This is a genomic window from Aeromonas sp. 600886 (assembly GCF_049174935.1).
In the GTDB taxonomy this organism is placed as follows: Bacteria; Pseudomonadota; Gammaproteobacteria; order Enterobacterales; family Aeromonadaceae; genus Aeromonas; species Aeromonas veronii_A.
Genome location: NZ_JAAKUB010000002.1, coordinates 115,344 through 230,686, shown reverse-complemented (window position 1 = coordinate 230,686; position 115,343 = coordinate 115,344). Strand labels below are relative to the sequence as shown.

At 60.4% G+C, this 115,343-nt stretch carries 104 protein-coding genes, 1 tRNA gene and 1 riboswitch (2 of these 106 cut by a window edge); of the genes, 64 read left to right on the top strand and 41 right to left on the bottom strand.

The annotated features are described in order from the left end of the window. On the top strand, positions 1–141 hold the 3' portion of the coding sequence (locus G5179_RS02930) for an acyl-CoA thioesterase (protein ID WP_005336457.1). 255 nt of this gene lie to the left of the window's left edge; only the last 141 of its 396 coding nucleotides appear in the window; the start codon falls outside the window, past its left edge; its stop codon occupies positions 139–141. Between the two features lie 44 nt (positions 142–185). Then, a complete protein-coding gene (locus G5179_RS02925) occupies positions 186–887 on the top strand; it encodes a hypothetical protein (RefSeq protein ID WP_270656807.1) in 702 nt (233 codons plus the stop codon). Between the two features lie 44 nt (positions 888–931). On the opposite strand, the gene G5179_RS02920 is transcribed toward G5179_RS02925, so the two are convergent. The 3 genes from G5179_RS02920 to tyrS all read right to left on the bottom strand — a co-directional run bounded on the left by G5179_RS02920 (position 932) and on the right by tyrS (position 4,014). Then, positions 932–1,672 (bottom strand): lipase secretion chaperone, encoded by a 741-nt coding sequence (locus G5179_RS02920; protein WP_270656790.1) that lies wholly within the window; start codon positions 1,670–1,672, stop codon positions 932–934. Continuing rightward, positions 1,669–2,580, bottom strand: coding sequence for a lipase family alpha/beta hydrolase (locus tag G5179_RS02915; protein ID WP_139463693.1), 912 nt, complete (start codon positions 2,578–2,580; stop codon positions 1,669–1,671). Before G5179_RS02915 ends, G5179_RS02920 begins: the two co-directional genes overlap by 4 nt. A gap of 168 nt (positions 2,581–2,748) precedes the next feature. Further along, positions 2,749–4,014 (bottom strand): tyrosine--tRNA ligase, encoded by a 1,266-nt coding sequence (tyrS, locus tag G5179_RS02910; protein WP_421257831.1) that lies wholly within the window; start codon positions 4,012–4,014, stop codon positions 2,749–2,751. A gap of 145 nt (positions 4,015–4,159) precedes the next feature. On the opposite strand from tyrS, the gene G5179_RS02905 reads away from it, so the two are divergent. Further along, positions 4,160–4,969 (top strand): helix-turn-helix transcriptional regulator, encoded by an 810-nt coding sequence (locus G5179_RS02905; RefSeq protein WP_421257830.1) that lies wholly within the window; start codon positions 4,160–4,162, stop codon positions 4,967–4,969. Positions 4,970–4,976: 7 nt separating this feature from the next. On the opposite strand, the gene G5179_RS02900 is transcribed toward G5179_RS02905, so the two are convergent. Further along, positions 4,977–5,756: a substrate-binding periplasmic protein gene (locus G5179_RS02900; protein ID WP_216952698.1), complete on the bottom strand. Its 780-nt coding sequence runs from the start codon at positions 5,754–5,756 to the stop codon at positions 4,977–4,979. Between the two features lie 109 nt (positions 5,757–5,865). Then, positions 5,866–7,029 carry a hypothetical protein gene (locus tag G5179_RS02895; protein WP_421257829.1) on the bottom strand — a complete coding sequence of 388 codons (1,164 nt, stop codon included), beginning with the start codon at positions 7,027–7,029 and terminating at the stop codon, positions 5,866–5,868. 644 nt (positions 7,030–7,673) lie between these two features. Between G5179_RS02895 and G5179_RS02890 the strand changes: the two genes are divergently transcribed. Next, complete coding sequence (locus G5179_RS02890; RefSeq protein ID WP_216952700.1) at positions 7,674–8,171, top strand: GNAT family N-acetyltransferase; 498 nt, start codon at positions 7,674–7,676, stop codon at positions 8,169–8,171. Positions 8,172–8,175: 4 nt separating this feature from the next. Then, on the top strand, positions 8,176–9,030 hold the full coding sequence (locus G5179_RS02885) for an AraC family transcriptional regulator (protein ID WP_421257854.1): 855 nt from the start codon (positions 8,176–8,178) through the stop codon (positions 9,028–9,030). A 96-nt stretch (positions 9,031–9,126) separates the two neighbouring features. On the opposite strand, the gene G5179_RS02880 is transcribed toward G5179_RS02885, so the two are convergent. Continuing rightward, positions 9,127–9,714, bottom strand: coding sequence for a superinfection exclusion B family protein (locus G5179_RS02880; RefSeq protein ID WP_216952701.1), 588 nt, complete (start codon positions 9,712–9,714; stop codon positions 9,127–9,129). A gap of 169 nt (positions 9,715–9,883) precedes the next feature. Continuing rightward, positions 9,884–9,990, top strand: a riboswitch (yybP-ykoY riboswitch). 88 nt (positions 9,991–10,078) lie between these two features. On the opposite strand from G5179_RS02880, the gene G5179_RS02875 reads away from it, so the two are divergent. Continuing rightward, a complete protein-coding gene (locus G5179_RS02875) occupies positions 10,079–11,065 on the top strand; it encodes a sodium:calcium antiporter (RefSeq protein WP_421257828.1) in 987 nt (328 codons plus the stop codon). A 67-nt stretch (positions 11,066–11,132) separates the two neighbouring features. Here the strand turns inward: G5179_RS02875 and G5179_RS02870 are convergent, their stop codons facing one another. The 3 genes from G5179_RS02870 to pepA all read right to left on the bottom strand — a co-directional run bounded on the left by G5179_RS02870 (position 11,133) and on the right by pepA (position 16,188). Next, positions 11,133–13,985: a valine--tRNA ligase gene (locus G5179_RS02870; protein WP_421257827.1), complete on the bottom strand. Its 2,853-nt coding sequence runs from the start codon at positions 13,983–13,985 to the stop codon at positions 11,133–11,135. Between the two features lie 64 nt (positions 13,986–14,049). Then, on the bottom strand, positions 14,050–14,505 hold the full coding sequence (locus G5179_RS02865; RefSeq protein ID WP_288729200.1) for a DNA polymerase III subunit chi: 456 nt from the start codon (positions 14,503–14,505) through the stop codon (positions 14,050–14,052). A 174-nt stretch (positions 14,506–14,679) separates the two neighbouring features. Further along, positions 14,680–16,188 (bottom strand): leucyl aminopeptidase, encoded by a 1,509-nt coding sequence (pepA, locus tag G5179_RS02860; RefSeq protein ID WP_005336423.1) that lies wholly within the window; start codon positions 16,186–16,188, stop codon positions 14,680–14,682. A gap of 172 nt (positions 16,189–16,360) precedes the next feature. Between pepA and lptF the strand changes: the two genes are divergently transcribed. Further along, on the top strand, positions 16,361–17,473 hold the full coding sequence (gene lptF, locus G5179_RS02855) for an LPS export ABC transporter permease LptF (protein WP_005342794.1): 1,113 nt from the start codon (positions 16,361–16,363) through the stop codon (positions 17,471–17,473). 25 nt (positions 17,474–17,498) lie between these two features. After that, entirely contained in the window at positions 17,499–18,569 is a 1,071-nt protein-coding gene (gene lptG, locus G5179_RS02850; RefSeq protein WP_216952705.1) for an LPS export ABC transporter permease LptG, read from the top strand. Between the two features lie 66 nt (positions 18,570–18,635). On the opposite strand, the gene G5179_RS02845 is transcribed toward lptG, so the two are convergent. Continuing rightward, positions 18,636–19,169 carry an RDD family protein gene (locus G5179_RS02845; protein ID WP_216952706.1) on the bottom strand — a complete coding sequence of 178 codons (534 nt, stop codon included), beginning with the start codon at positions 19,167–19,169 and terminating at the stop codon, positions 18,636–18,638. Between the two features lie 143 nt (positions 19,170–19,312). Here G5179_RS02845 and G5179_RS02840 point away from each other — a divergent pair. Then, positions 19,313–19,398 (top strand) — tRNA-Leu (locus G5179_RS02840). A gap of 236 nt (positions 19,399–19,634) precedes the next feature. Here the strand turns inward: G5179_RS02840 and G5179_RS02835 are convergent. The 8 genes from G5179_RS02835 to G5179_RS02800 form a co-directional block, all read right to left on the bottom strand. Beyond that, positions 19,635–20,300 carry a PepSY-associated TM helix domain-containing protein gene (locus G5179_RS02835; RefSeq protein WP_421257853.1) on the bottom strand — a complete coding sequence of 222 codons (666 nt, stop codon included), beginning with the start codon at positions 20,298–20,300 and terminating at the stop codon, positions 19,635–19,637. 21 nt (positions 20,301–20,321) lie between these two features. Further along, positions 20,322–22,364, bottom strand: a complete 2,043-nt coding sequence (locus tag G5179_RS02830; RefSeq protein ID WP_120416099.1) for a TonB-dependent receptor — start codon at positions 22,362–22,364, stop codon at positions 20,322–20,324. Positions 22,365–22,658: 294 nt separating this feature from the next. Continuing rightward, a complete protein-coding gene (locus G5179_RS02825) occupies positions 22,659–23,696 on the bottom strand; it encodes an acyltransferase (RefSeq protein ID WP_201986354.1) in 1,038 nt (345 codons plus the stop codon). Positions 23,697–23,919: 223 nt separating this feature from the next. After that, on the bottom strand, positions 23,920–24,831 hold the full coding sequence (pbpG, locus tag G5179_RS02820; protein WP_042053464.1) for a D-alanyl-D-alanine endopeptidase: 912 nt from the start codon (positions 24,829–24,831) through the stop codon (positions 23,920–23,922). A 260-nt stretch (positions 24,832–25,091) separates the two neighbouring features. Beyond that, the gene (gene yjeM / locus G5179_RS02815; protein WP_042053465.1) at positions 25,092–26,558 is read right to left on the bottom strand and encodes a glutamate/gamma-aminobutyrate family transporter YjeM; all 1,467 of its coding nucleotides are present in this window, start codon (positions 26,556–26,558) and stop codon (positions 25,092–25,094) included. 435 nt (positions 26,559–26,993) lie between these two features. Continuing rightward, the gene (locus G5179_RS02810) at positions 26,994–27,872 is read right to left on the bottom strand and encodes a DMT family transporter (RefSeq protein ID WP_216952721.1); all 879 of its coding nucleotides are present in this window, start codon (positions 27,870–27,872) and stop codon (positions 26,994–26,996) included. 33 nt (positions 27,873–27,905) lie between these two features. Then, positions 27,906–28,826, bottom strand: coding sequence for an ABC transporter substrate-binding protein (locus tag G5179_RS02805; RefSeq protein ID WP_266134540.1), 921 nt, complete (start codon positions 28,824–28,826; stop codon positions 27,906–27,908). A gap of 119 nt (positions 28,827–28,945) precedes the next feature. After that, on the bottom strand, positions 28,946–30,007 hold the full coding sequence (locus G5179_RS02800) for a porin (protein ID WP_216952723.1): 1,062 nt from the start codon (positions 30,005–30,007) through the stop codon (positions 28,946–28,948). A 218-nt stretch (positions 30,008–30,225) separates the two neighbouring features. Here G5179_RS02800 and glpX point away from each other — a divergent pair, with 218 nt between their 5' ends. Together glpX and G5179_RS02790 are read left to right on the top strand one after the other, a co-directional pair. Further along, the gene (gene glpX, locus G5179_RS02795; RefSeq protein ID WP_005336386.1) at positions 30,226–31,236 is read left to right on the top strand and encodes a class II fructose-bisphosphatase; all 1,011 of its coding nucleotides are present in this window, start codon (positions 30,226–30,228) and stop codon (positions 31,234–31,236) included. Between the two features lie 134 nt (positions 31,237–31,370). Then, positions 31,371–31,622 (top strand): YkgJ family cysteine cluster protein, encoded by a 252-nt coding sequence (locus G5179_RS02790; RefSeq protein WP_005336384.1) that lies wholly within the window; start codon positions 31,371–31,373, stop codon positions 31,620–31,622. Between the two features lie 70 nt (positions 31,623–31,692). Here G5179_RS02790 and G5179_RS02785 read toward each other — a convergent pair whose 3' ends face one another. From G5179_RS02785 to hemC, 4 genes are read right to left on the bottom strand one after another with little or no spacing between them, the layout of a single operon-like run. Next, positions 31,693–32,856, bottom strand: a complete 1,164-nt coding sequence (locus tag G5179_RS02785) for a heme biosynthesis HemY N-terminal domain-containing protein (RefSeq protein WP_106843456.1) — start codon at positions 32,854–32,856, stop codon at positions 31,693–31,695. A 10-nt stretch (positions 32,857–32,866) separates the two neighbouring features. Then, the gene (locus G5179_RS02780) at positions 32,867–33,916 is read right to left on the bottom strand and encodes a uroporphyrinogen-III C-methyltransferase (RefSeq protein WP_005336380.1); all 1,050 of its coding nucleotides are present in this window, start codon (positions 33,914–33,916) and stop codon (positions 32,867–32,869) included. Continuing rightward, positions 33,913–34,647: a uroporphyrinogen-III synthase gene (locus G5179_RS02775; protein WP_106843458.1), complete on the bottom strand. Its 735-nt coding sequence runs from the start codon at positions 34,645–34,647 to the stop codon at positions 33,913–33,915. Before G5179_RS02775 ends, G5179_RS02780 begins: the two co-directional genes overlap by 4 nt. Next, the gene (gene hemC, locus G5179_RS02770) at positions 34,644–35,573 is read right to left on the bottom strand and encodes a hydroxymethylbilane synthase (protein ID WP_266134610.1); all 930 of its coding nucleotides are present in this window, start codon (positions 35,571–35,573) and stop codon (positions 34,644–34,646) included. Before hemC ends, G5179_RS02775 begins: the two co-directional genes overlap by 4 nt. Before the next feature lie 323 nt (positions 35,574–35,896). Between hemC and G5179_RS02765 the strand changes: the two genes are divergently transcribed. Continuing rightward, the gene (locus G5179_RS02765) at positions 35,897–38,416 is read left to right on the top strand and encodes a class I adenylate cyclase (protein WP_421257826.1); all 2,520 of its coding nucleotides are present in this window, start codon (positions 35,897–35,899) and stop codon (positions 38,414–38,416) included. A gap of 64 nt (positions 38,417–38,480) precedes the next feature. Here the strand turns inward: G5179_RS02765 and G5179_RS02760 are convergent, their stop codons facing one another. Both G5179_RS02760 and cyaY read right to left on the bottom strand, forming a co-directional pair. Then, a complete protein-coding gene (locus G5179_RS02760) occupies positions 38,481–39,134 on the bottom strand; it encodes an alpha/beta hydrolase (RefSeq protein WP_421251926.1) in 654 nt (217 codons plus the stop codon). Next, positions 39,131–39,445, bottom strand: a complete 315-nt coding sequence (gene cyaY / locus G5179_RS02755) for an iron donor protein CyaY (protein WP_106843461.1) — start codon at positions 39,443–39,445, stop codon at positions 39,131–39,133. The genes G5179_RS02760 and cyaY overlap by 4 nt, the downstream gene beginning before the upstream one ends. A 73-nt stretch (positions 39,446–39,518) precedes the next feature. On the opposite strand from cyaY, the gene lptM reads away from it, so the two are divergent. From lptM to G5179_RS02725, 6 genes are all read left to right on the top strand, one after another. Then, complete coding sequence (gene lptM / locus G5179_RS02750; protein WP_019444858.1) at positions 39,519–39,695, top strand: LPS translocon maturation chaperone LptM; 177 nt, start codon at positions 39,519–39,521, stop codon at positions 39,693–39,695. 32 nt (positions 39,696–39,727) lie between these two features. Continuing rightward, positions 39,728–40,978: a diaminopimelate decarboxylase gene (lysA, locus tag G5179_RS02745; protein ID WP_123172212.1), complete on the top strand. Its 1,251-nt coding sequence runs from the start codon at positions 39,728–39,730 to the stop codon at positions 40,976–40,978. Positions 40,979–41,163: 185 nt separating this feature from the next. Further along, entirely contained in the window at positions 41,164–41,994 is an 831-nt protein-coding gene (gene dapF, locus G5179_RS02740) for a diaminopimelate epimerase (protein ID WP_005336371.1), read from the top strand. A 91-nt stretch (positions 41,995–42,085) separates the two neighbouring features. Then, a complete protein-coding gene (locus G5179_RS02735; protein ID WP_421257825.1) occupies positions 42,086–42,766 on the top strand; it encodes a DUF484 family protein in 681 nt (226 codons plus the stop codon). Then, positions 42,759–43,736, top strand: coding sequence for a tyrosine recombinase XerC (gene xerC / locus G5179_RS02730; protein ID WP_227341541.1), 978 nt, complete (start codon positions 42,759–42,761; stop codon positions 43,734–43,736). Before G5179_RS02735 ends, xerC begins: the two co-directional genes overlap by 8 nt. A gap of 32 nt (positions 43,737–43,768) precedes the next feature. Beyond that, on the top strand, positions 43,769–44,479 hold the full coding sequence (locus G5179_RS02725; protein WP_421257824.1) for an HAD-IA family hydrolase: 711 nt from the start codon (positions 43,769–43,771) through the stop codon (positions 44,477–44,479). Positions 44,480–44,555: 76 nt separating this feature from the next. On the opposite strand, the gene G5179_RS02720 is transcribed toward G5179_RS02725, so the two are convergent. Both G5179_RS02720 and G5179_RS02715 read right to left on the bottom strand, forming a co-directional pair. Continuing rightward, positions 44,556–44,954 carry an STY0301 family protein gene (locus tag G5179_RS02720; protein ID WP_421249441.1) on the bottom strand — a complete coding sequence of 133 codons (399 nt, stop codon included), beginning with the start codon at positions 44,952–44,954 and terminating at the stop codon, positions 44,556–44,558. A gap of 45 nt (positions 44,955–44,999) precedes the next feature. Then, the gene (locus tag G5179_RS02715; protein ID WP_416034968.1) at positions 45,000–46,526 is read right to left on the bottom strand and encodes a mechanosensitive ion channel domain-containing protein; all 1,527 of its coding nucleotides are present in this window, start codon (positions 46,524–46,526) and stop codon (positions 45,000–45,002) included. A 145-nt stretch (positions 46,527–46,671) separates the two neighbouring features. Here G5179_RS02715 and G5179_RS02710 point away from each other — a divergent pair, with 145 nt between their 5' ends. Continuing rightward, on the top strand, positions 46,672–47,055 hold the full coding sequence (locus tag G5179_RS02710; RefSeq protein ID WP_227343122.1) for a hypothetical protein: 384 nt from the start codon (positions 46,672–46,674) through the stop codon (positions 47,053–47,055). Positions 47,056–47,058: 3 nt separating this feature from the next. Here the strand turns inward: G5179_RS02710 and G5179_RS02705 are convergent, their stop codons facing one another. Further along, positions 47,059–47,835 carry a gamma-glutamyl-gamma-aminobutyrate hydrolase family protein gene (locus G5179_RS02705; RefSeq protein ID WP_216952729.1) on the bottom strand — a complete coding sequence of 259 codons (777 nt, stop codon included), beginning with the start codon at positions 47,833–47,835 and terminating at the stop codon, positions 47,059–47,061. Between the two features lie 392 nt (positions 47,836–48,227). Continuing rightward, complete coding sequence (yjgA, locus tag G5179_RS02700) at positions 48,228–48,752, bottom strand: ribosome biogenesis factor YjgA (protein WP_421257823.1); 525 nt, start codon at positions 48,750–48,752, stop codon at positions 48,228–48,230. Positions 48,753–48,867: 115 nt separating this feature from the next. Between yjgA and pmbA the strand changes: the two genes are divergently transcribed. Further along, positions 48,868–50,211, top strand: a complete 1,344-nt coding sequence (gene pmbA / locus G5179_RS02695; protein WP_421257822.1) for a metalloprotease PmbA — start codon at positions 48,868–48,870, stop codon at positions 50,209–50,211. A gap of 75 nt (positions 50,212–50,286) precedes the next feature. On the opposite strand, the gene G5179_RS02690 is transcribed toward pmbA, so the two are convergent. The 6 genes from G5179_RS02690 to G5179_RS02665 form a co-directional block, all read right to left on the bottom strand. After that, the gene (locus G5179_RS02690; RefSeq protein WP_227341536.1) at positions 50,287–52,842 is read right to left on the bottom strand and encodes a TRAP transporter permease; all 2,556 of its coding nucleotides are present in this window, start codon (positions 52,840–52,842) and stop codon (positions 50,287–50,289) included. A gap of 103 nt (positions 52,843–52,945) precedes the next feature. Continuing rightward, positions 52,946–53,917, bottom strand: coding sequence for a TAXI family TRAP transporter solute-binding subunit (locus tag G5179_RS02685; protein ID WP_005339950.1), 972 nt, complete (start codon positions 53,915–53,917; stop codon positions 52,946–52,948). Between the two features lie 413 nt (positions 53,918–54,330). Further along, entirely contained in the window at positions 54,331–56,484 is a 2,154-nt protein-coding gene (locus tag G5179_RS02680) for a S9 family peptidase (RefSeq protein WP_227341535.1), read from the bottom strand. A 234-nt stretch (positions 56,485–56,718) separates the two neighbouring features. Beyond that, entirely contained in the window at positions 56,719–57,150 is a 432-nt protein-coding gene (locus G5179_RS02675) for a DUF411 domain-containing protein (RefSeq protein WP_005339953.1), read from the bottom strand. A gap of 46 nt (positions 57,151–57,196) precedes the next feature. Continuing rightward, complete coding sequence (locus tag G5179_RS02670; protein WP_021231559.1) at positions 57,197–57,520, bottom strand: hypothetical protein; 324 nt, start codon at positions 57,518–57,520, stop codon at positions 57,197–57,199. 88 nt (positions 57,521–57,608) lie between these two features. Continuing rightward, positions 57,609–58,331 carry an SDR family oxidoreductase gene (locus G5179_RS02665; protein ID WP_181294842.1) on the bottom strand — a complete coding sequence of 241 codons (723 nt, stop codon included), beginning with the start codon at positions 58,329–58,331 and terminating at the stop codon, positions 57,609–57,611. A 142-nt stretch (positions 58,332–58,473) separates the two neighbouring features. Between G5179_RS02665 and G5179_RS02660 the strand changes: the two genes are divergently transcribed. The 5 genes from G5179_RS02660 (at position 58,474) to G5179_RS02640 (ending at position 63,595) form a co-directional block, all read left to right on the top strand. Beyond that, on the top strand, positions 58,474–59,316 hold the full coding sequence (locus G5179_RS02660) for a LysR family transcriptional regulator (RefSeq protein ID WP_005342847.1): 843 nt from the start codon (positions 58,474–58,476) through the stop codon (positions 59,314–59,316). A 101-nt stretch (positions 59,317–59,417) separates the two neighbouring features. Further along, complete coding sequence (locus tag G5179_RS02655) at positions 59,418–60,014, top strand: NAD(P)H-dependent oxidoreductase (protein ID WP_005339958.1); 597 nt, start codon at positions 59,418–59,420, stop codon at positions 60,012–60,014. A 67-nt stretch (positions 60,015–60,081) separates the two neighbouring features. Continuing rightward, positions 60,082–61,935 carry a monovalent cation:proton antiporter-2 (CPA2) family protein gene (locus tag G5179_RS02650; protein ID WP_421257821.1) on the top strand — a complete coding sequence of 618 codons (1,854 nt, stop codon included), beginning with the start codon at positions 60,082–60,084 and terminating at the stop codon, positions 61,933–61,935. Further along, complete coding sequence (locus G5179_RS02645) at positions 61,932–62,318, top strand: SirB2 family protein (protein ID WP_042081419.1); 387 nt, start codon at positions 61,932–61,934, stop codon at positions 62,316–62,318. Before G5179_RS02650 ends, G5179_RS02645 begins: the two co-directional genes overlap by 4 nt. Positions 62,319–62,608: 290 nt before the next feature. Then, positions 62,609–63,595, top strand: a complete 987-nt coding sequence (locus G5179_RS02640; protein WP_005339987.1) for a helix-turn-helix transcriptional regulator — start codon at positions 62,609–62,611, stop codon at positions 63,593–63,595. A gap of 854 nt (positions 63,596–64,449) precedes the next feature. Here the strand turns inward: G5179_RS02640 and G5179_RS02635 are convergent. Then, complete coding sequence (locus G5179_RS02635; RefSeq protein WP_042052536.1) at positions 64,450–64,761, bottom strand: DUF1145 domain-containing protein; 312 nt, start codon at positions 64,759–64,761, stop codon at positions 64,450–64,452. Next, positions 64,745–65,374, bottom strand: a complete 630-nt coding sequence (gene rsmD, locus G5179_RS02630) for a 16S rRNA (guanine(966)-N(2))-methyltransferase RsmD (RefSeq protein ID WP_124930360.1) — start codon at positions 65,372–65,374, stop codon at positions 64,745–64,747. The genes G5179_RS02635 and rsmD overlap by 17 nt, the downstream gene beginning before the upstream one ends. Positions 65,375–65,484: 110 nt before the next feature. Here rsmD and ftsY point away from each other — a divergent pair, with 110 nt between their 5' ends. The 10 genes from ftsY to hutH all read left to right on the top strand — a co-directional run bounded on the left by ftsY (position 65,485) and on the right by hutH (position 77,543). Further along, entirely contained in the window at positions 65,485–67,398 is a 1,914-nt protein-coding gene (ftsY, locus tag G5179_RS02625; RefSeq protein WP_421257820.1) for a signal recognition particle-docking protein FtsY, read from the top strand. 89 nt (positions 67,399–67,487) lie between these two features. After that, positions 67,488–68,156: a cell division ATP-binding protein FtsE gene (gene ftsE, locus G5179_RS02620; protein ID WP_005339995.1), complete on the top strand. Its 669-nt coding sequence runs from the start codon at positions 67,488–67,490 to the stop codon at positions 68,154–68,156. After that, positions 68,156–69,109, top strand: a complete 954-nt coding sequence (ftsX, locus tag G5179_RS02615) for a permease-like cell division protein FtsX (protein ID WP_005342860.1) — start codon at positions 68,156–68,158, stop codon at positions 69,107–69,109. The genes ftsE and ftsX overlap by 1 nt, the downstream gene beginning before the upstream one ends. 451 nt (positions 69,110–69,560) lie before the next feature. Beyond that, a complete protein-coding gene (rpoH, locus tag G5179_RS02610; protein WP_005339997.1) occupies positions 69,561–70,415 on the top strand; it encodes an RNA polymerase sigma factor RpoH in 855 nt (284 codons plus the stop codon). Between the two features lie 125 nt (positions 70,416–70,540). Beyond that, a complete protein-coding gene (gene can, locus G5179_RS02605; RefSeq protein WP_005339998.1) occupies positions 70,541–71,200 on the top strand; it encodes a carbonate dehydratase in 660 nt (219 codons plus the stop codon). Between the two features lie 11 nt (positions 71,201–71,211). After that, a complete protein-coding gene (gene hutC / locus G5179_RS02600; RefSeq protein ID WP_110304222.1) occupies positions 71,212–71,916 on the top strand; it encodes a histidine utilization repressor in 705 nt (234 codons plus the stop codon). 154 nt (positions 71,917–72,070) lie between these two features. After that, a complete protein-coding gene (gene hutI / locus G5179_RS02595; RefSeq protein WP_421257819.1) occupies positions 72,071–73,306 on the top strand; it encodes an imidazolonepropionase in 1,236 nt (411 codons plus the stop codon). Beyond that, the gene (hutG, locus tag G5179_RS02590) at positions 73,299–74,243 is read left to right on the top strand and encodes a formimidoylglutamase (RefSeq protein ID WP_421257818.1); all 945 of its coding nucleotides are present in this window, start codon (positions 73,299–73,301) and stop codon (positions 74,241–74,243) included. Before hutI ends, hutG begins: the two co-directional genes overlap by 8 nt. A 53-nt stretch (positions 74,244–74,296) precedes the next feature. Then, positions 74,297–76,006 (top strand): urocanate hydratase, encoded by a 1,710-nt coding sequence (gene hutU, locus G5179_RS02585; RefSeq protein ID WP_421257817.1) that lies wholly within the window; start codon positions 74,297–74,299, stop codon positions 76,004–76,006. Between the two features lie 4 nt (positions 76,007–76,010). Further along, positions 76,011–77,543: a histidine ammonia-lyase gene (gene hutH, locus G5179_RS02580; RefSeq protein ID WP_421257816.1), complete on the top strand. Its 1,533-nt coding sequence runs from the start codon at positions 76,011–76,013 to the stop codon at positions 77,541–77,543. A gap of 145 nt (positions 77,544–77,688) precedes the next feature. Here hutH and G5179_RS02575 read toward each other — a convergent pair whose 3' ends face one another. Beyond that, positions 77,689–78,786 carry a calcium:proton antiporter gene (locus G5179_RS02575; protein WP_421257815.1) on the bottom strand — a complete coding sequence of 366 codons (1,098 nt, stop codon included), beginning with the start codon at positions 78,784–78,786 and terminating at the stop codon, positions 77,689–77,691. Positions 78,787–79,051: 265 nt separating this feature from the next. Continuing rightward, positions 79,052–80,581 carry an EAL domain-containing protein gene (locus tag G5179_RS02570; RefSeq protein WP_421205613.1) on the bottom strand — a complete coding sequence of 510 codons (1,530 nt, stop codon included), beginning with the start codon at positions 80,579–80,581 and terminating at the stop codon, positions 79,052–79,054. Between the two features lie 495 nt (positions 80,582–81,076). Here G5179_RS02570 and G5179_RS02565 point away from each other — a divergent pair, with 495 nt between their 5' ends. Beyond that, on the top strand, positions 81,077–83,005 hold the full coding sequence (locus G5179_RS02565) for an EAL domain-containing protein (RefSeq protein WP_421231343.1): 1,929 nt from the start codon (positions 81,077–81,079) through the stop codon (positions 83,003–83,005). Positions 83,006–83,069: 64 nt separating this feature from the next. Here the strand turns inward: G5179_RS02565 and G5179_RS02560 are convergent, their stop codons facing one another. Further along, on the bottom strand, positions 83,070–83,993 hold the full coding sequence (locus G5179_RS02560; protein WP_421257814.1) for a 1-aminocyclopropane-1-carboxylate deaminase/D-cysteine desulfhydrase: 924 nt from the start codon (positions 83,991–83,993) through the stop codon (positions 83,070–83,072). Positions 83,994–84,079: 86 nt separating this feature from the next. On the opposite strand from G5179_RS02560, the gene G5179_RS02555 reads away from it, so the two are divergent. The 28 genes from G5179_RS02555 to G5179_RS02420 all read left to right on the top strand — a co-directional run bounded on the left by G5179_RS02555 (position 84,080) and on the right by G5179_RS02420 (position 114,364). Then, the gene (locus tag G5179_RS02555) at positions 84,080–84,943 is read left to right on the top strand and encodes an MSHA biogenesis protein MshI (RefSeq protein ID WP_421205609.1); all 864 of its coding nucleotides are present in this window, start codon (positions 84,080–84,082) and stop codon (positions 84,941–84,943) included. A 100-nt stretch (positions 84,944–85,043) separates the two neighbouring features. Beyond that, the gene (locus G5179_RS02550; RefSeq protein ID WP_128834786.1) at positions 85,044–85,637 is read left to right on the top strand and encodes a PilN domain-containing protein; all 594 of its coding nucleotides are present in this window, start codon (positions 85,044–85,046) and stop codon (positions 85,635–85,637) included. After that, positions 85,637–86,284: a type 4a pilus biogenesis protein PilO gene (pilO, locus tag G5179_RS02545; protein WP_266134566.1), complete on the top strand. Its 648-nt coding sequence runs from the start codon at positions 85,637–85,639 to the stop codon at positions 86,282–86,284. The genes G5179_RS02550 and pilO overlap by 1 nt, the downstream gene beginning before the upstream one ends. Beyond that, positions 86,277–86,606, top strand: a complete 330-nt coding sequence (locus tag G5179_RS02540) for a SctD/MshK family protein (RefSeq protein ID WP_421257813.1) — start codon at positions 86,277–86,279, stop codon at positions 86,604–86,606. The genes pilO and G5179_RS02540 overlap by 8 nt, the downstream gene beginning before the upstream one ends. 70 nt (positions 86,607–86,676) lie before the next feature. Next, entirely contained in the window at positions 86,677–88,353 is a 1,677-nt protein-coding gene (gene mshL, locus G5179_RS02535; RefSeq protein ID WP_216952745.1) for a pilus (MSHA type) biogenesis protein MshL, read from the top strand. Between the two features lie 92 nt (positions 88,354–88,445). Then, on the top strand, positions 88,446–89,342 hold the full coding sequence (locus tag G5179_RS02530; protein ID WP_421257812.1) for an ExeA family protein: 897 nt from the start codon (positions 88,446–88,448) through the stop codon (positions 89,340–89,342). Continuing rightward, on the top strand, positions 89,339–90,421 hold the full coding sequence (locus G5179_RS02525; protein WP_266134568.1) for a tetratricopeptide repeat protein: 1,083 nt from the start codon (positions 89,339–89,341) through the stop codon (positions 90,419–90,421). The genes G5179_RS02530 and G5179_RS02525 overlap by 4 nt, the downstream gene beginning before the upstream one ends. 73 nt (positions 90,422–90,494) lie before the next feature. Next, on the top strand, positions 90,495–92,204 hold the full coding sequence (gene mshE / locus G5179_RS02520) for an MSHA fimbrial ATPase MshE (RefSeq protein WP_421257811.1): 1,710 nt from the start codon (positions 90,495–90,497) through the stop codon (positions 92,202–92,204). A 3-nt stretch (positions 92,205–92,207) separates the two neighbouring features. Next, the gene (locus G5179_RS02515) at positions 92,208–93,428 is read left to right on the top strand and encodes a type II secretion system F family protein (RefSeq protein ID WP_005340027.1); all 1,221 of its coding nucleotides are present in this window, start codon (positions 92,208–92,210) and stop codon (positions 93,426–93,428) included. 145 nt (positions 93,429–93,573) lie between these two features. Further along, positions 93,574–94,035, top strand: coding sequence for a hypothetical protein (locus G5179_RS02510; protein WP_128834793.1), 462 nt, complete (start codon positions 93,574–93,576; stop codon positions 94,033–94,035). 77 nt (positions 94,036–94,112) lie between these two features. Further along, a complete protein-coding gene (locus G5179_RS02505; protein WP_106844142.1) occupies positions 94,113–94,784 on the top strand; it encodes a prepilin-type N-terminal cleavage/methylation domain-containing protein in 672 nt (223 codons plus the stop codon). 14 nt (positions 94,785–94,798) lie between these two features. After that, positions 94,799–95,230 (top strand): prepilin-type N-terminal cleavage/methylation domain-containing protein, encoded by a 432-nt coding sequence (locus G5179_RS02500; protein WP_319920144.1) that lies wholly within the window; start codon positions 94,799–94,801, stop codon positions 95,228–95,230. Between the two features lie 58 nt (positions 95,231–95,288). Beyond that, positions 95,289–95,777 (top strand): type II secretion system protein, encoded by a 489-nt coding sequence (locus G5179_RS02495; RefSeq protein ID WP_128834795.1) that lies wholly within the window; start codon positions 95,289–95,291, stop codon positions 95,775–95,777. Then, on the top strand, positions 95,764–96,324 hold the full coding sequence (locus G5179_RS02490) for a prepilin-type N-terminal cleavage/methylation domain-containing protein (protein WP_106844145.1): 561 nt from the start codon (positions 95,764–95,766) through the stop codon (positions 96,322–96,324). Before G5179_RS02495 ends, G5179_RS02490 begins: the two co-directional genes overlap by 14 nt. Beyond that, positions 96,324–97,253 carry a PilW family protein gene (locus G5179_RS02485; RefSeq protein WP_421257810.1) on the top strand — a complete coding sequence of 310 codons (930 nt, stop codon included), beginning with the start codon at positions 96,324–96,326 and terminating at the stop codon, positions 97,251–97,253. Before G5179_RS02490 ends, G5179_RS02485 begins: the two co-directional genes overlap by 1 nt. A gap of 37 nt (positions 97,254–97,290) precedes the next feature. Continuing rightward, on the top strand, positions 97,291–97,716 hold the full coding sequence (locus G5179_RS02480) for an MSHA biogenesis protein MshP (RefSeq protein WP_216954499.1): 426 nt from the start codon (positions 97,291–97,293) through the stop codon (positions 97,714–97,716). Continuing rightward, complete coding sequence (locus G5179_RS02475) at positions 97,713–101,369, top strand: DUF6701 domain-containing protein (protein WP_421257809.1); 3,657 nt, start codon at positions 97,713–97,715, stop codon at positions 101,367–101,369. Before G5179_RS02480 ends, G5179_RS02475 begins: the two co-directional genes overlap by 4 nt. 204 nt (positions 101,370–101,573) lie before the next feature. Beyond that, positions 101,574–102,614, top strand: coding sequence for a rod shape-determining protein (locus tag G5179_RS02470; protein WP_005340051.1), 1,041 nt, complete (start codon positions 101,574–101,576; stop codon positions 102,612–102,614). Between the two features lie 42 nt (positions 102,615–102,656). Continuing rightward, on the top strand, positions 102,657–103,550 hold the full coding sequence (gene mreC / locus G5179_RS02465; RefSeq protein ID WP_005342907.1) for a rod shape-determining protein MreC: 894 nt from the start codon (positions 102,657–102,659) through the stop codon (positions 103,548–103,550). Next, the gene (mreD, locus tag G5179_RS02460; RefSeq protein WP_227341518.1) at positions 103,550–104,035 is read left to right on the top strand and encodes a rod shape-determining protein MreD; all 486 of its coding nucleotides are present in this window, start codon (positions 103,550–103,552) and stop codon (positions 104,033–104,035) included. Before mreC ends, mreD begins: the two co-directional genes overlap by 1 nt. A 2-nt stretch (positions 104,036–104,037) precedes the next feature. Then, positions 104,038–104,625, top strand: coding sequence for a Maf family protein (locus G5179_RS02455; protein ID WP_421257808.1), 588 nt, complete (start codon positions 104,038–104,040; stop codon positions 104,623–104,625). 93 nt (positions 104,626–104,718) lie between these two features. Further along, positions 104,719–106,188 carry a ribonuclease G gene (rng, locus tag G5179_RS02450; RefSeq protein ID WP_005340056.1) on the top strand — a complete coding sequence of 490 codons (1,470 nt, stop codon included), beginning with the start codon at positions 104,719–104,721 and terminating at the stop codon, positions 106,186–106,188. Next, positions 106,189–110,082, top strand: coding sequence for a YhdP family protein (locus G5179_RS02445; RefSeq protein ID WP_421257807.1), 3,894 nt, complete (start codon positions 106,189–106,191; stop codon positions 110,080–110,082). It begins immediately after the preceding gene. A 34-nt stretch (positions 110,083–110,116) separates the two neighbouring features. Next, positions 110,117–110,449: a Dabb family protein gene (locus tag G5179_RS02440; RefSeq protein WP_216952755.1), complete on the top strand. Its 333-nt coding sequence runs from the start codon at positions 110,117–110,119 to the stop codon at positions 110,447–110,449. Beyond that, positions 110,446–111,033: a nucleotidyltransferase domain-containing protein gene (locus tag G5179_RS02435; RefSeq protein ID WP_216952756.1), complete on the top strand. Its 588-nt coding sequence runs from the start codon at positions 110,446–110,448 to the stop codon at positions 111,031–111,033. The genes G5179_RS02440 and G5179_RS02435 overlap by 4 nt, the downstream gene beginning before the upstream one ends. A 19-nt stretch (positions 111,034–111,052) precedes the next feature. After that, the gene (locus G5179_RS02430; RefSeq protein WP_421257806.1) at positions 111,053–111,886 is read left to right on the top strand and encodes a carbon-nitrogen hydrolase family protein; all 834 of its coding nucleotides are present in this window, start codon (positions 111,053–111,055) and stop codon (positions 111,884–111,886) included. A gap of 133 nt (positions 111,887–112,019) precedes the next feature. Then, positions 112,020–113,468, top strand: a complete 1,449-nt coding sequence (gene tldD, locus G5179_RS02425) for a metalloprotease TldD (RefSeq protein WP_005348653.1) — start codon at positions 112,020–112,022, stop codon at positions 113,466–113,468. Positions 113,469–113,500: 32 nt separating this feature from the next. Beyond that, positions 113,501–114,364: an SIS domain-containing protein gene (locus G5179_RS02420; protein ID WP_108588468.1), complete on the top strand. Its 864-nt coding sequence runs from the start codon at positions 113,501–113,503 to the stop codon at positions 114,362–114,364. 68 nt (positions 114,365–114,432) lie between these two features. On the opposite strand, the gene G5179_RS02415 is transcribed toward G5179_RS02420, so the two are convergent. Further along, the gene (locus G5179_RS02415; protein ID WP_254204240.1) at positions 114,433–115,068 is read right to left on the bottom strand and encodes a DUF2057 family protein; all 636 of its coding nucleotides are present in this window, start codon (positions 115,066–115,068) and stop codon (positions 114,433–114,435) included. Positions 115,069–115,109: 41 nt separating this feature from the next. After that, positions 115,110–115,343, bottom strand: the final stretch of a protein-coding gene (locus tag G5179_RS02410) for a porin (protein ID WP_227341512.1). Its footprint extends 840 nt past the window's final position; 234 of the gene's 1,074 nt are visible here — the last part of the coding sequence; its start codon lies beyond the right edge, outside the window — the gene reads right to left on this strand; it ends in the stop codon at positions 115,110–115,112.

The following is a 115,343-nucleotide window of genomic DNA, read 5'->3' as shown; positions in this document are numbered from 1 at the left end:
TGGCAGGAGGCCTGGCAGGGCGGCGAACTGGCCGTCACCGCCGAAACGACCCTGATCCATTTTGACTACCGGGCCCGCCAATCCCTGCCCCTGAGTGATGCTCACCGGGAAGGGCTGCGGGCCTGGCTGACAGAGAGTTAACCACGGGCCGGATGGCCCATCACAGGAGTGCTATGTACAACTCAATGCGCAACACAGCGATCGCGCTGACCCTGGGATTCTGCTCCCTCCCTTCTCTGGCCGCTTCTCTCGCCGAGCAGTTTACCCTGATGGAGAAGGGGGCCGAGAGCGCCCTCGATACCCGTCAATTCAGCCATGACGGCGTCGATATCAAGGCCTGGATCGATGGCGCCCCCGTCATCATCGCCGTGCCCATCATGAACGAGCTGGGCAAGCTGGAAGGGGAGAGCCGCTACTACTTCAAGGGCGGCAAGCTGTTCGGGGTCAAAGAGCCCGCCGCCCAGTTCGCATTTGACGACAGCGGCAAGCTGACCCAGTGGCTGGATGAGAAGGGCCAGCCCGCCGAGTTCGTCAGCAAAATGAGCATGCAGCAGCGTCAGGAGTGGCTCACCAAGCGGGCTGCCGAGCTGAGCAAGCTGTTTGTGGTGAGCGCGGCCGAGCAGAAGGCGGCCAAGGGTGGCGTCAAGCTGAAGGGGGCGGATCTCGCTCACTGGCTCTGCAACGGCAAACTGATGGATCTCGCCCATGGCGACAAGGTGATCTTCGAGCAGGATAAGCTGAAGATTGGCGAGCAGGGGATCGAGGGGGAGGTCTCCCTGCGTCAGGATAAGGGGTGGCAGGAGTTGAGCCTCAAGTGCGAGGTGCAGGGCACTCAGGTGACCCGCCTCACCTGGCAATCTTTACCGGCAACCAACAAGCCGCAATAAGTGCACCACAGCAAGGGGCCCATCGTGGGCCCCTTGTCATTGGCTCATTGTTCCCCCAGCTTGAGCCGGGTGAGCGCCTCGACCCGGCGCCACTGTCCGGGTTCGAACCAGCGGGCCAGCAGCTCCTGTTGCTGTTCGGCCCGGGCCTCGTTCGGCAGTTGCCTGAGTTCGGCCAGAAAGCCGCTGAGCTGCTCCTCGAACCCTTGCCGGTTCTGCTCCAGCTGGCGCATCCGATCCACCGCTTCCGGCCCCCCCGTCTCCAGCAGCAGAGCCTCCCGTTTGGCCGGGTCCATCTGCGCCAGCCCTTGCAACTCCTCAAGCAGACGGCTGTTGGCCTCCGCCTCGCGAAACCAGCCCGGTTGCTCCACCAGCCAGAGATCCAGCTCGCTGGCCAGCTGCGACTTGTCGCTGTCTCTTGCCTCCGCCAGCGCCCTGCGGCGCAGGGTCAGCTGCTCCATCAGCCGATCCTCGGCAAACAGCTGGGCCTGCTCCGCCGGGGTAAAGCTCTGCTGGCGCAGCTGCTCCCGCTCGTCAAACAGGATCTGCAGGCTGGCGAGGGAGATCTCGGTGGGCACCGTCAGGCTGCTCTGGGCGGAGACAAAGGTGCGATAGCGCGCCTGCAGGGCATCGGCGGCCTCCTGCTCGGGATCGTGCGGGTGGCTCTGTGCATGCTGATTGGTTTGAGCCTGTGATGAGTCTGCCGTCGGTGCTGTGGGCCAGAGCAACACCCCGCCAAGCAGCAGGGTGATGGCGCAGGGTACGACGAGCAGGGTGGCTATCTTCATAGTCCCAGCTCCTTGAGACGGTTGGCATGCTGGCGATAGAGGGTGACCGGATCGGTCTCGAACAGATGGTGGATGCCGAAGGACTGGTTCACTTCGTCCAGATGGTTCATCCGGTAGCCGGTGCCGATCACCTTGCCGAGGTGACTGCTGCAGACTCCGACCAGTCCGTCATTGGGCTCTTTGAAGAAGGCGCCGGTCAGCGCCAGCGCCGGATCCACCGGATCCAGCAGATTGGTCAGGTTGCCGCGCCCGCTCCAGGAGAAGTAGTAGACGCCGTTGGTCGCCTGCATCGGCCCCTCGCCGCAATAGCGGCTGGGCAGCCCCTCCGGGTAGCGCTGGTTGAACTGGCTGGCCCCCTTGCTGGTGAGGGCATCGAGGGCGGCGACCGGATCTTGCGGCAGCTGGCTCCCGCCCGAGAGCAGTGAAATCATGCCGGAGAGGGCGTGGGCTGCGGAGGCCGCCAGCTTCTCGGCGGCGCTGCCGGGGGCGGCATTGGCCCGCACCAGATCGGCAATCTCGGAGCCATAGTTGACCCCGCCGACGCTGGTGGCGGAGGCGACCAGCTCGGGGGCGACCGAGGCGACATAGCGGATGGTGGGGCCGCCGTGGGAGTGGCCGATCAGGTTGACCTTCTCGGCACCGGTGGCCGCCAGCAGCAGCTCAACCTGGGCGAGCAGTTGCTCCCCCCGTTGCTCCGAACTGGCGGTGGCCGACACCTGGGCCACGTAGACTTTGGCACCATCCCGGCTCAGGGCCTGGGGAATGCCGTAGAAGTAATCGACCCCGAGCAGCTTGTCGAAACCGAACAGGCCGTGCACCAGCACTATGGGGTAGCGGGTCTGGGTGTATCCGCTGGCGTGTGCCAGCATGGGCAGGGTGCAGAGCAGCACCAGAAGCCATCTCTTCATCATCAGCATCCTTGTTGAATCGTGAGGAACAGATTGTGTGGCGTACTCCATGTTCGCCGGTGCCAGTATGGTGGCTGCTGACGGGAGAGGCTGTGAGGGGGATCGCAACTCGGGATTCAAAAGGGATTCAGGGGGCGGGCGGGGAAGCTGAGCTCCCCGCCCTGCGGCTTATTGCCACTCCACCAGGTGATACTGCTTCTTGCCCCGGCGCAGCAGCAGGTAGCGACCAAACAGCCGATCAGTGGCGCTCAGCTGATCATCCTGCTTGAGCACACCATTGAGGCTGATGGCGCCCGCCGCCAGCAGTTCGCGGGCGATGCGCCTGGAGTTAGCCAGACCGCAGCTGACCAGCAGGCTGACCAGATCCGTCTCGCCGCTGACGGTGCTGCTCGGCATGCCATCCTGCGCCAGCTGGGCCAGATCGCTCTCGCCGAGGCGAGCTACATCGCCGCTAAACAGCAGCTCGCTGATGCGCTGCACCGCAGCCAGCGCCGCCTTGCCGTGCACCAGCTCGGTCAGCTCGTTCGCCAACACCTGCTGGGCCTGCTTGCGCCCCTGCCGCTTCGCGTCTTCCGCCTCAAGTGCATCAATCTCGCTCAGCGACATAAAGCTGTAGTAGCGCAGGAAGCGGTAGACATCCTCATCCGCGGTGCCGAGCCAGAACTGGTAGAAGGCGTAAGGGGAGGTGAGCGCCGGATCGAGCCAGACCGCGCCCCCTTCGGTCTTGCCGAACTTGGTGCCGTCTGCCTTGGTGATGAGGGGCAGGGTCATGCCGTGCACCTGCGCCTGATGGAGGCGACGGGTCAGATCCATGCCGCTGGTGATATTGCCCCACTGGTCGTTGCCGCCAATCTGCAGGGTGCAACCGAGCCGCTGGTGCAGCACCGCAAAGTCGTAGGATTGCAGCAGAGCGTAGGAGAACTCGGTGAACGAGATGCCCTGATCCGGGCGAGCCAGCCGCTGACGCACCGACTCCCGCGCCAGCATGGCGTTGACCGAGAAGTGCTTGCCGATATCCCGCAGAAAATCGAGGGCGGACATCTGCCCCATCCAGTCGCCATTGTTGACCAGTTGCGGGGCCGACAGGCCATCATCGGCGGGCAGCAGCGCCCTGATTTGGGCCGACAGGCTGGCGACCCAACCCTGCACGGTATCGGCACTGTTGAGGCTGCGCTCGGTCGCCTTGAAGCTGGGATCGCCGATAAGGCCGGTTGCCCCGCCCACCAGTGCCACCGGGGTGTGCCCAGCCAGCTGGAAGCGGCGCAGCATCAGCAGTGGCACCAGATGGCCGATGTGCAGGCTGCCGGCAGTGGGATCGAACCCGCAATAGACGGTGCGCGGGGTGGCAAGATGATCGGCCAGGGCTGCCGGGTCGGAATTCTGGGCCACAAGGCCGCGCTCGGTCAGCTCATCGAGCAGGTGGGGGTTGATCATGTGTGCTCCAACAACAGGGGGAAAGCCGTCATCCTCGCCGTTCTGGCTGGTGGCGGATATGTCCCCTCAGGGACAGTTTTGCCACTCTCGTGCTAGCATTCAGCCATAGCGGGGAATCGCTCCCCGTCACCGGAAACGTGCCAACATGACCCAGCCATTCACCACAGATGCCTTGACCCGCAGCATGACCGAGGTGGTCGATGCCCTGCACAGCAGCGCCTTTCCGGCGGCGCTGGTGCGGCTGATCCAGCAGCAGGTGGCGTTTGATTGCGCCCTGCTGCTCGGGGTGGGGCAGCGGCCCGTCTACCTCTACGACAACCTCAACCATCAGCGGGCTCTGCTCTTTGATCGCTACCTCACCAGCCACTTCAGTCAGGATCCCTTTATGCAGGCGCTGGAGCAGGGCTTGCCTGCCGGCGTCTGGACCCTGGCGCAGGTCTCCCAAGGGCTGCTCGATCCCGAATATCGCCACCACTTCTATCAGGCCACCGGCTGGCAGGAGGAGGTGGGGCTGATCCTGCCGGTGCGGGACGGACTGACGCTGATGCTGTTTCTCGGGCGACTCGACAAGCGCAGTACCCTCAGCCGTGACGAGCTGGTAAGGCTGGAGCAGCTGTTCCCGCTGGTACATTCGCTCTGTCGTCAGCAGTGGCGGCAGAGCCAGCCGCTGTTGGCCCAGAGCACTGTGCTGCCAGACAGCGCCAGCCTCCGGAGTGCGGTGGAGCAGGCGATGGCGAGTGTGGGGGGCGATAGGCTTACCCGGCGCGAGCGGCAGGTGGCGGAGTTGCTGCTGCAGGGACTGGATACGGAGGCGATTGCCGCAGCGCTCGGGATTGGCAGCGGCACGGTGAAGAATCACCGCAAGCATCTCTATGGCAAGCTGCGGCTCGGCTCGCGGGCCGAGCTGTTTCATCTCTTCCTCAACCATCTGATCACCACAGAGGGAAGAGGATGAACCGGGGTTACTCGATCTTCGGTAGCGGCTTATCGCTTTGGGGAAGGTTACTGAGTCGCTGGTAGCGTTCCATCAACTGCCGGTATTCGCTACCGAGACGAACCTGATCGAGGGCTTGTTGCAACCGGGCGACCTGCTGCCGATCCGCCCGCGGGTTGAAAGCAAAGCAGTTGTCCTGTTCCTCCAGCACTGCGACAGAGATGAAATCTTCCGCGGCAAATCCCAGAGCTTTCAGTTGATGGAATAACATCACCTCGTTGCCTGCTACCAGATCTGTACGGGCCATGATGAGCTGGCGTACCACCTGCTCCATGCGCTCCACCGCCATCATGTTGCCCGGGCTGATGCCGCGGTTGAGCAGTAACTGCTCCCCCACGTCAGCCTGCATTACCCCTACCTGCAGTTTGGCCAGATCCCCCTTGCCGGTCACTCTGGGGGCATCCTGTTTTCGTCCGACCAGCGTCACTCGCGAGTGGCTGATGGGGCAAACCCATAGGAAATGGGGATCACGCTCTTTGGTTCTGGCGGTGGTAAAAAGAACGGCCTCCGGTTGCTGGGTCAGCAGATACCAACCGCGGGCCCATGGCAGAAATTGGATCGGTTGCTCCGGCTCCCCCAGCTCGCGCCACATCAGCCGCAGCAGCTCAACTGCCAGCCCGATGGGCTTGCCCTCCTTGTCCAGCCCGTTGAGGGGCATGTTCTGCTCCGAGTAATAGATAAAGGCGGACCGTGCGGGGAAGCTGGTCAGCAGGAGCAGGGCGATAAGGGCCGCGAGCAGGGATCGCATGGCGCACTCCTTGTGCAGGGAATTACCTATCAGTCTATGTGTCCTTGGCCGGAAGTTCATAGTCGGGTCGCGGATACCGCGACAGGCCACCTTGCGGTGACCTGTCGGTTTATTTTAGCAGGGCCTCCATCTCCGCCTCTGCCTTGGCGCGAGCCTCGGCTTCTGCTGCTATGGCGGCATCGGTGGCGCTCTCTCCGGCCGTATGGGGGGCGGCACTGACGGCCTGTTTGGCTGGCGCGGCAACAGCCTTGGTGGCTTCCTGTGTCACAGTAGCTGCGGCGATGCTGACTGCCTGTTTGGCAGGAACGACAACAGCCTTGGTGGCCTCTTGCGTCGCGGTCGCAGCGGCGCTGCTGACGGCTTGCTTGGCAGGAGCGGCAACGGCCTTGGTGGCTTCTTGCGTCGCGGTCGCAGCTGCGCTGCTGACGGCTTGTTTGGCAGGAACGGCAACGGCCTTGGTCGCTTCCTGCGTCGCGGTCGCAGCTGCGCTGCTGACGGCCTGCTTGGCAGGAGCGGCAACTGCCTTGGTGGCTTCTTGCGTTGCGGTCGCAGCGGTGCTGCTCACCGCCTGTTTGGCGGGTGCAGTGACTGCGGTGGTTGCACTACGGGTCAGATCGGTCGCGCTTTGGCTTACCGCTTGGGTGGCCTGCCCTGTGGCGTTGGCGGCTGCGCCGCTGATGGCCTGGCTGGCGCTGTTGGTCAGCGAGCCGGTGACGCCGCGAGTCACTGTGCCCAGCGCGCTGCCAAGGGAGAAGGGGGAGGCGCCACTCTGACTGGTTGCCGTACCGGTCAGGGCATTGGCCGCCGGGGTGAGCTGGCTGGTGGGGGTCTGCCAGCCCTGCATGGCGGTTGGCCATGTCGGTGCCGTGCCCGCCAGATTTTCGCCGAAGGTCAGGGTGGTGCCATCCCCTTTTTGCAGCAATACAGACATCTGGTTGGTTTGCGAGTTCCACACCATCCCCGCCTGCTTGGCGATATCCGGCACGGGCGCATACTCGGAGACCACATAGAAAAGCGGCCCCTCCTGCTGTAACTTGTCGGCAGTCTTGAGCAACTGCATGGTGCTGTCGTAATTGGGGCCAAGGATGGCGGTCATCCGACCCTTGATCAGGGGTTGTTCGAACAGATTGACCTCGTTCGGGTCAAAGCCGACCAGCGGCTTGAGCAGGGCCCACATCAGCTGGCTGGTGGGGCTCATCATTAGCAATGGGGCAACGCAGGCGGACAACATCAGGCTCAGGCAGGCAGCCTTGAGCAACGGCATGATACGCATTGGGATAAGATCCAAATAACGATTTGATAAATAAGGTTATATTTTGTCAGGACGTGACAAATTCACCGGGAGTTTGCGCGTGGCAGCGAGAGACTGCCCGCAGGCGCTGGCAGGCTACCATATTGGTTCCACAATGCCAGCAGGCTGTATGATTATCCGTCAAGTAAACTCGGGGCCGGGTTGATTGCTGGAGTGGGCCTGAGAGTCTGGCGTTCCCCTGCGATGGTGCTGCCAGTGGCCACATGGCAGCAAAACCAGAAGAGGATTTCAGGGGGCCAGTGAGGCTTTTCTTGATCCAGCTAAAGACATGGACGTGATCCCTGTCGCATAATGCAGCTCCTTTCTACTCTTGGCTGGAACCTAAGAAATGGCTCGTCGCTCTTCCAATGCACAACGTCGTCGCAGTAGCTGGTGGTACAAACGCCTGTTGGCAAGGGAGCGGCAAGAGCGCGAAGCGCGTTCCGTCCGGGATTGATAAAGCATTGAAAAACGGAGCGTTTGCTCCGTTTTTTTTCACCTATGAAACTGGCTGAATGGCTCAGTGTGCAGCCCTGTCTGCCGACAATAAATCACTCTGACCGTGCCGGTTGTATGGACTGATGCGATGGATGATGCATGATGGACGTTTCGAGAAGGAGCCTCATATGCAGATTACCATCCGTCATGCCGAATCCGCCGATGCCCCCGCCTTGCGGGATCTCTATGCCATGCCCAATGCCCAGGCGGGCACTTTGCACTTGCCTATGTCTCCCCTTAGCCAGTGGCAGAAGCGGTTGGAGAGTGACAGCGTGGTGGCACTGGTCGCCGATGTTGACGGCTTGCTGGTAGGCCAGCTCTCGCTGCTGGTTGAGCCCAATCCGAGACGCAAGCATGTGGCCTGTATCGGTATGGGGGTACGGGATGACTGGGCAGGCAAGGGGGTGGGCTCTGCCCTGATGGCTGCGGCGCTGGATCTGGCCGATAACTGGCTCAACCTGCACCGGATTGAGCTGACCGTCTATACCGACAATGAGGCCGCACAGGCGCTCTATCGCAAGTTCGGTTTCACGCAGGAGGGGCTGGCTCGTGACTATGCCTTCCGGCAAGGGCGCTATGTGGATGTGTTCTATATGGCCAGAGTTGCGGGGGGCGTCAGTCGCTAACGGCATGGTCGATTATCAGGCCAGATTGCGCCCGGTGATCCGGGTGCTGGAGCAGAATCCCGAGCTCTGCCTCAGTGAGGCGGCCAGTCTTGCGGCGCTCTCCAGCTATCACTTTCATCGGGTCTTTACCGCCGTCACCGGTGAAACCCCGACCGAGATGCAGCGCCGCCTGCGGTTGGAGCGGGCTGCTCGCTCTCTCTGCTACAGTCGCGACCCGATCACCGAGATTGCCTTCTCGGCCGGTTTTGCCAGCTCACTGGCCTTTGCCAAGGCGTTTCGCAAGCAGTTTGCCATGGCACCGGGGATGTTGCGCCGCCAGCCGTCACTCTTGCAACTGAGCAAGAATGGACACGCGGCTGCCCGGGTCTCTGATTATGCTGAAGGCCGTTCCAGTGAAAGGAGGCTACAGATGAAAACCGAACAGATGGCTGCGCGCACTCTGGCCTATATCCGGGTCACCGGCCCTTACGGCATAGGCTATGAGCCGGTGTGTGACCAGCTCTATCAATGGGCTGTCGGGTTGGGCTTGGCCGAAGGGGAGTGGATCTTCATCTACCACGACAACCCCGAAGTGACGGCTCCCCAGCAGTGCCGCACCGATATTTGCGTCACCGTGCCGGCGGGCACCAGGGGAAGTGGCAATGTGGAGATCCAGCAGCTGGCGGGCGGCCGCTATGGCCAGTCACGTTTTACCGTGACCGACCCGGCCCAGTACCCCGCACTCTGGCAGCAACATATCGGTGAGGTGGTAGCGGCCGGTTTCGAATTTGATGATCGACCCTGTTTCGAGCTCTATCACAGCTTCGATCCGGTGACCAAGGTTGCGGATGTGAGCTTTTGCTCCAGCCTAAAGGGTTAGGGCACAACAAGACGTAAGGGATGGTACAGAGCATCGCGCAGAAATTAGAGAGCCGGACAGTGTCCGGCTCTTTTGCATCTGGCGGTTGGGCGGCGGTTAGCGCTGGAACCCCTTCTGGGCGAACTTGGGGCGGGCGTTCATGATCTGCTCCACCTGTTCGTCGCTCATCTTGCCACGCGACAGCCCCAGCACCTTGTAGGTGAGCAGCGGTCGGGCGGGCAGGGCGATCATCAGGGCGCGGATCTGGTTCTCGTCATCCTTATCTCGGGTCGGCTTGCCGTAGGCATAGGTGAGGACGCCGGCATCCATCAGGTTTTTGACGGCGGGCTCGGTGATCGGCAAGTTTATGACGCTTTTACGCTGTAGCACGAACTCGCGCAGCACCGCCTTTTCGTTGAAGTCGAGGAAGCCGATCATCTGGGCCAGCTGGTCCTGCTGACGGCGCGCCTGCCACTCTTCGCAAGCCCACTCCCAGGCGATCAGGAAGCCCTGACTGCAGAAGTAGGAGATGGCGATCAGCATGCCGACCCCCAGCCAGGCCGCATGATCCGCAGCCCACTGGCTGACGGCCCCTTTCATCAGCCCGGCCGGAAACAGCAAAATGATGCTGCAACAGAGCAACAACCAGACCATTAGCCAATTGAGGCGGCTGAGTTGATAGAAATGTTGGATCCACCGTTTCATTGTTCATCCTTCCCAAACTGTTGTGGATAGTGAACTACCTACAGCAATCGGTGTGCCAACAGCGTAATGGTGGCGGGGAGGGGAGGCTGGCGATACATTTCCTTACAACTTATTGAATGAGTTATCAGTAATTTGCCTTGTGAGGTGACGGTCGAGTTGGTAAAACGTCCCCTCAGTCATTGGGGAGTAGCAACCCGCCCGTATTCCGGGCCGGGCCCATGTCAACACTCTTGGATCCTCGCATCCATGGCATGGGCGGCGATAGGCACTATCGCTCTGCAAGACCTTTGGCCTCGATATGCACGCCAGCCGGGCGAGCCATGTCGGGTCCATCGGTTATTCTGCTCGCCTGGCGGTATCTATTATGTTGATTACCCTGCTGTTATTTCTCGTCTCTGCGGTCACCATCTACCTTGCCTGCGAATACTTCGTTAACGGCATCGAATGGACCGGACACCACTTCAAACTCTCGCAAAGTGCCACTGGTTCGCTGCTGGCTGCACTGGGTACGGCGCTGCCCGAATGCATCGTCACCCTGACCGCCCTGCTGATGGGTAACACGACCGCCCAGCAAGAGATTGGCATCGGTGCCGCCCTCGGCGGGCCGCTGGTGCTGGCGACCATCGGCTACGCGGCGGTCGGCCTCACCCTGCTGCTTTGCATGGGGCGTACCGAAAGGGCCATCGATGGCGAGGTACAGCGCGAGATTGGCCGGGATCAGCGCTGGTTTATGGGAATCTTTCTGGTGGCCACTGTACTGGGTCTGGTCGCCTTTACCGGCAAGAGCTGGCTGGCCCCGCTCTTCCTGCTGGTCTACCTCGTCTATGTAAGGCGCGAGCTGAAGCAGAGCGACAGCCATGAGGTCGAGTTGCCTGAGCCCCTCAAGCTGGCTCCAAATGCCGGGATCCCGCCTCTTGGCAAGGTGCTGCTGCAGACGCTGGCTGCGTTAGTGGTGGTGGCGCTGGCGGCACAGCTGTTTGTCCATCAGCTGGAGAGCATGGGCGAACTGTTTGGCCTCTCGCCGGTGCTGGCGGCACTGCTGTTGAGTCCGGTGGCGACCGAGATGCCGGAGCTGATGAACGTGCTGATCTGGGTGCGACAGGGCAAGAATCGGCTGGCGCTGGCCAATATCTCCGGGGCCATGATGATCCAGGGCACTATCCCCAAGGCCTTCTGCTTGATCTTCACCCCCTGGTTGCTGGATGGTGCCATGATGGCCTCCTCGCTGGTGACGCTGCTGGCGGTGGGGTTGCTCTGGTGGGGGTTCAGAAAGGGAGTGATGACCGCCGGGCGGTTGGCGCTGGTGGGCTTGCTCTATCTCGGTTTTTGCGGCTGGCTGCTGGTGAGCTGAAGCGGGAAGCGCGGATATGAAAAAGCCCCCTTGGCAGGGGGCTTTGTTGTATCGGTTGGGGCGGTGCTTACAGCGCGGCGATTTCAGCCTGCTGGGCTTCCAGCTTGGTCAGCTGGAGACGGTAATCTTCCAGCTTCTCGCGCTCTTTGGCGATGACCGCTTCCGGCGCCTTGGCGACGAAGGCTTCGTTGCCGAGTTTGCCTTCGATACGGCCGCACTCGCCCACCAGACGGGCAACCTCTTTAGCCAGACGGGCCAGTTCGGCATCCTTGTCGATGAGACCGGCCATCGGGATCATCAGCTCGGTGGCACCGATCAGCTTCTTCACTGACAGCGGGGCGGTTTCACCGTCCGCCAGAACGCGGATGGACTCCAGACGGGCCAGCGACTTGAGGAAGGCCTCGTTGTCAGCGGCGCGCTGGGCATCCTTGGCATCGCACTGGAGCAGCACGTTGAGGGGCACGCTCGGGGCCACGTTCATCTCGGCGCGGATGTTGCGGATGCTGACGATGAACTCCTTCACCCACTCCTGATCCGCCATCGCGGCTTCGTCCACCTTGGCGGCGTCGAACTCCGGGAAGGCCTGAATCATGATGGTGTCGGCGTGTACGCCAGCCAGCGGGGCGACCGATTTCCAGATGGTCTCGGTGATGAACGGGATGATCGGGTGCGCCAGACGCAGCAGGGTCTCGAGGACGCTGACGAGGGTGTGGCGGGCAGCGCGTTGATCGGCCTCGGAACCCTTGGTCAGCACTGGCTTAGTCAGCTCCAGATACCAGTCACAGAACTGGTTCCAGATAAATTCGTACAGCACGCCAGCCGCGATATCGAAGCGATAGGTATCGAGGGCGGTGCGGAAGTCACGGATGGCCACTTGCAGCTGGGACTGGATCCAGCGATCTGCCAGACTGAACTGCATCTCGCCACCGGCAAAACCGCAATCCTGATCTTCGGTGTTCATCAGTACATAGCGGGAGGCGTTCCACAACTTGTTGCAGAAGTTGTTGTAGCCATCCAGGCGCTTCATGTCCCAGTTGATGTCACGACCGGTAGAGGCCAGCGCTGCCAGCGTGAAGCGCAGGGCGTCGGTACCGTGGGCATCGATCCCTTCCGGGAATTGCTTGGCGGTACGCTTGGCGATCTTCTCGGCCATCTGCGGCTGCATCATGTTGCCGGTGCGCTTCTCCAGCAGATCTTCCAGCGAGATGCCGTCGATCATGTCGAGGGGGTCCAGCACGTTGCCCTTGGACTTGGACATCTTCTGGCCTTCTTCGTCACGGATAAGACCGGTGATGTAGACGGTCTTGAACGGGACTTGCGGCTGGCCGTTTTCGTCCTTGATGAAGTGCATGGTCATCATGATCATCCGGGCAATCCAGAAGAAGATGATGTCGAAGCCGCTCATCAGCACGTCGGTCGGGTGGAAGGTCTTGAGCGCCTCTGTGTTGTTCGGCCAGCCCAGGGTAGAGAAGGTCCACAGGGCGGAGCTGAACCAGGTGTCGAGCACATCTTCGTCCTGACGCAGGGTGGTCACGGACGGGATGCTGTGCTTGGCGCGCACTTCGTCTTCGCTGCGGCCAACGTAGACGTTGCCGGCGTCGTCATACCATGCAGGGATGCGGTGACCCCACCACAGCTGACGGGAGACGCACCAGTCCTGAATGTCGCGCATCCAGGAGAAGTACATGTTTTCGTACTGCTTTGGCACGAACTGGATGCGGCCATCTTCCACCGCCTCGATGGCGGTCTTGGCCATCGGTGCCACGCGTACGTACCACTGGTCGGTCAGCATCGGCTCGATGGGCACGCCACCGCGATCGCCGTACGGCTGTTGCAGCACGTGATCCTTGATCTCGTCCAGCAGACCCAGCTCTTCCAGCTTGGCCAGAATCGCTTTACGGGCGGCGAAGCGCTCCAGACCGGCGAATTCGCTCGGCAGGGCGGCATCGTAGGCGCTGCTCGGGTTGCCGTTGGTATCGACCACTTCGGCCTCGGCACGCACGTGAGCGTCCAGGGTGAAGATGTTGATCATTGGCAGGCTGTGGCGCTTGCCCACTTCGTTATCGTTGAAGTCGTGGGCCGGGGTGATCTTCACGCAACCGGTGCCCTTCTCCATGTCGGCGTGTTCGTCGGCAACGATGGGGATCAGACGGTTCACCAGCGGCAGCAGGATGTGCTGGCCGATCAGCGCCTTGTAGCGCGGGTCTTCCGGGTTCACGGCCACAGCGGTATCGCCCAGCATGGTCTCCGGACGAGTGGTGGCGACGATCAGGTAATCCTTGCCTTCAGCGGTCTTGGCGCCGTTGGCCAGCGGATAGCGCAGGTGCCACATGTGGCCCTTGATCTCGCGGTTCTCCACTTCCAGATCGGAGATGGCGGTGTTGAGTTTCGGGTCCCAGTTCACCAGACGCTTGCCGCGGTACATCAGGCCATCTTCGTAAAGACGGACGAACACTTCCTGCACGGCGGCAGAGAGACCCTCATCCATGGTGAAGCGCTCGCGCTCCCAATCCACGGAGTCGCCCAGACGGCGCATCTGGCGGGTGATGGTGCCACCGGACTCTTCTTTCCACTGCCAAATCTTGTCGATGAAGGCATCACGGCCGTAATCGTGGCGAGTCTTGCCCTCTTCTGCGGCGATCTTACGCTCAACCACCATCTGGGTGGCGATACCGGCATGGTCGGTACCTGCCTGCCACAGGGTGTTTTTGCCCTGCATGCGGTTGTAGCGGATCAGGGTATCCATCAGGGTTTGCTGGAAGGCGTGACCCATGTGCAGGCTGCCGGTGACGTTCGGCGGCGGGATCATGATGCAGAAGGAGTCTTTGCTGGTGTCGCCGTGGGGCTTGAAGTAACCCTGTGCTTCCCAGTGCTGATAGAGCGCCTGTTCGATGGCGTTGTGATTAAAAGTCTTTTCCATGGTCTCGCCGTAATCTGGATGGATGGAGTCTGGTGTTGATTCTTTATGGATCAATTGGTTGCAGTCAGGGCTGCGCCGGATCCGGTGCGGCAAGGACGGGCTGCTCCCTCATTTCGAGGGCATGGCCTGCCTGGCGATAGTGCTTGTAGCGCTCGCGAGCTTGCTGCTTTTGTGTTTCGTCAGTGGGGACAAAATCTACCACTTGAGCGAAGTGTCCTGCAAACAAAGGTGTCGCAGTGGCCAGATTGATGAGGCGGGCGTAGCGCCGTTTCGGTGGCTGATAGCCGATCTCCACCGGGGCCATACCGCTTTCGCCTTGCAGCTGGTGCGGCACGAAGCGCTCCGGTGGCAGTTGCCACAACAGCTCGTCCAGACGCAGGGCCTGGGCCTCATCGTTGCAGAACAGGTAGATATGGCCCGCGCCCCACGACTCGGCCGCAAGAGTACAGGCCAGTCGCTCGACCGCAGAGGCCTGCGTGTCATCCTGTTCGCTCATCAGGTAAAAGGTCACTTGGCTCATCAGGTTGATCCCGTTTTGCGGTGACGGACTGTTGACCGCCTCATGAGGCTGACGGGGCATTTCCCGCCCGCAACTCACTGATTCAAGAATGAAACAAGGAAGAGGCGGGCCTCTTCCTTGTGGTTCAGGGTAACGCCAACCCTTCCGATGCAGCCATCGGCAGGGACCGGAGAGTTACTCTTTCTCTTCGATATCCACGCCAGCCCGGTTCAGCAGGAACTGGGTCAGCAGGGGCACCGGACGCCCGGTGGAGCCTTTATCCTTGCCACTCTTCCAGGCCGTCCCGGCGATATCCAGGTGGGCCCAGTTGTACTTCTTGGTAAAGCGTGACAGGAAGGCGGCCGCGGTGATGGTACCGGCCGGACGACCGCCGATGTTGGCCATGTCGGCGAACGGGCTGTCAATCTGCTCCTGATACTCGTCAAACAGCGGCAGACGCCAGGCGCGATCACCCGCCTGCTCGGAGGCGTTGAGCAGCTCGTGGGCCAGCGGGTTGTGGTTGGCCAGCAGACCCGAGGTGTGGTGGCCCAGCGCGATGACGCAGGCACCGGTCAGGGTCGCCACGTCGATCACGGTTTCCGGATCGAAGCGGTCCACATAGGTCAGCGCATCACACAGCACCAGACGACCTTCCGCATCGGTGTTGAGCACTTCGATGGTCTGGCCGGACATGGAGGTGAGGATGTCACCCGGGCGATAGGCGTTGCCACCCGGCATGTTCTCGCAGCCTGCCAGCACGCCGATGACGTTGATCGGCAGTTGCAGCTGGGCCAGCGCATGCATGGTACCGAGCACGGAGGCGGCGCCACCCATGTCGTACTTCATCTCGTCCATGCCGTCGGCCGGTTTGATGGAGATGCCGCCGGAGTCAAAGGTCAGACCCTTGCCGACCAGCACGATGGGCTTGGCATCCGGATGACCCTTGTATTCGATGATGGCCATCATGGCTTCGTTGTCGGAGCCGCGGGCCACCGCCAGATAGGAGTTCATGCCGAGTTCGGCCATCTCCTGCTCGCCCACCACCTTGGTGGTGATGTTGTCGTAGGCATCGGCCAGACGACGGGCCTGGGAGGCCAGATAGGCCGGGTTGCAGACGTTGGGCGGCATGTTCGCCACGTCGCGACAGACCCGCACACCCTTGGCCACGGCCAGACCGTGAGCGATGGCTTTTTCACCAATGGTCAGTTCCCGACGCGTCGGCACGTTGAACACCAGCTTGCGCAGCGGGCGACGTGGTTCGGCTTTGTTGGTCTTGAACTGATCAAAGCTGTAGAGGCCCGCCTTGGTGGTTTCTACCGCCTGGCGCACCTTCCAATAGGTATCCCGACCCTTGACGTGCAGCTCGGTCAGGAAGCAGACCGCTTCCATGGAGCCGGTTTCGTTCAGGGTGGTGATGGTCTTGTTGATGATCTGCTTGTACTGGCGTTCGTCGAGTTCCCGCTCCTTGCCGCATCCGACCAGCAGTACGCGCTCGCTGAGCACGCCCGGTACTTGATGCAGCAGCAGCATCTGGCCTGGTTTCCCTTCCAGGTCGCCACGGCGCAGCAGCGAACTGATATAGCCATCGCTGATCTTGTCCAGTTGTTCGGCAACCGGAGAGAGGCGACGCGGCTCAAATACGCCGACTACGACGCAGGCGCTACGTTGCTTCTCTGGACTGCCACTCTTTACACTGAACTCCATGGAATCTCCTACATCCTAAAGACAAAAGGCACCTTTTATTGAATAATGCGGTGCTTGTTGGGGTATCAGAGGCGGAGCGAACAGCCACAGGCTCCGCAGTTCAAACTGGTAAAAATCCAATATACGGCCCTATTTTTCAGGCATTCGACTAAAAACACAAGTTTACTTGGGAATGACTGTGATCGTTTTCCGATATTTGTTCAGGGAAACCCTGAAAACCCAGCTGGCAGTGTTATTCGTATTGCTGCTTATCTTTGTCAGCCAACAATTTATCAAGATCATCGGTGATGCCGCCGATGGCGAGGTGCCGACACGTCTGGTCTCCACCCTGCTGCTGCTCAACTTGCCCAATATGGCGCTGTTGATGCTGCCTATCAGTCTCTTTTTAGCCATTTTGTTTGCCCATGGTCGCCTCTACGCCGAAAGCGAGATGACGGTGATGCATGCGGTGGGTTTCAGCCACCGTTTCGTAATGCGCAGCGCCATGTTGCTGGCCTTGCTGACCGCTGCAGTCGCAGCGTTCAACACCGGCTGGATCGCCCCGCAGGCCAAGGAGCGAGAGTATCAGGTGATCGACGAGTTCAAGTCGGATCCGGGGATCTCTTTCCTGCAGGCGGGCCGCTTTATGGAGCTCGACAAGGGGCGCCTGGTTGCCTATATCCAGGATTTGAACGACAACGGCTCGAAGCTGCAGAAGATCTTCATCTTGCAGCGGGCCGAAGGCAGCAACCCCCCTTCGGTGGTGGTGGCCAGCGAAGGGGTGGTGACGATCGATGAGAATGGTCTGCAGTGGCTGACTCTGAAGGATGGTTCCCGCTATGAAGGCAACTTCTCCGGCAAGCAGTTCCAGATCTCCGATTTTCGCGAGTATGGTCTGGTGATCCGTCAGCAGGAGATGGAGCGCTCCAACCGCAAGGCGGCGGCCAAACCCACCATGGAGCTGCTGGGTACCCAGGAAAACGACATGATGGGTGAATTGCAATGGCGTATCTCGCTGCCCCTCTCCATTCCGGTGCTCACCCTGCTGGTAGTTCCGCTGGCTCGGGTCAACCCCCGTCAGGGGCGCTACGCCAAGCTGTTGCCGGCCATCATGCTCTATCTCTCCTACTTCCTGCTGCTCAGTGCTGCCCGCTCGGCTATCGACAGTGGCCGGTTGCCCTACTGGCCGGGGATGTTCCTGGTTCCGCTCGGTTATCTGCTGTTTATTGGCCTGCCCCTCAATTTGCAGGGCACCAGCTGGTGGAACGGGGTAAAGAGCAAATATTTCATAAACAAATCAAAATGATGAAGCCACATAGGAACTACCGCTGATGTTTGGCATTCTCGATAGATATATCGGCAGGGTCATTTTTATGTCGATCCTGCTGTGTGAGCTCACGCTCGTTGGTCTTGCTGCGCTCATCAAGTATGTGGAACAGCTCAAGTCTGTCGGAGAGGGCAACTACGACATGCTCAATGCTCTCTACTATGTGTTGCTCTCCATGCCCAAGGAGGCGGTGCTCTTCTTCCCGCTGGCGGCACTGCTGGGCGGTCTGATCGGTCTGGGCCAGCTGGCGACCAGCTCCGAGCTGGTGGTGATGCAGGCGGCGGGCCGCTCCAAGATCAGTATTGTAATGGCGGCGCTCAAAACCGCGATCCCGCTGATGATCCTGGTAGGACTGATGGGGGAGTATGTGGCCCCTGTCGCCAAACGGATGGCGGATGATATCCGTGCCGGTGCCATGTCGGAAGGGCGGCTTACCGTCTCGGCCTACGGGGTGTGGGCACGGGATGGCAACAACTTCGTTAATATCAACGGGGTGCGCAACGATGGTGCCCTGACCGGCATCACCCTCTATCGTTTCACCCCCGAGCGCAAGCTGATCGACGTGGTGCAGGCACGGGAGGGGGTATTTGAAAGGCATCACTGGCTGCTCAAGCAGACGCAGGTTACCCGCTTCGACGACCCGGCTCAGATCCGCAGTGAAGAGCACGACAAGATGGAGTGGAGCTCGGAGCTGACGCCCAAGCAGCTGGGGGTGGTGAGTATCGACCCCGAGAATCTCTCGGTCTCCGGTCTGCTCGACTACATCGGTTACCTGGACGCCAACAAGCAGGATGCCGGTCGCTACAAGCTGGAGATGTGGCGCAAACTGCTGTCACCGCTCTCGGTGGTGGCGATGATCCTGCTGGCCTCTTCTTTCATCTTCGGCCCGTTGCGTTCGGTGAGCATGGGGGCGCGGATGCTGATGGGGATCATGACCGGTTTCGCCGTCTATGTGAGTGATCGGGTGTTTGGCCCCATCAGTCTGGTCTATGCGGTACCGCCCATTCTGGCGGCTGTCGCGCCCAGCCTGCTGTTTGGCGGCATCTCCTTCTACATCCTCAGCCGCAAGCAGTAATTCACACGTGGTAATACAAAGAGGGCACCTGCTGGTGCCCTCTTTCGTTATTGCATTGATCCGGTATTACTTGTTCAACAATTCCAGATTGGCCTCTTTGCTCAGCACAATCACTTCGCATTCGGCCCAGATATCCTGGAACGCCCGTGGGCGCTTGCGGTTGAACAGGCACATCAGGTTGCCCAGACCAAAGGCGGCAGTGGCGAGACGGATCAGCGCCTGGGTAATACGGATATGGCTGCCATCTTCGTTCTGAATGCGCAGCCGCCAGGCGCGCATGCCGACGGTCTGGCCAGCGCGGGTCCAGAACCAGGTGTAGAAACCGCAGATGACGAAGGCGAGCCACAGGGTGTAGATCAGGCTCAGGGGGTGGCGGGTCAGCAACCAGACGGTATCTTCACCCGCCGGTACGCTTGCCATGCCGGTGATCAGCAACAGCTTGGCGACACCCATGCCGATAAAGCCAGCGATGATCAGCAGCGAAGTCACCACCAGCGCATCATAGATGAGGGCGCCGAGGCGACGCAGCAGACCCGCTGACGGGTATGGCTGAGTGGCAGGAGAGGGGGATTTTAGTTGGACTTTTTTAGGCTCGGCCATCGTTTTTATTCCATTAAGATGATGGCGGCATTCTATGTAACTGGCCCCGCATCGGCAAGGCGTTGAATAAATGAACAAACGGGAGTGTTCAATCGAAAAACACCTTGCATGGCATCGCGCCATTCGTATAATCCCTCGCAGTTGCCCGGGTGGCGAAATCGGTAGACGCAGCGGATTCAAAATCCGCCGGTGAATAACCGTGTCGGTTCGAGTCCGACCCCGGGCACCATCAAATTCATGACAAAAGGCCATCAGCAATGATGGCCTTTTGTTTTTTAGCGTTCCTGCACATGGGAGCGTTACTGTTGAGCTGGCAGTACTTCCCGTTACCTCTTGGTATCCCTTCTCTTTTCCCGCTCTCCGTTACTTCCTTTTCTTGATGTGGCCGCCGGCATCACCGCCAGCGGCCTGTTTCTATTGCTGTTTTCTTTCCAAACCTTGCTGCATCAGATCATGGTTGCTGCGTTACCCCAGCAGGGCAAACAGCAGGGTGCCGAGGCTGCCAGCGAGTGTCAGCACGATGATGGCTCTGGGAGTGCCGTGCAGCTTGGTCCACATAAACAGGCTGGTGAGGGCGAGCAGTAGCAGGGCCAGGGCGGCGATATCGCCAAACAGCTGCCAGCCGAGGCCGGTACCCATGCCGCGGTGCAGCCGGTTGAGGCTGGCGGCAAAGTTGGCTTGCTGCAGGTCGGTACGTACCAGCAGGGTACCCTCAACATAGCTGGCGGCCACGCTCTGGCTGAGGGTGACGCCGCGCATCTCCCACTTGGCGGGCAGGGTGAGCGGGCCGTTCGGGGTGGGCAGGGTCTGGGCCGGGGTGATCATGGTTCGCCCGTCGGCAAAGGTATCGGGATAGCGCTGTTGCAGCAGGCTTTTCAGCTGCTCCGGGCTGGCGAGCGGCGTCTCCAGCACTATCTCTTCACTCGATTTATCGGTGTGGGGGCCGGGGATGGGCAACACGGCACGGTGTTGCAGCCAGAGACCGGTGATGCCGTACATCAGCATCAGGGCGAGGGTAAAAAAACCGGCCCAGGCATGGAGGCGGCGTACCCATTTGTTGTTGTGAAGGGGAACTCTTCTGCGTTTCATCGTGGTTGCTTCATAAAAAACTGGCCAGCAAGGGCTGGCCAGTCGGGGTGGTTGTCACAGAGATCAGAAGCGGTAGGTTCCGGTCAGGCTCAGCTGACGGGGCGTACCCGGCATGATCTGGGTGGCACTGGTGGCGCTGACGAAGTACTCGTGGTCGGTCAGGTTTTCGGCGCTCAGCTCGGCTTCCCACTGCTGCCAGCGATAACCGGCGCGCGCATCGAAGCGGGCGTAACCGGGCAGTGTGGTGGTGTTGGCGTTGTCGGCGAAGCGATCGCCCACCGCCGTCACGCCGGTTTCACCGAACCAGCCCTGCTCGCCACTCTTGTAGCCGAGATAGAACTGGCCATTCTGACGGGAGACGTTCATCGGGCGCTTGCCCTGCAGATCCGCATCCGCCTTGACCTGCTCCGCATCCTGAATGGCGAAGCCGCCACGCAGGTAGATCTCGTCGGTCAGCTCGGCGCGGGCGCTCAGCTCGACCCCTTCGGTGCGCTGCAGGCCGGTGAGGATCACCTTGGTGGGATCCAGCGGATCCTTGGTGCGCTTGTTGTACATCTCCAGTCGATAGAGGGAGAGAGTGGTCGCCAGCTTGCCGTTCAGCCAGTCACTCTTCACCCCACCTTCGTAGAGGCGGGTGTGCTGGGGTTCCAGCCCGTTGTTTTTGTCGCCCGGGGTGATGCCGATCAGCTCGCCGCCCACCGGAGTGAAGGTCTTGCTGTAGGAGGTGTAGAAGGCGTGATCCTCGAGGGGATTCCACACCAGACCGAGGCGCGGGCTCAGGCTGTTGACCGAGACGCTCTCCTCCTTGTTGAGGTCGTAGCGGCGACTGGTGACGGTGAAGTCGTCACGGCGCAGCCCGCCCACCAGATGCCAGTCACCCAGGCTGAGCTGATCCTGCAGATAGAGGCCATTGCCGCGCACCTTGTGTTTGGCGTCGCTGGAGAGCTTCATGGCGCCATTGTAGGTAGGCAGTGAGCCCGGGTCGTAGAGGTTGCCGGACGGGATGGCGGTGGCGTTCTGGTAGAGCTTGGGTGTGCGCTCCTGCCAGTTCTGCTCGAAGCCGGCCAGCAGGCGATGTTCCACCGGGCCGGTCTGGAACAGACCTTCTGCCTCGGTGTTGCTGATCAGGTTCTTCGCTTTGAGATCCTGCTGCCAGCGGGAGCGGGTCACCTGATCCCCTTTGACGCTGGTGACATAGGTGTTGTCAAACTGGCTGTCGAGGGTGGAGTAACCGAGCTGCTGGCGCAACTGCCACTGATCGTTGATATCCCAGGAGAGGCGTGAGCGGGTGGATTGTGCCACGTCATCGATGAAGTCGCGGCTGGTATCGCTGTAGACATACTCTCGCGGCACATCGGCCGGACGGCCATTGACCCCGGGAATGCCGCGATCCGGGGTGCGGTCATGTTCGTTGCGCTCGTACTGCACCAGCCAGTTGAGGTTGTCGCTGATCTCCCAGTTGGCGGAGGGGGCCAGCAGGGTGCGCTTGCTCTTCACGCCGTTGCGGAAGCTATCTTTGTCCTCTTGCGCCATGTTGAGGCGCAGTTGCACCTGCTCACTCGCCTCGCCATTGAGGTCGGCGGCCAGCCGCTGGCTGTCAAAGCTGCCGACCCGGGCGGTGACGCTGGACTCCTGCCCTTTTTGCGGCTTCTTGCTGACCCGGTTGACGATGCCCCCCGTGCTACCGCGGCCGTAGAGCACGGCAGCCGGGCCCTTGAGCACTTCCACCCGCTCGATGTTGCCGAGATCCCGGGTGTACTGCATGTCGTCGCGGAATCCGTCGAGATAGAAGTCGTTGCTGGCGCTGAAGCCGCGGATATTGACCCCGTCGAAGCGGGTATCACCGCTGGCGTTGACCCCGGGAATGCCGCTCAGGGCTTCACTCAGCGTAGGTTGGCCGAAGGCGGTCAGCTCGCTGACCTTGACGCTGTCGATGGTCTGGGGAACCAGCTTGGCTGGCGTATTGGTACGGGTTGCGGTGGCAACTTCCTGATGCTGGGAGCGTTTGCCAACCACAGTCATGGTTTCATCGGTGGCCTGGGCAGTGAAGCCGGTGCCCAGCAGTGCCAGCGAGACCAGCGTTCTGCGAAAGTGAGGGTGCTGCATATTCAATATTGACTCTTTGGATGTCGACCTGACGGCTCGAACATATTGATTTAATTATAATTAGCCTGCCCCGCCAAAGCGGGATGCCAATGATATTGATTTTCATTTGCCTGGCAAGGTGAAAATGGAGGAGGGGATTGGGGACGGGTTCTGCGGTCGGGGGCGCTCGGCTGAAAAGCAAAGCCATTGCAGCAAGCGGCGAGAACGAAGCGAGAGCAAAAAGGGCGTAGCGGAAGAGAAAGGGACGAAATGTGAAGAGCTATCCGGCCCGATAGGACGGGCCGGATATCGGACTCAGTGGGTGCGCAGCAGTCGGCGGGTGAGGGGCAGGGCCGTCAGCAGGCGATAGGCCAGCAGAGACGCTCCCAGCAGCAGCGGCACCTTGGCAATCTCCCACAGGATGGAGGCGCCCTGCGGGCCGAATACGAAGAGCCAGACCACCAGCATCATGTGCAGGCAGTAGATCCCGAGTACCTTGGGAGCCTGGCGCTCCAGCCAGCTGCCTTTGCCCCACTCGGGGTTGGCCAGCAGCAGGCCAAACAGACCGAGAGCCCAGGGAAGGGAACCGAGCAGGAAGTCGTGGCGGGTGAGCGGCACTTCGGCGAAGTGCTGCAGCGCCCAGGCTTCACAGCCATAGAGTACCACGCCCGCCAGCAGCAATTGCCAGCCGGTGCGGGCATCGGGCTGCCACTGACGCTGGCGCAACAGGGCCCCGAGCGCCACAAACAGCAGGGAGAAGAAGGGGCCGTTACGGGTGAGCAGTGGCCACTCGGCGCCCAGCAGCGGCTTGGCATAGGAGCCCCCCAGCAGCGCCAGCAGGTAGAGGCCAAGACCCAGCCAGAGGGTGAGCTCTGGTCTGCCAAGCCGGTAGCAGAGTGCCAGCAGGGTCACCGCCATGATCAGGGCTGGCAGGAACCAGAGGTGGATCATGCCGCCCACCAGCCAGCCATTGAGGGGGTCGCCGAGCTGGAATTGCCACTGCCCGCGCAGGGAGGTCAGATAGCCTTGCTGCACGGCATCTAGCGGATTGAACGGCACCAGCAGGTAGACCAGACTCCATACCAGCCAGAGCAGCAGCAAGGGGTGGCAGTAGCGCCAGGCCACGGTCAGCGGCGCTTCGCGGCTCAGTCTCGGCTGCAGAAAGTAACCGGCACAGAGGAAAAACAGCGGCACGGCAAAGCGGCATAACTGGTTGATGGTGCCGCTCAGCCAGAGCCAGGATCCACTTCCCCACAGGGCGGGATTGAACGGATTGGCGAAGGGGGATACGTGAATGGTCATCACGGCCAGAATGGCCAGTACCCGCCCGCACTCGATACTGGAAATGCGCATGGTGGCTCGTCGTTACAGGGGTTGTGATGGCACGCTAAAATTCTTGCTGCCAGGTTACAACCAATTGATTCTATTAGTGTGAATCACGCTGTTGAGTAGTTACGTTTTGTAACGGGATGGCGGAAGGTGTTACCTGTAGCGGGAACTGGATCCCATTTTTTGGGCGCGCTCATGCAGATAAAAAAAGCGAGGCAGGTGCCTCGCTTGGTTGGGGATCTCGAGCTTACTGGTGAGTCAGCATGCTGCTCTGGTTGGCTGCCAGGGTGGTTCTGCCCGAGCTCTCCAGCCAGGTTTTGATCCGCTTGGCATCGGCGACCCTATCGTTGGTGGTCTCGGCATTGAGCAACACCATGATCACCGGCTCACGATTGACCTTGGTGCCCAGCACTAGGCAGCGGCCCGCTTCGCGGATATAGCCGGTCTTGGAGAGGGTGAACTCCCATTGCCCTTCGCGGATCAGCCGGTTGGAGTTGAGGTAGTGCAGCTGACGCTTGTTGGTTCGCACATAACTCTGCTCGTCGGTGGAGTACTGGCGGATCAGCGGATAGGAGGCCGCTGCGGCGGCGAGCTTGGCGAGATCCTGCGCGGTGGAGACATTGCGCGGGTTGAGCCCGGTGCTGTCTGCATAGTGGGTATTCCACATCCCCAGCATGCGGGCTTTGGCGTTCATCGCCTCGACAAAGGCGCGCTGACCGCCGGGATAGTGGCGGGCCAGTGCCGAGGCGGCACGGTTTTCAGAGGACATCAGGGCGATATGGAGCATTTCGGCGCGGCTGAGCCTAGAGCCGATGGCCAGTCGCGAGCCGGTTCCCTTGATGCGGTCGATGTCGGCATTGGTCACGGTGAGCATTTCGTTGAGGCGCAGGTTGGCATCCAGCACTACCAGCGCCGTCATCAGCTTGGTGAGTGAGGCGATGGGCATTACCCGGTTGCCGTTGCGCTCGGAGATCACCTCGCCGGTTCTGTGGTTGGCCACCACGAAGGCAGCCGAGCTGAGGTTGGGCACATCCCGTCGCTCGAGAAAGCCGCTGCTGCTCTTGCTGCTGGCGGAAAAGGGGTTGGCATGGGCACTGTCCATAGTGGCCGGCAGCATTACTGCGCCAAGCAACAGGGGAAGGAGGGAACGCATCATCATGATCAGCTCTACCGGACGAAATACAGGGATATCTCGCTAAGTTATATGTCGTGAACTGGCGCTTCACAATCATTCTCACCTTGATATTGATAATTTACGGCGTTGAGCGTGCTCTGACGGCGAGGAGAGCGTAAAAGAGGTCTCCATAGAGTCTTTTTTTTGCATTGAAACTATGGACTGGCCGTGATGGCGAGCGGAAGCCGGCGCTAAAAAAATCGGGACCAGAACGGTCCCGATTGGCATGGAGCATTGCCTGCCGGTTAGTGGGCATCTTCCTGCTTGATCTTGAAGCGCATGGCGATCACCACGAACAGCAGCGGGCCAATGATGGTCCAGACGCCGGTGGAGATATCGCCGGAGATAAAGGGGGCGACCACGGTAAAGACGTTGCCGAAGGCGACCAGGATCAGGCTGATGATGGTGGCAAGCAGTACCGAGCCCGCGCTCTTGAAGAAGATCAGGTCCTTGCCCAGCGCCGGGTTGTTGCGATAGCGATACCAGGCGTAGATGAGGAACATGTAGGGCAGGGTCATGCCGACGTTGGTCATGGTGATGATCAGCTCGTAGAGGGCGGCGGCCCCTTCCGGGTTGATCAGGGTAAAGATGGACTTGGCGGCAATGAACAGACAGACCACCCAGGCTTGCACCTTGAGGGCTTCAATGCGCACGCCATTCTCGTTCTCGCGCTGGAAACGCTCCGGCCAGAAGTAGCTCGGGGTGCCGGTGATGAACTGGCGCAGTGGCGCGTAGGAGAGGGCGATAAAGGCGCCCAGATAGCTCAGGAACATGCCAAGGCCAGCAAAGCGCATGAACACCTGTCCCAGCCACTCGCCACCGAGATGGCGCCCCAGCTCCAACATGATGATGAAGAGGGCGGAGAGAGAGGTGATCCCCTCGGCCGGGAAGTCGCTCCAGCGCATGATTGAGCCGACCGCCAGAAAGCCGATGATGTAGCAGAGTACGATGAAGGCGCCGGAGAGGAAGATGCCGCGCTTGAGGTCACGCTCGGGATCTTCCAGCTCGTCAGCCACCCCGGCCATCGCCTCGACCCCGCCGTAGGCGAAGATGGCGAACACCATAAAGCCGAGGAAGGGGATGATGTCGTTGAACGCGGCATTGGGAGACGCCGTCAGCGATGCCTGGGTGAAGGGCTCCTGCAGAGTCATGCCGCTCACCGCGAAGGTGAAGACGCCACCGACCAGCAGCAACACGTTGAGTGCCACCACGGAGAGACCGCCGATAGCCGCCACTTTGGCGAAGCGGGCGCTGCCCAGGGTGATGAGCTTGGTGACGGTGGCAACCAGTGCGATGGCGACTACGCCCAGAATAAAGGGGCCAAAGTCGATGCCGGTGCCCAGGGTGACCGGGATGACGGTGATGTCGCGGCCAAACAGCATGAAGGAGAGGGGCACCCACATGGAGAGCGCCTTGCCAAACATCCAGATGACGTAGGAGGCGAACCACATGGTCAGACCGATAAAGGCGAATCGGGTCGAGACCGAGTGGCGCATCCAGGTAAAGATGCCGCCTGCCTCTTTGCGAAAGCCGGTGCCGAATTCGATCATCATCAAAATGAACGGGATGAAGAAGAACAGACCGCCGATCACGAACATCGGAATGGCGGCATATCCCATTCGGTAAAAACCGATCCCGATATTAGTGACGCCAAATACCGATGTTAATATCATCAATATAAAGGCGCCCAATTTCAGCTTTTTTGCTGACATATTAAAAACTCCCTGATGGTGCTGGATTTAAAATAATCAAAAATTAAACGGACGAAACCAGACCCATTAATAACGCGGTAGCGCCATGCCATCTTGCTGTGGCGGGCGCGATCGGGTCATCTCTGACCGGGCTGGCTTACCCGTCAGGCGGTCAATGAATGTATGGGCGGAGCTGCATGGTCTGTGCCATGCGCGGTATTGGTCAGCGTTGCCGAAAATTAACTGTGAACGATTTTATCATTAATGCTGCTGGGCAGGTAAGTTTCCCGAATGAAGCTGTGGTTGAAATAAACAGACCTGCCAGTTAATTGATACGTTGCGGATGTAAACATTTACGCCCAGGCCGACACTTATTTCCATTATTGGTATTCGGCATATTTGGCGGAGTGAATTGCGCCATCCTGCCTGATAAATCCGCCCCAATGGCGACAGCGTTTATCCTCCCAGCCGGGTCAGCAGCACGCCGCCGGTAATAATGGCCGCCGCCGTCAGCCGCATGCGCCCGAGCGGCTCTTTCAGCAGCCAGACCGAGAGCAGAATGGCAAACAGCACACTGCTTTCGCGCAGAGCCGCGACCACGCCAATGGGTGCTTGGGTCATGGCCCAGATAACAATCCCGTAGGCGAGCAGTGACATGGCACCTCCTGCCATTCCCGCCATCGCATGGCGACGGATCTGGCGCCATGCGTTGCGTTTCTGGTGGACGATCAGCACCAGCAGCATCGCCAGCCCGGTGCAGGCAAAGAGCCAGAGGGTGTAGCGTACCGGTTCACCCCCTGCGCGGGCGCCGGCTCCATCCGAGAGGGTATAGGTCGCCGTGAACATGGCCGTGATCAGTGCTGCCCGAACCGCTTTGCTGTCAAGGCGCTGCTGCCCACCTCGCCAGGCCATCAGCAAGACCCCCATGATCAGCACGCAGGCGCCGATGATGCCGCCGTAACCGGGGTAGTCCCCCAGCAGCAGGGCACTTAACGCCATGGCGAGCAGCGGGGCACTGCCACGGGCCAGCGGATAGATCTGGCCAAAATCGCCCTGATTGTAGGCATGGCTGAGAAACAGGCAGTAACCGATATGGAGCAGGACTGAGAGGCCGAGCCAGGGCAGCTCGGCAGCAGAGGGAAGCCCCATGGGCAGCAGCGCCACGGCGGCGATAAGCCCTGAAAAGATCGCCACCAGTGACACCCCCACCAGCCGCTCTTCGCCAATTTTGACCAGCGCATTCCAGCTGGCGTGAAGCAGGGCTGCCAGCAGAACGGCAAAAAAGACGGTGGTGCTCATGGGAAAAGGCTCTCGGGCGATGGGGGCCAACAGCATACCCGCCTGGAGCCTGATTGGCCGAGATCTTTATCAAAGCTTCGGTTTCTCGGGGTTCTTCTCCTGCTTGGTGGTGCTGCCCAGTTGCCCCAGCACCAGTTTGGGGTGGGGATCTGTCTGCAGCGGAATATCCTGCAACTGCGTTCCCTGCTGGTGGCGATGGATGATTACTGCGGCCATCTTGCCCAGCGCCTCGTAGCTGCTGATGGTGCCAACGCTGCAGCCGTGCTCGACGAACAGCTCTGCACTGCAGATGGTAGGGATGGCAGCTGCGTTGAGTGCATTCAGCAAACGGGGGGCGATGGAGAGCAGATAGCTGTCTGCGGCCAGAAAGACGATGTCGTTTTTGGCATCCTGTTGCAGCCGCTTCAACTCGTTCTCCAGTCGCTTTGGATCCGGTGCTATACGCCAGGTTGCGACTTGCCATTGGTAACCTTTGGCCGCGTTGATCAGCATGTCGGCCACCAGCAGGGTGTTTTGCTCCCGCGGGTTGAAGGGTAGCAGCAGCCGCTTATCCGATGGGAGGTACTTGCTGGCATTGGCCAGTTGCAGCGCCATCGGCACCATATTGCTTACCCCGGCGACCATGCTGTTCTGAGCCTTGTCCTCAGAGAGAAAACCTGCCCCGACAGGATCTGAAACCACATTGAATATCATGGGCTTGCGATTGGCGACCAAACTCTTTGTCATGGTGGTGGCTGTGGTACCGAAGGTGTAGATGTAGTCGTATTCGGCCAGTTTCGGCAGCATCTGCTGACGTAGCATGGTCGCCAGCGCCGTGCGATCCTGATTGGCATTGTAGACGGTGATGGTGGTCTGATAGCCAAGTCGGGTCAGTTCGGCCCGAAAGCCCGCCTCGGCGGCGGTTTCGCCACGCCACAGTACCATGGCGATATTGAGGGCGTGAGCGGGAAGAGCCAGCAGCAAGAGCAGGACGAAAAGCAGCCTGACCATGATCATCTCTCCGGCGATACATCTACTGTTGAGCCTAGGCCAGTTTGTGGTTTTCTGAGCAACAGCGACGAAAAAGCGCGATGGCAAGCCATCGCGCTTTGGGTATCAGAAAACCTCGATTAGAAGTCGTAGCGAGCAGCCAGCTGGAAGTCATCCTTGTTGGCGGTCGCTTTGCCGGCAACGCTGTCCAGATTGTTGATGCGGTATTCGCCGATCACCCGCAGGTTCTTGTTGAACTTGTACTGGGCTCCCAGGGTGTAGTAATCCACATTGTCTTTCTTGGTGCCAGCCTTGTCCTGCTCCTGTTTGTTCCACAGCGCCATCAGACCGAAGCCATTCTCGAAGTTGTAGCCCAGCGCGGCTTCCCAACCGGTGTGATCGGTGCCGGTCGCCAGGAAGTCGCTGCCATCGGCATAACTGAGGGCGGCGTAGGCGGCCTTGTTGTCAAACTTGGCGGAGATCAGCCACAGTTTTGCATCTTCTTCACCGCTCTTGTCGCGCAGGCCGACGTTATAGGCAGTACCCAGCGACAGGTTGAAAGGGAAGGTATAGGCCACGGCTGCTCCGTAGGCCGCGTCGCTATCCTTGCTGGTAGTCTCTTCGGTGTCACCACCGTCGAATTTGTAGCTGGTGTCGAGCTGGAAGCCATTGAACAGGCCGGAGTATTTCAGTACGGAACCGGCGCGGTTGGTGGCGAAGGTGTCGGTCTTTGCACCCAGCGCTTCGTTACCGTAGCCGTCGGAGAGGGAGACATCAGTCCAGTCCGCCAGGAAACCCGGGGCACCTTTCTGGCGACCGAAGGTCACTGTACCCCAGTCAGCGCCCACACCGGCAAAGGCCAGACGGGTACGCAGGTTGTCGGAGCTCTCGCTGATGGTCTTCTCGCTGTCGTTGATGTACATCTGAACTTCGTACTGGGCCAGCGCCTTCAGACCGCTCTGGATCTGGGTTTCAGCCTTGGCACCGAAGCGGACAAACTGGTTAGCCCCTTGCTTGGCGCTGTAATCCTTGGTGCCATTCGGGTTGGCGGTATCGACGTTTTCTTTCTTGTCGCCGAAGAATTGACCGGCGTAGATGCGGCCATACAGGTCCAGCATGGCGGTATCATTTTTATACACCTCAACGGCTTGCGCCTGGAAGGCGGCGGTCAGAGCCAGTGCCACTACAGTCAGCTTTTTCATCTTAATCCCTTGTGTTGCAAGCTTTTGTTTTGAAGACGGGGCCATCCTAGGGAAGATGCATGACAGCGGGGTGACAACTGGATGAAGAGTCGATGGCAATTGGGTTGCAATTGGATGAATTGGCTACATTTATGCACCTGGCAGCTACTTTTGTGCGCAAAGGTTTGCCCTTGTGGTAGAATGCCGCCCGTTTTCGAGCTCCATAGGTTGGATATGCGATGAGACGTGAACTGGCAATCGAGTTTTCCCGAGTGACGGAAGCGGCTGCACTGGCTGGCTACAAGTGGCTCGGACGTGGTGACAAGAATATCGCTGATGGGGCGGCCGTAGCGGCCATGCGCCACATTCTCAACCAGATCGAGATCGATGGTGAGATTGTGATCGGCGAAGGTGAAATTGATGAAGCGCCGATGCTCTATATCGGCGAGAAGGTCGGTACCGGACACGGCGACGCGGTGGATATCGCGGTCGATCCCATCGAGGGTACCCGCATGACCGCCATGGGTCAGGCCAACGCGCTGGCCGTGCTGGCGGTGGGCGACAAGGGTTCTTTCCTGAAAGCACCTGACATGTACATGGAAAAGCTGATCGTCGGGCCCAAGGCCAAAGGCGCCATCGACCTGGATCAGGCTCTCGAGCTGAACCTGAAGTCCGTGGCCAAGGCGCTGGGCAAGCCGCTCTCCCGTTTGACTGTCATTACCCTGGCCAAGCCGCGTCATGACAAGGCAATCAAGGAGATGCAGGGTCTGGGCGTGCGGGTGTTCGCCATTCCTGATGGTGACGTTGCCGCCTCCATCCTCACCTGTCTGCCGGACAGCGAAGTCGACATGCTTTATGGCATCGGCGGCGCACCGGAAGGGGTGATCTCCGCGGCGGTGATCCGCGCGCTGGATGGCGACATGCAGGCCCGTCTGGTGCCGCGTCACCGGGTCAAGGGCGACAGCCCGGAAGTGCGTGCGTTGGGCGAGCAGGAAATTGCCCGCTGCGAAGCGCTGGGCATCGACGTCAACAAGGTGCTCAAGCTGGAAGATATGGCGAAGAATGACAACGTCATCTTCTCCGCCACCGGCATCACCAAGGGTGATTTGCTGGATGGCATCACCAGCGATGGCGTGATGGCGACCACCGAGACTCTGTTGATCCGTGGTAAATCCCGTACCATTCGTCGTATCAAGTCGATCCATTACCTGGAGCGCAAAGACAGCGTGGTACGTGACATCATCCTGTGATGATGGCTCGCTGAACCGGCTGTGTTGTTTGAAGCCCGATCGCCCGTGCGGTCGGGCTTTTTGTTGTGCGCCAGCTACGTTTGTGCCGCCGCTTCGGCTATGGTGGTTCAGACCGTCTCAAAGGAGTGGAGTCTATGGAGTGTCGTAGTGGCTGCGCGGCCTGTTGCATCGCCCCCAGTATCAGCAGTGCCATTCCCGGTATGCCAGATGGCAAACCGGCAGGTGTCCCCTGTATCCAGCTCGATAGCGCCCTTGGCTGCAAGATTTTCGGTCAACCGGAGCGGCCGGCGGTGTGCGGCGGTTTTCGCCCCATGATGGATGTGTGCGGCAGCCATCGCGCCGAGGCCATCTGGCTGATCGGCGAGCTGGAGCGGCTCACCACCTGACGAGGGCAGGGCGAAAAGATAAAAAAAGAGGCCGCATCATGCGGCCTCTCGCGTTTCTTTTCGCCGGGGATCAGATCCCCGCCAGCTCCAGTGCCTGACGATAGTATTCGTTGGCCTTGTTGGTGAGGCGGCGCTTGTCCATCAGCTGGCCGAGGGCGTGATAGGCGGCGGCGCTCGGCGCCCGCTCCACCTCCTGCTCCAGCAGCTTCTGGGCATCGTCCAGCTGACCGGCCAGCAGATAGAGCTGGGCCAGTGCGGTGTCCACCTCCGGTTGCCCCTGCTGCTTTTGCAACAGCGCCAGCAGCGGCTGATAGCTGTCGAGTTTCAGCTTGGGTAGGCGAGCCAGCAGCTGCGGCATCGGCTGTTTGCGCAGCGCCTCCTGCCACAGGGTGGCGGCCTCGCCGTCGGCGCCCAGCTGGCGCAGCAGATCGCCGTAGCAGGCCAGCAGCTCTGGCTCAAGGCGCAGCTTGCGCGGCAGATCCTGCCACACCGCCTTGAGGGTTTCGAGGCTGCTGGCAGCCTGTTGCAGGCGACCAGACCAGGCCTGTTGCAGCAGCTCTTCTTCCTGTTTCGGGGTCAGCTTGCCTACCTTGTGCAGTGCCGGGATCAGGTCGCACAGAGCGCTCCAGTCCTGACGGGCCAGATGCACCTGGCGTAGCTGATCCAGCACCATGGGGTGGCGCGGGTTGAGGGCGTAGACCGACTCCAGCATCGCCAGCGCCGTGTCGTACTGGCCCTGCTCGATCTGCAGCTGGGTCTGGGTCAGGGTGAGCGCCAGCTCGGCCTTGGGATTCTCCTCCTGCGCTTTTTGCAGGTATTGATCCCGGCGTGCGTCGTCACCACGGGCCTGTGCCGCCTTGGCGGCGCTCAGGTAGTTGAGCAGCGGGGTGTCGCTGTTGCTGGCCCCCTTGATCATCAGCTTTTCAGCCTGACTGTAGTGCCCTTCGGCCATCGCCAGGGTGGCGGCGACGGTCTGTTGATTGGCCTTGCGGCGGCGGCGCGAGCCGTACCAGCCGAGGGTCTTGCGGCGCAGGCCGAATACCCGACCCAGCAGCCACTCGACGATCAGCAGGGCGCCGTAGAACAGCACGGCTAGGATCACCGCGCTGGTGACGGAAGATTCGATGGTGTAATTGCCCAGGGCAATCAGCACATAGCCCTTGTTACCGGAGGCTTGCGGGCCAAAGATCAGCCCTGCGACCATCACGGCAACCAGAATGATTATACGGATCATGGTGCCCTCCTCAGCTGCTGGCCAGAATGCGTTGCAGGCGTTCGGTCAGCACCTGCTCCAGCATGGCCTGGGTCTTGAACTGGGCCGGATAGTCGATCTGGATCTGCTCACCCTTTAGCTTGTCGATCTCGCCCTGCATGTAGCGGGTGGCGCTGTTGTCGGTGTCGAAATATTGGGTCAGCCAGCGCTGGGCCTTGTCCAAGCTGTCTTCGTAGAGCGCCTGCTGCTCGCGATAGACGGAGAGCTGGGCCTGCAACAGCTTGGTTTTGAGGTTTTCACGCAGGAAGATCTCCTGCTGCGGCGAGAGCAGCGCCTCGACCGCGCCATCGCGGCGACGGATGGTGACGAAGTTCTCGGTGAACTTGACCCAGTTCTTCTTCAGGTTGCTCTCCCACTCGTCTGGATTGGTGCTGACCGCTTGATCCGGCTCGGCCTTGGCTTCCGGCATGCTGACGGTGGAGAGGGGCAGCAGCTCGATCTGGTCGGACAGTGCCGCCAGCTTGAGGGTCAGTCCCTCGCGGTCGATGCGCGGCATCCCCTTGAGCTTGGCGATATCCTCGGCCAGCGCCTTGCGGATCGGCATCAGGCTGGGGTCGTTGAGGGCGGCGATCCGCTCGTCGGCATTGCCGAGCAATGTGATGGCGGAGACGAGGTCATGCTCCAGCCACAGTTTGCGACCCGCCATCCGAACCAGATACTCGGATTCGGCCAGCATCCAGTCGTTGGGGCGTTTATCGTTGAGATCCAGTACCCGGTTCTGCAGACCCTGCATCTCCCCTTGCAGCCGCTGCTGGGTTTGATCCAGCGCGGCCAGCTGCTCGGCATCCTTGCTGCTGGTCTGGTCGATCTTGCTCAGGGCGCTCGCCAGCTGCTGCTTGAGCTGGGCCAGTTCGGCTTGCTGGGCCACGGCATTCTTGTGACCGTGCAGATAGAGACCGCCGGTCAGGCCAAGGGCCAGCAGGATGGCGACCCCTCCCAGTACGGCACCGGAGCGGCTCTTGCTGCCATTGACCGCAGCGGTCGGCTGGGGTTTTACCTGGGATTCTTGTTGTTCTGTCATTCCATCTTCCTCAGTTCCAGTGCGGCCGTCAGGGCCTGGTTGGATGCACCTTGGGCAATCGTGATATGGATAAAGCCCGCGGAGTGGGCCATCTCGGCCACTCGCGGGCTGGGGACCACCAGCAGGCGGTCAAAAAGCCAGGGCCGCTGGTGGTCGGGAACCAGCTCCAGCAGCCGTTGCAGCAGTTCACCACTGGTAATGAGCAGGCTGTCCAGCCCCGCTGCCTGCCAGTGGCGGGTCAATGTCTCCCCGTCTAGCTCGGGGTAGTGGCGTTCATAGGCCGCACAATAGTGCACCAGAGCACCGCGTGAGGCCAGTGTGCTGGCGATGAGATCCCGCCCGCCATTGCCGCGCAGGATCAGTACCCGTTTGCCTGCTACCTGCTGCAGGGCGGGCAGGGCCAGCAGCCCTTCGCTGCGCGGGTCATCCGGGCAGCTCGCCGTGATGCCGATGGCTGCAAACGCATCTGTGCTGGCCTGACCCACCGCAAAGTACTCAATATGTGGCCAGGTCTGACCAGTTTGCAACAGAAAATCGTGTGCAAAATGAACGGCATGGATGCTGACGGCGATAACCACGTCGGCACTGCGCAGCAGGTCGGGCAGGAGAGGGAGTTCGCTGCCCGCCACGGTTTCCAGCAGCGGGCAGCAGAGTGGTGCATGGCCGTGCTGGCGCAACAACTGCACCAGTTCGGCGGCCTGGGCGGCCGGACGCACCACCAGCGGGGTCATGCGCGGTAGACCTCGGCGAGGATCTCGTCGGCACCGGCGGCCAGCAGGCGCTGGGCCAGTTGCTCGCCGAGGGCCTCACCATCGGCCAGCGGGCCGCGGATCTCGTCACGGATTACCTGGCTGCCATCCGGGCTACCCACCAGACCGCGCAGCCAGATCTGCTCGCCTTCGACCAGTGCGTAGGCACCGATAGGCACCTGACATCCCCCTTGCAGGGCGCGATTCATGGCGCGTTCGGTCAGCACCCGGGCGCGGGTCTCGGCGTGCTCCAGCGGCGCCAGCAGGGCGTGAAGCTCAACATCGTCGAGGCGACATTCGATACCGACGGCACCCTGACCGTTGGCGGGCAGGCTCTGCTCCGGCTCGATAAAGGCGGTGATGCGGTGCGCCATCTCCAGTCGTTTCAGACCGGCGGCGGCGAGGATGATGGCGTCGTACTCACCGGCATCCAGCTTGGCGAGGCGGGTGTTGACGTTGCCACGCAGGTCGCGGATCACCAAATCCGGGCGCGCAGCGCGCAGCTGGCACTGGCGGCGCAGGCTGGAGGTGCCGACCACGGCCCCTTGCGGCAGTTCGGCAATGGCTGTGAAACTATTGGAGACGAAGGCGTCGCGGGGATCTTCCCGCTCGCAGATGGTGTGCAGACCGAGCCCCTCGGGGAACTCTACCGGAACGTCTTTCATGGAGTGAACGGCGATATCGGCCCGTCCTTCCAGCATGGCGGTCTCCAGCTCCTTGACGAACAACCCCTTGCCACCGACCTTGGCCAGCGGGGTATCGAGGATCTTGTCACCCTGAGTGCTCATGGGCACCAGTTCGACCTGCAACTGCGGGTGCAGGGCTTCGAGCCGGTCTTTGACAAAGTTGGCCTGCCACAGGGCCAGCGGGCTCTTGCGAGTGGCAATTTTCAGGGTTCGGGCTGCCATATCAATCAGTTGTTTCATTTTTAGAAGGAAATCGATATTACCACCCTTTGCCCGGGCTTTCATGGCGGAGCCGGCAAAAGCGGGGCCAAGCTCAAAAATGCATGCTGAAAATGATTTTCATTAAGCAAGCTATATTGATTAATTCATTGAATGTATTGGAGTTTAATGATTTCCCCTGATACTTGATGTGGTCATACCAGAAATAATCTGACGTTTAGCTGAAGGCTTGTTTACCACCGCTGTTTGCATTGTTAACATGATCACACTTTTTTGACGTATCCCCCTTTTGGTGCGTCATTTTCACTTAGGTGATAGGCAGGGCATTGCAGGAACACATCGATACGCTGGTTGCGCGTTATGACGACATTACCCGTCTCAAGACGCAACGGGCGTTAGGCCTCATGAGTCGCTATGGGCAGCAGGTATTCCAACTGCTGCCTGTCATGCTGCACTTCAATCATCCCCTGCTGCCCGGTTATGTCTCCGGTGATGTCCCTCATGGCATCTGGAGCTTCAGCGCCACCGCCGAACAGCAAGCCTTTATCGATGACCTCTGTCGCAACGCCAACTGCCAGAGCGGTCTTGCCACCCATGATCGGGCCATTCAGGGGCTCTACTCCATGGGCAGCACCTCCTCCATCGGCCAGTGCTGTCACTCCGATCTCGATATCTGGGTCTGCCACGTGGCCGGTTTGTCGCAGGAGCGGCTCGATCTGCTGGAGCTGAAGTGCCAGCAACTCTCCAAGTGGGCCGAACAGCGCGGGGTCGATCTCAACTTCTTCCTGATCCCGGAAGACAAGTTCCGCCAGACCAACGATGCCCAGATGCAGGGGGAGAGCTGCGGCAGTGCCCAGCACCTGCTGTTGCTCGACGAGTTCTACCGCAGTGCCATGCGCATCGCCGGTAAGCGACTCATCTGGTATCTGGTTCCTGTCGAGTGTGATGATCACTACGACGACTATGTGAACGGGTTGTTCGAGAGTGGCAAGCTCAGGCAGGATGACTGGCTCGATCTCGGCAGTTTTGACCGGATTCCGGCGGAGGAGTATTTCGGCTCTGCCCTGTGGCAGCTCTACAAGGGGATCGATTCCCCCTATAAGGCGGTGCTCAAGTCGGTGCTGATGGAGGCTTATTCCCACGAGTACCCCAACACCCGGTTGCTATCGATGATCAGCCGCGACTGGTTTCAGCACAACGAGGGGATGCACTACCGGCTCGACAACTATTGTCTGATGCTGGACAAGGTGACCAATTACCTCAAGTCCATCGGCGACATGGCGCGACTCGATCTGGTGCGCCGCTGCTTCTACCTCAAGGTGTGCGATGGCCTCAGTCATCCCAAGGATGATCACTCTCCCGAGTGGCGCCGCGAGCAGATGAGCCAACTGGTCTCCTACTGGGGTTGGAGCCAGGATAAACTGTACCACCTCGATCATCGCCACGAGTGGAAGGTCGAGGAGGTGAAGATTGCCCATGCCGAGTTGCTGGAGGCCCTGATGCAGAGCTACCGCAACCTGATCCAGTTCGCCCGTCGCAACAACATCAGCGAGTCGATCAACCCGGAAGATATCGGCATCCTGTCGCGTAAACTATACGCCGCGTTCGAGAGCCTGCCGGGCAAGGTGCAGCGGGTGAACCTCAAGATCGCGCCGGATCTGAGCGAGCCCGACCTTAGCTTCGTGCAGGTGCCCCACGGTCGCCTCAACCGCGCCGGCTGGTATCTCTACAAACATTCGCTGGAGCCGGTGGACATCATTGGTCGCGCGCCGCTCGAGTTCAACGGCTACATCAGCAAGCTGGTCTCCTGGGCCTACTTCAACGATCTGCTGACCCCCCAGTCGCGGGTGCACCTGTTCAATCAGGGCTCGGATCTGCACATCGACAATCTGCACCAGTTCTGCCGCGATCTCTCCGGCTGCTTCCCCGAGAAGTACCCGCTGGCCACCAATCTGGCTCTCAGCCGGCCGTGCGAAATTCGCCAGCTCTCCATCTTCCTCAATTTGGAGATGGACCCGACCAGCCACTGGGTCGGTCAGGTGATCGAATTTGACGCCAATACCGTGGATGTCTTCTCGTTCGGTCGCAATCAGGAGTGTCTGGTCGGTTCGGTGGATCTGGTCTATCGCAACTCCTGGAGCGAGATCCGTACCCTGCACTTCCAGGGGGATGAAGCCGTGGTCGATGCCCTCACCACCATCCTCGGCAAGATGCATCAGGATGCCGCCGCCCCCGAGATGATCGAGGTGTTCTGCTACAGCCAGCACTTCCGCTCTCTGGTGCGCTCCCGCTTCCAGACTTTGGTGGCGGAGTGTATCGACCTGCGCCTTGCCCGCGACAAGCAACAGCTGGTCAAGACCATGGCCCTTGGCCGCGAGAAGTACGGCATCTTCTTCGAGCGGCGCGGGGTGTCGGTGAAGAAGCTGGAGAACGCCATCGATTTTTACCGCCACATCTCCCACAACAAGCTGGATCACCTGCCGCTGCGGCTCGACAAGACCCACAGCCAGCATCTGCCGAGCATCGTCGATGCCTACGCCAGCGAAGGGTTGGTGCAGTTCTTCTTCGATACCCGGGATGCGGGCACCAACATCTATATCCTCGATGAGGCGAACCGGGTGGAGATCTACCAGCACTTTGCCGGCAACAAGGATGAGCTGGTGGCCGGGGTCAACCGCTTCTATACCTCCAATCACGAGCGGTTCAGCGATGATGGGCAGTTCATCAACTTCAACCTGCCCCAGTACTACGAGATAGTACAAGTGAATGGCGAGCTGGATGTGATCCCCTATCGCAGTCAGGGGACTCTGCGTGAACAGGTGCCGCCCACCCGGGAAGTGGGTTGATCCGTCAGTTGGAATCGCCATAAAAAACGGCCTGCAGATACAGGCCGTTTGCTTTTGCGGTTGTTCAGGCGCCGAGACGAGCCAGCAGCCAGCTGCGAATGTCGCCCAGCTGCGGACGGCAGATCTCGTGACGCATCGGGTACTCGTGCCACTCGGGGTCGAGCCCGGCGCTTTCCAGCCGGTTCTTGGCATCCCAACCGAGCGACAGGCTCACCACATCGTCGTAGATGCCGTGCATGTAGCAGATGGGCAGGGTGCGAGCAGCCTCGCTCATCTCGCCGAGCAGCTTGTCGGGGGCAGCCAGATAGGTGGACATGCAGAGCAAGCCCGCCAGCGTAGCCTGATAGCGCAGCGCGGTGAAGGAGGCAATTACCCCGCCCTGTGAGAAGCCTGCCAGCACGATATGCTCGGGGACAAACCCGTCGGCCACCAGCTGATCCAGCAATGCGGCAATCTGGTCGGCTGATTCACGGACATGGGACTCCACGGCCCGCTCGGCGGGATCCTCGAAGCTCTTGATGTCGTACCAGCCGCGCATCTTGTAGCCCATGTTGATGGTGATGGGGCGCTCGGGGGCATCCGGCAGCAGGTGACGCACCGGCAGCTCGGCGGGCAGATCCAGCGCGTCCACCAGTGGGGCGAGACCTGCGCCGGAATCACCCAGCCCGTGTAGCCAGATCACCGCGTGACGGGCGCCCTGCGGGTGCAGGTCGATCATGGAAACACCACCTCTTCACCCGCCTGGGCGGAGCAGGATTGGCTCAACAGCGCCTTGAGCTCGTGGCCGAAGCGGTTGTCGATCCAGGTGTCACCCTGCAGTTCGAAGTGGAAGCCGTTCTCGCGGGTGGCGACCCAAATCTGGTGCAGTGGCTCCTGCTTGTTGATGATGACCTTGGTCTTGTTCTCGAAAGAGAGGGTCAATACGCCACCGTTGCGTTCGCAGTCGATATCCGGATACCCCTCGTCGAGCGTGTCCTCCACATATTGGAAAAAGGCGTCGGTCAGGGCGTGATACTCGTGATCCTTCATCGGTTTATCCTGTTGCTTTTAACAATGTGAGTGCGATTATAGAGGGCCAAAAATTTTTTCGCAGCGAACCATTATGATCACCCAGTTCACCAAGTGTCTGCTTGCCACTCTTCTGTCCCTCGGGTTGGCCGCGTGCGGTCTGAAGGGGCCGCTCTATATGCCGCCCCCCGAGCAGCCACAGAGCCAGAGTACACCGCAAGCAGCGCCGCCTGCGACCACTGAGGCTGCCACCGAGGCCGCGCCGCACTAATGCCGCACCCATTCTAGGAAGGAACCGCCCCCTTGGATCACTTTAACTACGACGCCGCCGGCCAGCTTCAGGCCGAGCAAACCTCGCTGCAACAGCTTGCCGAGCAGTACGGTACCCCGCTTTACGTCTACTCCCGTGCTACCCTCGAGCGCCACTGGCACGCCTTCGACAAGGCCGCTGGCGATATTCCCCATCTGATCTGCTATGCGGTGAAGGCCAACTCCAATCTGGCGCTGCTCAACCTGCTGGCACGACTGGGCTCGGGGTTTGACATCGTCTCCGGTGGCGAGCTGTCGCGGGTACTGGCGGCGGGCGGTGATCCGGCCAAGGTGGTCTTCTCCGGTGTAGCAAAGAGTGAAGCCGAGATGCGCCTTGCGCTGGATAAAGAGATCCTCTGTTTCAATCTGGAGTCGGAAGCCGAGCTGGAGCGCCTCAATCGGGTGGCGGGCAGCATGGGCAAGAAGGCTCGCGTCTCGGTTCGGGTCAATCCGGATATCGATGCCGGTACTCACCCCTATATTTCCACTGGCCTCAAACAGAACAAGTTCGGCATCCCCATCGAGCTGGCGCCAGCCATCTATCGCAAGGCGGCCGCGATGGCGAACATCGAGATCGTCGGGGTGGATTGCCATATCGGCTCGCAACTCACTGAATTAAATCCCTTTATGGAAGCGGCTGACAAGTTGCTGCGGCTGATCGACGGTCTGGCGGCGGAAGGGATTCATATCCACCATCTGGATGTGGGGGGCGGCCTTGGGGTCAACTATGGTTCCGAGCAGCCACCCCATCCGACCGAGTATGCCGAAGCGCTCAAGCAGAAGCTGGCGGGCCGGGATCTGACCCTGCTGTTCGAGCCGGGCCGCGCCATCGTCGCCAATGCCGGTGTGCTGCTGACCCGGGTCGAGTACCTGAAGCCGGGCGAGACCCGCAACTTCGCGCTGATCGATGCCGGCATGAACGACATGCTGCGCCCCTCGCTCTACGGCGCCTGGATGAACATCATCGAGGTGGATAGCCGTGCCGGCCATGCTCCCGCGATCTATGACGTGGTGGGCCCGGTGTGCGAGACCGGCGACTTCCTCGGCAAGGAGCGCACCTTGGCCATTGCCGAGGGCTCCCTGCTGGCAGTGCGTTCGGCCGGAGCCTACGGCTTTACCATGTCATCCAACTACAACACCCGTCCGCGCGCAGCCGAAGTGCTGGTGGATGGTGCCGAAGCACACCTGATCCGCGAGCGTGAGCAGTTGGCCGATCTCTGGCGCGGTGAGCACCTGCTGCCCTGATGGCGCAGGCTGGGACAATGATTTCATAACGGTTGACGGTGAGTTTTTACAGCCCTAACAGCACAGGAATGCACGATGTGGACAGACTGTTCCAGGATGCATGGGGCTTTGGACAACGACTTCATGGCGCTTGGCGACCCTTGGTTCGGTGAATTTTTACAGCCCTAACAGCACAGGAATGCACGATGTTGATAGATTTTTCCAAGATGCATGGCTTGGGCAACGACTTCATGGTGGTGGATGGCGTCACCCAGAAGGTATTTTTCAGCAATGACGTCATCAAGAAGCTGGCAGATCGCCACTTCGGGATCGGCTTTGACCAGCTGCTGCTGGTGGAGCCGCCCTATGACCCTGAACTCGACTTTCACTATCGCATTTTCAATGCCGATGGCAGCGAGGTGGAGCAGTGTGGCAACGGTGCCCGCTGTTTTGCCCGTTTCGTGCGTCTCAAGGGGCTGATCAACCGGGATCGCATCGCGGTCAGTACCGCCCGGGGTCGCATCGTGTTGCAGCTGGAGGGGGAGAATCAGGTCACGGTCAACATGGGTGTTCCCCAGTTTGAGCCGGGCAAGATCCCGTTCCGGGCCCAGAAGGCAGAGAAAACCTATCTGTTGCGGGCGCAGGAGCATACCGTGATGTGTGGCGTGGTCTCCATGGGCAATCCCCACTGCGTCATCGAGGTGCCTTCGGTCGCCGATGCGCCGGTCGAAACGCTGGGTGCCATCATGGAGCGCCACGAGCGTTTTCCCGAGCGGGTCAACGTCGGCTTCATGGAGATGGTCAATGCCACCGAGATCAAGCTGCGTGTATTCGAGCGGGGCTGTGGCGAGACCCTGGCCTGCGGCACCGGTGCCTGTGCGGCGGCGGTGATTGGCATCAGTCAGGGCAAGCTCAAGGAGCGGGTCACCGTCAGTCTGCCGGGCGGCAAGCTGACCATCGCCTGGAAGGGGCCGGGCCAGCCGGTCTATATGACAGGTCCCGCCGAGCATGTGTTTGACGGCCAGATAGAGGTTTAGCCGATAAAGGTTCAGGTACGGGGGGCGTTGGCCCCCTTTGCCCATGATGTCGGGGCCGCGAGTCCCATTTCTCTGATGGATCAATCAATTTATGAGCGAACTCAAACGGCAGGAGCAATCGGTGGATGAAGCCACTGTGCTGGAGTACCTGGCCCGTTATCCCGAGTTTTTCCAACGCCATGCCGCCGTGCTGGACAGGATCCGCATTCCCCATGAACGCAAAGGGTCGGTCTCGCTGGTCGAGCGCCAGCTGGAGCGCCAGCGCGAGCGGATCGAACAGCTGGAGCAGGAGATCACCGAATTGATGGGGAGCGCCAGCGAGAACGAGCGCATATTCCGGGTCTATGCCGATCTCTACGGCGAGCTGTACGGCTGCCAGACCCTGTTCGAAGTGAGTGCCGTGATGGGCAAGGCCTTTGTCCAGCGGCTGCGCCTGACCGGGCTGCGGCTCTGGCTCAATCCCAAGAAGTTTACCCTGAGCGGGCCCGAGCAGCGCTTTCTGGCACAGGGCAAGCAGCTCGAATCCCTGCTGGGTCAGCGTCTGCCGGGGCAGGATTACTACTTTGGCCGCCTGAGCCAGAGCGAGAAGCAGGCGCTGTTTGGCCACGATGTGCTGGTCAACTCGGTGGCCCTGATGCGGCTTGGCGATCTCGGTGTGCTGGCCTTCGCCAGCTCGGATCCCGGCCACTTTACTCCCCACAACGACACCCTGCTGCTGGGCCAACTGGGGCGCCTGCTGCAACTGCGTCTGCCCGAGTTGACTCATGGCTAGAACACCGGCCAGGGCGCCCGCCAAAGCTCCCGTCGTCACACCGCCACTGCCCGCGGCACTGGCGGACGAGCTGGCGGCCTTTATCGAATACCTGAGGGTCGAGCGTCAGCTCAGCCCTCATACCCGCAATAACTATCAAGCCCATCTGGAGGCGATGACCGCCGAGCTGGTAGCCCTGGGGCTCACTGACTGGGGTCGGCTTGAGGCGAGTCAGGTGCGCACTCTGGTGACCCGGATGCACAAGGCGGGCCTTGCTCCTCGTTCCCTTTCCACCAAGGTCTCGGCCCTGCGCAGCTTTTGCGACTGGCAGGTGCGGCAGGGGCGACTGACCGCCAATCCGGCCCGTGGCATCGTCACCCCCAAACAGGGGAGGCCGCTGCCGAAAAACCTCGATGTGGACGAGATGCACCAGCTGCTCAACATCACCGACGAGCAGGATCCGCTGGCGGTGCGGGATCGCGCCATCATGGAGCTGATGTACTCTTCAGGGCTGCGTCTGGCCGAGCTGGTGGGGATCAATCTGGTGGATTTGAAGCTCGATGACCGCCAGCTCAAGGTGACCGGCAAGGGCTCGCGGGAGCGGGTGCTGCCCATCGGCCGGATGGCGGTCGAGTGGCTGCAGAAGTGGCTCAAGGTGCGCCCGCTGCTGGCTGGGGATGAGAGCGAGGCGCTGTTTGTCTCCAGCCGCAAGCAGCGGCTGTCGGCCCGCTCGGTGCAGGCTCGCCTCGATGGCTGGGGCAACAAGCAGGCGCTCAACGCCCACGTCCATCCCCACAAGCTGCGCCACAGCTTCGCCACCCATATGCTGGAGTCTTCCGGCGATCTGCGGGCGGTTCAGGAGCTGCTGGGACATGCCGACCTCTCCACCACCCAGATCTATACCCACCTCGACTTCCAGCATCTGGCCAAGGTCTACGACAGCGCTCACCCAAGGGCCAAGCGTGACCCGGATGCACAGGACGATGAATAACGGGCCCTGAGCCCCGTTGCAGAGGAGAGTCCATGCACTTCTATCGCCGCTGGCAGCCGGTTGCTGCCATCTCGTTTGACCTCGATGACACCCTCTATGACAACGGCCCCGCCATCGTGCGCGCCGAGCAGTGGATGCTGAACCATCTGCGCAGCGAATATCTGGCCACCGCCATGCTCGACAAGCCGCGCTGGCTGGAGCTAAAACGCGCTGTGTTGATGGCTCGGCCCGAGCTGCGCCACGATGTCAGCCTGGCGCGCCAGCAGACCATCCGCGCCGCCATGGTCGAGGGGGGGATGGCCGACCAGCAGGCCAGTCGCGAGGCGGAGCAGGTCTTTGCTGCGTTTCTGGCAGAGCGCTCGAAGATCGATGTGAGCGAGTCCACTCATCAGCTGCTGGCCAGATTGGCCGAACGCTACCCGCTGGTGGTCATCACCAACGGCAATCTGGATCTGCTTCAGGCAGGGCTGGATCGCTACTTCACGCTGGTCTGCAAGGCGGGGGCGGGCGCCAGGATGAAACCGGCGCCGGATATGTTTGAGCAGACCCGCAGTGCCCTCAAGCTGCCTGCGCAGCGGATCCTCCATGTGGGGGATCATCCCGAGACCGATGTACTGGGTGCCCGTCTGCATGGCTTTCGCGCCGCCTGGCTCAACGAACGGCAGCAACCGTGGCAACGGCTGCAACAGTTGCCGGACGTGGGGCTGACGGCACTGGAGGAGCTGGCTGAGCTGCTGCTCTGATGGTGCTGGCGGGTGGCCACGCTCAGGCGGTAATGGCTGTCAGCGAATAGCGATATATGGCAAGGGGTTACGCCCGCTATTTGCGACAAACCAACCCGAGCAGGGTGTAGCGGTCGCGCTGGTTGACGCGGCAGTAACTGATGCCGACGGGCAGCGCCTGCTGCAGGGTGATGGCGCTGTTCTGATAGCGGCAGACCAGATAGAGGGGGCGCAGGCTGCTATCGAGCTGGCTCCAGTAGTGGATCTCGTCGCTGTCGCCGTTATCCGGTTTGAGCTGGACCCGCTCATCGGGATTTCCGTCAAACAGGGAGAGACGATCCAGCCGATGGGTGAGGCGCTCGCCAGGTTTGCCGTTGTCGTTGCGGGTCACGGCCTGCCAGCCCTGCTGCGGGGTCAGCAGCTGCTGGCGAGCCTCGATGGTGGCAGGACAATCAAATTGCAGGCTGGCGGCAAGGGCCAGGGTTGTCAGTAACATGGCTGCTGTTCTCTCTTCACGTCCTCAACAAGATGCCATGCTACGTCATCTGCCCCCGAACAGCTTCATCAGTTTATCAAGCAGATCAAGCTGTTGTGGTGGCCGTTTCATTGACTCTGCCTCTCGTTCCAGCAGTGCCTGTTGCTCCTGCTGACGGTCACTCAGTACTCGATAGAGGGGCTCGACCAGTGACTCGCGCTGGGCGACCAGCTCCTGGAACATGCTCTGATTGATGCGATAGGTTTCGACGGTGGCCACCGCCCGCACGGTGAAGGTACTGGGTTCGCCGGTGAGCAGGCTCAGTTCCCCGAAGAAGTCACCTGCGCCGAGAGTGCCCAGTTTCAACTCTTTCCCTTCCAGATTAATCAGCATCTCGGCTTCACCTTTGACCAGTACGAACAGCCAGCTGGAGACCTCACCCTGCTCCAGCATGATGTCACCGCTGACAAAGGGGGCAAACTTCACCTGGTCCGCCAGTCTGATCAGCTCATCCTCCTGCAACATGGCAAACAGCGGCAGCTTGCGCAGGGTATCGGTTCGTTCGGCGGTGTGGCGCTTGTGGCGGGCATCCAGGTGCTGCTTCTCCTTGGCCATAAAGACATTGAAGATCGGTGGGGTAAGACGGCGATCGTTGCGACGCAGGGCGGCATCGATCAGGCTGCGTACCATGGAGTCGGTCGGATCGTCGCGAGCCAGATCGGTCAGCCAGTAGCGCACCGCATAACGGGCAATCCCCCCCTCGACATTCATCAGCAGGCAATCCGGTTGCGGATGCTTGGCGACGCAGGGGAGCTTGGTCTCTCGCAGGGATTTCTCGATCAGGGCGATGATCTGGGTCGGCAGGGTATCCAGGGTCAGATCGAACCAGACCCAGCGTCGCCACTGCAGCGGCTCGCCACGGCGACGCCCGAGCACGGTGAAGCGCTGTTTGAGCAGATGACTGTTGGGGATGACCACAGTTTCCCAGTTGCGGGTCTCGATGGTGGTGGCACGCCAGTTGATCTCCACTACCCGGCCCTGGGTGGTGTCCACTTGCAGCCAGTCCCCGATGGCGATGGAGTTGTCGAGCTGAATGGAGACCCCGGCCAGCAGATTGCCCAAAGTATCCTGCATGGCGAAGGCGATGACCGCGGTGATCACCGCCGAGGTGGTGACTATCTCCCCGAGCGCCATGCCGGAGGCGTAGAGGCGAAACAGACCCCAGCCGATATAGCCGATGGTGATGACGATGTCGGCGATGATCCGCGGGATGCGGATCTGGCAGAGGGGCAGAAGAAATTCGAACAGCAGTATCCCCCACACTTTTACCAATATCAGGCCCGCCAGCAGGGTGGAGATCTCGATCAGCAATTGATGGGGCAGCGGCAGTTTGAACCAGCCCCCTTCCAACTGGATCAGCAGGATCACGACAGTGCTTATCATCACGAAGCTGAGCTCGGAGAGCAGCTCCCGTCGTTGCCCGGGGCGGCGCCAGAAGTGGAGCAGCATCAGAGAGAGTGTGAGCAGGGTCCAGAACGGGTGTTCGCGGATCCATATCAGTGTGGGTAGCGCAGTGAGGTTGTCGCTGAACATGACGGCCCCTTGTGATGGTTTTATTTCCAGCATAGCCGTTCCGGCACGGGGAAATGGTGCGTTGGGGCAGCAATTTATTTATCCTGTGCAGAACCGGGCAAAGGAGTGCGATTGAGTGAAATTTTCAAAGAAAATCATCTGTTTGATGGCCCTGTTGCCACTGGCTGGCTGCGATCTGCTGGTCGAGAAGTATCGGGTCGAATTCCGGGATGGCTCCTGGCGTGAAATAGCTATTACCCCCTTCTCCAGCGAGGCGCGCTGGCGCGAGGGGTGTGCCACCGGCGAGGTGCTGAGCGATATGAAGGTGCCCATCAAACGGGGTGATACGGTCAATGGCCGCGAGCAGTTGCTGATCGGCGGCGAGAAGTTCGAGCTGGATGACAACAACCTCTACCGCAGCAACGGCATGGTGTTTGGCCATTCGCCTGATCATATCCAGCGTGGGCTCAAGGGGATGGATATTTGCCGTACCCTGCGCCCCGAGCGGGGCGGATTGCCCAAGCTCAAGGCGCGAGGATTTGGTGAATAAGCGTTAACGATTATCTCTCTGACGGCGTCGGCAGGCGTCACCAAAGGCCTGGAAGATCTTGATGGAGTGAGGATTCTCGCTGGCTTTCCACTCCGGGTGCCACTGTACTGCCAGCAGGAAAGGGGAGAGGGTAGGGGCATGGATGGCCTCGACCAGTCCATCTTCGGCATGGGCCAGCGGCTCTAGGCCATCACCAAGACGGTTTAGCCCCTGTCCATGCAGGGAGTTGACCGGTATCTGTTCAGCCCCCATCAGTTCGGCAAACCAGCTGCCCGGCAGCAGCTCAATCTGATGGCTTGGCCCATACTGTTCGTCGACCGGATCGTCGGCATCTTCCCGATGATCGTCATAACCCGGTTCGGTATAGACCTTCTGGTGGATATCTCCGCCCAGTGCCACGTTGATCTCCTGCATGCCGCGACAGATCCCGAGGATCGGCATGCCACGGGCGAGGGCTCCCTTAATGAGGGGCAGATCGAACAGGTCGCGATCCCTGTCCTGCTGTTTCTCCGGGGTGAGGTTCTCCTGTCCGTAAAGCGCCGGATCGATGTTGGAGCCGGCGCCGCTCAGATAGATGCCGTCAGCCAGATCCAGATACTGCTCCAGATCGGCGGTGCCACAGCAGGTGGGCACCAGCAGCGGGACACAGCCGCTGATCTCGACCAGCGGCATGATGTATTTGTGGGTCATTACCTGATAGGCGTGGCCGTTGCGGGGCTGGGCCCCCATGGTCATCAGCACGACGGGTTTACGGTTGGTGACGAGTATGGAATTTGGCATAGAACACCCTGATTATCCCTGGCGTTGAAGTCTCATCCTGCACCTTGGGCAGACCCTTGCACATCGGCTGGGCAAGGGCATGCCTCAAGGTATGGTCATGGGATCCCGCGTCTTACCGGGTGGCAGAATCGAATCGTCGGTCAGCCTCGGCAGCGACAGCCTGGATCCTCTCCCCAGTCTGCCAAGGCTGTTCAATATGTCAAACAAAATGATGCAAAATTGTTAATGCAATAGTTTTGAATGGTTCTTTAGTGGCGATTTTACTGGGAAAAACGGATAGGGATGTATGCCAGGAACACCAGAGTGGTGGATATATTAAACGCACAGGGAGGGGGTAGGGGAAAAGGCATCAAGATAAACACGCCTCCGCAAGGGGAGGCGTGTTTCGGGGGTCACAGCAGGCCTTCGATCTCGCCGCGCAGATACTGGTACATCTCGCGGTAGGCGACCGGCGGCTTGTTCAGCTCCCGCTCCTTGTTGGCGGAGCGGATCAGCTGGCGCAGCTTCTGGCGATCCAGCTCGTGGAACTGGGACATCAGCTCGTTGAGGGCGCTGTCACCTTCGGTGATCAGGCGCTCGCGCCACTGCTCCAGGCGATGCAGGCGTGCATTCACGGTGGAGTGACGGTTCTTGATGATGGAGAGCGCTTCGGCAATCGGCTCGATATCGCGGCTGCGCATCAGGCGGCCGATGAACTGCAGATGGCGACGGAAGGACTCATCCTTCTTCGGCTTGAGTTTGCGACCCAGCTCGACAGCTTCTGCAAGCTCTTCATCCAACGGGATTTTTTCCAGCTCGCTGTGGCTGAGGGAGACGATCTCTTCCCCCATTTTCTGCAATGCTTCGGCATCGCGCTTGAGCTGGCTCTTGCTGGGGCCCCAGTCTTCGAACTCGTTGTCGTCTTGATATTGACTCATCGGTCTCTTGATTCCTGTCATTCACGTTTGGTGGATATGTTACCAGCTTCTCCCGCTGGGCGCAGGGGTCTGATATGCTTACCCCCCCTTTCCTTCTTTCATACAGATGTGAGTTATGGATCAGCAAGACCAAATCCGCCAGGATCAAGCCCATCTCGAGGCCGTGGTTGCCGAAGCCCTGGAGATAGCCAAAGGACTGGGCGCCTCGCTGGCCGAAGTCTCCATCAGCAAGCAGACCGGGTTGTCGGTGAACACCCGGGGTTGTGAACTGGAAAGCATTGAATTCAATAAGGATGGCGCCCTCGGCATCGCCGTCTATCGCGATGGTTGCAAGGGATCTTCCTCGACCACCGATCTGAGCAAACCCGCCATTCGTGCCGCCGTTGAAGCGGCCATCGAGATTGCCCGCCACACCTCGGCGGATGATTGCGCCGGTCTGGCGGACGCCGAGCTGCTGGCCTGGGATGCCCCCGACCTGCAACTGTGTCACCAAATCGAGCTGGATCCCCAGCGCGGCATCGATCTGGCCATCGAGTGCGAACGACTCGCTCTGGGTCGCGATGTCCGTATCAAGCACTCCGACGGTGCCGGTTTCTCCAGCCATCTTGGCATCAAGGTCTATGGCAACAGCCACGGCTTCGTCAAAGGCTACGCGGCGTCGCGTAACTCCCTGAGCTGCGTGCTGATCGGCGAGCAGGATGGCGACATGCAGCGGGATTACGGCTACTCCTCCAGCCGTTCCCTCGACGGGCTCTGGAGCGCGCAGCGCATCGCCGACGAGGCGGTGGAGCGTACCGTCTCCCGTCTCGGCGCCCGCAAGATTTCTACCCGCCATGCCCCTGTGCTGTTCCACCCCGATACTGCCTCCGGCCTGTGGGGCCATCTGGTGATGGCCATCAGCGGTGGCAACCTCTATCGCAAGTCGAGCTTCCTGCTCGACAAATTGGGCAAGCAGATCCTGCCAGAGTGGCTCACCATTCAGGAGTTCCCCCACCTGCTGGGCGGGCTCGCCAGTACCCCGTTCGATGGCGAAGGGGTGCGTACCCGCGACATGGATATCATCCGTAACGGCGAGCTGATGAGCTGGCTGCTTACCTCCTACTCTGCGCGCAAGCTGGGGCTGACCACTACGGGTCATGCCGGTGGCATCCACAACTGGCAGGTCTCCAATACCGGCCAGGATTTTCAGGGCATGCTGAAAGAGATGGGTACCGGTCTGCTGGTGACCGAGCTGATGGGGCAGGGGGTCAATATCGTCAATGGCGACTACTCCCGCGGCGCTGCCGGTTTCTGGGTCGAGAATGGCGAAATAGCCTATCCGGTCGAGGAGATCACCATCGCCGGCAATCTGGCCGAGATGTTCAGTCATATCGTGGCGGTGGGTAGTGACGAGGATGAGCGCTCCAGTCTCAAGACCGGCTCGGTGCTGGTAGAGAATATGAAGCTGGCGGGTCACTGATCGCCGCTGCAGCGAGATCGATATCCATAAAAAGAGGGCCGCAATCGCGGCCCTCTGTCTTATTTGCCTGGCGGATTAACCGGCCTTGACGCTGCGGCGACGCTGCAGCCAGACGATCACCCCGAACAGCAGGAAGCCCGGGATCCACATCCACTCCTTGCGCCAGCGATCGGTGGGCGCCTTGACGGTGAGGATCTCCTGATCGAACTCCAGCCCCATGGTGGCGGCCGGGCTGCCAAAGGCGACGTTGTCGATCAGCGTCTTGCCATCCTGCTCATAGAGGCTCAGCCCCAGATTGGCCAGCCGCTCCTCGCCATTTGCCCCATCCGGTACGGCGACCAGCAGGGTGAACTTGCGTGGCTTGCCCACGGCATCTTCACCGAGGATCCGCAGCCGCAGGGTGCTCTCCGCCTCCACTTCACCCATGGTTTGGGCCAGCTGGGCAGGCGGGGTCTCGCGATAGGGGTCGTGCACCATGTCCATCCAGAAACCCGGGCGGAACAGGGTAAAGGCGACCAGCAACAGCAGCACGCTCTCGTACCAGCGGCTCTTCACCAGGAACCAGCCCTGGGTGGCGGCGGCGAAGATCAGCATGGCGATGGTCGCCACGATGAAGATCAGCACCCCGTGGGCGAAGTCCACGTCGATCAGCAGCAGATCGGTGTTGAAGATAAACAGGAACGGCAGCGCCGCGGTACGCAGGCTGTAGTAAAACGCCGTGATCCCGGTCTTGATGGGATCGCCCTTGGAGACAGCGGCAGCCGCGAAGGAAGCCAGCCCCACCGGCGGCGTCACATCCGCCATGATGCCGAAGTAGAAGACGAACAGGTGCACCGCGATCAGCGGCACGATCAGCCCGTTTTGCTGCCCCAGCGTCACCACCACTGGTGCCAGCAGGCTGGAGACCACTATGTAGTTGGCAGTGGTCGGCAGCCCCATGCCAAGGATCAGGCTCAGCAGAGCGGTTAGCAGCAGCATCAGCAGCAGGTTGCCCATGGAGAGGAACTCCACCAGATCCGCCAGCACCAGACCGACCCCGGTCTGGGAGACCGCACCCACGATAATCCCCGCGGTGGCGGTGGCAATGCCGATACCGATCATGTTGCGGGCACCGGCGACCAGCCCTTCCCGCAGATCCACCACGCCGTCAGCGACGGTGCCGTAGTCGTGCTTGCCGTCCTTGCGCAGCCAGTTGAGCAGCGGGCGCTGGGTCAGCAGGATGATCACCAGCATCACGGTCCCCCAGAAGGCCGACAGCCCCGGCGAGAGGCGTTCCACCATCAGGCACCACACCAGTACCACCACCGGCAGCAGGAAGTGCAGGCCGGAGAGCAGCACGGCGCGGGTGTTGGGCAATTCGGTGAGCGGCTTGTCGGGATCTTCGGCAGGCAGCGGTTCATTGCTGGCGGCGATCTTCAACAGGGCCACATAGGTGGCAGCCAGCAGTACCGAGATCCCCGGCAGGGCGTAGTCACCCAGTGCAGGTTTGAGCCAGCCGAGGCCATAGTAGACCGCCAGTGACAGGCCGCTGATGAGGGCCGCGCCAAAGGCAAAACCGGTCAGGCGACGCAGCCAGGGTTTGGGTTGATGGTTGCCGATGGGCTGCATGCCCAGTTTCAGCGCCTCCAGATGGACGATGTAGAGCAGCGCTATGTAGGAGATGGTGGCAGGCAGGAAGGCGTGCTTGATGATCTCCACATAGGGGATGCCCACGTATTCGACCATCAGGAAAGCCGCAGCCCCCATCACAGGTGGCATGATCTGGCCGTTGACCGAGGAGGCCACTTCCACCGCCCCCGCTTTCTCTGAACTGAAGCCCACCTTCTTCATCATCGGGATGGTGAAGGTGCCGGTGGTCACCACGTTGGCAATCGACGAGCCGGAAATCAGACCGGTCAGGCCGGAGGCGACCACTGCTGCCTTGGCCGGGCCGCCGCGCAGGTGACCGAGCAGGCTGAAGGCGAGCTGGATAAAGTAGTGACCGGCACCGGCACGCTCCAGCAGGGCGCCAAACAGCACGAACAGGAACACGAAGCTGGTGGAGACGCCAAGGGCAATGCCGAACACCCCTTCGGTGGTGATCCACTGGTGGTTGGCCAGCGCGGTAAAGCCTACCCCGCGATGTGCCAGCAGTCCCGGCATCCAGGGGCCCGCCAGGCTGTAGATCAGAAAGACGATGGCGATGACCGCGAGTGCCGGCCCCAGGGCGCGGCGCGCCGCTTCCAGCAGCAGCGGAATGCCGATGCAGGCGGTCACCAGATCGGCGGTGGTGAGGGTGCCGGGACGCAGTGCCAGCGCTTCATACATCACGAACAGGTAAGACGCGGCGCCAGCAGCGATCAGACCGAGGGCGATATCGCCGAGGGGAACCCGATCCCGCGGCGAGGAGCGAAATGCCGGGAACACCAGAAAAGCGAGCAACAGGGCAAAGGTGAGGTGAATGGAGCGGGTTTCGGTGTCATTGAGTACGCCAAACCCCACCATGAAGGGGAGTGGCGAGGCGATCCAGAGCTGGAACAGCGACCAGGCCAGCGCCAGTGCGGTGATGAGCCAGCCCATGATGCCAAGCGGCAGGCGAGCGCCCACATCCTGGGCGATCAGTTCCTCGGTAGAGAGTTGTTTATCTTGCATAGGGTTAACTTGTGCCAACGAGTACAACAAGAGCGACACCCGCCCCCGCAATCAGGCGGCAGACGGGTGTCGAAGAGAGTGACAAAGGCCCCGGGGCCTTCAATCAGAGCCAGCCGCGCTCTTTGTAGTAGCGGGCAGCCCCTTCATGCAGCGGTGCAGAGAGACCCACCTTGATCATGTCGGCCTCTTTCAGGTCGGCAAAGGCAGGGTGCAGGCGCTTGAAGCGATCCAGGTTGTCGAACACCGACTTGACCAGCTGATAGACCACTTCCGGATCGGTTTTGGCGCTGGTGGAGAGCACCGCTTTGCCACCGATGGAGGGGGTCGGTTTATCGCTGCCCTTGTAGATGCCGCCCGGGATCTCGGCCTTGCTGTAGTAGCTCTTCTCGGCCAGCAGCTTGTCGATGTCGGCGCCGGTCACAGGTACCAGTACTGCATCTGTGGTGGTGGAGGCTTCCTGAATGGCGCCGTTCGGGTGACCGACGAAGTAGCTCATGGCATCGATGTTGTTGTCACCGAGGGCGGAGGCCTGTTCGGCCGGTTTCAGCTCGGAGACCAGACCGAAGTCACCCTTTTTCCAGCCTTTGACCGCCATGATCTCTTCCATGGTGTCACGCTGGCCGGAGCCCGGGTTGCCGATGTTGACGCGCTTGCCCTTCAGATCGTCGAAGCTGGCGATCTTGGCATCGCGGCGAGCCAGGATGGTGAACACCTCGCTCTGCAGGGAGAAGACGGCGCGCATATCGTCCATGGCCCCTTCGGCCTGGAACGGTGGCAGCCCTTTCATCGCCTTGAACTGGTGGTCGGATTGCATGATGCCGAAGTTGAATTCACCGCTGCGGATGCCGTTGACGTTGGCAACACCGCCGCCACTGGCCGGGGCGTTGCACTTGATCTGGTGATCGGCGGCGCCGCGATTGAGGAAGCGGCAGATGGACTGGCCAGCGACATAGTAGACGCCGGTCTGACCGCCGGTGCCTATGGTCACGAAGCGCTCCTGCGCTTGTACCGGACCACCGAATGAGACACCGACCAGAGCCGCCGACAGGGCGCATGCCAAAGTTAATCCTTTCATTTTTTCTCCCTTTTCTTTGATTTTGTTTATCCGATCCCCGGATAAATTGATGGCAATCCCGTTCTGCGCCGGGCTTGCCTGCTCTTCTCGTTGCGCGAAAGCGGGGGAGTTGATTCCCCCCTTTCCGGCAGTCACCCTCATCCTGTGGTGAGGCTACCGACCTCCTGTCGGTCGAAGATAAATTGGCCCCTGAGGGGCCAAATAAAAAGTTGCAAGCACTCCGATTAAGCACATTCACCCAACATAAATCAAACGAAATGGCAAAATCACGGAGTTTAATCTTGAGAAACATGACCTTGATCATTCATTTTCTAGCCGAAGATTAATTTGATATGAAGGGAAATGGAAGAGGGAAAAACTAGGAGGGGATTCTTATGCGGCCCTTGTGTGACAAGGGCCGGGGTCATAATGGATCAGTTGGCCGGGGTGGCCAGATCCAGGATAAAGGCATACTCCAGCGCGATATCTTCGTAGGCTTTGAAGCGGCCCGACTTGCCACCGTGGCCGGCGTCCATGTCGGTGTTCAGTAACAACTTGTTATCATCCGTCTTCAGCTCGCGCAGCTTGGCGACCCACTTGGCGGGCTCCCAATACTGCACTTGAGAGTCGTGCAGTCCGGTGGTGACCAGCAGGTTGGGATAGGCTTGTGCCTTGACCTGATCGTAGGGGCTGTAGCTCTTCATGTAGTCGTAGTAGCGCTTCTGGTTCGGGTTACCCCACTCGTCATACTCCCCGGTGGTGAGGGGGATCGACTCGTCCAGCATGGTGGTGACCACATCGACGAACGGCACCTGCGCCACCACGCCGCGATAGAGTTCGGGCGCCTGATTGATGACTGCCCCCATCAGCAGGCCGCCGGCGCTGCCGCCCATGGCGTAGACCTGATCCCTGGCACCGTAGCCTTGCTCCACCAGCGCCTTGGTGACATCGATGAAGTCATTGAAGGTGTTCTGCTTTTTCAGCAACTTGCCATCTTCGTACCAGTGACGGCCCAGCTCTTCACCACCCCGGATATGGGCGATGGCGTAGACGAAGCCTCTGTCCAGCAGGCTCAGGCGCGAGCTGCTGAAGTCGGGATCCATGCTGGCGCCGTAGGATCCATAGCCATAGACCAGCAGCGGATTCTTGGGCGCATCAGCCTGCTCTTTCTTGAACTTGTCCTTGCGATAGACCAGCGACACCGGCACCGATACGCCGTCGCGGGCGGTCACCCAGAGCCGCTCGCTGGCGTACTGGTCGGCCTTGAAGCCGGCCACCGGTTGCTGCTTGAGCAGGATGCGCTTGCCGCTCGCCATGTCCAGCTCATAGGTGGAGGCGGGGGTGGTCATGGAGGAGTAGCCATAGCGCAGGGCGCTGGTATCCGGCTCCGGGTTGTAGGCGAGCCAGGTGACATAGGCGGGATCGTCGAAGGCGATCTCCTTCTCTTCACTGCTCTGCCAGTTGATCTGGCGCAGTCGGGTCAGCCCCTTGTTGCGCTCTTCCAGTACCAGCCAATCCTTGAACAGGGCGTAGCTCTCCAGCAGCACGTCCGGATTGGGGGCGATCACCGCCTTCCAGCGATCGACCGGGCTCTCTTTGGTCTCGTAGAGGCCGAAGTTCTTGCCGTCCTTGTTGGAGCGCACATAGAAGCGGCCGCGGTAGTGATCCAGGCTGTATTCGTGATCCACCTGACGGGGCAGGAACAGGCGGGGGGCGTGCTCCGGCTGGTTGGCATCGATCAGCCGTGCTTCGCCTGTGGTGGTGCTGGAGAGGGCGATGACGATGAAATCTTCCGAGGTGGTGGCGTAGAGGCTGATGTAGAAGGAGTCATCCTTCTCCTCGTAGACCAGCTTGTCCGTGGCCGGATCCGTCCCGAGCGTGTGGCGATAGACCTGATAGGGCAGCAGGGTCTGCGGGTGCTTGCGCACATAGAAGACGGTCTTGTTGTCGTTGGCCCACACCAGATTGCCGGAGGTATTTTCCAGTTTGTCGGTGGCCCACTGGCCGCTCTCCAGATCGAGGAACTGGATCTGGTACTGACGGCGGGAGAGGAAATCTTCCGCCACCGCCAGCCAGCGGTTGTTGCGGCTCACCTCAAGGGCGCCGAGGGCATAGAACTCGTGCCCTTCAGCCCGCAGGTTGCTGTCGAGCAGCAGGCTCGCCTGCTCTTCACCGAGCTTGGTGCGCGAGTAGATCCCGTACTCCTTGCCCGGCTCATAGCGGGTCTGGTAGCGGTAGCCATTTTTCACATAGGGCACCGACTCATCCTGCTGGGGGATGCGGGCAACCATCTCTTTGTAAAGCTGTTCGCGCAGGGGTTGGGTCGGCTTGAGCATGGCCTCGGTATAGGCGTTCTCGGCCTTGAGATAGTCCAACACCTCGGGCTTCTGCCGCTCGTCGTCACGCAGCCAGTAGTAGTTGTCGATGCGGGTATCCCCGTGTTTTTTCAGAGTGCGGGGATGTTTGGCGGCCACGGGCGGCTGGATTGGATGTTCGCTTGTCAGCATGGCGGGCTCTTCATTGGCATAAGTGGGGGGGAGAACTGTCAGAAAGGCTAGCAGCAGAACTCCTCGGGAAAAGGTAAACATGTCGCATCCTTGGCGCTGGAAAGGGTTGGTAGACCTGAGCATCGGCTCCATGAATTGGCGTTAAATCTGCCCCTTGTTGCCGGTGGTTGCAAGCAATCCCTTGTTATTGCAGGAAATGTAATCAAAAAAAGCCGCTATCTCGCGATAGCGGCCCTCTTTCTGGCCATGAGCGGCAAGAGTCCGCTCAGGTGTGCCTCACATGATATGGGAGTGCCCTCTCATGGCCAGTTTTCGTCAGCCGGGGTAGCTCGACCAGCGGTTGGTCGCGCCCTCGTTGCTGATACTCAGTACCTCATAGGGATGGCCCGGAATATCCATGCCCGGCGCACTCTGGGGCATGCCCGGAATGGTCAGGCCACGGATCGCCGGTTTTTCCCTGAGCAGCTTCTGTACATCGGCGGCCGGTACATGCCCCTCGATCACATAGCCATTTACGATACCGGTATGGCAAGAAGCCAGTTCCGGCGCGATTCCGTATTGCTGCTTCACTGCGCCAAGCTGCTCGGTTTCGATGACCTCCAGTTCGAAGCCATTCTGCTCCATGTGCTCGTTCCAGCTTTGGCAGCAGCCACAATATTTGGATTTGTAGACGGTCATCTTCTCGGCCGCGAGGGCCGAAAAGCTGACGGTACCGGCCAGCATGGCCAGTAACAGGGGTTTGTACATCACTCACCTCAGATTGAAAGAAAAGATGCCCGATACGGGATGCGTTTCAGATCTGGGGGCGTGGGGGACGTTCGAGCCGCTCGCACGGAGCGTCCGGCATAAAGAGAGAGGGGGAGGCGAAGTCGGGGGTATCCGGTTCCAGCACGGCTACCGTCAGGCTGTCGCTGCCTACCAGCGTCATCGAGAGGGCGGTGGTAAAGCTGCCGCAGGGCATTGCTTTTTCCAGGGTTCGCTCGCTCTGGCTGCAGTGGGTGGTCAGGGTACAGAGGTCGGTTGCGGCCCGACTGCCAAACGACATCAACACCAGCACCAGACTCCACAAGGGGAGCCAGCGACGGGCGTGAGCGAGTTGGCGACGGGTGAGAACCATGGAATGACTCGAAAATAACAAGGGGCACATGGTAACCCTGTGCCCCGGGGGAGGGTCAAGCCCTCCCCATAGAGTCAGTCAGCCAGGATTAAGGTTGCTGACGGGTCGCCGCCAGCACGATCTCGCGCACGCAGACGTTGGCAGGCTGGTTCCAGGCGTAGAGCACGGCATCGGCGATCACTTCCGGTGCAATGACGCCGCCCATCTGATCTTTCCAGTCGTGGTAACCGGCCTTGATGCTCTCGTCAGTGGTGTGGCTGAGCAGCTCGGTTTCGACCGCACCCGGGGCGATGGTCACCATCCGCACGCCGACATCGGCCACCTCTTCCCGGATGTTCTCGGTCAGGGCGTGCACGGCGAACTTGGTGGCGCAGTAGGCAGCATGGTTCGGGAAGGTCTTGCGACCGGCGATGGAGCTGATGTTGATAATGGTGCCGCTGCGGCGCTCCTTCATGCCTGCCAGCACTGCGTGGACGCCGTTCAGCACCCCCATCACGTTGATGTTGAGCATCTGCTGCCACTCGGCGGGATCCTGCACATCGGCCTGACCCAGCAGCATGACGCCGGCGTTGTTGACCATGCAGCCGACCGGGCCAAATTTGGCTTCTGCCTGCTGGACGGCGGCCTTCATGGCGGCGGTGTCGGTCACATCGACCCCGATGCAGAGGGTATTCGGCAGACCGAGTGCCTGCATCGGCTCGACCCGGCGGGCCAGCAGTAGCAGCGGATGACCGGCGGCAGAGAAGGCACGGGCGATGGCGGCACCGATCCCGGCGGAGGCGCCGGTGATCACGACGAGAGATTTGGACATGGGTCTTTCCTTCTGATTCAAGAGTCGGTTTGAGCAAACAGGTGGCTGGCCAGCACGGAACCCAATCACTATAGTCACTGCATCTATAAGTGATAAATATTGTTTTCCGCTGGTTATCATCTGAAAAAACTATGGTTGGTTTATGCTGGACTTGAGATTGCTGCGTTTCTTCATCGCCATCTATGAAGAGAAGAACATCACGGCGGCGGCCGAGCGCTGCCACGTCAGCCAGCCCTCCCTCTCGGCGGGACTGCGCCAGCTGGAAGAGGCGCTCGGTGACAGCCTGTTTGTCCGGGGCAAGAAAGGGGTGGTGGCGAAAGATCCGGCCCACTATCTCTATCCTCACGCAGTCAAGCTGGTGGAGGAGGCGCGCCGTCTGCCGGAGCTGTTTCGCCAGAAGGCGACGCGTGCGAGGCTCAATATCGCTATCATGCCGGACTTGAGTCGCCGTCGGGTGGCCGGGCTGTTGCAGCAAGTGCAGGGCGTGTTGCCGCAGCTGGATCTCACCCTCTCCGACTACACTACGCCCGCCGACTGCCGCTTGACGCTGGATGCCTTGCGCCGGGAGGACGAGATCTTTCTGCCGCTGTGGGAGGAGGATTACGTGCTCTGCGTGCCGGTCGACCATCCCCTTGCCAGTCGCGAAAGGATCGAGCTCGCCGAGCTGCAACATTATGATTTTATTGAGTGCCCGCCCTGCGAAGCCCATCAGCAGACTATCGGCCTGCTGGCCTGTGACCGCCTTACCCTCAATCTGGTGGCCAAGGCCGAGAGCAAGGGGCTGGTGATGGCGCTGGTGCTGGCAGGGGTCGGCATCAGTTTTCTGCCGGACGGGCTGGTGGAGGATGAGGCGGGGCTCTGTACCCTGCCGGTGAGCGGGCCGCGGATGTTTCGCCGGATTGGGCTCTGCTATCCCGCCCACCAGACCCTCAATCCGGCGCTGCGGGAGCTGATCCCCGAGTTGGCAGGCTATGGCGCTTCCTGATAAGGTCGCTCTCCTGTGCACCTTTACGATGCAGCTCCCCAGACTCCCCTTTTCTGTTTACCTCGCCTTGCACCGCAAGGCTTTGTTCGGGTGATGTGGTCATGAAACGCATTCTGGTTATTTTTTCCCATCCCGCGCTGCAGAGCTCGCGGGCCAACAAGCAGCTGTTGCAGGCGATTGAGGGGCTGGAGGGGGTCACGGTTCACGACCTCTATCAGCACTATCCCGACATGTTTATCGATGTGAAGCGGGAGCAGGCGCTGCTCTGTGAGCACGACATCATCGTCTTTCAGCACCCGTTTTACTGGTACTCCTGCCCGGCCATCATGAAAGAGTGGATGGATCTGGTGCTGGAGTATGGCTATGCCTATGGCCCCGAGGCCCACGCCCTCAAGGGCAAGCAGTGGCTGAGCGCCATTACTACCGGCGGGGCGCCGGAGTCCTACTGCAGCGAGGGTTACAACAGCCGACCGCTGCTCGATTTTCTGCTGCCATTTCAGCAGGCTGCCACCTTGTGCGGCATGAACTGGCTGCCCCCCTTCGTGCTCCACTCCTTTCACAAGATCAAGGATCCCGCCGCCCTGCGCCGCTGTGGACAGGATTACCGCCAGCTGCTTTGCGCCTTGCGTGACGATCAGCTGACTCCAGAGCAACTGGCCGGGCGCCCTTATCTGCGCGACTTGCTGGAGGTGCTCTGATGAAACACGGACAGCTTGTTGGCCGAGCTTATGAGCCGGATCTGATGTTCACACGGAGGGCTGACTGATGGGCCACGGGATCCTGTTTGATGCCTTTATCTATCTCTCTGCCGCCGTCATCGCGGTGCCGCTGGCCAAGCGCTGGGGGCTCGGTTCGGTGCTTGGCTACCTGCTGGCGGGGATCATCATAGGCCCCTTTCTGCTGGGGTTGGTGGGGGAGCAGAAGGATGTGATGCACTTCGCCGAGTTTGGCGTGGTGCTGATGCTGTTTCTGGTCGGTCTTGAATTGCGTCCGGCCCTCTTGTGGCAGTTGAAGGGGCCGATCCTCGGCACCGGCGGCCTGCAGGTGCTGCTCACCACGGCGGCACTGACCGGCGTGGCGCACCTGATTGGTCTGCCGCTGCAACAGGGGCTGGCCATCGGCCTCATTCTGGCGCTCTCCTCCACCGCCATCGTGTTGCAGAGCCTGCAGGAGCGCAAGCTGATGCAGAGCGAGAGCGGTCGCTCCGCCTTTGCGGTGCTGCTGTTTCAGGATATTGCGGTCATTCCGATCCTGGCGATCCTGCCGCTGCTGGCCATGGCGCCGGTCGCTAGCAATGGTGGCTCCGAGCTGGCGGGTTGGCAGCATGGTCTGCTGGTGGTCGCGGCCATCTCCGGCATCGTGCTGGGTGGCCACTATCTGATGCGGCCGGTGTTTCGTGCCATCGCCCAGTCCCATATGCGGGAGATCTTCGTCGCCGCCGCCCTGCTGCTGGTGATCGCTATCGCTGTGCTGATGGAGTCGGTGGGGCTTTCGCCTGCACTTGGCTCCTTCCTCGCCGGTGTGGTGCTGGCCGACAGCGAATATCGTCATGAGCTGGAGGCAGACATTGAGCCGTTCAAGGGCTTGCTGCTCGGCCTGTTCTTTATGTCGGTGGGGGCGGGGATCGACTTCGGGCTGTTTGCCGAGCACCCCTTCCTGATACCCACTCTGGTGGTTGGCCTGATGGTGCTCAAATGGCTGGTGCTGATGGCGCTCGGCTTCATCATCCGCATCTCGCCGAGCCAGCGCTGGACCTTCGCGCTGGCGCTCGCCCAGGGCGGTGAGTTTGCCTTCGTGCTCTTTTCGTTTGCCGCGCAAAACAGGGTGCTGCCCGGTGAGACCATCTCCCTGCTGACGCTGGTGGTAGCGCTCTCGATGGCGCTCACCCCACTGCTGCTGATCCTCAATGATCGGGTGATCCAGCCCTGGTTCGATTACCGTAACCAGAGCGATGCGCCGCAGCATGAGCAACCTGAGCTGGTGGAGCATCCGGTGATCATCGCGGGCTTCGGCCGCTTCGGTCAGATCGTGGGGCGTCTGCTGCACGGTCACGGCATCGGTACCACCATCCTCGAGCAGGATGCCAGCCAGATAGAGACCCTGCGCAAGTATGGCTATCAGGTCTTCTATGGCGATGCCAGCCGGATCGATCTGCTCCATGCCGCAGGGGCGCACAAGGCGAAGCTGCTGGTGCTCTCCATCAACGATCCGGCTACCTCGCTGGCGGTGATCGAGATGGTGCAGAAGCACTTCCCGCACCTGAAGATCCTGGCGCGAGCGCTGGATCGACCCCATGCCCACGAGATCCTGCGCCACGGGGTCGAGAGCGTTCACCGGGAAACCCTGGGCTCTGCGGTCGATCTGGGGGTGGAAGCCCTGACCCAGCTTGGGTTTAGGGCCAACCAGGCCTGGCGGGCGGGGCAGACCTTCAAGCAGCACGATAACTGGCTGTTGCGCGAGCAGGTCAACTATCTGGATGACGAACACACTTATATCAACAAGAGCCTGCAATACCGGGAGATCCTCTCCGATCTGTTGCAAGACGACGAGGAGGGGCAGGAGCGTATCCATGCCCACAACTGGAATAGCGGGCTACCCAACGACAAGGAAGCAAAATGATTGCCTATTACCCCATGTTCAAACACCTGCATATGACGCTGGCGCTGGTCAGTCTGCTGCTCTTTATCTATCGCTGGAGTCTGGCGCTGGCCGGCAGCGATCGGTTGCAGCAGAAGTGGCTGAAGATCCTGCCGCATATCAACGACACCTTCCTGCTGCTGTTTGGTGTGTTGCTGGCGGTGGCCTTGCAGTTGAGCCCAGGTCAACAACCCTGGCTGATGGCCAAGCTGATTGCACTGGTTCTCTATATCGGTCTGGGTGTCATGGCGCTCAAGCGGCCGGCCCGCGGTCAGAAGCTGGTGGCCGGTGTGGCGGCACTGGCGGTATTTGGGTACATGGTCGGTGCGGCCATCACCAAGTCAGCCTGGTCGTGGCTGATGTGATTTGGCTGGGAGGGAGGATTGCCTCCCTCCGGCTATCTCAAAAGAAAAGATTCAGAAAAATCCTAAGCCCCTCTATGTTAGCCTGCCTCTCCATTTAGTTTTCTTCGATGCGCTTAGCTTGTCTGAAAACGTCAAGTTAGCCGTTTTTATTCATATTTTTTCTTAAAAATCAAATGCATGTGTAGTTTTGTATGAAAATGGCGACAGTTGTCGCTACAAAACTTACGACATAGACTGTCGCAAGTTGCGACTAGCATACAGTCAACGCTAAACCAGTGAAGGCATGCACCATGAGTAAGAAGCTGTTACGACAACTGACCTTGGCGCGTTGCATCCCGCACCGCCCTTACAAGCTGACCGCCAGCCAACTTCAGGTAAAACTGGAAGAGGAAGGCATCCATGTCAGTCTGCGTACCGTGCAACGGGACCTGGAGGAGATGTCCGGCATGGGACTGTTCGACCTCACCTCGGACGAGCGCAGCAAACCCCATGGCTGGTGCTTCGAGCGCCACGGCCTCAACGACTTTGCCAATATCATGCCGCTCTCGCTGGCGGTGGCCCTGAAAACCTGGAGTGATCAGGCGAGCCAACTGTTGCCGGCGAGTGTACTGACTGAATTGAATCCGCTGGTCGACAAGGCGAGCCAGGTGATCCGCGACAGCCAGAGTGAACTGGCCGAACGCTGGCTGGAGAGTGTCCACCAGTCACCGCGCCCGTTTGCCGGCAACCCGGAGATCCGTCGCAGCACCCTGATCCGCGATGCGCTCTGGCGTGGTCGCAAGTTCAGTGCCGAGATCCAGCGCGTGATCAAAGAGCGCACCGTGTGGCTCTGCTACGACCGTATCAACCCGCTCGGCATTCTCAATCAGCCGGACGGGCCGATCCTGCTCTGCACACTATCCGAGCTGGATCCCAAGGTTTACGGCATCCCGTTTGACCATATCAAGAACGTGGAGCTGACCAACTTCAGCGCCACCCAGCCGAAGGATTTCAATATCCAGAAGCTGATCCGCGATCAGGGCTATCAGGATGTGAGCGGCCCGATCCGCTTCGTCGGCCGGATCGATGCCAACAGCCAGTCGCTGGTGGATAACCAGATCCCCGGCAACAATCCACGCATGACCCGCTATGACAAGCGCAGCGTGGTGGTGGAGACCGAAGTGCAGGACACCCCGGAGTTTCGCAGCTGGTTGAACAACATCGGCGGTGAACTGGAGGTGCTGGCACCGGAATCGTTGCGCAAGGCCTATCTCAATCCGGCCAACCGCTTGAGCTGATTAAAAAATTGGAATGTTGAAGAGTCGAGCCTGGTCTCGGCTCTTTTTTTGCGGTTTTTTTAAGCATATTTATTCAACTAATTTTTAAGTCTTAACGTCAGGATTGAACCGTTTTCCTGCCCCGTTTTTGGGGGGCGAAACCCGTGTAAGAGATCTGCCATAGCGACTGTAAGAGGCTGGCGCTTTGAGCCGTACGCGAAGCCATGCCAGAATGATCGAAATTTCCCGTGAAACTAAATAAATAACTGATATTAAAGGGTTAGTTTTTAAGTTTGTTTTTTGGGATGAGAGCTGCATCGGATCTTTATCATCGGATGGCCCTTGTTCGGGGGGCGCATTTCCTTAGTATGGGTCTCACAAGGACGGAGCTGGTCCGGCAGGATGCAGGGCAGCGCATAAAGATGGAATAGTCCGCAGGATGTGGACAAGGAACACCTCAGGATGAGCTCGATAATCAGGATGATTATCGTTACGGATGAATAAAGGAACACCGCGGGATGCGGCAGGACACTCTCGGGATGGGAGTAGAACGAACGGAACCTCGTTCTTCAGGATGAACAGGACCTCGCCGGATGCGAGAGGAATACTTCAGGATGAAGTGAGATAACCCGGATGGTTATCTGTCAGGAAGACGCAAGGAACCCCACAGGACGTGGTAATGGACACCTCCAGGATGGAGACAGGGAAGCAGTTCAGGATGAATTGCCAGGCCAGGAACGCCGCAGGACACGCCAACGGATTGGAAAGGGGATATTCCAAAGGATTAGGATAACGTCAGGGATTGCAGGGAGCATTGCAGTTCTACGGACAGGACGACACGACTCTAGGGGACGGCTACCGCCGTCCCCTTTTCTTTATGGTTTGTCCGAGAGATTGCCGCGCTGGGCGGCGTTGACGATCTCTTGCAGGCGCTGACGAATGTCGACCATGCCAAACACGCCAAATATCAGCACAGTGACAAACTCGGCCTTGGTGACAGCGAAGTAGCGTTTGCAAGCTGCCTTGATCATGCTGGCCTGCAGCCAGTGCAGCAGGGCGACGATCACGCCGCAGACCGGCAGAAAGCCGTTGAGTTTGCCGGGCAGCGGGGCAATCAGGCTCATCAGCACACCAAACCAGAAGAACAATATCAGCCCCATCGCCAACAGATTAAAGACTCGCTTCATTGTTTACCTCCCTTAGATAGAGTTGATAGCAGACCTGACCGGCTTGTTTGTCCTTGAGTAGTTGCCAGCTGGCGGGCAGCGCCAGATCGGCCATCTCCTTCTCCCGCTCCAGATAGATGAGGGCGTCCGCTGCCAGCCAGCCGCGCTGCTCCAGCAGTTCGCACACTTGCGGCAGCAGCTCGCGGCGAAACGGCGGATCGAGGAACACCAGATCAAACGGCGTGGCCGGGCCTTGCAGCCAGCTCACTGCATCTGACTGGATCACCTGACCCTGACTGCTGCCGAGAGCGGTCAGGTTCTTCTTGATCTGGTCGGCGGCCCCTTTGTCCATTTCGATCAGGGTCACCTGCTCGGCATAGCGCGACAGCGCCTCCAGTCCGAGTCCGCCGCTGCCGGCAAACAGATCCAGGCAGCGGGTGCCGCGAATATGGGGGGCCAGCCAGTTGAAGATGGTTTCCTTGACGCGATCCGTGGTGGGTCTGAGCCCCTCCACATCCTTGACCGGCAATTTGCGGCCTCGCCACTGGCCGCTGATGATTCTTACAAAGCCCGATTTTCCTTGCGGGGCAGGACTCTTGCTCGGGTTGCTACGGCTGGATTTCACTCTGGGCATCGCGTTTCATCGTCAGAAAATAAAGTGGTAGTATAAGGCGGTTCATTTTTATGCCGACCCGCCAAGGGACGGCTATCTTAGCAGTCAGCCTTTGATGTGAGTATTTTTAGATGGCAAAAGGTTTGTTTTCCTGGCTGGGTTTCGGCCGCAAGAAAGAAGAGGCTGAGGCTGTCCAACCACAGACACCCCAAGCCACCCCCGTTACCGTTGAGCCCGAGGTCACTGCTACCCCCGCTCCCGTTTCCGATACCACTGTTTCCGATAGTACGCCGGCCGTTGCCCCCGAAGTGCCTGCCAGCGCACAGAATTCCGTTTTGCAAGATGATTGCTGCCTGCCGACCGAGCTGGACGACCACGGCCCACTGGTGGTGGAGGAGTGCGCTTCCGATTTGGAGCCGGTGATCGTCAACGAAGCGCTGATCGCCGAAGAGGAGCGTGCCGCTGAAGCCGCTCGCTCTGCCGCAGAAGCGCAAGCCGCTGAGGTCAAGGCAGCCGAAGAGGCTCGTATTGCTGCCGAAGCTCGCGCTGCGGAAGAGGCACGTATCGCTGCCGAAGCCCGCGCTGCAGAGGAGGCTCGTATTGCTGCCGAGGCTCGCGCTGCAGAAGATGCTCGTATCGCCGCCGAGGCTCGCGCTGCAGAAGATGCTCGTATCGCCGCCGAAGCTCGCGCCGCAGAAGAATCTCGCATTGCCGCCGAGGCTCGCGTCGCGGAAGAATCTCGCATTGCCGCCGAGGCTCGCGCTGCAGAGGAGGCTCGTATTGCCGCCGAAGCCCGTGCTGCGGAAGAGGCTCGTATTGCCGCTGAAGCCCGTGCGGCTGAAGAGGCTCGTATTGCTGCTGAAGCTCGCGCTGCGGAAGAGGCTCGTATTGCTGCCGAAGCCCGTGCTGCGGAAGAAGCTCGCATTGCTGCTGAAGCTCGCGCCGCGGAAGAAGCTCGCATTGCCGCTGAAGCTCAGGCTGCGGAAGAAGCCCGTATCGCCAAAGAGGCCCAGCGAGCGGAAGATATGCGCCTGGTCGCCGCGATGGAGGCTGAGGCTGCCGCACTGGCTGCCCTGCCGTTGGCCGCCAAGGTGGACGACGACACCCAGGACAAACCGCAGCGGGAGGGCTTCTTTGCTCGCCTCAAACGCAGTCTGGTTCGCACCAAGGAGAATATCGGTTCCGGTTTCTTCGGCCTGTTCCGTGGCAAGAAGATCGACGATGAGCTCTTTGAAGAGCTGGAAACCCAGCTGCTGACCGCCGATCTCGGTGTGGATACCACCACTCGTATCATCGAGGGGCTGGTGCAGCACGCGGATCGCAAGCAGCTCAAGGATGCCGAGGCGCTCTACGGTTTGCTCAAACAGGATATGGGCGAGATGCTGGCCAAGGTCGAGCAGCCGCTGGTGATCGACACCATCAAGAAGCCTTATGTGATCCTGATGGTCGGCGTGAACGGCGTAGGCAAGACCACCACCATCGGCAAGCTGGCCAAGCAGTTCCAGGCCGAGGGCAAGAGCGTGATGCTGGCGGCGGGTGACACCTTCCGTGCCGCTGCGGTCGAACAGCTGCAGGTTTGGGGCCAGCGCAACAACATTCCGGTGATTGCCCAGCACACTGGCGCCGATTCCGCTTCTGTCATTTATGACGCTATCGAGGCCGCCCGCTCCCGCGGGGCTGACGTGCTGATCGCCGACACCGCCGGTCGCCTGCAGAACAAGAGCAACCTGATGGAGGAGCTCAAGAAGGTGGTGCGGGTGATGAAGAAGCTGGATGAAGAGGCGCCCCACGAGATCATGCTGACGCTGGATGCCGGCACTGGCCAGAACGCCCTGAGCCAGGCCAAGCTGTTCAGCGAGGCAGTGGGCCTGACCGGTATCACCCTCACCAAGCTGGATGGCACCGCCAAGGGCGGCGTCATCTTTGCGGTGGCCGACAAGTTCCAGATCCCGATCCGCTATATCGGGGTGGGCGAGGGGATCGACGATCTGCGTCCCTTCGTTGCCAACGACTTCATCGAGGCGCTCTTCAGCCGCGATGAATAAGTCCGGCCGTGATGAGTCAGCTCTGCCGTGATGAGTAAGTGTTCCATGCCCCGACTCCGGTCGGGGTTTGTCAATTTCAGGGAACCGTTATGATTCGTTTTGACAAGGTCAGCAAGGTATACAGCGGCGGCCATCAGGCGCTGCAAAAGGTCAGCTTTCACCTGCGCAAGGGAGAGATGGCCTTTCTGACCGGGCACTCGGGGGCGGGTAAGAGTACCCTCCTCAAACTGATCAGCGTGATGGAGCGTCCGACCGATGGTCGCGTCTTCTTTCATGGTGATGATGTCAGCCATATCCAGCGCAGCCAGATCCCCTATGTTCGCCGCCAGATCGGGATGATCTTTCAGGATCACCGCCTGCTGATGGACCGCACCGTGTTTGACAACGTGGCGCTGCCGCTGGTGATCGATGGCTACAGCCACGCCGATATCAACAAGCGCGTGGCGGCGGCGCTGGACAAGGTGGGGCTGCTCGGCAAGGAGCGTTACCAGCCGCGGATGCTCTCCGGGGGTGAACAGCAGCGGGTCGGCATCGCCCGTGCCATCGTCAACAAGCCGCCGCTGCTGCTGGCGGATGAACCGACCGGCAACCTGGATCCCCAGCTCTCCATGGATATCATGCGGCTATTTCAGGAGTTCAACAATTTTGGGGTCTCTGTACTGATTGCTACTCACGATCTGGGGCTGATCGCCCGCATGCGCTATCGCACCCTGACCCTCAAGGCGGGTCGCATGTATTCGGCCGGGGAGGAGCTCTGATGGCTATTGTTCGTCATAAACAACCACCGCTGCGTCGTCTGATGATGTACGGGGTTGACCATGTGCGGCAGGCGTTTGCCAGTCTCGGGGAGCTGTGGCGAAATCCGCTCGCCTCCCTGATGACGCTGGCGGTGCTCGGTGTCAGTCTGGCGTTGCCCTCCTGCTTCCACGTATTGTTGAAAAACGCCGAGGTGGTGGAGGGGAGCTGGCAGAACAGCTCCCAGATCTCCCTATATCTGCGCAAGGATCTGCCGGAGCAGAGCATTCTCGATCTGCAGCACAGGATCCTGCTCTATCCCGAGGTGGATTCGGTCACCTACCTGAGCCGTGACGATGCGTTGCGGGAGTTTCGCGAGATCTCCGGTTTCGGCGATGCCCTCGATTATCTGGACAGCAACCCGCTACCGCCGGTGCTGAGCGTCATTCCGGATCCGCGCTGGCAGAATCCGGAAGGGGCCGCCGAGTTGCTCGGCAAGCTAAACAATGAGGATGGGGTCGAGCAGGGCAAGCTGGATCTGCAGTGGCTGACCCGCCTGCAGGGGATCATGAACCTGCTGCGTCACACCATTACCGGTATCGCCGTGCTGCTGCTCTCCGCCGTGCTGCTGATCGTCGGCAACACCCTGCGTCTCAACATCCTCAACCAGCGTTCAGAGATCGAGGTGCTCAAGCTGGTGGGGGCAACCGATGCCTTCATCCATCGCCCTTTCCTCTATACCGGCATCTGGTTCGGGGTGATCGGCGGCATGCTGGCATGGTGGCTGACCGAGGTGATGGTGATCTGGAGCGAAGGGGTGGTGAAGGAGCTTGCGGGCTTGTATAACAGTAACTTCCGGCTGGTTGGCATGGGTCTGGTAGATGGGGTGAACCTGATCCTGCTGGGGGCCTTGCTGGGGCTGATTGCTTCCTGGTTTTCGGTTCATCGTCACATTCGAGATATAGAGCCATCCTGATTAATTTATTATCAAAGTAAATCGCTGGATTTTGAGAGGTGGATCAAGTAAAAGAGGCTCCGTTTCTGGCTTGGCCCCCATAGTCAGAGTATTCTGAATAACAATGATCTTCCGGATCTTCGCTAGATCCAGTGAACCTTCTGATTTATAAGCAGTCTATTAAAGCTGAAGCATTTATACGGGTGTGGCCCCTCTGCCTTGCTCGTCAGACTTGGCAAGCATGTGAAGGTTGCGAGCTCCGCAACAATGGACTTAGCATGCTACTTTTCGGGGGTCCTTCATTGTGACCCCCTTTTTTTGACTGTTCATTCATGATTCATCCTGCAGGCTTAAGATAAGCCGGTCTAAAACTGGGCATGTTCTTTGATACACGCCGCAGAATGGCATCCGGTCAGTAGACAGACCCTCTCAGGGTGTTAGACTGATTCGATTGAAAAGTAAGAGGTAACAGATGGGAACTTCATTGCAGCGCACTATGGCTCTGATTCCGCAAGGTAGTCTGGAAGGCTATATCCAGGCAGTAAACTCTATTCCTGTGCTGAGCGCAGAGGAAGAGCGTGAACTGGCTGAGCGTTTGCAGCAGGATGGCGATCTCGAGGCTGCCCGTCAGCTGGTTATGTCGCACCTGCGCTTTGTCGTTCATGTCGCCAAGAGTTATGCCGGTTACGGTCTGCCTCAGGCCGATCTGGTACAGGAAGGCAACATCGGCCTGATGAAGGCGGTCAAGCGCTTCGACCCGACGGTCGGCGTGCGTCTGGTCTCCTTTGCCGTGCACTGGATCAAGGCCGAAATCCACGAATATGTCCTGCGCAACTGGCGCATGGTCAAGGTGGCGACCACCAAGGCCCAGCGCAAGCTCTTCTTCAACCTGCGCAAATCCAAAAAGCGTCTGGGCTGGCTGAACCACGAAGAGGTTCAGGCCGTGGCGGCCGATCTCGGCGTTTCTGCCGCTGACGTGACCGAGATGGAAGCGCGGATGGCCAACTACGATCAGGCGTTCGATCTGGTTGGTGATGATGAGGAAGAGGGCGGCTTCGCACCGGTTCACTATCTGGAGGACAAATCCTCCGATCTGGCCGCGACCATCGAGAACGACAACTGGGACGATCACGCGACCCGTCGCCTGAGCTCGGCCCTCGCCACCCTGGATGAGCGCAGCCAACACATCATCCGTGCCCGCTGGCTCGATGATGACAGCAAGACCACTCTGCAGGAGCTGGCCGATACCTACGGTGTCTCCGCCGAGCGTGTGCGTCAGCTTGAGAAAAACGCACTCAAGAAGCTGAAAGATGCCATGGAAGCCTGATGCTTCCTCTCATAAAAACAGGGCCTGATGGCCCTGTTTTTGTTTCGCAGGGATCTGGTCGGCCTTGCTTTGGTTACCCTTGAGTGTGTTATGTTGCCGCCACTGCCACATTAGGGAGAGCAGAAGTGAAACTGTTGAACGACCTGTTTACCAACAACCGTGAGTGGGCCGAACGGATCAAGGCGGAAGATCCCGCTTTCTTTGCCACTCTTTCTGCCCAGCAGGCCCCCGAATACCTCTGGATCGGTTGTTCCGACAGCCGGGTCCCCGCCAACCAGCTGATGGGCTTGCTGCCGGGGGATGTCTTCGTCCACCGCAACGTCGCCAATCTGGTGGTACATACCGATTTCAACTGCCTCTCGGTGCTGCAATACGCGGTCGAGGTGCTCAAGGTGAAGCACATAATTGTCTGCGGCCACTATGGCTGCGGCGGGGTCAAGGCGGCGATGCAGAATCAGGAGCTGGGGCTCATCGACAACTGGCTGCGCAACATCAAGGATGTCTACTTCAAATATGGTGAAGAGCTCGAGGCCATCGAGGATGAGCATGAGCGCTTCGACTACCTGTGCGAGCTGAACGTGGCAGAGCAGGTCGCCAATGTCTGCCACACCACCATCATCCAGAATGCCTGGCGCAAGGGGCAGGAGCTGGCGGTGCATGGCTGGATCTACGGAATTAAAGACGGTCTGCTGCACGATCTCGATCTCTGCATCAGCGGCCCGGATCAGATCCCCGATGTCTATCGCGCCTGGCCGGACATGCGTCCGCCCCACCGTCGGCGCTAGGGAGCTTCATGGTGGCGCCAGCCCTCTATCTGCAGATCAAGCAGCACATTCTGGACGGGATCCGCGAACGCCACTATCAGGCGGGAGACAGGATCCCGACCGAAGCGGCCCTGTGCGAGCAGTTCACCGTGAGCCGGATGACGGTTAACCGGGCGCTGCGGGAGCTGGTGGCGGAAGGTTGGCTGGTGCGTACCGCCGGTTCCGGTAGCTTCGTGGCGGACAGGCGCACCGAATCGCCGCTGCTGGCTATTCGCAATATTGCCGACGAGATCGCCGAGCGTGGCAGCGAGTACAGCGCCCGGGTGATCCGGCTACAGCGACTGGCTGCCGACGAGAAGGTGGCGGTACAACTGGGGCTACGGGTTGGCGCCCCCATCTTTCACAGCCTGATCGTCCATCAGGCTGATGGGGAGCCGTTGCAATTGGAGGAACGCTTCGTCGATGCCGGGCGCTTGCCGTGCTATGGCGAGCAGGATTTTACCCAACAGACCCCCAACCGCTATCTGATGGATATCTGCCCCCTCTCCGAGATGGAGCACGTGGTGGAAGCCGTGCTGCCCAGCGCCGGTGAGGCGGGATTGTTGCAGATCCGCGTAGATTCCCCCTGCCTGTTGTTGCACCGGCGTACCTGGTCGGAGGGGCATCTGGTCTCCTACGCCCGTTTGCTCTCCCCCGGTTCCCGCTACAAGCTCAGCTCCAAGACTCAGTTGGAGTAAATGTATATACAACTCGATTTTGCAAAGCCCACCTCCTGGTGGGCTTTTTTGTGTTTAAACTCTAAGTTTGATGCTGTTATCAGGATGTGAACTTCGCTCTTTCTTTCGTCATAGAGATCGATTATAAGAATATGTATATACATTTGAGGTCGCTATGAACAAGGAACTGTTGAACTGCGAGCGGGTCTGGCTCAACGTGACACCCGCCACCCTGAATGATGAGCTGGCCGACTACGGCCTGCTGCCGCTCCACGCCATCGGCGTGCAGGATGGCAAGATCCACGCGCTGTTGCCGATGGCCGAGTTGAAGGGGCCGTATCCCGCTCACTGGCAGGATATGCGGGGCAAGCTGGTCACCCCCGGCCTTATCGATTGTCACACCCATCTGGTCTTTGCTGGCAGCCGTGCCGAGGAGTTCGAACTGCGCCAGCAGGGAGTGCCCTATGCCGAGATCGCCCGTCGGGGCGGCGGCATCATCAGCACGGTGCGCGCCACCCGCGAGGCCTGCGAGGATCAGCTCTTTGAGCTGGCGTTGCCGAGGGTGAAATCCCTGATCCGGGAAGGGGTCACCACGGTGGAGATCAAGTCCGGCTATGGCCTGACGCTGGCGGACGAGCTGAAGATGCTGCGGGTGGCCCGCCGACTGGGAGAGGCGTTGCCGATCCGGGTCAAGACCACTTTGCTGGCGGCCCATGCGGTGCCGCCGGAGTATCGCGATGACCCTGACAGCTGGGTCGAGACCATCTGTCAGGAGATTATCCCGGCCGCTGCCAAAGCGGGCCTGGCCGATGCGGTGGACGTCTTCTGCGAGCATATAGGCTTCTCGTTGGCCCAGACCGAGCAGGTCTATCTGGCGGCGGATCAGTACGGCCTGCCGGTGAAGGGGCACATGGATCAGCTCTCCAATCTCGGTGGCAGCACCCTCGCTGCCAACTTTGGCGCCCTCTCGGTGGATCATCTGGAGTATCTGGATCCGGAAGGGATCTTGGCGCTGGCCCACCGTGGCGTGGTCGCCACCCTGCTGCCCACCGCCTTCTATTTTCTCAAAGAGACCAAACTGCCGCCGGTCGCCGCGCTGCGCAAGACGGGGGTGGCGATGGCGGTTTCCTCCGACATCAACCCGGGCACGGCCCCCATCGTCTCGCTTCGGATGGCGATGAACATGGCCTGTACCCTGTTTGGTCTGACTCCGGTGGAGGCGATGGTCGGGGTGACCCGCCACGCCGCCAAAGCGCTTGGCGAGCAGGATCGCCTTGGTCAGCTCAGGGTGGGGATGGCGGCCGATTTCCTGATCTGGCACTGCGCCCATCCGGCTGAGTTGAGCTACATGGTCGGCGTCGATCAGCTGGCAGGCCGCATTTTCAACGGCGAGGAGACCCTCCATGGATAAGTTCAACCCGATCGACATGTCGCTCTGGCAGGGGCGGCAGGATCCGGAAGATGGTGAACTGGCACTGCGCTGGCATGACAAGATGCTGCCCTGGACCGCCGGAGCACAAGAGACTGCCGGTGTAGTGCTGCTCGGTTTTGCCTGCGATGAAGGGGTACGCCGCAACAAGGGGCGTGTCGGTGCCGCCGGTGCGCCGCAAGCGGTGCGCAAGCTGCTGGCCAACACCGCTTGGCATCTGAGTCGCCCCGTCTACGATGGCGGGGATGTGAGCTGTACCGATGGGGATCTCGATGCCGCCCACGGCCGTCTGGCCGAGCGGGTCGCCTCTGCGCTCGATCTGGGCCACTTCCCGCTGGTGCTGGGGGGCGGCCACGAGGTGGCCTTCGGCAGTTGGAGCGGCCTCAACAGTCATCTGGGCGGCAGTGGCAGGGTCGGCATTATCAACCTCGATGCTCATTTTGACCTGCGCATGAAGCAGGAATTGGCAAGCTCCGGCACCCCCTTCTTCCAGATTGCCGAGCAGTGCGCCGCTCAGGGCACACCGTTTCACTACGCCTGCCTCGGGGTGGCCGAGACCGCCAATACCCAAGCCCTGTTTGCCCGTGCCAAGGGGCTGGGAGTGTGGCATGTGCTGGATGAGGCGATGACTCAGACCGGGCTGCCAGCCTTGCTAAGCGGGCTGGACGCCTTTATCGCCCATTGTGATCACCTCTATCTGACCATCGATCTCGACGTGCTGCCGGCGGCCGTGATGCCGGGAGTGAGCGCCCCCGCCGCCCGTGGAGTGGAGCTGGCGGTGATCGAACCGCTGATCGCCCATATCCGGGCCAGCGGCAAGCTCAGGCTTGCCGATCTGGCCGAGTACAACCCGACGCTGGATCAGGACAACCGCAGTGCCCGCGTGGCCGCGCGACTGGTTCATCTGTTGACCCGTTAACCCTTTGGCCGCCCGTCGCCGAAGGCACCCTATTGATACAACAAGGAGTGTGTATGTCTGTGCAACAGCAGGATCCCCGCCATGATCCGAACCGCGTGATCCGTGCCCCGCGCGGCACCGAACTGACCGCCAAGAGCTGGCTCACCGAAGCGCCGCTGCGGATGCTGATGAACAACCTGGATCCCGAGGTGGCCGAGCATCCCCAGTCGCTGGTGGTCTATGGCGGCATCGGTCGCGCCGCCCGCAACTGGGCCTGCTTTGACAAGATCGTCGAGGTGCTGACCCGGCTCGAGGAGGATCAGACCCTGCTGGTGCAATCCGGCAAGCCGGTCGGGGTGTTCCAGACCCACAAGGATGCGCCGCGGGTGCTGATCGCCAACTCCAATCTGGTGCCCCACTGGGCCAACTGGGAGCACTTCAACGAGCTCGATAAGAAAGGCTTGATGATGTACGGCCAGATGACTGCGGGTTCCTGGATCTACATCGGCACCCAGGGGATAGTGCAGGGCACCTACGAAACCTTTTTCGCGGTGGCCAACCAGCACTTCAACGGCTCGCCTGCGGGCCGCTGGATCCTCACCGGTGGGCTCGGCGGCATGGGCGGCGCCCAGCCGCTGGCTGCCACCATGGCCGGCTTCTCGATGATCGCCGTCGAGTGCGACGAGACCCGCATCGATTTTCGTCTGCGCACCCGTTATGTGGACAAGAAGGCTCACAGTCTGGATGAGGCGCTGGCCATGATCGAAGAGGCCAAACAGAGCGGCACCGCCATCTCCGTCGGTCTGCTCGGCAACGCCGCCGACGTTTTTGCCGAGCTGGTGGCCCGTGGCATCACCCCTGACGTGGTGACCGACCAGACCTCCGCCCACGACCCGGTGCACGGCTACCTGCCGCAGGGTTGGAGCGTGGCCAAGTGGCGCGAGCTGCAGCAGAGTGCCCCGCAGGAGGTGAATCTGGCCGCTCGTCGCTCCATGGCCCGTCAGGTGGAGGCGATGCTGACCCTGCAAGAGCGCGGCGCGGCGACTCTGGATTACGGCAACAACATTCGCCAGATGGCGCTGGAGGAGGGAGTGGCGAACGCCTTCGACTTCCCCGGCTTCGTCCCCGCCTACATTCGCCCGCTGTTTTGCGAGGGGATAGGCCCGTTCCGCTGGGTGGCCCTCTCCGGCGATCCGGAAGATATCTACAAGACAGATCAGAAGGTGAAAGAGCTGATCCCGGATGATCCTCACCTGCACAACTGGCTCGACATGGCCCGCGAGCGCATCGCGTTTCAGGGGCTGCCAGCGCGGATCTGCTGGGTCGGGGTCAAGGATCGGGTGCGGCTCGGTCTGGCCTTCAACGAGATGGTGAAAAACGGCGAGCTGAAAGCTCCCATCGTCATCGGCCGCGACCATCTGGATTCCGGCTCGGTGGCGAGCCCGAACCGCGAGACCGAGTCGATGATGGATGGCTCCGATGCCGTCTCCGACTGGCCGCTGCTCAACGCCCTGCTCAACACAGCTGGTGGCGCGACCTGGGTCTCCCTGCACCACGGCGGCGGGGTCGGTATGGGCTTCTCCCAGCACTCCGGCGTGGTGATCGTCTGTGACGGCTCCGATGACGCGGCCCGCCGCGTCGGTCGGGTGCTGCGCAACGATCCGGCCACCGGGGTGATGCGCCACGCGGATGCCGGCTACGAGATTGCCATCAACTGTGCCCATGAGGCGAAACTGGATCTGCCGATGATTGACGGCGCCAACGGTGTCAAAGGAAAGGTGTAACACCATGTTTAAATTGACTATTACTCCGGGCGAGCTGGATCTTGCCACCCTGCGCCGCGTCAGCCGCGAGCCGGTACATGTTTCACTGGATCCGGCCGCGCTGCCGGGGATCCACGCCTCCGCAGCTGTGGTTACCAAGGTGATCGAGCAGAACCGGGTGGTGTATGGCATCAACACCGGCTTTGGCCTGTTGGCCAACACCCGCATTCCGGTGGAGCAGCTGGACGAGCTTCAGCGCTCCATCGTGCTTTCCCACGCGGCAGGGATTGGCGAGTACATGGATGACGCTACCGTGCGGCTGATGATGGTGCTCAAGCTCAACTCGCTGGCGCGCGGCTTCTCCGGCATCCGACTGACGGTGCTTGAGGCCCTGATGACCCTCATCAACGCTGAAGTCTATCCGGTGGTGCCGAAGAAGGGATCCGTCGGTGCCTCCGGCGATCTGGCGCCGCTGGCTCATATGAGCTGCCTGCTGATCGGGGAGGGCAAGGCCCGCCACAAGGGCGAGCTGATCGATGCCGCTACAGCGCTGAAAATTGCCGGGCTCGAGCCTATCGCGCTGGCACCCAAAGAAGGATTGGCGCTGCTTAACGGCACTCAGGCGAGCACTGCCTTCGCGCTGGAAGGGTTGTTCCATGCCGAGGATCTCTACGCCGGTGCTATCACCATAGGTGCCATGAGCGTTGAAGCGGCGCTCGGCAGTCGTCGGCCGTTCGATGCCCGCATCCACGCGGTGCGCGGTCAGCGTGGCCAGATCGACGCGGCCGCCTGCTATCGCCACCTGCTGGTGGATGGCAGCGAGATCGGTATGTCCCATCACAACTGCGAGAAGGTGCAGGATCCCTACTCATTGCGCTGCCAGCCGCAAGTGATGGGGGCTTGCCTGACCCAGATCCGCCAGGCAGCCGAGGTGCTGGTGTGCGAGGCCAACGCGGTCTCCGACAACCCGCTGGTGTTTGCCGAGGATGAGGAGATCCTCTCCGGTGGCAACTTCCATGCCGAGCCGGTGGCCTTCGCGGCCGATAATCTGGCGCTGGCCATCGCCGAAATCGGGTCGCTGTCCGAGCGGCGCATGGCACTGCTGATTGACTCTCGGATGTCCGGTCTGCCGGCGTTTCTGGTCAACAACGGCGGGGTCAACTCCGGCTTTATGATTGCTCAGGTCACCTCGGCGGCGCTGGCCTCCGAGAACAAGACCCTGGCCCATCCCGCCTCGGTGGATAGTCTGCCTACGTCGGCCAATCAGGAGGATCACGTCTCCATGGCGACCTTCGCCGGTCGTCGATTGGCTGACATGGCCGAGAATACCCGCGGCATTCTGGCAGTCGAACTGCTGGCGGCGGCACAGGGGCTCGATTTCCGCGCGCCGCTGCGCAGTACCGAGCTGATCGAGCTGGCCAAGGGACGACTGCGGGCAGAGGTAAGCTTCTACGACAAGGACAGGTACTTCGCGCCGGATATCGAAGCGGCCGCCGCCCTGCTGGGCCGTGCCAGCTACAACGACCTGATCCCGGTCGGGGTACTGCCCAGCCTGTAAGCCTTGATCCCCCTTCTCTCCTGGCGGGAGAAGGGTGGGGGATGAGGGGGACGCCGCTTCACTGGCGCCGGTGAGGTCCGGGAGCCGATAACAAAAGACCGCCCAATCGGGCGGTCTTTGCGTGTCTGACGTTGGTTGAACGCAGTTATTCGTGTTCGAACATCAGGAACAGATAGACCACAAACAACACCAGATGGGTCGCACCATGGAGCACATTGGTGCGGCCGCTGCTGAAGGTCACTTTACAGACCATCAGGGTCGTGACCAGCAGCACCATATCAGCGGGGGAGAGGCCGAGGCGTACCTCCTGACCCAGCATGGAGCCGATAAAGAGCACGGCAGGCACGGTGAGGGCGATGGTGGCCAGCAAAGAGCCGAAGTAGAGGTTCATTGCCCGCTGCAGCTGGTTGTTGAAGGCCGCCTTGATGGCGCCGACTGCTTCGGGTGCCAGCACGATACAGGCGACGATAAAGCCGCCCAGTGCGGCGGGTGCGTCCATCACATGCACTCCGTAGTTGATGGGGATGGCCAGGGTCTTGGCCAGCAGGATCACCACCAGCAGGTAGGCGAGCAGCAGGATGGTGTGATAGACGTTGCTCTGCAGCGGGCCGTGGTGCTCCTCGTAATCCTCGTGATCGCTGTCGACGAAGAAGTGGCTGTGGCTGCGGGTCTGGATGAGCAGAAAGACCCCGTAGAGCAGGATCGAGATGATGATCAGCATCCACGACATGGCGCGCGACATACTGCCGATTGCACCGCCCTCGGTGAAGTTGGGCAGTACCAGACAGAGCAGGGCCAGCGGGATAATGGCCACCAGATAGGATTTCACTCCGTCCAGATTGAAGCTCTGGGTGTGGTAGCGCCAGCCGCCAAACAGCAGGGTGAAGCCCACCAGACCGGTACTCACCAGCATCACTACCGCAAACATGGTATCGCGGGCCATGGTGGGGTTGGGCTCGCCGGTCAGCATCACCGAGGAGATCATCACCACCTCCAGCGAGATGACCGAGAGGGTGAGGATCAGGGTGCCGAAGGGCTCGCCCAGCTTGATGGCGAGGGCATCGGAGTGGCGCACCACCGAAAAGATGGCCCAGGTGACGATGGCTAGTAGTGCCGCCGAAACAGGAAGATAGATCCCGAGCGGAGTTGTCTCTGTCAGCAGGTCGCTCCCGATCGTCTTGAAAAAGAGTAGGGTCAGCAGGCCGACGGGCAGGGCAATCTCTTGCCGGATAAATGTCTTCATTGGCAATGGTTCTCATCTCGGGACGGCGCTGGCCGACAGGGATTGATGGGAGGCGTGCGTGAAGGTGCTCACGGTAGCCGAATGCTTATGATAAGGGTTCCATCCTCTCAGGGGCAGATCATTTTGTTGCTGAATGTAAATGGTGGTTCAAGGGCGATGAGCCAGGTCGTGGCAGAGGCTGTGGGAGTGTCAGCCTCTGTGCAAAAGGGTGCGTGTGCTCCCGGTGGGGGGAGCCCTGCCAGCGCTGGCCTGTGCAATATCGGTGTCAGCTCTCTTGCGAATATTGTGGAGGCCACGTCTGCTGCCAGATGGCAAGATCTGCCAGCGCCATGGGCCTGCCAAAGACGTAACCCTGGATCAGATAGACGCCGTGTTGCCGCAAGTAATCAACCTGTTCCCGCGTCTCAACCCCTTCCGCAATCATCTCCATGCCTGATTCCAGGCCAAACGTGATGATGGCATCCAGCACGCTGCGTTTGAGGTCGTTGGTGCCTATGGTATCGACGAACATCTTGTCGATCTTGATCTGGCGGATCCCGAGGCTCTGCAGGTAGGCAAAACCACCGTAGCCGGTACCGAAATCATCCAGTTTGAAGTGATATCCCATCTGCTGCAACAGGGTGATCTCCTCGGTAGCGGCTTTGATGTCGAGGATCGGCTTGCGTTCGGTCAGTTCGAAGGTAAGGCGCTCGGGCGAAGGGTTATGGTGTTCACTCAACATGTTGCGCAGCAAGGGTTGTTCGATATGGGTGGCCATCAGATTGACACTGATCCACTGCTCTGGTGGCAACAGCGGCAGATCCGTGATCACCTGCTCCAGCAACTGCCTGGTGATAGGCAGGATAAGTCCCTGATCTTCAGCATATTCGATGAAAGCGCTCGGGGGGATCAGCTCGTGTCCACGTTGCCAGCGTAGCAGCGCCTCAAAACCGGCAACCTGCCAGGTTCGAAGATCCACCACGGGTTGATAGAAGGGGATGAACTCCTGGCGCACCAATCCGGCCTGCAATAGCCCCTTGAGCGAGCGGCGATAGTTTCGCAGCGACCAGTAAGCGGTCACCAGCAGCAGGCCCAGGATAGTGCCGCTCCAGAGTGCGATTCGTCTGACTTGCTCGCGAGCATACAGATCCAGTGCAGAACCGGCCCAGATGGTTTGTCGGGTCAGTTTGTCCTGATCAAAGAAGCTCAGGCTGCGGCTGCCCTCTTCCAGCTTGATGGTCCGGTCACCGCGCGGGAAGCGGGGGGTCATCGCTGCGGGATCCCGCTGGCTGAACTCCAGATAGAAACAGTCACTGCAGGGGAGCTGTAGCAGATCGTGGCTCCAGCTGTTATCGAGCACCCAGTAGGCAATGTTGCCGCCGTTTTTGTAGTAGGCAACCATCTCCTGTTCCGTATTGAAACTGGCCGTTGTAGCAGTCAGCCCCAGTTTGTCGGGGAGGGCGCCATCCTGGTTGGCGTTTTTGATGAGCGAAATACCCACACCCAGGCTTGAACAGCTTTTCCCTGATGCCAGTTCCAGCCCCTGCAGACGAATATGGGTGTTGTAAAAGCGGGGATCCCGCAGCAGTGCCATGTCGTTGGCACCACAATCGAAATCAAACAGCGTCAGCTGCTCGCTCATGGCTTTGTCCAGCGTGTGATGGCGTATCGCCATGGCTCGCTTTATCTCGGCCACCTTCTGCTCAAGCAGGTGGTTGGCCATCGGTCTTGTTAGCCACAGACCGACGGACTGGCTTGCCAGGATGGGCAAGAGCAGTAGCAGTACAGTGATCCAGAGGGGGGTGATGCGTAACAAGGGCGCCTGCCAGTTTCACGAGACACAAATGGGTCAAGCCATCATAGTGCATTAGTACAATCAATTTGAGCTCTACTTGTCACACTTATTGGATGATTTTTTAAATGTATGATTTTAAATGTTTTTATTATTAACCTTGAAAAGATTCAATCGCTGACCTGTCATAAATGACAATTGCTCAACTTATCCGAACTGCTTTAGAGTACCCCTGCGGTTTGACTCACCGTGTGTTCAATACTCCTGTATCTGTTTTTTGTCAGTAGCACAGAGTGTTAGTTTTGATATGAGTGTTCCTTTTGGTCCCTTTTGAGGGACCATTTTTCTGTCTGCTATCTTCCCCTGCTCCACCTGTGTACCTTCCTTGGTATTCTCCCGCTGCTTTGGGTATGCTGCCCCGCTTAAATTACAGAAGCGGGATCCCCGTCCATAGTGATGGCCACAGCGCCACTGCTACCATGAACTCCAATGGATGATGCCGGGCACACGGAAAGGCACATGAAACTCACAACACATCTTGTCTCGTTTATTACCTTGTGCGTGATCGCTGCCATGGCGACCGTGCTGATTGGCGGGGTGTTCAGCTTTCGCGAGCTGGGCATGGAGTTGCAGCAAAAGAAGGTCGATGCGCTGGTCGAGGTGATCGACAAGCAACTCGACGTTGCTCACGGTATGGAGGATATGAGCCGCTGGTTGCCCACCTTGCTGCGGGCGGCTCATGTGGTGGAGCTGGAGGTGCGCCAGAATGACCAGCGGGTCTACTGGTTCCGTGACGTACAGCGTCCGGTTGATGAACCGCTGCTGGTGCCATACAGCCATCCGCTGCCCCATCAGGCTGGCATGCAGGCCAGCTTCAAGCTGGAGCGCCCCTTCAAGGAGGCGGAGTACTCCATCAAGGCGATGTCGGGCATCTCGTTCGGGATCTTCATCGTGGTGTTCGGTCTCTGGTACTCCATCCGCTGGTTGCGTCAGCAGTTGCGCGGTGCCGAGCTGCTGGGCATTCGCGCCCAGCTGATCCTCGATGACAAGCTCTCCAAACTGAGCCATGACCCCGTCGAAGAGTGGCCGGTGGCCGCCAGTCAGGCCCTCGATCATCTGCTCGCCGAGCTGGCGGATGCCCGCAAGGAGCGCAGCCGCTTCGACAACTTCATTCGCAGCAACGCCTTCGTCGACAAGATGACCGGCATCGGCAACCGCCTCTTCTTCGATAACCGGCTCGAGAGCGCTATCATGGAGGCGAGCGTGATGAGTGGCGGTGTCTTGCTGATTGAACTCGCCTGTCTGGAAGAGCTGGAAGCGGAGCAGTTCGAGCTGCAGGGGCATGATCTGCTGCTGGAGGCGAGCGCCGTGATCAGTGCTTTTGTGCGCAAGCATAACGGTGCCTTGCAGGCTCGTTATGCCGGACATGTCTTTGCGGTATTGTTGCCCAACATGTCGGAGAGCGAGATGGTGGACAGTGCCAGCCAGCTGCTCAAGAGTCTGCAACGGCTACACTGGCCGCAGCAGGTCAATCCGGAGACGGCCATCTATATCGGGGCTGTCTGCTACCAGGCGCAAGACACTCTGCTCAAGGTGCAGGAGGAGGCCGAGCTGGCCCTCAAGAGTGCACGTCTGCAGGGGCACAACGGCTGGTTCCTCTACGAGAAGCAGCTGGACGAGGAGCAGAGCAGCAAGGGGACGGTGCGCTGGCGCACCCTCATCAGTCGCCGTCTTGAAGAGCAGGGGATCGATTTTTATACCCAACCGGTCCAGCAGGATCGGGATCAGGTGGTACTGCAGCAGGATCTGCTCACCTATATCCACGATGAGCAGGGGCGGGAACTGCAAGCAGGGATCTTCATGCCAATGGCGGAGAAGGTGGGCCTGCTGCTGCAACTGGATCGGCTGGTGGCGGAGCAAACGCTGGTGTTGCTGCGCCAGCGTTCCGAGCAGAGCTGTCCCATCACTCTGACCCTGAGTGCCCAGAGTCTGCTCAACCGCGAGTTCCAGCGCTGGCTCTTCTTCGCCCTGTTCCAGCTGCCGCGCAGCACCAACGAGCGGTTGATCCTGCAGCTCTCGGAGGCCCAGGTCACACGCCACTTCGAAGCACTCAAGCGGCCGCTGCGCTCCCTGCGGATGCTGGGCTGCCAGCTGGCCATCGATCATGCTGGCCAGGATGTGGTGAGCACCCAGTACATCAAGGAGTTCGAGATCAACTTCCTCAAGCTGCACCCCAGCCTGGTGCGGGAGATTCACGCCCGACAGGTGAACCAGATGGCGGTCCGCAGTCTGGTGGGGGGCTGCGCCAATACCCGTACCCGGGTGCTGGCGGTGGGGGTAGAGAGTGGCGATGAGTGGAAGATGCTGCGCCACCTCGGGGTGCATGCCGGGCAGGGGCCCTGGTTTGCCGAGCCACGCCGGTTGGTGCAGGAGCCGGCTGGTGATTGAGATAAACAAGAGAGGGTCGTCGTGGGGCGACCCTCTCTTGTTTTCGGTTGCCGTCAGGCGGGGCTCACAGTCGCCCCTGCTCCCGCAGTCCGGCCAATCCCTGCATGCCGCCGGTATGGATAAAGACAATCTTGCTGCCGGGGGCGATGCGGCCCGCAGCCAGCTCGCGAAACAGCCCCCACATCGCCTTGCCGCTGTAGATGGGCTCCAAAGGCAGACCTGTTTCGGCGCTGAAATCTTGAACCCACTGCCAGAGGGCCGGGCTGAATTTGGCGTAGCCACCATCGTGGTGATCGAGTGCGACCCGCCAGCCGGGGATGCTGGCGGCAGCGGGATGGAGGCGACACACCTCGTCAGCGATAAAGCCGCCTCCTTTCAGTACCGCAATGGCGAGGATCTGCTCCCGGTCCTGTTTGCCAGCGATTAGGCCCGCCAGGGTGCCGCCGCTGGCACAGGGCAGTACCCAGAGATCCGGCGAGAAGGGTACCTCGCCGACCAGTTCGGCAACCCCGGGGATAGCCAGCGGGCTGCTGCCCCCTTCCGGCACGATCAGGGTATCGGGTGCATCGAATTGGGCCAGCCAGTCGGGATCCTGGCGACGGCGGTAACTCTGGCGGTCGACGAAAACGAGATCCATACCCCAGCGTCTGGCATCCCTCAGGGTGGTATTGCTGACGGCATCAGATTCGCCCCGTATGATACCGGTAGTTCGAAGGCCAGATTGGCACCCTGCTGCTGCCAGTGCATGGATGTGATTGGAGTAGGCGCCGCCAAACGAGAGTAGATGCCGTTTGCCGTGCTCTCTGGCATGAAGCAGGTGGTATTTGAGCTTGCGCCACTTGTTGCCGGAGATGGTCGGATGGATCAGATCATCCCGCTTGCACCAGAGTTCGACGCCGTAGCGGGTCAGCAACGGGTGGTGGAGGGGGTGCAGGGGGAAGGGCAGGATAGCTGACCCCTCTGGCTCGGCTGGAAGGCTGGCTTGCAATGGTGAGTCCGTCTTTTATATAGAGGCTAATCTGCTGTTTATGTTAGTATTTCATACATTTAATCACTATTGATGGGCGGGCTTACATGAAAAAACTGTTCAGACGGTCGACGCCAAGCCGCCAGGTCGGGCTCTTGTTGGCCAATGACAGGATCATGCTGGCTGCAGTGGGCAATCCCCCCGTCTTCGCGACGCGCACCATCAACGGCCCACAGGAGTGGGCTGTGGCCATGAACGAGCTGTTCAGCCGTTATGGGCTGGCCAAGTCTAAAGTGCGGGTAGCCCTCGCCGCCAGCCTTTATCAACAGATCCAGATCGACAAGCCTGCCGTGCCTGACGCCGAGATGGCGGGGGCGCTCCCCTGGGCCATCAAGGACTATGTCAGCGAACCCGTGCTGCAACTGGCGATGGATTATGTGGACTTGCCCACCCCGCCTGCCGGTCGTCCGCGCATCAATGTGATCTGCCTGCCCAAGAGCCGGGTGCAACAGCTGGCCGATGCCATCAACGGCATCGCCACCCTGCAATCCATCATCAGCGACGAGCTGGCGCTCACCTCTCTCTATGAAGCGGATGACACTGTGCGCATGCTGCTGTGGCAGCCCAAGGGGCAGGATCTGCAACTGCTGGTCTTCCATCAGGGGGGGCTCTGCTTCTCCCGCCAGCTGCGCGGTTTCACCAGCCTGACCGGCGAACATGAGCCTGACGCCATGCTGCTCGATTCACTGGCGCTGGAGATCCAGCGCTCCCTCGACTATCTGGCGGGCCAGCTCAAATTGCCCGAGCTGGGGCAGATGCAGTTTGCCGTCGCTTCGCCCTTTATCGGTACCCTGGTGCGTCACATGGAGCAGACCTTCGGCTTTGCCGTCTCCGCCATGGCCAACAAGGCGGTGCTGGCCGGCGTCGAATACCTCTCGGCTTATGCTGCCGCATTGGGGGATGATCAATGAGAGTGTTATTCCCCCTTGCTGCCATGGTCAACAAGACAATGTTGCTGGCTGGCGTCGAGTACCTTTCTGCCTACGCAGCCGCCATCGGGGAGGATGCGTGATGAAACGTCAGATAAACCTTTATGGTGCCGAGTTTCGTCCCAAGCGGCAGTGGGCCAGCCTCAATCAGATGGCGTTGGTATGGGGTGTTGCGCTGTTGCTGATCCTGCTGACGGCTATCGGTTACAGCTGGCAGCAGCAACAGGTCAGCCGGGCGCTAGCGCAACGCACCGCCGAGCTGGAGCTCAAGCGCAGCGAGGCCAGACGCCTCGATGCCGAGCTGGCGCGCCATCAGGCGGATCCCCGGCTGCAACAGCAACTGGTCAATAAACGGGATGAGCTGACCGCCAAGCAGGGGCTGATGCGTCAGCTCGGTAGCCTGTCTCTGCAAAAATCCCAGGGCTATGCCAGCGTGATGGCGGATCTCTCCCGCATTCGCAGCAGCAACCTCTCGTTGCAGCGCATCGAGATCAACGAAGGGCGGATCAACCTCTCCGGTTTTGCCGGACGCAGTCAGGATGTGCCGGCCTGGGTCAACCGCTTCAAGCAGACCCCGAGTCTGGTAGGCAAGGAGTTTGGTGAACTGACCCTTGGCCGTGACGAGGAGGGTCGTCTGACCTTCCAGTTGAGCGGCATCGCGCGGGAGAAACCCTGATGAACCTGAAAGCACAATGGCAGGCGTGGGGCCAGCGTATCGCCCTGTTGAGCCAGCGGGAGCGGGTGTTGATCCTGCTTACCGGTCTGGTTTTGCTGGGCGCTGGTAGCATCTACGGTTGGCTCGATGGCGCCGATACCCGCCTGCAGCAGGATCGCATGGCCCTGAGCGCCGCCGAGCGCGACCTCGAAATCATGGAGCTGGAGAACCTCGGCAAACAGGCTCGGCTCAAGCGGGATCCCAATCAGGGCGTTCGCGACCAGCTGGCGCAGGTCGAAGCGGATCTGGCCCGGATCGACGATGAGCTGAAGGCCCAGACCGTCGATCTGATCCCGGCGCACGAGATGCCGCAGGTGCTGGAGGCGCTGCTCTCCCGCTCCGCCAACCTTCACATGCTGGCGCTCAGTTCGCTGGAGCCGACCCCGCTGATGGCGGGAGAACAGAAGGTCAATCTCTACAAACATGGTATCCGGCTTCAGCTAGAAGGCGGCTATTTCGATGTTTATCAATATCTCAAAGCGCTGGAAGCCTTGCCGCGCCACTTTTACTGGAAGCAGTTCGACTACCGGGTCAAATCCTATCCCGGCGCGGTGGTGGAGATGGAGATCTACACCCTGAGTACCAGCAAGGAGTTTATCCGTGGCTAGAGTGTTTGCGTTGTGCTGTTGCCTGTTCAGCTTGCTGGTACAGGCGGAGCAGGTCGAGGTATTGCAGGATCCCACCGCACCGCTGGCGGATGTGGCGATTGGCGCCCGTGCGACCGGCGAGAGCAACACCGGTTTACCGAAGCTGCAGAGTGTGGTGCTGGGCAATGGCCCGGCGCTGGCGGTGCTCAATGGCAAGAGTTATCGGGTCGGGCAACAGGTGGATGGCTATACGCTGGTGGCCATCACGGCAGATGCCGTGGTGCTGGAAAAGGCGGGCAAACGCCACGCGGTCACACTCTTTGCCAGCAAGATCCGGGTTTGAGTCGTGCTTGCCTTTCGAGAGGTGGAGCGGCTTTATCGAGTTTAATTGCAAGTCAGGGTGCTCTAATTACATGAAAAAACACCGTCTCTGTCTGATCACCATGGCCATGATGGCCGCAGGCTGTACCACGTATCAGCACCCCGAGCCGACCCAGGCCAAGGATGCTCTCAAACAGGCCATGAACGAACAGCAGAAGCAGGCTGCCCCGCTGACCGCCTTGCCCAAATCGGTGCAGAGTGAATTGCTGCAGCTGAACCGGCCGCAGATGCCGGTCGGCATGCCGGAGAAGCGGCTGCGCATCGCGGCTCACGACGTGGAGGCGGTGGAGTTTTTCGGTTCCCTGTTCAAGGGCTCCCGCTACAGCGTGGCGGTTCATCCCGGGGTGGCCGGGCTGGTCTCGGTCGAGCTCAAGGATGTGACCCTGCCGGAGGTGCTGGCGGTGGTAGGTGACATGTATGGCTTCGACGTGCAGCGCAAGGGCAATGTCTTCCACATCTATCCGGCGGGTCTGCGCACCGAAACCATTCCGGTCAACTATCTGATGATGTCCCGCCGTGGCCTATCCCGCACCTCGGTCAGCACCGGCGGGGTGACTGCCAATGACAACAACAATGGCAGCAATAACAGCAGTTTCGACAGCGCGTCCAACAACAGCGGCAGCAACAGCTCCTCCAGCAACAACTCGAGCGGTGACAACAGCAACGGTACCCGGATCGAGACTGACACCAACAGCGACTACTGGACCGATCTGCGCGACTCCCTGCAGACCCTGATTGGCACGGGTGATGGTCGCGCCGTGATCACCAGCCCGCAGGCGGGTCTGGTCACTATTCGCGCCTATCCGAAGGAGCTCAAGGCGGTACGTGAATTCCTCAATCAATCCGAGAGTCACCTCAAGCGCCAGGTGGTGCTGGAGGCGCGGATCATCGAAGTCGCCCTCAACGAAGGGTATGAGCAGGGGGTTGACTGGAGCGGTCTCTCCGCCAGTTGGGATGGCGGCAAGGGTATTACCGGCGGCCAGTCACTTGCCAAGACCCAGCTGCCCACCACCCCCAACCAGATCTTCAGTGCGCTGGGCGGCGGCGCCGGTTTCACGATCTCTGATGGCAACTTCGAGGTGGCGGTCAACCTGCTCAAGACCCAGGGCGATGTGAATACCCTCTCCAGCCCGAGGGTCACTGCGACCAACAACCAGAAGGCGGTGATCAAGGTGGGGACGGACGAATATTTCGTCACCAATGCCTCGACCACTACGGTGACCTCGACCGGCACGGCCGAACCTATCGTGACCCCCAATGTGGAGCTGACCCCCTTCTTCTCCGGTATTGCGCTGGACGTAACGCCGCAAATCGATGAAGAGGGCAAGGTGCTGCTCCATATCCACCCTTCCGTTATCGACACAGAAGAGCAGAAGAAGACCATCAACGTCGGTACCGCCAAACCGCTGGAGCTGCCGCTCGCCAAGAGCTCGATCCGCGAGTCCGATACCGTGGTGCAGGCCAATAACGGCGACATTATCGTCATCGGTGGTCTGATGAAGACCGACAAGCAGGAGATCGTCAGCAAGGTGCCGCTGCTGGGAGATATTCCCTGGGTGGGCGAAGCCTTTACCAATCGTCGCGAGAGCACCAAGAAGGTGGAGCTGGTGATCATGCTCAAACCGACCGTGGTGGAGAAAGATACCTGGCAAAACGAGCTGCAGCGTTCCGCAGATCTGCTCGACAAGTGGTATCCGGCGAAGGGGTAAGCCATGAGCTGGCGATTGGCATCTTTCCATTCCGCCGTACTGCGGGCCGAGGCTCGCGGTCGCAGGTTCCCCGTACTGGCTGGTGAGCGCCCATGTACCTGAGCCACTTCGGCCTGCAGGAGGCGCCGTTCGGCCTCACCCCCAATACCGGCTTCTACTACGGCCTTCCCCCTCACGAGGAGGCGCTACAGGTGCTCAATTGGGCGCTGGCGCAAGGGGAGGGATTTATCAAGGTGACCGGCGAGGTGGGTACCGGCAAGACCCTGCTCTGCCGCAAACTGCTGAGCGAGCTGGGCTCGGAAGAGTGCCCGGTGCGGCTCGCCTGGTTGCCCAATCCCCACCTCAGCCCGGCCGAGCTGCGCACAGCGCTGGCGCTGGAGCTGGGGTTGTCGGTGCGGGAGCAGAGTGAGCTGGATCTTACCGATCGCATCCATCGTCACCTGATCAGCCTGCACCAGCAGGGCAGTCGGGTGGTGGTGCTGATCGATGAGGCCCAGGCGCTGCCTGACGAGACGCTGGAGGCGATTCGCCTGTTTGGCAATCTCGAGACAGAATCGAGCAAGTTGCTGCAGATCGTGCTGTTCGGCCAGCCGGAGCTGGATATCAGACTGGCCAGGCCCCACCTGCGCCAACTGCGCCAGCGGATCGGCTTTTCATACTGCCTGCGCCCGCTGCGCTTTGACGAGACCCGCGCCTATCTGGAGCACAGATTGCAGGTCTCCGGCTACCGTGGGGCACCACTGTTTGCCGGCCGCGCCATGCGGATGCTGTGGCGGGCCTCGCGAGGGCTCCCGAGACTTATCAACATCCTGGCGCACAAGTGCCTGATGCTGGCCTACGGTCAGGGGGGGCGCCGGATCGATAGCCGTCTGGTGAGGCTCGCCATTCGCGATACCGACGATGCCAGCCGCTTTGCGCCATTGCGCTGGTGGCCCCTGTTACTGTTACTGTTACTGGGGTGCGCCCTGGCTTATGGAGTCTGGCCATGAGCGTTATCAACCAGATGCTGAAAGATCTGGATCGGCGCCAGCAAGGCGCCGAGGGAACTGCCGTCTATATTGCCCCTGCGCGCCAGCAGGGGTGGTGGATGTTGCTGCTGACCCTGATCTGTGGTCTGGCATTGGGGATCCTCGGTTGGCGCACCTGGATCTACTGGCAGCAGACACACCCTGTCGTCGCCGCCAGCGAAGTGGTGGTTCCCGATGTGGTGACACGGGCCGCCGAGCCAGTCAATCCGCCCGAGCCGGTCGCAGTGGCCGCTGCGCTGCCGTTGCCGGGTGGGGATGAGAGAGTGGCTGATACCGCTGGCGGGCAGGTAGAGGGAGAGATGGCCGATGGTGCCCCCTTTGATGCCTCCAGCGATGTTGACGATTCGGAGCCGACCGATGAAGAGCTGCAGCCCGAGCTCTACGCCGAACTGGCGGCAGAGCAGCAGGCTGTCGCCAGCGCCCCGCGTAAACCGGGCATATTGAAGATCGAGACGGTCGAGCTGTCGGCCAAGGAGCTGGCGGCACTGGCGGAGCGCAAGGCGACGACCGCCATGGCCAAGGGAAGCCTGCGGGATGCGCAGGACAACTACTATCAGGTGCTGGCCCACGATCCCTATAACCAGGGGGCGCGCGAGCAACTGGCGGGGTTGCTCTACGGCGAGGGGCGCCTGACCGAGGCGCGCCAGCTGCTGGAGGAGGGGATCCGGCTCGATCCCCAACAGGCCGATTTTCGTCTGCTGCTGGCCCGTCTTGCCATCAACGAGGGGCAGCAACAGCAGGCGCTTGGCTGGTTGTCCGGTTATCAACCTGATCTTGCCAGCAACCTGGACTATTACGCCACTTGGGCGGGTCTGACCCAGGAGCTGGGTCAAAATGCCGATGCGGCGGCGCTCTATGTGAAGCTGCTGCGCCAGCAGCCGGATCAGGGCCGCTGGTGGCTTGGTCTCGGTGTCGCCGAGGATGGTCAGGGGCACAGCCAGCGGGCACTCGATGCCTATCGCAACGCCCTGCTGCACGGCAATCTCGGCGAGGCGTCGACCAACTGGCTGGAACAACGAATTGGCCAACTAACCCCTTGATAAACGCAGATTCGATGAGCGAAGCCTCATCGGATGCGGCAACGGGTGTGAAGTAACAGATATCGGAGCAAACATGGCACAACCCAGACTGAAAATGCGCCTCGGCGACCTGCTGGTTCAGGAGCAGATCATCTCTGATGATCAGTTGCAGCTTGCCCTGCAGCAGCAGCGTCAGACCGGACGCAAACTGGGTACCACTCTGATTGACCTCGGCTTTATCAGCGAGGTACAGCTGCTGCAGTTCCTCGCTCGCCAGCTGGATGTACCCTTCTTCGATCTCAATAACCTCACCATCGATGCCGCCGCGGTGCCGCTGCTGCCCGAAGTGCAGGCGCGCCGTTATCGGGCGCTGGCGGTCAACCTTACCGACGACAAGGTGACGGTAGCCATGTCGGATCCGGCGGACTTGAGTGCGCTGGATGCCATTGCTGCCTTGCTGAGCCCGCGGGAGATGGTGCTGGCGGTCGCGCGGGAAGGGCAGTTGCTGGACTATTTTGACCGCCTCTATCGCCGCACCCGCGAGATTGAGAGCTTCGCCGAACAGCTGCAGGAGGAGTATCAGGACTCCGGCTTCGAGTTGGGTTCAGGTAATCTGGGGGCCAATGACGAGGGGGAGGCGACGGTGGCCAAGCTGCTGCGCTCCCTGTTCGAGGATGCGGTGCAGGTGGGAGCGTCGGATATCCACATCGAGCCGGACGAGAAGGTGCTGCGCATTCGCCAGCGGATCGACGGCATCCTCCACGAGAATATCCTCAACGAGGTGCGCATCGCCCAGGCGCTGGTGCTGCGTCTCAAGCTGGTGGCCGGGCTCGATATCTCCGAGAAGCGCTTGCCGCAGGATGGCCGTTTCAACATGAAGGTGCGCGGCCGTGATGTGGATGTGCGGATGTCCACCATGCCGGTGCAGTATGGCGAGTCTGTGGTGATGCGTCTGCTGGATCAATCCTCCGGCATCCTGTCGCTGACCGAGACCGGCATGCCGCCGGAGATCCTGACCCGTTTCCGTCGTCAGCTCAAACGCCCGCACGGCATGATCCTGGTGACCGGCCCCACCGGTAGCGGCAAGACCACCACCCTCTATGGCGCTCTCTCCGAGCTCAACCAGTCCAGCAACAAGATCATCACGGTCGAAGATCCGGTGGAGTATCGTTTGCCCCGTATCAGCCAGGTGCAGGTCAATCCCAAGATCGGTCTCACCTTTTCCCACGTGTTGCGTTCTACCCTGCGTCAGGATCCGGACATCCTGCTGGTGGGTGAGATGCGTGACAACGAGACGGTGGAGATCGGTCTGCGTGGCGCCATCACCGGTCACCTGGTGCTGACCACCCTGCACACCAACGATGCGGTGACCAGTGCCTTGCGCCTTATCGACATGGGGGCGCCCGGCTATCTGGTGGCGAGTGCCCTGCGGGCTGTGGTCGCCCAGCGGCTGGTGCGGCGGGTATGTGAGCACTGCGTCGAGGAGAAGGCGCCCGACGAAGGGCAGGCCAGCTGGCTCACCGTGCTTTCCGGCGAGGCGCCTGGCCAGCATACCTATCACAAGGGCCGGGGTTGCCAGAGCTGCAACTTTACCGGTTATTCCGGCCGGATCGGGGTCTACGAGCTACTGGAGCTGGATCAGCCGATGATGGATGCCCTGCGCCGCAACGATGCGGAAGGGTTCGCCAAGGCGGCCCGTCAACACGAACACTACCGGCCGCTGGCCCTCACTGCCCTCGATTATGCCCGTCAGGGGATCACCTCGGTGGATGAGGTGTTGCGACTGGCCGAGGATTTGGGGTAAGCGATGGCTAACTTTGCTTACAAGGGGCGTGACAGCCAGGGCAACGCCACCAGTGGCGTGGTCGAAGCGGCCAACGAGATGGCGGCCGCCGAGCAGCTGATGCGCCGTGGTGTGATGCCCACCGAGCTCAAACCGGGCAAGGCCAAGTCCGCCGCCATCGACTGGTCACTGTTGCTGGAAGGTGGCGTCAAGCTGGATGAGCTGGTGATCTTCAGCCGCCAGATGTATGCCCTGACCCGGGCCGGGATCCCGATCCTGCGTGCCATCGCCGGGTTGGAGGAGAGTACCCACAGCAAGCCGCTCAAGCGGGCGCTTCACTCGCTGGGGGAAGATCTTGGCAACGGTCGCCCGCTCTCCAGCTCGATGCAGGCGCACCCCAAGGTATTCAGCAGCCTGTTCGTCGCCATCATCCATGTGGGTGAGAACACAGGTCAGCTGGAAGAGTCCTTTTTGCAGCTCGCCAACTATTTCGAGCTGGAGCTGGAGACTCGCAAGCGGATCAAGACCGCGATGCGCTACCCCAGCTTCGTGATGATCGCCATCGGTATCGCCATGGTGATCCTCAATATCATGGTGATCCCGGTGTTTGCCGGCATGTTCGCCAAATTCGGGGTGGAGTTGCCGCTGGCGACCCGCATTCTGCTCGCCACCTCGCACTTTTTTGTCAACTACTGGTGGCTGCTGCTCGCTATTCTGGCGGGGATGGTGTTCGGTTGGCGCCGCTGGGTCGCCACCACCAAGGGCAAGCTGACCTGGCACCGCTGGCAGCTCAAGTTGCCGATCGTCGGCACCATCATAGAGCGCTCCCTGCTGGCCCGTTTTGCCCGCAGTTTTTCCATGATGCTCAAGGCAGGGGTGCCGCTGAACACCGCGCTGACCCTGGTGGCCGATGCGGTGGATAACGCCTATATGGCGGGGCGGGTACGGGATATGCGCGCCGGTATCGAGCGGGGCGAGAGCCTGCTTCGCACCGCCAGCAGCAGCGGCCTGTTCACCCCGCTGGTGATGCAGATGATCGCCGTGGGTGAGGAGACCGGTCAGGTCGATGACCTGCTGCACGAAGCGGCCGAGTATTACGAGCGCGAGGTGGATTATGACCTCAAGAGTCTCACCGCCCGCATCGAGCCGATCCTGATCGGGATCGTGGCAGTAATGGTGTTGATCCTGGCGCTGGGTATCTTCACGCCTATGTGGGACATGATGAGGGCCGTAAGAGGCAAGTAACCCCGTATCTTCACGCCAGAATGGTGGGACATGATGCGAGCGGGATGTGAGTGGTTCGTAGCAAGTAACTCGGCATCTTCACACCTGAGTGGCTGGGCATGATGAGCGTCGTAAGAGGCAATAGGGCGAGGGAGTCGAGGAGTGGATGAACAGACAGACACAACAGGATGATCGCTGGCTGGCCGGATATCGGCGGATCGCCGTGATAATCCTGCTGATGGTGATCGTCACGACCCTGGTGCGCAGCTATCAGATCAACCGGGAGGAGGCGCAACAGCTTTCGCTCACCCTGCTGGGGGAGCAATTTGCGGAGCGGGCACAGCGTTTGCACGGGATCTGGCTGAATGAACGGCGCCCCGACACCCTGCATAGCGCGGGTCATGGTTGGCAATTTGATGAGCGTGGCTGGCCACTCGGACTGTTGCCCCTGCAATCACCATCAGAAAATTGTCGTCAGTTGTGGCTGGCGTTGGTGGGAGAGACGGAGGGGGGCATGCCACCCTTGCAGTTTCTGGCCCGCCCCGATGGCAGCGGGTGCGAGATGGGGTGGGATGGTTATTGGCTGGTTTATCTGTTTTCCGACGGGCGAGTGATTAAAAAGCCTTGAATGAGGCTAATCATATGACCCAACTACATGATTTTTTTAGGTCTGCATGAAATAATATCGGCCATTACCAAGGGAGCATGAAAATGAAACCAATGGCACCATCAATGCCAAATAACGGGATGACAAGAGTGACCGCCGGCTTCTCCCTGATTGAGCTGGTGATCGTTATCGTGATCCTGGGGATCCTGGCGGTAACAGCATTGCCCCGTTTTCTGGATGTAACCGACGAGGCGAAAAAGGCCAGCGTCGAGGGCGTCTCGGGTGGTTTTGCAACAGGAGTGTCGCTAGTGCGGGCCCAGTGGGAAGCGGAAGGGCGCGCCAAACAGGATAGCCTCAATACCGTGCTCTATGACGGCAGCCGCTTCTATCTGACCACGCCGACCGATGCCCAGATCAGCAACGGCGAGTTGTCTCCCGGCTATCCCATGGATACTGCGGCTAGCGGCAATCCGGATGTGGATCCGGCCAATCTGAGCGCAGAGCGTTGTCTCAAGATTTGGGAGGGGTTGCTGCAAAACCCGCCCAAGGCTACGGCCAACTTCAATGAAGTACGCGGTAGCGGCAATGACCTGAAATACTATGCCACTGTGAGCAGTAATGGACTGGATTCGGTCTGTCGTTACTATCTGGTCAATAGTTTGAGTAAGGGCAGCGATGGCAAGTATCAGGATCCGCAAGGCAGTACTGATGCATTCATGAGTTTCAGTTACCGTCCGGCGTCCGGTCAGGTGACTACCAACATCAATTGACAGAGGAAAGTGAAATGAAAAAACAGGCGGGTTTTACCCTGATCGAACTGGTTATCGTGATCATTATTCTGGGTATTCTGGCGGTCACCGCTGCACCCAAGTTCCTGAATCTGCAGGATGATGCGCGTAAAGCAGCTGCTGATGGGGTCAAAGCATCACTACAGAGTGCGGCTCAGATGATTTACAGTAAGGCGGCTATCCAAGGTATTGAAAACTCTTCTGCGGCAGTCTCTGTTGCTGGCACTACCGTCGATGCCAAGTATGGCTATCCGACAGTAGGTACCATTGCAAACGCCGTTACTTTAGATGGGTGGGATGAAGTATCTGCATCCAAAGGGACCTTCAAGCCCAAGGCGGCTGGCAATAACGCTAATTGCCAAGTTAAATACAATGAGGCCACTTCAGCCGCTGCATTCAGTGTTGATGTGACAGGTTGTAGCAACTGATTGAATTATCAAGCGAGGCTTTGGCCTCGCTTTCTTCTTTCCCCCTATGAGAAAAACCATGCCTGCAACCAAGGGCTTTACCCTGATTGAACTGGTTGTGGTGATCCTGTTACTCGGGATTCTCGCCGCCTTTGTCGTGCCCAAATGGCTGGGCAAAGGCGGCGTTGAAACTCAAACTGTGCGTGATGAACTGCTGACCCGTCTGCGGTTGGTACAGACCGTCAATATGCATGAGCCTGCCAACCGCTGTACCCTGCTGGTGGTCGCCTCTCCCCGTTTTGCCCACCGTACTTATGCGGCGTGTCCCGCCAGCGATGATCTGGGCAGTGGTTGGACCGATAACCTGCGCACCCGTGGTCGGCTGGTGACCGCCTCTGACGGAATCACGCTTTCCCTGAACAGCAACAGAAGCTTCGTACTCCGCTTCGATCAGATGGGCAGACCGCTAGGCAGCTGTGCCAACGGCTGTACCTTGCTGGTGAGTGATGGTCGCGAAACCAGCCGCATCCAGATTGAGTCTGAGGGGTATATCCATGAGATCCCTTAAGCGCGGCTTTACCCTGATTGAGCTGATCGTTGGCATCGTGCTGCTGGCGGTGGCCTTGACCGGCATTTTGGGGTTGCTTATCAATCAGGCGCCGCAGGCGGTAGACCCGGTGCAGCAGGTACGCGCCGCCCAGCTGGCCCAGCGCCTCTCCGGCGAGATCCTGCAAAAGTCGTTTGATGAACATTCGGATCATAATGGTGGCCGTTATCGTTGTGGCGAGCAGGTGGCGGGGGTGAACATAGCTCCCTGCTCCGGCAGTTATGGCCCCGATGGTGAGCCGGCTCCCTACGCCTATAACGATGTGGATGACTTCGATACTGCGGGAAACTGGCGGGATGCCAGCTGGTTTACCCAGACGGCGGCGGGGATCAGCGGCGAGGAGTATCGCAACTATCAGGTCAGGATTGCGGTCAGCGCCGTCGATTTTAGCGATGGCACCTTCAAGAGTTGTACCGCACCCTGTTCTGTGGGCAAGCGGATTGATCTGCAGATCAAGCTGCCGGATGAGAGCGTACTCGACTTCTCCTTCTACCGGGGGAACTACTGATGAATCGTTCCGCTGTCGGGGGTTGCCTGCCTGTCCGAAAGTCCGCTCCTGTAACCACTTCCGGCTTCCGATTATGTCTGGCGGCTAGTCGAACTTACCGTAAACCTGGGGGTAACAGTGGCTTTACCCTGGTCGAGCTGGTGATGGTGATCCTGCTGCTGGGCATCATGGCGACATTTACCAGCCAGTTTATCGGCATCGGCAGCCAGATCTATGGTGATGCCAGCAGTCGTGAACAGTTGATGAGCGATGCCCGTTTCGCCATGGAGCGGCTTAACCGCGAACTGCGCGATGCGGTGCCAGGATCGGAGCGGATCGAGACGCTTGATGGTACCTGGGTTGACTCGGGGGCTTGCCTGCGGTTCTGGCCTATCAGCACCTCCAGCCGCTATCTGGCACTTAACCGTGCCATGTCGGGGAGCACGGCTACCCTTGAGCTGGTGATGGCGACTCCGGCTTCTGCTGCCAGCCCGTCGAGTGCAGATCCGTTAGCCGTCGGCAAAGGTGACTGGATGATCGTTTTCCCGGTACCTGACCCAAGTGCAGGGTCGCTGCTGAGCAATTGTGAATATGGCCGCTGTGTGGCCAGGGTTGCTGATGTGCTGGCGCCCGTCTCCGGCGCACAAACGATCCGCTATACCAATAGCGAGAGTCTGGCTGGCCTCTCTCCCGGTAGCCGTGTCTACTTTGCCAATCAACAGGTACGTTATTGCGTTGATGGGGGCACCCTCACTCGTGCCAGTGCCGCAATCGGTGCTCCTTTACCTGCGCAAGGCGTGCTGATGGCAGAGTCGCTCCGCGCTGGCGGTTTCTATCGGGAAACATCGGCATTCAACGCGGAAGGGGAGTTTGGCATGCGGTTCTTGTTCGAACGCAAGGGGGAGTCGGTCACCTTCAGCCACAAGATCGAGGTGTTCAATGTCCCGTGATGCACTCCCGGCAGGACGGATGCGTGGTAGCGCCCTGATGATCGCCCTGTTTGTGATCGTGGTGATGGCGCTGCTGGCGGCCGCCATGGGCCGTTTTCTGGTCGACAGTAGCGAGAAAAATACCGTGGAGGTACGCAGTGTGCGTGCTCTGCTGGCCGCCCAGAGCGGGCTGGAGATTGCTCTGTATCAGCTGTTTCCGAACCGGCCTGCTGCGCCATCTCCCCAGGATCGTTGTGACTGGATCAGCCCGACCCCCTCGTTCACCGGCGTTACCGGTCTGGTGCAGTGCCAAGTTGCTGTGCGTTGCACTCAGGTTCCGGTGACCTATAACGGTGCCGTGACTAATGGCTATCGTCTCGAGAGTGTCGGAACCTGTGGTTCCTCTGAACTGGATAGTGCGAGTCCCGATTTTGCCGTGAGCAGAACTCTGATGCTTGAAGCGTATGACGGAGGCGGACAATGAAATGGGTATGGGCGCTTGCCCTCTTTACTGGCCATGTCTGGGCCTTCGACCCTATCGACACAGGCACGCTCTTTCCGGATGTGGTGCAAGGGCATCATGGCAACAACAATAACGTTTGCCATCAGATTAGCGGCTACCAGCTTAGCCAACTCAACAACGCCAAGATCAACGGTTCCGGCGGTTTGCCTCTCAACTTCTGCTCCATCCAGCCGGATCAGAACAATACGCCGCGCTGCGATGATGGTACTGGCGGCTACATGGTTTGTAGCGTTACTGGCAAAGATATCCGCGGGCTGTCCCTGAGCGGGAATAATGCTTTTCCCGCCATCACCTCCAATTCGACCCAGCTCTGTTCGTTCGGTGCGCAAACGGCTTCCAGTACCTCTTATGGTGCGATGACGGTAGAAAACTGCACTATGACGTTCCCCAGCCGCAGCACCTACCTGATCAAGACGCTGACAGTGCGCAACAACGCGATCCTGGTGCTGGGGGAGGGGGATTACTTCATCGACAAGCTGATTCTGGACAGCGGTACCATCCGTCTCTCAGGCAGTGGCACCACCCGGATTTTCGTCAATCAGGATGTCAAGCTGGTCAATACGGTCAATATCAATGCCAATAATCAGGGCAGTCTCATCTGGGTTAACTATAACGACATGGTGATCGACAACCGCACCACGTTTTATGGTTATCTCTATGCCGATGGGAAGCTCACCATGAACAATAATGCCACCGTCTATGGCAGGGTGACGGCCCGCTATCTGGCCATGGATGCCCAGTCCAGCATCAATGAAGCGGTACTTCCGCCGATGCTGACCTGTTTTGTCGACGGTTTCGAAAGCAGCCAGATCAACCCCGACAGTTGGGTCGTGGCTCAGCGCAACAACAGCACATTGCCATCGGTGCAGAATGGTCGCCTGCGTCTCACCCAGAACGTCACCAACCAGGCCACGTCGGCCACTTTCCAGCGCCTCTTCCCCGGGGCTGGTAACCTGGTGACGGTCGAGTTCGATCAATACGCCTACAAGACTTCCGGCACAAGCGGGGCGGATGGCATGGCGGTGGTGCTCTCGGATGCCACCCTGACGCCACAACCAGGTGCGTTTGGTGGCCCCCTAGGATACGGTTTCAAGACCGGGATCAGTGGTTTTGCGGGCGGCTGGCTTGGTGTCGGGATCGACGAATACGGCAACTACGCCAATGAGGGGGGGTCTTATAATATCGGCTCCCGACCGCAGGCCGTATCTATTCGCGGATCCGGCTCCGGTACCTCCGGTTACCGCTACCTGGCCGGAACCGCCAGCAATCTCAACCCGACCGTCGACAGCGGTACCAACAGCAATCGCCCCCACCGCTATCGCATTACGGTCGACTCTCGCACGGCGGGCAACTCGGTGGCCACCGTCGAACGGGATAGCGGTGACGGGTTTCGTACGCTCGTTGGTCCAATCAACATGACGAGCCAGACCGGCCAAGCGACAGTACCGGGCAACTTCCTGCTGTCATTGACTGGGTCCACCGGGTCGGTGACCAACTTCCACGAGATCGATAACGTGCGGATCTGTGCGCTGCGTTCCAGTCCAGTGGGCACCCAGATCGATCATTTCGAATTCGACCACAGTGGCAATGCGCTGACCTGCAACCCTGAAACCCTGACCATTCGGGCCTGTGCCAATGCCGACTGCAGCCTGTTGGTGACCGAACCCGTGACTGCCACCCTGCAACCCGCAACGAGTACCAGCGGTGGTTGGGTGGGAGGCAATCAAGTGAGCTTCAGCGGAGGAACCACCACGCTGGCGCTGCGACAGAATACCGCCGGTACGGTGACCGTCGGGGTCAGCGGCTCGACGCCCTCGACCAAACCGTTGAGTACCACCCTGTGCCGGGTTGGCGGTGGCGCCAAGAGTGCGGCTGCCTGTGCGCTCACCTTTGCCGACAGCGGATTTATCTTCGACGTGCCCGACACCTACTCGAACCAGCCGCAGACGGTGACCATCAAGGCGGTCAAGAAGAGCGACGTGACCAGGCAGTGCGTGCCGGGGTTTGCCAACCAGAGCAAGAGCGTCAAGTTCTGGGGTAGCTATATCACCCCCACCAGTAACCCCTATAACAGCCAGATGAGCGTCAACAGCAGTACGATTGGTGCCAGTCAGGGGGCGGCAACGCCGCTCTCCCTCTTATTCGATGCGCAGGGGCAGTCGACCATCACGGTTAATTATCCGGATGCGGGCAAGGTGCAACTGGATGCCCGCTATGATGGTACTGGCAGTGAAGCCGGTCTGGTGATGCTAGGCGCGGATCAGTTTGTAGCGCGTCCGGTGGGCTTGTGCATTACCCCTCCGCAAGGGGTATGCGCGGCAGGTGATAGCAGCTGTCCAGTCTTCAAAAAAGCGGGGGAGACGTTTCAGGTAGATATCAAGGCGATAGCCTGGGAGTCGGCTAATGATGGGGATATCTGCGCAGGAAATCAGACTACGCCCAACTTTGTGCTGAGTGGCATTGGCTTGGGTAGCACCTTGGTGGCACCAAGCCCCGGCTCCAATGCCGTATTGGGTACTTCTACTTACAACCACGTGGCAGCGACCAACAGTGTCAATAGCCTTAGCCAGACTGTGAGCGAGGTGGGAGTGTTCCGGATGACGGCGACGCCACCAGCCAATGGCTACTTCAATTACACCATCCCATCAGCCCAGAGCCAGCCGGTGGGGCGTTTTATTCCTGCCGACTTCAATCTGGTCAGCGGTGATATTGTGCCGGCCTGCAATGCGTTCTCCTACATGGGCCAGCCCTTTGGCGTTGCGCTGGATGTGCTGGCTCGTAACACGACGGGTGTACAGACCCTGAATTATACGGGGCCCTTTGCCAAGGGGAGTGCTTTTATCTCGGTTGCCAATAACCAGGATGGTAAATCCCTGTCGAACCGCTTGCGCAGTTTGCAGCCGTTGCCATGGCTAAATGGCCGGGCGACTTTGACTGCCGGTAGCAGCGAGTTTGTGCGCCTCTCTGACACGCAACCGGATGGTCCCTACAACTCTTTGCTGTTTGGCCTTTATATGAGGGATAACGATGGCGACAGAACGCTGATTGCCAGCCCGAATTTCAATGATGCCGTAGTGGGTAACTGCAGTGGCCGCGGTTGTAATGCCCGTTTAATCGACAGTGTGCCAATGAAAGCCTATTTCGGCCGCCTGCAGGCGGGCACGGAGGCAGGCCTGGCCTCGGCGCCGCTGGCCATTCCGCAGCAGATGCAATATTACGAAGCGGGCAACTGGTTGTTGAACAAGGAAGATCAATGTACCCAGCTCTCTTTGGCCAATCAGGGGTTCACTTTCCTCAACCCGAGTCACACCTTTGATGCTGCGACCCGCGAGTTGAATCTGGGGGCGGGTCGCAAAATCAAGCTGGGGTTGGGCAGCTCGGCACCGGGTGGGGACGCTGCACTGGCGCAAGACGGGGAGATCCTGTTCCACTTTGCCAAGCCGGATATCTCGGTACGCATTCCCTACAAGGTCGAATTGGCAAAACAGCCATCATCGCCACTCTGGTTGTCTGACCCAACGAGTGCCAATGACGGCAACCTGCAAGGTGAGGCCATTTTCGGCTCCAGCCGGGGTAATGACAGAATTATTTATCGGCGCGAAGTATTGCACTGAATGATGTGAAAGAGGGAATGGCTCAACAGCATCCCCCTAAATCCTTGTTTATTAGTGTTTGCAAGCGTGTGCGAGTGAGTGATGACTCGCATTTTTGTCGCGCCTGATTGATTGGCGACAGTTTGAGCGCTTGCCCATTGGGGTGGGCATTGGTAAAGTTAGCCGGTTTTCTGCACCTCCAAATTCTTAGGATTTCCCGTAGCCATGTTCAAAAAGCTCAGAGGCGTCTTTTCCAACGATCTGTCGATCGATTTGGGAACTGCCAACACCCTGATCTATGTAAAAGATCAAGGGATCGTCCTTAACGAACCCTCAGTTGTCGCCATTCGCCAAGAGCGCGGGAACGCCAAATCGGTCGCTGCTGTCGGTCATGCCGCCAAGCAGATGCTGGGCCGAACCCCGGGCAACATTTCCGCAATCCGCCCGATGAAAGATGGCGTGATCGCCGATTTCTACGTGACCGAGAAGATGCTGCAGCACTTCATCAAGCAGGTTCACGACAACAACTATTTCCGCCCCAGCCCGCGGGTGCTGGTGTGTGTACCGTGCGGTTCAACCCAGGTTGAGCGTCGCGCCATCAAGGAATCCGCACTGGGTGCCGGTGCCCGCGAGGTCTACCTGATCGACGAGCCTATGGCCGCTGCCATCGGTGCCGGCCTGCCGGTCTCCGAAGCGACCGGTTCCATGGTCGTGGATATCGGTGGTGGTACCACTGAAGTGGCCATCATCTCTCTGAACGGTGTGGTCTACTCCCAGTCAGTCCGTATCGGTGGCGACAAGTTTGACGAAGCCATCATCAGCTACGTCCGTCGCAACTACGGCAGCCTGATCGGTGAAGCGACTGCCGAGCGCATCAAGCACGAGATCGGCTCCGCCTATCCGGGCGAAGAGGTGCGCGAGATCGAAGTCCGTGGCCGCAACCTGGCTGAAGGTGTACCGCGCAGCTTCACTCTCAACTCCAACGAAATTCTGGAAGCGCTGCAAGAGCCGTTGTCCGGTATCGTGGCTGCCGTCATGGTGGCGCTGGAGCAGTCTCCGCCGGAACTGGCTTCCGACATCTCCGAGCGCGGCATGGTGCTGACCGGTGGTGGCGCACTGCTGAAAGATATCGACCGTCTGCTGATGGAAGAGACCGGCATTCCTGTCGTCGTGGCCGAAGATCCCCTCACCTGTGTGGCCCGTGGCGGCGGCAAGGCGCTGGAGCTGATCGATATGCACGGTGGCGATCTGTTCCACTACGAATAAGACCCAAAGCCGGCCAGCGTGCCGGCTCTTTTTTGACGACCCATGAAACCCATTTTTGGTAGAGGCCCTTCGCTTCAGTTACGGTTGTTTCTCGCCGTCATCATCTCCATCGCTGCCATCGTCGCGGATTCCCGCTTCGGTGTGTTTACCCATGTCCGCGTCTACCTTAGTTCGTTAGTCAGTCCCCTGCAATACATGGCCAATGCGCCCGGTACCCTGCTCGACACCATGTCGACCCAGGTGCAGACCCGTGCCGATCTCATCGAGCAGACCAAGCAGCAAGAGCAACAGCTGTTTACCCTGCGCTCTCGCCTGCTCAAGATGGATCATCTGGAGCACGAGAACCAGCGTCTGCGCGAGCTGCTGGGTTCACCGGTGCACAAAGAGTCCCGCAAGATGGTGGCCGAGCTGCTTTCGGTGGATTCCGACCCCTTCAGCCATCAGGTGCTGATCAACAAGGGGGCGCTGGATGGCGTCTATAACGGTCAGGCGGTGATCAACGATCAGGGGGTGATTGGTCAGGTGCTCCACGTGGGCTCCACCACCAGTCGCGTGCTGCTGATCACCGACTCCAGCCACGGTATTCCGGTGCGGGTGCTGCGCAACGACTTGCGCGCCATCGCCTCCGGCAGTGGCGAGCTCGACAAGCTGGAGCTGCGCAACCTGCCGCGCAACACCGATATTCAGGTGGGGGATCTGCTGGTCACCTCGGGTCTGGGTGGCCGTTTCCCGGAAGGTTATCCGGTGGCGACCGTGACCCGATCCGAATATGTGGAGGGCAAGCCCTTCGCCCAGGTCGAGGCCAAGCCGCTGGTAGAGCTGGATCGGCTGCGTTATCTGCTGCTGCTGTGGACCGACAAGAAACCCGAAGTACATGATGATGAGAATGGCGAACGGGTGGCAACGGCTGCCTCCGCCGCTGGAGCCACTCGCTGATGCTGCAACCCGCCAGCGGCAGGATCTGGATCTGGATTTCGATCCTGCTGGCCTTGAGCCTGTCGATCCTGCCGCTTCCTTTCGAATTTGATCCATTCCGTCCGGACTGGTTGGCCATGGTGCTCATTTACTGGGCACTGGCCTTGCCGCACCGGGCCAATGTCGGCACCGCCTGGGTGGCCGGCCTGCTGCTGGATGTGCTGCTTGGCAGCACCCTCGGTGTGCGGGCGATGGCGATGGCCATTACTACCTATCTGGCCGCCTTCCAGTTCCAGAAGATCCGCAACTTTTCCCTCTGGCAACAGGCCCTGATCATCGGTGGGCTGTCGCTGGTGGGCAAGCTGACGGTGTTCTGGGCCGAGCACCTGTTCAGCCGGGCCAGCCTCAACTTCGCCTACTTTTGGTCGATGTTGACGACGATGCTAATATGGCCCTGGGTATTTCTGGTGCTGCGCAAGGTGCGGCGCCGCTTCAATATCAGGTAAATATGAGCAAAAACAACGAACTGCAACTCTATCTCGCCTCGGGTTCTCCCCGTCGTCGCGAACTGCTGACCCAGCTTGGCTACCGTTTTGATGTGCTGAAACTGGATGTACCGGAGCAACGGGAAGAGGGGGAGAAGCCGCAAGATTATGTCTGTCGTCTCGCTCGCGACAAGGCGATGGTGGGTGTGGCGTGTGCGCCGACAGCGTTGCCGGTGCTGGGGGCCGACACCATAGTGGTGCTGGGGGATAGGGTGCTGGAGAAACCGTCCGATCTGCTCGATGCCAAGGATATGCTGGAGGCGCTCTCCGGCAAGGTGCATCAGGTGATGACCGCGGTGGCGCTGGCCAGCAAGGATCGTTGTGACGTGCGTCTGGTCACCACCAACGTGGCGTTTCGCAAGCTGGACGAGGCCGAGATCGAGGCCTACTGGCAGACCGGTGAGCCCTGTGACAAGGCTGGGGCCTACGGCATTCAGGGTATTGCTGGCAAATTCGTCAGCCGTATCGAGGGGAGCTACAGCGCCGTGGTCGGCCTGCCCCTGCTGGAAACGGATCTGCTGATCAAGCATCATCTGGAACAGCTCAGGTAATTTCCCGTCAGCTGTGCTGCTGCGTTCGTCCTTGCGCGCGTTGTACCGGATTGGCTGTATAAGAATTCAAAACTGGAACAGGCAAGGTTACTTATGTCGGTAGAACTGCTGGTTAACGTTACCCCCTCCGAAACCCGGGTCGCTCTGGTCGAAAACGGTCTGCTGCAGGAAGTGCATGTAGAACGTCAGGCCAAACGCGGCATCGTGGGCAATATCTACAAAGGCAAGATCAGCCGGGTACTCCCGGGCATGCAGGCGGCCTTCGTCGATATCGGCATGGACAAGGCGGCCTTTTTGCATGCCTCCGATATCGTCCCCCACACCGAGTGTGTGGCGGTGAAGGAGAAGGAGCAGTTCCAGGTCGGCAACATCGCCGAGCTGGTGCGTCAGGGGCAGGACATCATGGTGCAGGTGGTGAAAGATCCGCTGGGCACCAAGGGGGCCCGTCTCACCACCGACATCACCCTGCCATCCCGCTATCTGGTCTTTATGCCGGGCAGCGCCCACGTCGGTGTCTCCCAACGTATCGAGTCCGAAGCAGAGCGGGAGCGCCTCAAGCGCACCGTGGCCGGTTATGTGGACGAGCTGGGTGGCTACATCATCCGCACCGCTGCCGAAGGAGTGGGGGAGCAGGAGCTGGAGCAGGATGCTGCCTTCCTGAAGCGTCTGTGGCGCAAGATCCTCGAGCGCAAGCAGAAGTATCCCCCCTGCAAGATCCTCTACGAAGATCCCAGTCTGGCATTCCGTGTAGTGCGCGACTTCGTCGGTGCCGAGCTCGACAAGATCCGCGTCGACTCGCGCCAGAGCTTCGATCAGCTCAAGCGCTTCACCGAAGAGTACGTGCCTGAGCTGGCCAGCAAGCTGGAGTACTACCCCGGCGAGTCGCCGATCTTCGATCTCTACGACGTGGAGAACGAGATCCAGCGGGCGCTGGAGCGCAAGGTGGAGCTGAAATCCGGCGGCTACCTCATCATCGACCAGACCGAAGCCATGACCACGGTGGATATCAACACCGGCGCCTTTGTCGGTCATCGCAATCTGGAAGAGACCATCTTCAACACCAACGTCGAGGCGACGGCGGCCATCGCCCGTCATCTGCGCCTGCGCAATCTCGGCGGCATCATCATCATCGACTTCATCGACATGCAGTCGGAAGATCACCGCCGTCGGGTGCTGCACAGCCTGGAGCAGGCGCTCTCAAAGGATCGCGCCAAGACCAACGTCAATGGCTTCTCCCAGCTTGGTCTGGTGGAGATGACCCGCAAGCGCACCCGCGAGAGTCTGGAGCATGTGCTCTGCTCCGAGTGCCCCGAGTGCAAGGGGCGGGGCCGGGTCAAGACGGTGGAGTCGGTCTGCTTCGAGATCCTGCGGGAGATCATTCGGGTCAATCGTGCCTATGATGCGGATCAGTTCACCGTCTACGCAGCCCCGGCCGTGGCCGACTACCTCCATGGCGAGGAGTCCCACAGTCTGGCGGAGCTGGAAGTGTTCATCGGCAAGCAGGTGCGGGTGGTGAGCGAACCCCTCTGCGGGCAGGAGCAGTTCGACGTGGTGATGATGTAATTGGTCTATCGCTGGCTGAGTCGGGGCTGGTTGGCCCTGGGGGTTCTGTTCGTACTGCTGGCCATGCTGGTCACCCTGGTACGGGTCGGAGGCCCTTTGCTGAATCAATACCGGGAGAGTCTGATCCACACTCTGCTGGGTGATTCACAACTCAAGGTCAGCGTGGAGCAAGTGGGGCTGGACTGGACACAGTCCGGGCCCGCCCTCGAACTGCAACAACTCGCCATCGCCCCGGATTCGGGGCGTTTTGCCGTACAGCTCGGCAAAGCCTGGGTGCATCTCGACTTGTGGCGCACCATTAACGAGCTAAAGCCGGTGTTTGGCGAGCTGATCCTGAGCGATGGCGATATCACCATCGACTTGCGCCAACCGGCTGACGAGAGCCCCTCCGGCGATCCCCAGCAGGGCGCCCTGCTGCGCTTTCTGCTGACCCAGCTCTCCACCTTCGATGTGCACAACACCCGCCTCAGCGTCACCACCTCCCTCGGTGATCTGCGCGCCCTCGACATCGCCCAATTGCGCTGGCAGAACCGCGGCAAGCGCCATCAGGGGGTCGGCAAGGCCTATCTCATCAATGGGGTGGGCGAGAGCACCCTCGACCTGATCCTCGATGTTGAAGCACCGGAAGCGCGTCTCGATCGCCTCAAGGGGCAGCTCTATCTTGGTGCCAACCGCCTCGATATCAGCCCCATGCTGGCGCGGATCCACGCTGGCGAGCCGACCATCACCGGCCTGCTCGACTTTCAGCTCTGGAGTGATTTCGCCAACGGTCAGCTGGGCAATACCCTGCTGGCATTCGGATCCAACTACCTGATCTGGAAGGATCCCAAGAACGGGGAGATGCACCGTTTCGGTCTCGATGGCGGCAAGATCCAGCTGCGCCGTGAGGGCACCGACTGGCAACTGGCGAGCCATAACGTCACCTTCAAGCTGGATGGCAAACCCTGGTTGCAGAGCCGCTTGCAACTGGAACGGATCGGGGATCGGGTGCAGGGCTATCTGCCCAGCATAGAGTTCGACAAGATCACCCAGATCAGTCAGCTGGTCTCGGCGCTCTACCCCACACTCTGCGAGACCCTGCGCCAGACCAATCCGCAGGGTTCGGTGCAGGATCTGACGCTGCTGGCCAACGCCGACTGGCAGGATCTCTCCCTCAGTGGCCGCTTCAGCAAGGTGCGTCTCAAGGCCTGGCAGGATATACCCGGGATGCAGGATCTCAACGGCGAGTTCTGGCTTACCCCGACCGGCGGTAGCGCCAGATTGGCGCTGGCGAACGACAAGGTGGATCCCGCCCGTCACTTCAAGATGCCGATCCCGGTCGACAACTTCTCGGCCCGCCTCGACTGGTGGCGTGAGGAACAGGGCTGGGTGCTCTACGGGCAGGATATCGCGCTGGATAACCCGGATCTGACCCTGTCCAGCCGTTTCCGCCTCGATCTGTTCGAGCACCCTTTCCTCGCCCTGACCGGTCGCATCGATGTGAAGAATGCGGGCCATGCGGATCGCTACTTCCCGCTGCAGGCGATGGACAAGGGGCTGGTGGATTACCTGAGCGGCGCCATCAAGGGGGGCAAGGCCAAGGGGGCCGACCTGCTCTGGTATGGGGAGTTTCGGGATTTCCCCTACGACAACGGCAAGGGCATCTTCCAGGTGGCGGTGCCGCTGGAGCAGGCCACCTACGAGTTCTTCCCCGGTTGGCAACCGCTTACCGACCTGCAGATCGATCTCTTGTTCCAGAATGCCGGTCTCGATATGCGCAGCCGATCCACCAAACTCGGCAAGGCGAGCTCCGACTCGGTGCATGCCTGGATCCCGGATCTCTCCCCCGGCGCCCACCTCTATGTGGATGCCAAGGTGCAGGGGGAGGGCAAGGCCATCAGCGACTACCTGCAGGACTCCCCGCTGGGTAGTTCGGTGGGACAGGCGCTGCGGGAGATCGAGATCCGCGGCCCGATGGCCGGTTCGGTCAAGCTCGATATTCCTCTCGATGGCGAGAGCGAGGTCAAGGCGAGCGGCGATGCCACCTTCAGCAACAACAAGGTGCGGGTCGCCAGTCTGGATCTGCCGCTGGAGAAGGTGCAGGGGCGCCTCGAATATGACAACGAGCAGACCCGTTTCAGCAACCTCAAGGCGAGCCTGTGGAACCAGCCGCTGACCCTCGACTATCAGGGGCGCCAGCATCCGGATCACTATCAGGTCGACCTCGATTTCAAGGGGCAATGGGATAGCCGCCGCCAGCCCGCCGCCATCTCTTCATTCGGCATTCTCAACGGCCGCAGCAACTGGGGCGGCAAGCTCGGGTTGACCCTGCCCGACAGCAAGCCGCTGCGCTTCCAGCTGGCGCTTGACTCCAACCTGCAGGGGATGGGACTGGATCTGCCGCTGCCGCTGGCCAAGAGCAGTGCCAGCCGGCTGCCGCTCAAGGTGATCGCCCGTGGCCGGGATGGCAGCGCCGACATTCGCGCCGTACTGGGGGCTGATGTGGATATGCAGACCCGACTGGTCTACGGCGAAGGGGTGCCTTATCTCAGCCGAGTTCGGGTCGATGTGGGCCAGCCGGGCGCCCGGGTGCTGCGTGATGCCCCCATGCTGCTCGCCATCAACCAACAGGAGGCCGATGTGGGCGGCTGGCTGGCACGACTCAAGCAGTGGCTGCCGGCGCAGAACCAGACCGGCAATGCGGTGGTTGGCCCTGCCTTCCTGCCGCAGGAGTGGTGGGTGGATGGACAGCTGGCTCGCGCCTATATCGGCAGTGCCACCCTCAAGGCGGCGCGTTTCACCGTGGGGCCGACCAATCAGGCGACCGAGGTGATGATCGACAGTCCCGACGTGATGGGGGTGATCCGCCTGCCTGCAGTGGCCAATCGCCCGGTGGATGCAAAGTTTGCCCGCATCTACTGGTCCGGCAAGAGTTCGGATCTCAGCCCGGATCCCGATGCCAAACAGGACAACGCCATCATGGCATCCATCCCCTGGTTGAAGGTGAGTTGTGTCGATTGCCGCTTTGGCGCATTGCCGCTCGGTGAAGTGAAAGGGGAACTGGTGCCCGGCGCCAACAAGGTGACACTCAAGGGGCTGGATGTGCGGCTGGCAGGTAGTCAGCTCACCGGCCGCGTCGACTGGCTGGCCGATGGCAACCGGATGCAGACCCGTGCCCGTGGCAAGCTGACCAGCAACAACAGCGAGCTGCTGCTCAAGCGGCTCGGCTACACCTCGCCCATCGGCGATGCTCCCGGCTCCCTCGCTTTTGATCTGAACTGGCAGGATGTGCCCTATCGCCCGAGCCTGCCGACTCTGGGGGGAAGTGCCAACTATCAGCTGGAGGGTGGCACCCTGCGGGAGGTCAACGACAAGGGGGCGCGGCTGCTCTCTCTGCTCAGCCTCGATTCCCTGCTGCGCAAACTGCGGCTCGATTTTCGCGATGTGTTCGACAAGGGCTTCTACTTCGAATCCATGTCCGCCTCTGCCACCATCAAGCAGGGGCTGGTCAGCAACGATGATTTCTATATGAAGGGGGCGGCAGGCAACCTGCGCGGCGAGGGGATCGCCGATCTGGTGCGCTGGCGGCTCGACTACGAGCTGAGCTTCTCCCCCAATCTGGGGGGCACCCTGCCGGTGGTGGCGGCCTTCTCCATCACGCCGGTCACGGGTCTCTATGTGCTGGCCCTCTCCAAACTGCTGGAGCCGGTGGTGGATGTGGTGACCCGCATCGATTTTCGCATCTCGGGCCCGCTCGACGCACCCAAGCTGATCGAGGCGGGGCGCGATCGCGCGCGCATCAAGCTCAACCAGCAGCAGAAAGAGGCGGTTGACGCCGTTGCTCCCAGCCTGCCGACCCAAGAGGTGACCCCTTTCCTGCTGAGCCCCAAACATGCGGGGCCCGCTCAGCGCTGAACGAGCGGCCCGGCACCATCACAAGGAGTGAGCCATGATCCGACATATCCTGCTGATCGCCTTCAAGCCGGACACCCAGCCTGCCCGGATAGATGCGGTGCGTACCGCCTTTCTCGCCATTCCCCATCAGGTCAGCGGCGTGACCGCCGTGGAGTGGGGGGAGAATGACAGCCCGGAGGGGAGGGATGATGGCTTTACCCACAGCGTGCTGATGACCTTCGCCGACGAAGCGGCCCGCCAGCGCTATCTGCCCCATCCTGATCACGATGCCCTCAAGGCCATCTTTCGCCCGGTGCTGGCGCGCATCATAGTGCTGGATTACACCCTGCAGGCGGGGGATCGGGTTGTGTCAGAGGGGCCGTTATGATGGTGGATGAGCACTGGGCTGCCATCCCGCCACTGCAGCGCGCACTGCTGGAATCGGTTATGAAACATGGCGCAGCTCATCCTGCGATTGATGCCGGGGTAGTGGTTGGGTCGCTCGCCAAGGGCAAGGCAGACCGGGTATCCGATGTCGATCTCTTGCTGCTGGCCGAGCCGGGCTTCCATAAGCAGGGAGACGAACTGGTGCGCACCATTGTGGGGGGGCGGCCCATCTTTCACTGCTGGCAAGGAAGACATGAAGAGGTCTGTTCATACTGGCGCTTCATATTCCTCGACATGTCCAGCATCGAGATCCATATCCTTGATCGGGGGGCTGAGTTCCCCCTTGCCAAACCTTACTTGCCACTGTTCGATAAAACTTCCTCCCTTGGTGCGCTTGAGGTCTCTGACCCTGCCCCAAGCCATTGGGACTTTCCTGCCTATATGGCCGAAGGAGATGGTCTGGTTTGGGAGTTGTTCGATTGCCTCAAATGGGCGGAGCGGGGGCAGCGGGGATTGGTCCGGCATCATCTTCGCAAGCTGCTGGCCGAGATGGATAAAGACCCGAATATTGTGGATCGCGATTAATACGGACAAGGAGAACGTCATGTGGTTAGCCGCAATACAGCTGGTATCTGGCCGTCGCTGGCAGGATAACCGGGAGCAGATCGCCACCGAGTTGGCCATGCTGCCCAAAGAGCGGCCGCTGCTGGTGCTGCTGCCGGAAAACTTTGGCCTGTTTGGCGAACGGCAGGGTTATCTGGATGGCGCCGAGGCAATCGGTTCCGACCCCAGTGCCGCTCTGAGCGGAGCAACGCCTATTCAGCAACAACTGGCCGAATGGGCCCGCGATTATGGCATCTGGCTGGTGGCCGGGGCCATGCCGACCACCATCGCAGGTTCCGACCATATCCACACCAGCTCGCTGGTGTTTGACCCAAGCGGTGAGCTCAGGGGCCACTACCACAAGATCCACCTGTTCGACGTGGATGTGGCGGATAATCACGGCCGCTATCGGGAGTCGGAGACCTTCAGCCCGGGGGAGGTGCCTGTGCTGGTGGATACCCCCTTTGGTCCCCTCGGCCTCTCGATCTGTTATGATCTGCGCTTTCCCGAGCTCTATCGTCAGTTGGCCCGTGCTGGTGCCCGCGTGCTGCTGGTGCCTGCCGCCTTTACCGCCGTGACCGGCGAGGCGCACTGGGAGCCGCTGCTGCGGGCTCGCGCCATCGAAAACCAGTGCTACGTAGTCGCTGCTAACCAAGGCGGCACTCACGAGACAGGGCGCCAGACCTGGGGCCACAGCATGGTGATCGACCCCTGGGGTCGGGTGCTGGCGAGCAAAGAGTGCGGGCGCGGCACAGTGCTGGCGAAGATGGAGCCCGGGCTTATCGACGAATTGAAGCGCACCATGCCAGTGTTGCAACACGCCCGTTTGCTCTGATTGTGTGGTGAAAAATTGAAACGCAGCCGTTTGTCCGTGCTGGAGCATGCCCGTTTGTTGTGATGGTGTGGCTTGTTGCCAACCCGTCGGCAAGACGATTTAAAACAGCTCGTTACGAGAGTGGAGAAGAAGATTGAGTCTATTGAGCCAGGTTAGTGCCTCCCTGTTGGCCCCGAACGATCTCGACGAAGGGCGCCTGCAGCAGCTGCTCGGCAGCCTGATGAGCCATCAGGTGGAGTTCGGCGATCTCTATTTCCAGCGCAGCTGGCACGAGTCCTGGATGCTGGAAGATGGCATCGTCAAGGATGGCAGCTACAACATCGATCAGGGTGTGGGGGTGCGCGCCGTCAGCGGCGAGAAGACCGGCTTTGCCTACTCGGACGAGCTGAGCCTGCTGGCGCTGCAACAGTCGGTGACTGCCGCTCGCGGCATCGCCGCAGCCGGTGCTCACGGCAAGGTGAAGGCGTGGGCCCGCACCGAAGCGAACCTGCTCTATCCGGCCATGGATCCGCTGCAGACCCTCGACAAGCATCAGAAGATCGCCCTGCTGGAGCAGATGGACAAGTTCGCCAGGAGTCTGGATCCCGCCATCAATCAGGTGATGGCCTCCATCAGCGGCGTCTACGAAGAGGTGCTGGTGGCCGCGACCGACGGCACCCTGGCCGCCGATGTGCGTCCGCTGGTGCGTCTGTCGGTGACTGTGATCGCCGAGAAGGGCGATCGCCGCGAGCGTGGCAGTGCCGGTGGCGGCGGGCGCTTTGGTTACGACTGGTTCCTCGAACTGGATGGGCTGGAGAGCCGCGCCTTTGGCTATGTGCGTGAGGCAGTGCGTCAGGCGCTGGTCAATCTGGAAGCCATCGACGCGCCAGCCGGTACCATGCCGGTGGTGCTGGGCTCCGGCTGGCCCGGCGTGCTGCTGCACGAGGCGGTAGGTCATGGTCTGGAGGGGGATTTCAACCGCAAGGGATCTTCCGCATTTGCTGGCCGCATCGGCGAGCAGGTGGCCTCCAAGCACTGTACCATCGTCGATGATGGCACCCTGCCGGGTCGCCGTGGTTCCGTCTCCATCGATGATGAGGGGACGCCGGGTGGCTACAACGTGCTGATCGAGAACGGTATCCTCAAGGGTTATCTGCAAGACAAGCAGAACGCTCGCCTGATGGGGGTACCGCTCACCGGCAACGGGCGCCGCGAATCCTATGCTGCCATGCCGATGCCGCGCATGACCAACACCTACATGCTGGCAGGTCAGTATGATCCGGCCGAGATCATCGCCTCGGTGAAGAAGGGCATTTATGCCCCCAACTTCGGTGGCGGCCAGGTGGACATCACCTCCGGCAAGTTTGTCTTCTCTGCCTCCGAGGCCTACCTCATCGAGGATGGCAAGATCACCGCTCCCATCAAGGGCGCTACCCTGATCGGCAACGGCCCCGAGGCGATGAGCCAGGTCTCCATGGTGGGCAGCGATCTTGCGCTGGATCGCGGGGTTGGCATCTGCGGCAAGGAGGGGCAGAGCGTGCCGGTCGGTGTCGGCCAGCCCACCCTCAAACTGGACCAGCTCACCGTGGGTGGCACCCAGTAAGCCTCGACGCAGAACAAGAACAGAGAGAAACCATGCTTACCCTGTCGAAAATATCCAATATCAGGAGCCAGCTCTCCCCCAGCGAGCTCAAGATTGCCGATTACATCCTCTCCTGTCCGGAACAGGTGACCCACTTCTCCTCTCAGGAGCTGGCCCAGCAGGCGGAGGTGAGCCAGTCGAGCATAGTGAAGTTCACCCAGAAGATCGGGTTCAAGGGCTTCACCGCCTTCAAGCTGGCGGTCAGCGAGGATCTGGGGCGCAAGCATGCCATCAAGACCGACAATGTCGGTGATCTCTACAATGGCATCGGGCGAGACGATGATCTGGAGACCATGGCCAAGAAGCTGGCGCAGGAGAAGATCAATTCTATTATCGAGACCACTCAGGCTCTCGACAGTGCTCTGCTGAAGCAGGTACTCGACACCATAGATGGCGCCGGGCGGGTACAGCTGGTGGGGATTGGCGGTTCTGCACTGACCGCCAAGGATCTCTGGTACAAGTTGCTCAAGATTGGCGTAACTACCCTGTTTGCCCAGGATAGCCATGTGCAGATCTCCATCGCCCAGACCCTGGGACCGGGTGATGTGCAGCTGGTCATCTCCTATTCTGGCGCCAGCCGTGATGTGCTGGCGGCGGCCGAGCTGGCCAAGCGCAATGGTGCCACCCTGATTGCCGTGACTTCGTTCCGGCAAACCCAGTTGCGCCAGATGGCCGACATGGTGCTGGATACGGTGGCGGAGGAGAACGAACTGCGTATCTCTTCCATCTCCTCCCGTACCGCCCAGAACACCATTACCGACATCCTGTTCCTCGGCCTGGTGCAGCGCAGAGACGAGCGAGCCTGGGCCCTGATTGACGGTACCCGGGATGCCATCGACCGACTCAACAAGGAGTGATGCCTGCTCTCCCGCAGCATCATCCGTACAACAAAAAACCACCTGAACAGGTGGTTTTTTGTTGTCTGCTAGAGGTCAAGGGCCCAGCGGATAAAGGCTTTACGCCGCTTGGCATCGGCCGCCAGATAGAGTTCCCGCAGGGTGGCATCCGCCTGCTCCGGCGTAAGTGCCGAAGCTGTATGAGCGGTAGTTGCGGCTTGTGTTGCGAAAATGGGGGCCGGACTCACTGTTGGCGTATGGCTTGCCAGCAGGGCCTGGTAATCGGTGCCCAGACTATCCTGGTTGCGTGGCAGGGCTTGTAGTGCCAGCGGTTGTGAGGTGCCCTTGTCGTCACTCAGCAGCAGGGCCGGGCTGGCGGCAAACTGGCGGATAGCCGAGGAGCTGGTCAGCACCGGGGTGGTCAGTTGCAGCGTCCCTTGTGATGGTGCTGTAAGGGTAACCAGCAGAGGAGCCGAGGTCACGCGTCCCTGGCTCTCGTTGGTGGAGCGAGGGTCACTTGGGCTGTCAAAGCGCACCAGCAGTCGGGACTCTCCCGCCGGGAGCTCAATGGTCCGGGTGAAGGCCGAGGGTTTGCCCTGTGGCGAAGCGAGCAGGGTGAGGGTATCGGCCAGCTCCAGTCGGGCTGCCGTGGCCGGTACGCTGAGCAGCAGGGCAAACAGGGGGGATAATAGTAGGGGAGAGAGCAGGGAGGATCGTGCCATCATAAGACTCCATGAAGGAGCCGGCCCGCAGGCCGGCAACCAGATCAGAATTCGTAGCGCAGGCCGAGGTGGTAGAAGCTCTCGCTGTTGCTGCTGCCACCAAAACTGGTGATGGTGCTACCAGCCAGACCATCTTCACCATTGCGGATCACATAGGCGCTGTAGAGGGAAGATCGCGGGGTGAGCTTGTATTGCAGCTCCAGCGTAGTATCGCGCAGTGCCATCTGGTCGCCCCCCTCGTTGACGAGGTGACGATAGCCTGCGCGGGCCGCCCACTT

Bases quoted from the DNA above. Each gene is read 5' to 3' on its own strand.
- G5179_RS02475 (WP_421257809.1), top strand. From the start codon at position 97,713: ATGAAATGGGTATGGGCGCTTGCCCTCTTTACTGGCCATGTCTGGGCC.
- ftsE (WP_005339995.1), top strand. From the start codon at position 67,488: ATGATTCGTTTTGACAAGGTCAGCAAGGTATACAGCGGCGGCCATCAG.
- mshE (WP_421257811.1), top strand. From the start codon at position 90,495: ATGGCACAACCCAGACTGAAAATGCGCCTCGGCGACCTGCTGGTTCAG.
- lptF (WP_005342794.1), top strand. From the start codon at position 16,361: ATGACTGTGATCGTTTTCCGATATTTGTTCAGGGAAACCCTGAAAACC.
- rsmD (WP_124930360.1), bottom strand. From the start codon at position 65,374: ATGCCCAGAGTGAAATCCAGCCGTAGCAACCCGAGCAAGAGTCCTGCC.
- cyaY (WP_106843461.1), bottom strand. From the start codon at position 39,445: ATGAAGGATCACGAGTATCACGCCCTGACCGACGCCTTTTTCCAATAT.
- G5179_RS02920 (WP_270656790.1), bottom strand. From the start codon at position 1,672: ATGAAGATAGCCACCCTGCTCGTCGTACCCTGCGCCATCACCCTGCTG.
- G5179_RS02430 (WP_421257806.1), top strand. From the start codon at position 111,053: ATGTGGTTAGCCGCAATACAGCTGGTATCTGGCCGTCGCTGGCAGGAT.
- G5179_RS02480 (WP_216954499.1), top strand. From the start codon at position 97,291: ATGATCGCCCTGTTTGTGATCGTGGTGATGGCGCTGCTGGCGGCCGCC.
- G5179_RS02420 (WP_108588468.1), top strand. From the start codon at position 113,501: ATGCTTACCCTGTCGAAAATATCCAATATCAGGAGCCAGCTCTCCCCC.
- G5179_RS02435 (WP_216952756.1), top strand. From the start codon at position 110,446: ATGATGGTGGATGAGCACTGGGCTGCCATCCCGCCACTGCAGCGCGCA.
- ftsX (WP_005342860.1), top strand. From the start codon at position 68,156: ATGGCTATTGTTCGTCATAAACAACCACCGCTGCGTCGTCTGATGATG.
- G5179_RS02640 (WP_005339987.1), top strand. From the start codon at position 62,609: ATGAGTAAGAAGCTGTTACGACAACTGACCTTGGCGCGTTGCATCCCG.
- mreC (WP_005342907.1), top strand. From the start codon at position 102,657: ATGAAACCCATTTTTGGTAGAGGCCCTTCGCTTCAGTTACGGTTGTTT.
- G5179_RS02805 (WP_266134540.1), bottom strand. From the start codon at position 28,826: ATGGTCAGGCTGCTTTTCGTCCTGCTCTTGCTGCTGGCTCTTCCCGCT.
- G5179_RS02655 (WP_005339958.1), top strand. From the start codon at position 59,418: ATGAAACGCATTCTGGTTATTTTTTCCCATCCCGCGCTGCAGAGCTCG.
- G5179_RS02565 (WP_421231343.1), top strand. From the start codon at position 81,077: ATGAAACTCACAACACATCTTGTCTCGTTTATTACCTTGTGCGTGATC.
- G5179_RS02510 (WP_128834793.1), top strand. From the start codon at position 93,574: ATGAACAGACAGACACAACAGGATGATCGCTGGCTGGCCGGATATCGG.
- G5179_RS02845 (WP_216952706.1), bottom strand. From the start codon at position 19,169: ATGGCCGAGCCTAAAAAAGTCCAACTAAAATCCCCCTCTCCTGCCACT.
- tyrS (WP_421257831.1), bottom strand. From the start codon at position 4,014: ATGATCAACCCCCACCTGCTCGATGAGCTGACCGAGCGCGGCCTTGTG.
- G5179_RS02790 (WP_005336384.1), top strand. From the start codon at position 31,371: ATGGAGTGTCGTAGTGGCTGCGCGGCCTGTTGCATCGCCCCCAGTATC.
- G5179_RS02550 (WP_128834786.1), top strand. From the start codon at position 85,044: ATGAAACGTCAGATAAACCTTTATGGTGCCGAGTTTCGTCCCAAGCGG.
- G5179_RS02505 (WP_106844142.1), top strand. From the start codon at position 94,113: ATGAAAATGAAACCAATGGCACCATCAATGCCAAATAACGGGATGACA.
- G5179_RS02780 (WP_005336380.1), bottom strand. From the start codon at position 33,916: ATGACAGAACAACAAGAATCCCAGGTAAAACCCCAGCCGACCGCTGCG.
- hutU (WP_421257817.1), top strand. From the start codon at position 74,297: ATGTCTGTGCAACAGCAGGATCCCCGCCATGATCCGAACCGCGTGATC.
- G5179_RS02690 (WP_227341536.1), bottom strand. From the start codon at position 52,842: ATGCAAGATAAACAACTCTCTACCGAGGAACTGATCGCCCAGGATGTG.
- G5179_RS02485 (WP_421257810.1), top strand. From the start codon at position 96,324: ATGAATCGTTCCGCTGTCGGGGGTTGCCTGCCTGTCCGAAAGTCCGCT.
- mshL (WP_216952745.1), top strand. From the start codon at position 86,677: ATGAAAAAACACCGTCTCTGTCTGATCACCATGGCCATGATGGCCGCA.
- dapF (WP_005336371.1), top strand. From the start codon at position 41,164: ATGTTGATAGATTTTTCCAAGATGCATGGCTTGGGCAACGACTTCATG.
- G5179_RS02870 (WP_421257827.1), bottom strand. From the start codon at position 13,985: ATGGAAAAGACTTTTAATCACAACGCCATCGAACAGGCGCTCTATCAG.
- lptG (WP_216952705.1), top strand. From the start codon at position 17,499: ATGTTTGGCATTCTCGATAGATATATCGGCAGGGTCATTTTTATGTCG.
- G5179_RS02500 (WP_319920144.1), top strand. From the start codon at position 94,799: ATGAAAAAACAGGCGGGTTTTACCCTGATCGAACTGGTTATCGTGATC.
- G5179_RS02635 (WP_042052536.1), bottom strand. From the start codon at position 64,761: ATGAAGCGAGTCTTTAATCTGTTGGCGATGGGGCTGATATTGTTCTTC.
- G5179_RS02710 (WP_227343122.1), top strand. From the start codon at position 46,672: ATGGCCCTGTTGCCACTGGCTGGCTGCGATCTGCTGGTCGAGAAGTAT.
- pepA (WP_005336423.1), bottom strand. From the start codon at position 16,188: ATGGAGTTCAGTGTAAAGAGTGGCAGTCCAGAGAAGCAACGTAGCGCC.
- pmbA (WP_421257822.1), top strand. From the start codon at position 48,868: ATGGATCAGCAAGACCAAATCCGCCAGGATCAAGCCCATCTCGAGGCC.
- rpoH (WP_005339997.1), top strand. From the start codon at position 69,561: ATGGGAACTTCATTGCAGCGCACTATGGCTCTGATTCCGCAAGGTAGT.
- G5179_RS02775 (WP_106843458.1), bottom strand. From the start codon at position 34,647: ATGACCCCGCTGGTGGTGCGTCCGGCCGCCCAGGCCGCCGAACTGGTG.
- hutG (WP_421257818.1), top strand. From the start codon at position 73,299: ATGGATAAGTTCAACCCGATCGACATGTCGCTCTGGCAGGGGCGGCAG.
- G5179_RS02515 (WP_005340027.1), top strand. From the start codon at position 92,208: ATGGCTAACTTTGCTTACAAGGGGCGTGACAGCCAGGGCAACGCCACC.
- G5179_RS02650 (WP_421257821.1), top strand. From the start codon at position 60,082: ATGGGCCACGGGATCCTGTTTGATGCCTTTATCTATCTCTCTGCCGCC.
- G5179_RS02495 (WP_128834795.1), top strand. From the start codon at position 95,289: ATGCCTGCAACCAAGGGCTTTACCCTGATTGAACTGGTTGTGGTGATC.
- G5179_RS02760 (WP_421251926.1), bottom strand. From the start codon at position 39,134: ATGATCGACCTGCACCCGCAGGGCGCCCGTCACGCGGTGATCTGGCTA.
- G5179_RS02720 (WP_421249441.1), bottom strand. From the start codon at position 44,954: ATGTTACTGACAACCCTGGCCCTTGCCGCCAGCCTGCAATTTGATTGT.
- G5179_RS02865 (WP_288729200.1), bottom strand. From the start codon at position 14,505: ATGAGCCAAGTGACCTTTTACCTGATGAGCGAACAGGATGACACGCAG.
- G5179_RS02905 (WP_421257830.1), top strand. From the start codon at position 4,160: ATGACCCAGCCATTCACCACAGATGCCTTGACCCGCAGCATGACCGAG.
- pbpG (WP_042053464.1), bottom strand. From the start codon at position 24,831: ATGATGATGCGTTCCCTCCTTCCCCTGTTGCTTGGCGCAGTAATGCTG.
- G5179_RS02685 (WP_005339950.1), bottom strand. From the start codon at position 53,917: ATGAAAGGATTAACTTTGGCATGCGCCCTGTCGGCGGCTCTGGTCGGT.
- G5179_RS02440 (WP_216952755.1), top strand. From the start codon at position 110,117: ATGATCCGACATATCCTGCTGATCGCCTTCAAGCCGGACACCCAGCCT.
- G5179_RS02800 (WP_216952723.1), bottom strand. From the start codon at position 30,007: ATGAAAAAGCTGACTGTAGTGGCACTGGCTCTGACCGCCGCCTTCCAG.
- yjeM (WP_042053465.1), bottom strand. From the start codon at position 26,558: ATGTCAGCAAAAAAGCTGAAATTGGGCGCCTTTATATTGATGATATTA.
- G5179_RS02715 (WP_416034968.1), bottom strand. From the start codon at position 46,526: ATGTTCAGCGACAACCTCACTGCGCTACCCACACTGATATGGATCCGC.
- G5179_RS02810 (WP_216952721.1), bottom strand. From the start codon at position 27,872: ATGCTGTTGGCCCCCATCGCCCGAGAGCCTTTTCCCATGAGCACCACC.
- hemC (WP_266134610.1), bottom strand. From the start codon at position 35,573: ATGGCAGCCCGAACCCTGAAAATTGCCACTCGCAAGAGCCCGCTGGCC.
- G5179_RS02875 (WP_421257828.1), top strand. From the start codon at position 10,079: ATGTTGATTACCCTGCTGTTATTTCTCGTCTCTGCGGTCACCATCTAC.
- xerC (WP_227341541.1), top strand. From the start codon at position 42,759: ATGGCTAGAACACCGGCCAGGGCGCCCGCCAAAGCTCCCGTCGTCACA.
- G5179_RS02675 (WP_005339953.1), bottom strand. From the start codon at position 57,150: ATGTACAAACCCCTGTTACTGGCCATGCTGGCCGGTACCGTCAGCTTT.
- G5179_RS02665 (WP_181294842.1), bottom strand. From the start codon at position 58,331: ATGTCCAAATCTCTCGTCGTGATCACCGGCGCCTCCGCCGGGATCGGT.
- G5179_RS02555 (WP_421205609.1), top strand. From the start codon at position 84,080: ATGAAAAAACTGTTCAGACGGTCGACGCCAAGCCGCCAGGTCGGGCTC.
- rng (WP_005340056.1), top strand. From the start codon at position 104,719: ATGTCGGTAGAACTGCTGGTTAACGTTACCCCCTCCGAAACCCGGGTC.
- pilO (WP_266134566.1), top strand. From the start codon at position 85,637: ATGAACCTGAAAGCACAATGGCAGGCGTGGGGCCAGCGTATCGCCCTG.
- G5179_RS02925 (WP_270656807.1), top strand. From the start codon at position 186: ATGCGCAACACAGCGATCGCGCTGACCCTGGGATTCTGCTCCCTCCCT.
- hutH (WP_421257816.1), top strand. From the start codon at position 76,011: ATGTTTAAATTGACTATTACTCCGGGCGAGCTGGATCTTGCCACCCTG.
- G5179_RS02880 (WP_216952701.1), bottom strand. From the start codon at position 9,714: ATGAAACGGTGGATCCAACATTTCTATCAACTCAGCCGCCTCAATTGG.
- G5179_RS02575 (WP_421257815.1), bottom strand. From the start codon at position 78,786: ATGAAGACATTTATCCGGCAAGAGATTGCCCTGCCCGTCGGCCTGCTG.
- G5179_RS02830 (WP_120416099.1), bottom strand. From the start codon at position 22,364: ATGCAGCACCCTCACTTTCGCAGAACGCTGGTCTCGCTGGCACTGCTG.
- glpX (WP_005336386.1), top strand. From the start codon at position 30,226: ATGAGACGTGAACTGGCAATCGAGTTTTCCCGAGTGACGGAAGCGGCT.
- G5179_RS02455 (WP_421257808.1), top strand. From the start codon at position 104,038: ATGAGCAAAAACAACGAACTGCAACTCTATCTCGCCTCGGGTTCTCCC.
- hutI (WP_421257819.1), top strand. From the start codon at position 72,071: ATGAACAAGGAACTGTTGAACTGCGAGCGGGTCTGGCTCAACGTGACA.
- G5179_RS02530 (WP_421257812.1), top strand. From the start codon at position 88,446: ATGTACCTGAGCCACTTCGGCCTGCAGGAGGCGCCGTTCGGCCTCACC.
- mreD (WP_227341518.1), top strand. From the start codon at position 103,550: ATGCTGCAACCCGCCAGCGGCAGGATCTGGATCTGGATTTCGATCCTG.
- G5179_RS02490 (WP_106844145.1), top strand. From the start codon at position 95,764: ATGAGATCCCTTAAGCGCGGCTTTACCCTGATTGAGCTGATCGTTGGC.
- lptM (WP_019444858.1), top strand. From the start codon at position 39,519: ATGATCACCCAGTTCACCAAGTGTCTGCTTGCCACTCTTCTGTCCCTC.
- G5179_RS02725 (WP_421257824.1), top strand. From the start codon at position 43,769: ATGCACTTCTATCGCCGCTGGCAGCCGGTTGCTGCCATCTCGTTTGAC.
- G5179_RS02825 (WP_201986354.1), bottom strand. From the start codon at position 23,696: ATGCGCATTTCCAGTATCGAGTGCGGGCGGGTACTGGCCATTCTGGCC.
- G5179_RS02525 (WP_266134568.1), top strand. From the start codon at position 89,339: ATGAGCGTTATCAACCAGATGCTGAAAGATCTGGATCGGCGCCAGCAA.
- G5179_RS02895 (WP_421257829.1), bottom strand. From the start codon at position 7,029: ATGCGTATCATGCCGTTGCTCAAGGCTGCCTGCCTGAGCCTGATGTTG.
- G5179_RS02670 (WP_021231559.1), bottom strand. From the start codon at position 57,520: ATGGTTCTCACCCGTCGCCAACTCGCTCACGCCCGTCGCTGGCTCCCC.
- G5179_RS02735 (WP_421257825.1), top strand. From the start codon at position 42,086: ATGAGCGAACTCAAACGGCAGGAGCAATCGGTGGATGAAGCCACTGTG.
- G5179_RS02645 (WP_042081419.1), top strand. From the start codon at position 61,932: ATGATTGCCTATTACCCCATGTTCAAACACCTGCATATGACGCTGGCG.
- G5179_RS02890 (WP_216952700.1), top strand. From the start codon at position 7,674: ATGCAGATTACCATCCGTCATGCCGAATCCGCCGATGCCCCCGCCTTG.
- G5179_RS02470 (WP_005340051.1), top strand. From the start codon at position 101,574: ATGTTCAAAAAGCTCAGAGGCGTCTTTTCCAACGATCTGTCGATCGAT.
- yjgA (WP_421257823.1), bottom strand. From the start codon at position 48,752: ATGAGTCAATATCAAGACGACAACGAGTTCGAAGACTGGGGCCCCAGC.
- ftsY (WP_421257820.1), top strand. From the start codon at position 65,485: ATGGCAAAAGGTTTGTTTTCCTGGCTGGGTTTCGGCCGCAAGAAAGAA.
- G5179_RS02915 (WP_139463693.1), bottom strand. From the start codon at position 2,580: ATGAAGAGATGGCTTCTGGTGCTGCTCTGCACCCTGCCCATGCTGGCA.
- G5179_RS02900 (WP_216952698.1), bottom strand. From the start codon at position 5,756: ATGCGATCCCTGCTCGCGGCCCTTATCGCCCTGCTCCTGCTGACCAGC.
- G5179_RS02885 (WP_421257854.1), top strand. From the start codon at position 8,176: ATGGTCGATTATCAGGCCAGATTGCGCCCGGTGATCCGGGTGCTGGAG.
- G5179_RS02415 (WP_254204240.1), bottom strand. From the start codon at position 115,068: ATGATGGCACGATCCTCCCTGCTCTCTCCCCTACTATTATCCCCCCTG.
- G5179_RS02705 (WP_216952729.1), bottom strand. From the start codon at position 47,835: ATGCCAAATTCCATACTCGTCACCAACCGTAAACCCGTCGTGCTGATG.
- G5179_RS02680 (WP_227341535.1), bottom strand. From the start codon at position 56,484: ATGTTTACCTTTTCCCGAGGAGTTCTGCTGCTAGCCTTTCTGACAGTT.
- G5179_RS02785 (WP_106843456.1), bottom strand. From the start codon at position 32,856: ATGATCCGTATAATCATTCTGGTTGCCGTGATGGTCGCAGGGCTGATC.
- G5179_RS02660 (WP_005342847.1), top strand. From the start codon at position 58,474: ATGCTGGACTTGAGATTGCTGCGTTTCTTCATCGCCATCTATGAAGAG.